The following is a 115,343-nucleotide window of genomic DNA, read 5'->3' on the forward strand; positions in this document are numbered from 1 at the left end:
CCCCGCAGGTGCGGTAAGGGCTACCGCACGGGCCGATACTCAAAGCCCATTGTGGCACCCCGAGCCCGCGGAAAGAAGCTGCGCCGCGGGGGAGGCGGCCCCAATGGCTTTCTCATATCGTCTTTATCCATTCCATTAGGAGTCCCCATTGGCCAAGGAGCTCAGCATCTTCGTCGACGAGAGCGGCGACCGCGGCGGCAAAGCTCGCTACTACCTGCTCACACTCGTCTTTCACGACCAGGCAGACAGCATCGCCGAGGCGGTCACGGGCTATGAGGCCAAGCTTGCCAGGGCCGATCTCCCTAACATTCCGTTTCACTCCGAGCCTCTCATGAACGGGCACAAGGACTATGAGTTTCTTGACATCGAGCAGCGCAAGGTGATGCTCGCCTACTTCTCCTCGTTCGTCCGCAAACTTCCCATTTCCTATATCACGTTCGTCTACCGTCGCAGCCAGTTCGAAGACCCGGCAAGGCTAATGGAGCGCATGGGACGCGACATCTCCTCCGCCATGATTGAACACCTGGGCTTCTTCCAGTCCTTCGACGATGTGAAGGTCTATTACGACAACGGTCAGGACATTGTCAAGCAGGCGCTCGACCGCTCGGTGGGCAAGGTCCTCTCAAAAGGGGTCGTCCGACGCCGTAAAACCTCGATGACCGACTACCGCCTCGAGCAAGTGGCGGATTACCTCTGCACTATCGAACTTGCCTTGGTCAAGTACGAGGCCAAGGAGAACGGTGAGACGTACAACAAGTTCTTCGGTGGTATCGGCTCTTTCAAGAGGAACTGGCTCAAGCAAGCCCGCAGCAAGCGGATATAGGTGGTTCCGTAATCTCATAGGGAACGGCCATCTCTCCTCCGGCCAGGAGTCCCAAGTGGCACGCTTCGAGCAGCGATGGCGAAACGCAAGCAATGGCGTCGAGGGCGCCTCGTGCGCTACATTGTGTCCATGTGGTCATCTCCTATCGTCTCAGCGTGGTAACTGAAGATTCTAGGCGGTGGCCACACCCCTTTTCCGGGGTGCTGACACCAACGTTTGGCACGCAACCGCAGTAGACGGCAACGTCCGTCTACTGAGCAAAAGCAACGAGCTTTTCCGGGTCCAAGACCGATAAGCGAAGATGAATCAAGTTTTACTCCCTTAGCAGGCCCAACTTGCCAAGCCACTCGACAAAAGTAGTGATGATCCGCTCGGTGCGCATTTCGATGTCGCTCTCGGCGAAGTCGCCGCATCGCGCAATTTCCACGAGTTCGCGAACAGCGGTCCCCGACACCTCAACGCCCTTATCGTTCACATAGCCCTCATAATACTTGCGTTTATCCGTCAGTTGGTAATCTGAGGCGCGAATATTTACGCGCTTCTCCAACATCGCCTTGTTTCCTAGTGCTTCAAGATTTGAGCGATTGGATAGCGGGTGCACCTCGTTACGCTTTCTTGCATAGATGTGTTCAATCTCGAGCGTTGTGTCCAAGTCCATGAGAGGTTGCTTAGGATCTGAATAGGCCCACCAAACAAGCATCGATCGTGTGAAGCGACGCTGGTTGGTGAACTGATAGCTTCTGAAGCGTCCCGTAATTGTTTCACGGTCGAACAGATGGGCTGAAAAGTCGACCTTGCGACCTTCTACGATATCTATGAGTGCGGGATAGACGGGACCGCGCAGGGCGTTTACGCCGGGACGCTCAAGTGAGTAGGCGTAGATGAATCCAGTGATGTAGCAAAGGAAATCGTAGAGCTCTTTGTCGTCTAGCTCGCCTTTGGTATTGCGCTTTGCCAGGAACCAGGTACTCAACAGATAAGCCCACATGCCGTTGGGTGCATAATTGAGAACGAATAGACGGCGTGCTACACGCTCGGAAAAGCCCTCCTGCGCATCAACCCGTTTCCAAAAATCGAGCAGAGACTCCAAATCGTCGAGCGTCGCGTCCTCGCGTAGGATTTCGTACGAGCTGTCGCTGTAGAAGTCGCGTAGACTTTTGGTTGTCGTGTCGCGGATGCCCTTCTTTGCACGGCGATAATACATATAGCGGGTGAAAAGCTCGTCGAGCGGCGTGCCCGAGGTTGGTTTGAAAATGAGGTTGGCTGTTTCCTCAAGCACTTTCCAACGCGCAACGAACTCGTCTTTGCGACCCTCGATGGAGAAGTGCTTGTAGAACTGGCTCTTAAAGATGTCAGCGTCTGCCAACGGGAGTCCACGGTCGTTCAAAGTCGAGAAGATTCTGAGCGCGGTGTCCTGGGATTCCGCTTCGATGGGAAGCAAGATTACGTTATTGAGAATGCGAGCGGCAAATAGGGCGATGTAGCTTGGCCACTCGCTTGCCATTTCGGCCATTCTTTTAGAGAAGAAGGCGTAATTGCGTGAATAGGCGCTGTGGGCCATGGGGCCCACGGAGCCGTGGCGCAATATATCTAGAAACTCATCTTTATCGGAATCGCTCGCCACCTCTGAATCGATTTTCAGTGCATTCATGTCGGGGTCGTCGAACTCATCGGTCTTCCAGACGCAGCCAGCAATCGAGTCACGCACTTTAATTGACTGCTTGTCCTTCATGTTTGCGAACTTGTCGTAAAACGCCCTAAGCAGCAACATGATGGTTGTAAGTCTCTGCTGGCCATCGATTATTTCAAGCTGGCCTGCGTCGTTCTTGAAAGTAACAATGGGGCCGAGGAAGTATTCATCACTAGTGCTTTCGAAGGCGTCGCAGTCGTCGTTGGGAAACGCGAAGGTGAAGAGATCGTCCCATAGCGTTGCACACTCGTCTTCGCCCCAGGCGTAAGGTCGCTGGTAATCTGGGATGAGGAAGTCCGAATGCTTATCTGTAAGGAGCAGCTTGATCGTTTTCTGGTCGATGTTGAGCTTGGACATGCTGGAAACCTCCGTGCGGATATCTTTTTGCATCCAGAATTATATTTCACAGAGTAAATAAGGTGCTTGATGACGGCACGATAGGACCAGAGAGCGCGGGGACGAATTGAAGGCCCGCATCCAGCACTCTCTTTATGTTCTAGCGGTTATTAGTCCCAAATAGCATGGAGAACCGCGTGCCCACTCACTTGGGATAAATCCTTACTCTCGTTCTTCCGAATACCACCCGTACTTTGTCATCTTGAAATACGGGGAGTAAATGGCGAAATCGCAGGTGAAAGGGAGTAAAACGGCAAAGAAAAAGCCTCCGTCCCAACGCGGGAACGGAGGCCAGATTATCGTTTTACTCACCGCCGTCGCTGGCGGCTTTGCCGTAACTCTCGTACGAAACGAAACTCAGGAGCACAGTGCAATACTCAAAAGAGCAGGTCAAAACCCTGTCAGCCTACTCCCACTCGATGGTCGCAGGCGGCTTGGACGTAATGTCGTAGCACACGCGGTTGGCACCGGGAACCTCGGCCACGATGCGGCCCGAGATGCGGGCCAGGACGTCGTAGGGCAGCTTGGCCCAGTCGGCAGTCATGGCGTCGCTGGACTCCACGGCGCGCAAGATGATCGGGCGCTGATAGGTGCGCTCGTCGCCCATAACGCCAACGGACTTGATGTCGGGCAGGACCGCAAAATACTGCCAGCAGCTGTGCTCGGAGTTGCGCTCGCCGGTCTGCTCAAACAGACGCTGGTTATAGGCGTCGAGCTCCTCGCGCACGATGGCGTCGGCATTCTTGAGAATCTCGAGCTTCTCCTTGTCGACCGCACCGATGATGCGGATGGCCAGGCCCGGGCCCGGGAAGGGCTGACGGAACACGATGTGACCCGGCAGGCCCAGCGCCAGGCCAAGCGCGCGGACCTCGTCCTTAAAGAAGTGATCGAGCGGCTCGATAAGGTCGAAGTGCACGCCCTCGGGAAACGGAATCAGGTTGTGGTGGCTCTTGATGGTGGCCGTCTTGCCGCCCGTCTTGCGAGCGCCGGACTCGATGATGTCGGGGTAGATGGTGCCCTGAGCCAGGTACTTGACCGGCTTGCCATCGGTCTCGAGCTGCTGCGCCACGGTGAAGAACTCTTTCCAGAACTGCGTACCGATGATGCGGCGCTTCTCCTCGGGCTCGGTCACGCCGGCCAGAAGCTCGGCATAACGGTCCTCGGCGTGGACGTGGATAAAGTCGACGTCGAACTGCTTGGTGAAGACCTCCTCCACCTGCTCGGGCTCGCCCTTACGCAGCAGGCCGTGGTTGATGAACACGCAGGTCATCTGCTTGCCCACGGCGCGGGCGCCCAGCGCAGCCACGACGGAGGAGTCGACGCCGCCGGACAGGGCCAGAATCACGCGGTCGTCGCCGACCTTCTCGCGGAACTCGGCCGTCATGGTCTCGACCAGGTTGTCCATGCTCCAGTTGGGCTCCAGGCCGCAGATCTCAAACAGGAAGTTGCTCAGCAGCTGCTGACCGTACTCGGAGTGCTTGACCTCGGGGTGGAACTGCGTGGTGAAAATCTTGCGCTCGACGCACTCCATGGCGGCAACCGGGCACACGTCGGTGCTGGCGGTAACGGTAAAGCCCTCGGGCACCTCGGACACGGCGTCGCGGTGGCTCATCCACACGGTCTGCTCCATGGGCGTGGAGTTAAAAAGCTTGGCGCCGGCCGTACGCGTGATGGTGGCGCGGCCGTACTCGCCCACCTCGGAGTGGCCGACCTTGCCGCCGAGCGTCACGGCCGTAATCTGATGACCGTAGCAAAAGCCCAGGACGGGAAGGCCCAGGTCAAAGATGGCAGGATCGATGGTGGGAGCGTCCTCGGCATACACAGAAGCCGGGCCGCCGGAAAGGATGAGCGCAGAGGCGTTCATCTCGCGAATCTCATCGGCCGAGATGTCGCAGGGAACGATCTCGGAATACACGTTGAGGTCGCGGACGCGACGGGCAATGAGCTGACCGTACTGCGCACCAAAGTCGAGTACGAGGACCTTTGCGGAAGCCTTTTGATCCATGGTTTCCCCCTCTTGTTGGCGGGGAGCCGATGCCCGCCCGCGCGAATGAACGAAAATAACTTTCATAGTGTACACGTAACCAGCGGTTCTGCGCCCGTCATAGCCATCAGCGCACGGCAAACGCACGACCTGGGCCCCTATTTGACGGCAATTGAAGTGTTACCAAACGTTGCAGATGATGTAATACGTTTGAACATTGGACGCCCTGTGCCACAATACTGCCGAACGACTCCGCCTCTGCGGCGGCAAATACGATAGGAATACCAGCATGAAGCGCATCCTTCTCATCGCCACGGGCGGCACCATCGCATCGACCGAGGACGGCAATGGCCTCTCCCCCGCCCTGACCGGTGAGGAGCTCGCCCAGAGCGTCCCCGAGATCTCGGGCCTCTGCGAGCTCGACGTGGTGCAGCCCATGAACATCGACAGCACCAATATGCGCCCCAGTGACTGGATGCGTATCCGCGACGTCATCGTCGAAGGCTATGCCGACCACGACGGCTTTGTGATCCTGCACGGCACGGACACAATGAGCTACACCGCGGCGGCGCTTTCCTATCTGATTCAGGACAGCCCCAAGCCCATCGTACTCACCGGCTCGCAAAAGCCCATGGGCAATCCCTTTACCGATGCCAAGCTCAACCTGTACCAGAGCCTGCTCTATGCGCTCGACGAGCATTCGCACGACGTCTCGATCGTGTTTGGCGGCGTCGCCATTGCCGGCACGCGCGCCCGCAAACAGCGCACTATGAGCTTTAACGCGTTCATTAGCGTCAACTATCCGCCCATCGCCTATATCCGCAACGACCGCATCGTGCGCAACGGGCTTCACGGCACGCATCAGGACGAAAACCCGGTGCGCTTCTACGACAGCATCGACCCGCGCGTATTTGTACTCAAGCTTACGCCCGGCGTAAACCCGGGCATCCTCGACGCCCTTGCCGATAGCTACGACGCCGTGATTCTGGAGACCTTTGGCATTGGCGGTATCCCCGAGTTTGGTGAATCGGGCGAATCGTTCCAAGAGGCAATTTTCCGCTGGGTCGATTCGGGCCGCACCGTCGTTATGACCACGCAGGTCCCCGAAGAGGGCCTCGATCTGGGCGTTTATGAGGTCGGCCGTGCTTACGCCGATCATCCGGGTATTCTGCGCGGCGACGATATGACAACCGAGACGCTCGTGGCCAAAACCATGTGGGCACTCGGCCAGTCACGCGATGCCACCGAGATCCAGCGCCTGTTCTACAGCCAAGTCAACCACGACCGCATCCCGATGGCGTAATTCAGTTGTCGACGGGTATCCCCTATTCGATACCCTCGAGAAGCTCTGACACCGTCATGCCAAGTGCGGGCGCGATCTTAAATAGAACCTTGAGCGTGAAATTTGCCGTCCCATCTTCGATTCGGTCGAGGTAGGGTCGGCTGATTCCTGTCGCCACACAAAAATCAACCTTGGAGATACCAAGGTCTCTGCGTGTCTCTTCGACCCGCCTGCCAAGAATCTGTTTCGCACGTTCGTCCATGCAGACGAGTTTGAAATGGAGCCGAATATAAACGTAAACTATAGTTTACGTTTTGCCGAATACACAGGAGTTTTCTATGTCGGGTTCTTCGGTCCGCATGTACCGAGCCACGCTTCGCACAAACAGCGCACCGCCCAAGCTCGTCGTCGTTGAAGCAGAATGTCTTTCGCCCGATGAGCGCACAGCATTCGCATTGCTATCAAGTCGAGTCGCCGCTGTTCTGGTCCCTTGCCCGGCGCAAGGTGAACTTGCCATCCAATGCCAAGCGCACAGTTGCTCGCTCAATCAGGCTGCCGTAATCGCAACCAGTCAACGCGGCCTGCCGCTCCTTTTAGAAGCCGGTATCGCGCTCTGCCTCCGCGGTGCCGGATACGAAAACGAGGCCGCCGCCGATGTAGTCTTTCAACCACGATCGAGCGGCGGCCTCGCAGCAGCCATCGAATATGCTTGCAGGCTCGTTGCCTAAAGGCGCAAGCTAAAAGCCCAGGCCAAAGCCCATACCGGTAATCGCCGAATACATAAAGTAGACGTTGATTACGTTGAGAAACACACCCGTGATGCAGCCGTTTCGCAGGTAGCGCTCGCACACGATGCGCGCCATGGCGGCGGATTCCTCATTGTTCTTTGCCTGGCGTCCCGCCGTAAAGTACGTCGCCACGCTCAGCAGCAAGTTGAGCACCGGCAGCGCCAGCAACTCGTAGCTCTTGCCCCAGCGCGTCGCCTCGCCGGCGGCATTAAACTTTGTTGCTACCTCGGGACCAATGTTGGGGATAACACACGCTGCGACCACCAGCGGAATCACCGCAAGTACGAGCAGCGCAATACCCATGTAGCCAGCTTTTTTGCCATATTTAAACATATGCGTCGTCCTTATACGTTAAAGCGGAAGTGCACGACGTCGCCATCGGCCATGACATAGTCCTTGCCCTCAATACGCAGCTTGCCGGCAGCCTTGGCGCCCTGCTCGCCACCGAGCTCGATGTAGTCGTCGTAGCCAATGACCTCGGCCTTAATAAAGCCGCGCTCAAAGTCGGTGTGGATGACACCGGCGGCCTGCGGGGCGGTCGCGCCCTGACGCACCGTCCAGGCCTTGACCTCCATCTCGCCAGCCGTAAAGAACGACTGCAGGCCAAGCAGCTTGTAGGCGGCCTGCGCGAGCACGTCCAGACCGGGCTGCTCCAGGCCCAGGCTCTCCAGGTAGTCGGCGGCGTCCTCGGGATCGAGCTCGGAAAGCTCGGCCTCGATTTTGGCGCAGATGGGCAACGGCTTGACACCGTCGATGGGCGCCAGGTCCTCGTTGAGCATATCCTCGTCTACGTTGGCCACATACAGGATGGGCTTCATGGTGAGCAGGAACAAGCCCTTGGCAGCGGCGCGCTCCTCGTCGGTCATCTCCATGGACGCGGCGCGCTTGCCCTCGTTGAGCCAGGCAAGCAGGCGCTTGGCGACCTCAAACTTGGGCATGAGCTCCTTGTCGCGCTTGGCCTCCTTCTCGAGCTTGGGCAGCTGCTTCTCGAGCGTGCCCATGTCGGCCAGGATGAGCTCGGTCATGATGGTGTCGGCATCGCCGGCGGGATCGACGAACTCGCCCGTGCGGCCCACCTCACGCATGACGTTGGGGTCCTTAAAGTAGCGCACGACCTCGCAGATAGCGTCGGTCTCGCGGATGTTTGCCAAGAACTGGTTGCCCAGGCCCTCGCCCTCGTTAGCGCCCTTCACCAGACCTGCGATGTCGACAAACTCGACCGTAGCCGGCACAATGCGGCCGGGGTTGACGATGTCGGCGAGCTTTTGCAAGCGGCTATCGGGCACGTCGACGATACCCACGTTGGGGTCGATTGTGGCAAACGGGTAGTTGGCGGCAAGACCGGTCTTTTTGGTAAGCGCGGTGAACAGCGTCGACTTGCCCACGTTGGGCAGGCCCACGATACCGATGGAAAGGGACACGACAGCTCCTTTTGGTACAGGTACTTCAAACTGCATAAGTATAGCGCCGCCGCAGCATCTGGGCGAACCCGGACGCCACGGCGGCGCAAATGAAGCAGAGATGAGTGAGAGTTCGAGACTGCAGTCCTTACTTAAGCTCGGGCCAGAAATCCTTGTTGGCCTCGATGAGCTCGTCCAGGATCTGCTTAGCAACGCTCGCCGAAGGAATGGTCTTGGAGAGCGTGAGTGCCTGCCAGAGCTTCTGGTAGCTGCCCTCGACCCAAGCCTGGACAACGAGCTTCTCGACGGAAACCTGCTGCTCCATCAGGCCCTTCTGGAACTGCGGAATCGGGCCCTGGCAGATCTTCTCAAAGCCGTTGGAACCGACGATGCAAGGCACCTCGACCATGGCCGTCGGGTCGAAGTTGGGCACAGCGCCATCGTTGGGGACGATCAGCAGGAAGCGCTCGAGCGTGTTCTCGGCCAGTGCGCAGGCAAGGTCGACGATGTAGTTGGCATGTACATCTGGCTCAAAGCCGCCGTCTTTAGCCGTACCCTTGGCGATGATGTCGCGGCAAGCGCCAAAGACCTTCTTCTCGCGGCCGTCCATAACCTCATTGGCGCGAGTGTAGTTGGGGTCAGACGTCTCGACGACATAGTCCGGGTACAGGTAATACTTGAGGTAGGTATTGGGAATCGTCTCGGGATCGACAGCATAGACATCCTTGGCCTTGCCGAAGGTGTGAATCCAGCTCTCCTCGACATGCTGCTCCTTGCCGGCCTCGTGCTCGATGCCGTCCAGGTAGCCGTTCTTAGCCATGTGCTCCTTAATCTGCGGCATGAGGTCGTTGCCGTCCTTGTCGTAGATCTTGCTCCACCAACCAAAGTGGTTGAGGCCGTAGTAGCTATACTGCAGCTCGCGACGATCCTTGATGCCGCACATACGGCTCATCTTATCCATGAGGTCGATCGGCATGTCGCAGATGTTGATGATGCGGCTGTTGGGGCGCAGCACGCGGCAAGCCTCGGCGACGATGGCCGCGGGGTTGGAGTAGTTGAGCATCCAGGCGTTGGGGCTGTACTTCTCCATGTAGTCGAGGATCTCGATAACGCCGCCGATGGAGCGCATGCCGTAGGCGATACCGCCGGCACCGCAGGTCTCTTGGCCAACGCAGCCGTACTTGAGAGGAATCTTCTCGTCGAGCTCACGCATGGCGTACAGGCCGACGCGGATGTGAGCAAGGACGAAGTCAGTCCCGGTGAATGCGGTCTCGGGGTCGGTGGTGTAGCTAAACTCAACCTCGGGGGCGTTCTCGTGGAAGTAGATCTCGCAGGCCTTGGCCACGGTCTCCTGGCGCTCGGCGTTGTTGTCGTAGAAGGTCACCTTGTTGACCGGGAAGCGGTCGCGCTCCTCAAGCAGCATCAGAGCGATGCCCGGGGTGAAGGTAGAGCCACCGCCGGCAATGGTCACGGCATAGTTTTTCTTGGACATGATGTCCTCCTCATTCTGGCCGCTTGCTCAATCCATCCCCGTACGCGGCCTGCACGGTTTGGAATTGTTACCTAGAAGTGGAGTTTTTTATCTCTAGAATCGGCCTTGCGGTGCATACCGGCTCTGCAAGGCCGATTGTTTCGATGGACGATGGTTTACAGAAGACTCTCGAACTTCTCGCGAACCTGCGGGACGGTAAGGCCGATGATGACCTGGATTGACTGGCCTTGGACCACCAAGCCATGCGTACCGATTGCCTTGAAGGAAGCCTCGGGTGCAACGGCGCCCTTGTCCTTGACGTTAACGCGCAGACGGGTAGCGCAGTTAGTTACATCGATGACGTTGTCCGTGCCACCGAGTAGATCGAGGATGTTCTCGGCAAGCACCAAGCGCTCGTCATCCTTACTCTGGGCGACCGATTTGCTAGCAGCAGCACCGCTCTGCTTTTGCTTGTAGTCGGCCTTGGACTTGAGCTCGACCTCAACATCGTCATCCTCGCGACCGGGGGTCTTAAAGTCGAACTTGATGATCAAGAAACGGAAGACCACGACCCAAAGAGCGGTAAAGCACAGACCGACAAGGATGGAGATGGCGTACTGCAGACCGTGTGCGGCCCAAAGGGGCAGCCAGTCCCACGAGAGCATCGAGATGATTCCGCCGTCGAAGATGCCCACGACGCCAAGGAGGTTTTGAGCCATGCAGCCGAGCGCTCCGAGCACGCAGTGGACGACGAACAGGCCGGGCGCAATGAACAGGAAGGTGAAGTCAAGCGGCTCGGTAATACCGCAAAGCATAGCGGTAAGGGTGACGGGAATGAGCAGAGCCTTGACGCGCTGCTTGCGCTCGGGTTTGGCGGTCATATAAAACGCAATGGCGACGCCGAGCGAGCCGAAGACCTTAGTCCAACCAGGGCAGGTATAGGCAGCCCAGGGTGCGGCATCCTTAAGAGCAATGCTCGGATCGGCAGCCAGTTGGGGCAGGATGTTGGCCCAAGCAGCAAAGATGCCACCGTTGACCGCCGCGTTGTCGTAATAGAACGGCGTATAGATAAAGTGGTGCAGGCCTGTAGGGATCAGCACGCGCTCGAAGAAAGCAAAGACGCCCACGCCGAACGTACCGGCGGAAAGGATGAATCCCTGGAAGGCGGAGATAGCAGCCTGGACATGCGGCCACACCAGGCAGGCGATAAGAGCGACCGGAACCATAACGAAGAAACCGATCATATAGATGAACACGGAGCCCGAGAACACGCCCAACCACTCAGGAAGTTCGGTGTCGAAGTACTTGTTGTGAAGCATCGTGGCGATACCTGAAATGATAAGCGCGCCCATGATGCCCATATCAAGCGTTTTGATGCTTGCGATAGTGGCAAGACCAGTACCGCTGCCCGCCTCGACAGAGTAGTCGACCCCAAAGACAGGGCCCCACTGCCCCAAGATTGTGCTTACAAAGTAGTTGAAGGTAAGGTAGATGGCCAAAGCCTCCATGCAGCAGCGAGCGTTCTGCTTGTTCGCGAGCGAGATTGGCAACGCTACGCAAAACAGCAAAGGCATCTGGTTAAAGAGCGTCCAACCACCCTGGAGCAGCACATTCCAGCAATCAAACCAAAGATGGCCCGCAGTGGCCATCTCGCCAAAGATCGCCTCGGTGGTAAACAACGTACCCAGGCCGACGACGATTCCGGAAAATGCGAAAAGAATTGCAGGCGTGTACATTGCACCGCCGAAACGTTGTATCTTTTGCATCATGACGGGGAATCCCCCTCTCTTCATTCGGAGCGGCTGCGGTTTTGGCTTCACTCGAGACCGCAGACGCGCCGTTTGCGTGTACCTCGTGCAATAGGACGGGTGGGCCCGTGTCCCCGACTTCTTGCGCTTCTATTTTTATCATATCACTTATCTAGACAAGTTAGCATCAATACTACGGTCGGTAAACGGTTGATTATTAGCCGTAAACGGTATATGTCCAGTATTTCACCTGCTAAAGCTGATATAGCTGATGGCCACAATTCATAATTCTTTTCTACTTGTCTAGATATGCTTGTCTATATCTGCATACACGCCTATACTTCATTACAACATTCACCGCCACGTTAAGGAGTCACCATGAAAAGCGCGGTCTTCTATGGAAAGCACGACCTCAGAGTCGAGGAATCGGCAAAGCCGGCCGTGGGCAGGCGCGACGTTCTGATCAACGTCAAGGCTTGCGGCGTCTGCGGTACCGACGTTCATATCTATGAAGGCGACAAGGGCGCAGCGGACGTTACCCCGCCCACGATCCTTGGTCATGAGTTTGCGGGCGTTGTCGAGGCCGTGGGCAGCGATGTCGCTGGCTTTAAACCGGGCGATCGCGTGTGCATCGACCCAAACCATCCCTGCGGCTGCTGCGAACCCTGCCGCGACGGAATCAACCACTACTGCGAGCATATGACCGGTTACGGGACCACCGTTAACGGCGGCTTTGCCGAGTACTGCTCCGTCGATATGCAGCAAGTCTACAAGTTGGGCGATCACACCAGCTTTGAGCAGGGTGCTATGACCGAGCCCGTCGCCTGCTGCCTGCACGGCATCGATATGTGCAACATCAAGCCCGGCAGCACAGTTGTCGTTATCGGCGGTGGCATGATCGGTCTGCTCATGATGCAGCTTGCCAAAAACGCCGGCGCCACCAAGGTCGTCTTGCTCGAGCCCGTCGAGGGCAAGCGCGAGGTTGCGCTCAAACTCGGCGCCGATCTGGCAATTGATTCCATCCACGAGGACGTCCCGGCCCGCCTGGAGCAGGAGGGCGTCGGCAACGTCGATGTCGTTATCGAGTGTGTTGGCAAGCCCGTCACCATCGAGCAGGCCATCCAGATCGCCGGCCACAAGGCTACGGTCATGATGTTCGGCCTCACCAAGCCCGATGAGACAATCACCGTCAAGCCCTTCGAGGTCTTCCAGAAGGAGCTTGTGCTCACCTCGTCCTACATCAACCCTTATACGCAGCGTCGCGCGCTCGAGCTCATCGACTCTGGCAGGCTCGACGTATCCTCGATGGTCGCCAAGGTGGCTTCCCTCGACGAACTCGGCGCCATCCTGTCAGACCCAGCTCTGCGTGCCATGGGTAAATATATAATCGACCCCAGCAAGTAAATCGATTGACACCTGCGCGGACGGCCCTCATCCGTCGTTCACGCACCCAGCTCTAGGAGACCGTCATGGCGCGAGCCATCTTCCAAACTATTTATGACAACGTGAAGCAGTCGATTGACGACGGCACATACGCCTATCAGAGCTATCTGCCTTCGGAGACTGAGCTCACGCAGCTGTTTGACTGTTCGCGCATGACGGTCCGTCGCGCCATCTCGATGCTTGCGGCAGATGGTTACGTGCTCCCCCAGCAAGGCAAAGGCATGCGCGTCATTCGCAACATCAGTGACGAGAAGAGTCGTGGTGGCGGCGGACTCGAGACCTTTAAGGAAATCGCGGTCAACCGAGGCTTTGAGCTCAAGACTGTCACCACCGTCTTTGAGCTCCTCATCTGCAGCAAGGCGCTCTCCAAGATTACCGGGTTTCCCGAAGGCTGTGAGCTCACACGCGCCAAACGCATCCGTTATGCAGACGGACAAGCCGTGTGCTCCGACGACTCCTATTACCTAAGCTCACAGGTACCGGGGCTGACGCCCGAGATTGTCAACGACTCGATCTATCGTTACCTCGAAGAAGGCCTTGGCATTAAGATTGCCACGGGCAAACGCGATGTAACGATTGAGCATCCCACGCCCGAGGATGCACGCGTGCTCGATCTCGACGACTTTAACGCACTCGCCGTTGTACGCGGACAGACCTACAACGCCGACGGCATCCTTATGGAATACACCGAGACAAAGCAGGTTCCCAGCTTCTTTTTACTCCACGAAACGGTCACCCGCCGCAATAACGGCAGCGAGACCCATCAGAGCAGTATGAGCTAACCATCTATTAGTTGCGGTGGGATAGTTCCTAGAATGGCCAGCTTAAGGGCAAAACAGGAACTATTCCACCGCAACTTCTTTGGCCGGTGGGGCAGTACCTGTCCCACCGGCCATCATTTACGCTCTTTTAGCTAGTCCGCGAGCTTTTCCACTTGGTCGAGCATCTTGTTGAGCTTTTCCTTTGCCTCAGCCTTGACCTTCTCAGCTTCTTCATGAGCCTTTGCCTTCTGAGCGGCCTTTTCCTCGGCCTCGGGGTCGACGACGACCAAGTTGGACGCATCGTGCTCAACAAGCTTGAGCGCATGTTCGGGACAAACCTTGACACAGGCGCCGCAGCCTAAACAATACGTGGACTCCAACGCAAAGCGGCCGCTTCCCACCAGGTCGCAGGCAGATGTGGGGCACGCATTGACGCACTCGCCGCACGACGTGCACTTGTCAAAATCGCACTCCGGCGTGCTCACCTGCATGTTCTGGGCAAGCTCGGGATGGTTCTGCAGTGTCGAGAGCACCAGCTGTCGCCCGTGCGTGAGCGAACGGCGACGCTTGGTCGTCGTGGTGCCGCACATGGTGCTGAGCGTGCGCTCCAGCTGGGTAATCTGATGGCGATGGGCTTTGAGCTTTTGCGTCACCGAGGCCAGCGCCGCCGTCGCCGGGTTGAGCTTGGTCACCGTCAGGCCCGTCGTGCGGGCGATCTTTTCCATGTACTCCTTGCGCTCGTACTCGCGAAGCTTATGGCACTTGAGGCTCTTGGGGTCGACCTCAAGGCCCATACCCGTGCCAGACCACTCCTCGGCCTTCGCAATCGCCTCGCCCAGAATGTCCTCACCGCCGGTGTTGCGGCATTTATCGCACACGCCCAACGGCAGGTAGACGCTCACGTTGGGATAGTCGGCCAGCACCGAGAACCAGGTCTCGGCCGTAATATCGCCCACGCAGGCGACGACGACCTCGTTTTCGCGCGGCATGCGCTTAAGGGCGCGCGTGCAGGTGACGTAGGCGGTCTCGTGGCTTGTGGCAGCAGAAACAATCTCGTCATAGAGGTTTTTGGGCGCCAGGCGCGGCGAGATGATCGCCTCGGTCGGACAGGCAGCGGCGCACAGGCCGCACTTGCGACAGGAGTCGAGAATCTCAATGGCATCTTCCTCGACCTCGATGGCATTGACCGGGCACACGTCCATGCACGCGGTACAACCGCTCTTCTCGTTTTTACAGGTCAAGCACGGAATGGTGTTGCCGCGCGGACGCTCCTTATAGTCGGCAGGATTCCACTGCGGCGCCGACGGATCGAGTGCATCGGTCACACCGCCAAGCGGGTTTTTAAGAAAGTCGAAACCCTTGCTGATCTCGATAATGTCATCAAACAGATCGTGTTCCTGCGCCATGCGCGGCCCCTCCCTGAGCAGTGCAAACAAGCAACGATAAATGATACGCCATCAGCACCCGCCTCGGGCAAATTACACGCGGAGCATCTTTGCGGCAAATAGCCCATGGCCTATCGCCGACTCGATTGCACAAGGTCAATCAAGAGCCAAACTATGCCTCGCACATGAGCTGCACGAGCTTTTGTTTGGTCACCTTGGCCTGCTCGTTGGCCATATTACGCCCGTTTCTAAAGACCGCATTTGCAACACTCTGCAGATCGGCATCGGAAATCTCGCCAAGGCCCAGCTCCTCGAGCGTCGTCGGCAGACCGACGCGTTGGCAAAACTCGAGCACCCGATCAAGCTCGGGTGCACGCTCCAGACGAAGCTGAACCATCAGACCAAACGCTACGGCCTCGCCGTGCATGGCCTTGCACTCGGGCAAAATCGTCAGGCCGTTGGCGATCGCATGCGCCAACGCCAAACCGCCACTCTCAAAGCCAACACCCGAGAGCAGAATATTGCACTCGATCAGGCGCTCAACTGCCGGCGATGTACGGCCCTTTTTGAGATCGCGCTTGGCAGCGACGCCGCACTCCATGAGTGTGTCATAGCAGGCACGAGCCGCAACCAAGGCCAAGTGCCCCGGCGCGCCACCGTGCTCGTTGGCACCGTGCGCCGCGGCGCACGAACGCGCCTCGAAGTACGTTGCCAGTGCGTCGCCCATGCCAGCGACCGTCATACGCAGTGGGGCTGCCGCGACCACGTTGGTATCGACCACGACCAGGTCTGGATTCTTCTCGAGCATCAGGTAGTGGTCGAACGACCCATCCTCGTGATACAGCACCGAAATCGCGCTGCACGGACCGTCCATCGAAGCCGCCGTGGGGCATACGCACAACGGCACCTCGGCATAAAACGCAACGGCCTTGGCAATATCGAGTATCTTGCCGCCGCCAATGCCCACCACCATGTCGCAATACTCGGCCCGGGCTTCCTTAGCCATTTCGACAACGGCGTCTTCCGTACACGGACCGTCATAAATCTTAAAGAACGGCTCACTTAGATCTTCGTCCAGAAATCCATCGACGATCTGCTTGCACAGCCGATCCTCGGTGCCCTGGTCAAACAAGACATAAGCAGCGCAGCCCAACCATGACAAATACCTGCCCTGACGCGAAAGTTCGCCCGGCCCCTGAACATACCGGCCGGGACCGCCATAAACCATGGGAAGCGCCATACGAGAATCCGCCCTTCATCAAACAACGATTGGTGCAAAGTAACCTGCCCCCTGCACCAACTTGTGCATTGGAGACAGGCCACTTTGCACCATAGTAAAAAGGGGCAAAGCCATCTGCTTGCTTTGCCCCTTCCTTAGCTTGATTTACTCATCCATGAGATAGTAGTGGCCCAGCGCGTCGGCACCCAGGATGGCGTTTGCGACCATCTCGGGCGTCACCTCAAACGGCATGTTGCACATGGTGTCATCGGGTGCGCAGGCGGCCTCGGCAACAATCATGGCCTGCTCGCGCGTAAGCTCGGCAACGCCAAGTTCCTTCATCGTGACCGGCAGGCCCAGCTCAATGCAGAAGCCCAAGACTTCCTCGAGCTTCTCGGTCGGGGCATCCTCGAGTACCAGCTGGACGATGGTGCCGAAGGCGACCTTCTCGCCGTGATACATGCCGTGGCACTCGGGCAGCATCGTCAGGCCATTGTGGATAGCATGAGCAGCAGCAAGGCCCGAGCTCTCAAAGCCAATGCCCGAAAGCAGCGTATTGGCCTCAATGATGTGCTCGACGGCAGGCGTGAGCGCACCCTTCTCCAGCGCGACCTTGGCCTTGACGCCATCGGCCATAAGCGTCTCGTAGCAGAGCTTGGCGAGCGCCAGGCCGGCCATGCCGCCCTTGCCGCCGGCGCAAGTGCCGCCGTCGGCATCATGCGTCGCCTGGGCCTCAAAGTAGGTTGCGAGCGCATCGCCCATGCCGGAAACCGTCAGGCGCACCGGGCTCGCCGCGATAACCGTCGTATCCATCAGGACAATATTGGGGTTTGCCTTAAGGAAGAGATACTTGTCGAACTGGCCGTCGTCGGTGTAGAGCACCGAAAGTGCCGAGCACGGAGCATCGGTCGAAGCAATGGTGGGGCAAATGATGACCGGGGACTCCAGGTAGTAGGCAACGGCCTTCGCGGTGTCGAGGATCTTGCCGCCACCGACGCCGACGATGATGTCGCAACCGTTGTCGCGAGCGAGCGCAACCAGACGATCGACCTCGCCCTTGGAGCACTCGCCGTTAAAGTCCTCAAACAGCAGCTCGGCCTTGGCCTCGGCAAAACCGCCCTCGATCTTGGCACCGACGCGCTTCTTGCCCGAAGGCGTCACGATGACGAGGGCTTTAGCACCGAGCGGCTCGACATAGGAGCCGAGCTTTACGAGCTCGTCCGGACCCTGGATGTACTTGCTGGGGCTATTGAAAATTGCAGCCATAACTATCCCATTCTCTAATAATAAAAAAGAAAGGGGCTCCGTACGGATACGTGCGGAGCCCCTCGTTACGATAACAAGAGTCGATTAGAAATCGATGTCGGTGTCGTAGTAGCAGGCCTTGAGAATCTTCTCGAAGTCGGCAGCCTTGGTCTCACGCGGGTTCTCGGGCGTGCAGGCGTCGGTCTCGGCGTTCGCGGCGATCTCGGGAAGCTTGGCGAGGAACTCCTCCTCGGAGACCATCTGCGGGTTCTCGGCGTCGACCTTCACGCCACCATTCGCGTAATCCTTGATGGACTGCGGAATGTTGAGCTGGTCGTTGAGGTCGCGAATCTTCTGGACGAGCGCGGCGATGAGCTCCTCGTTGGTCTCGCCGGGAAGGTGCAGGATCTCCTTGGCCACGTAAGCATAACGCTCGGCAGCACGGGGATCCTTGGAGTTCCACTGGATGACCTTGCCCAGGTACATGGCGTTAGCAGCACCGTGGATGATGTGGCCGTTCTCGAAGGCAGCACCGGTCTTGTGAGCCATGGAGTGAACGATGCCGAGCAGGCCCGAGGAGAAGGCGATACCGGCGATGCACTGAGCCTCGTGCATGTGCTGACGGGCCTCATGGTCGCCAGCATAGGACTTGGGCAGCCACTCAACGATCTCGCGGATGCCGTGCAGAGCGTTGGCGTCGGTGAACATAGAGGCGCAGGTGGAAACGTAGGCCTCCATGCAGTGGGTCAGAGCGTCCATGCCGGTGTGAGCGCACAGCTTGGCGGGCATGGTGTAGGTGAGCTCGGGGTCGACGATGGCGACATCAGGGGTGATGTTGAAGTCGGCCAGCGGGTACTTGATGCCCTTGGCGTAGTCGGTAATGACGGAGAAGGCAGTGACCTCGGTAGCGGTACCGGAGGTAGAGGAGATGGCGCAGAAGTGAGCCTTCTGACGCAGCTCGGGGAAGCTGAACGGCTGGATGATGTTATCGAAGGACTCCTCGGGATACTCGTAGAAGACCCACATGGCCTTAGCGGCATCGATGGGCGAGCCGCCGCCGATGGCGATAATCCAGTCGGGCTCGAACTCGCGCATGGCCTCGGCGCCCTTCATGACCGTCTCGATGGACGGATCGGACTCGACGCCCTCGAACAGCTTGACCTCCATGCCGGCCTCTTTGAGGTCGGCCTCAACGTCCTGCAGGAACCCGCCGCGGCGCATAGAGCTGCCGCCAGAAACGATGATGGCCTTCTTGCCCTTGAGGTTCTTCACCTCGTGGCGAGCGCCCTCACCAAAGTACAGATCGCGAGGATTGGTAAAACGTCCCATACTGTGCCTCCTAAACAAGCCCCTCTTAGACTTGCGTATATAACGGAGCACCCGATTGGCTCCGTTAGGACCGTTTTGCGCGTTGCCGGCGATGACAATGCGCGATGTCTAAACGTCTCAACGCTCAGACAAACATTATTCTACCGTTCTGGTTGGTCAGTTATTCACCTAAAGCCGACAATGATGAAACGTTTTTTCTATCCCTGAAGACCCTTGTGGGGCATTCATACTCCCAAGCTGGGCAAACGTTTTATCAAGGTTGACCACATATCCCGGGCAGGACTGTGGCCCTCCAAAATGTGCCCCGTTCGCCGCCAAAAATCGACCGTTTGCGGCATCGTGATACCACTCAGTCGTCCAAGGTGCCGACATTTGTGCGACATCCGTCTTCGTGGTGCAAAGGTGCATGTCCAAGTGCGGCACCCCCGGTGTGCCACATGCGGGTAAACTAGAACCTTATATAGAGACATTTGAACCCTAACCGCAGCAAAGGAGGCCCCATGGCATTCGATCCCATTCAAGAGGATTGCCATCGCCTCGTTCTTGAGGCCTTGCGCCGCGACAATATCCCGCTCACCGACGGTGCCGCCGTAGAGCGTCTGATGGAACAATTCACCCGCAACCCCGCGCCGCTCATCGTGCACGACCGCGACCGCGCCGGGCACCTCATTGCCAAGGTGGTCGAGGCTGTCGACTACCGCATTCCCTTTATCCCTGACGATACCCAGGCAGAGCAAGAAGAGGCCGCTGCCGAGAACATGCTTCGCGAGGCAGCCGCGCTCGACCCCACCAACTGGGATGCCCAGCGCATGCTGACCGCCCTCACCGCCAACTCCAACGAGGAGTACGTACAGTACCTGGTATCCAAGCGCGATGAAGTCGAGCACGACCTGGCACTCAAGATCGCCTCGGCGCAGGACCCCTACGAGCGTGAGGCCGCAGGCGACCTTATGCGCCGCCCCTACCTGCGCTGGCTTGCCGCCCTTGCGTCGCGCGCCCTCATTAGCGGCCGCTATCGCATGTCGCTCGAAGCCGCAAACTGCAGCCTCGACTTTGCCCCCAACGATCCGGCCGGCGTCCGTCACACCGCGATGCTCGCCATGGCGAAGCTCGAATACCCCGCTGAGGAGCTCAAGCGCTTTCGCTCTGCCCACTCCGTCCCCTATCTCACCAACACGCCGCTACGCCGTCGTCCCAAGGACGCGGAGCGCGACTTGGACCCATGGACGCTCATCGCGCTGATGAGCGCTGCCTGGCGCGAGCTGGACTACGAGGGTGCCGAGCACTACTTGCGCATCCTTGCACGCTCGTGCCCACACGCAGCCGAGGCGCTCTATTTCCAAACCGAGTTTCCCGATGGCGTCTATGCCCGCGTCAACGTGGGCGTGGGCTCCACCGACGAGCTTGTCCTTGCGCTGTCCGAGGCGACGCCGGTACTGCAAGAGGGCTTGGGCGCCCCCGACAACGCCAGCTTTGCCGCCTGGGTCGCCACCAACGATATCGTGCGTTCCCAGATTGACGAGCGCATCCTGCGGGCGGCCGAGCAGGGCCTGCCGTTTAAGGGAGGAGACCTCTAATGGATCCGAGCGTCTACATCCCCGCCTACCTGGAGCGCGCCTACCTTGCGTCGCACCCCGAACTCACCGATGCAGCACGCGAGCTTGTCCATAACGACGTGAGCGTCAACCCTCATAAGTATGCGCAGACCGAGCATGCCCAGGCACTGCTGTCCTATGCAGGCGTCCACCGCCACCTGCTCGACGAGCTCCATCGCATCGAGGACATGGGCAGCGACGAGGAGTTTGAACAGACGCGCAACCACCTGTTCGACGATACGCGCGATGAGCTGCTCAAGATCGTCCGCGTCGACGCGCTGGCCGTCGATGCCCAGCTGCTCGCCATCATTTTGGCGGACACGCCCGTCGACGCCTGTCTGGGCGACCTGATGAAACTCGAGGCGACCACGACCGATTACCTGCAGCAAAGCGTGCCCGGGTTCGACATGGAGGCCCCGCACTACTGGGCCAACAAGGTGCTGGCAGACGGCGTGACGGCGGCCGATCTCACCGTAAGCGAGCCGGCTCTTATCGGGTGGCTCCACACGCTCGAGGCCATCTCGCTGCTGTGCATGGCGAGCGCTCGCTACCGTGCTGCCGCCAACTACGCCCGCCGCGTCCTTAAGGCGGAAGGCTATCCCACCCGAGCTGCAGGCACCGTGCTACTCGCCCTCGCTCGCCTAGAAGACGAGGACGGCTTTTTTGCCCTGGCCCACCAGCTCGAGGAGCAGATGGGGGCCGATACCCTCGAGAACTCCCCCTGGTACCTGCTCGCCCGCACGATCTTGCTGTTCAAAACGAACAAGATGCGCCCGGCGACACGCGCGCTGCGTGAGTTTGCCAACCGCTGCGAGGGCGGCGCGTTCTTTTTGCTGAACCCCATGTATCAGACGCCGTATCTTCCCTGCCGGCCCGAACCGCACGACCCCTGGGACCTTTCGCATCAGGCAGTTTGGGAGGCCGACGGCATCATCTCGGATACTCCCGACTTTGCCCCCTGGGCCAGCGCTTGCGAAGACGTATCGCAGCTTGCCCAGGAATTTGCGCGCCGCTACGGCTTTTAACGGCACAAACGTCACGACCATGTCATTCACGTTAGGAACGGCTTCATGAACTTCCGCTCATCTCTCGCCTGCACCTCGAGCGATATCGCCCGCTGGGGACTGCGCTCCGTCCTTAAGCGCCAGGGCGGCGTACTCCCCGGCCGTATCGCCATGAAGATCGACCCCGAGCTGCTAAGCGACCTCGCGGGCCTTGTCGACCGCAGCGTGGTGATCACCGGCACCAACGGCAAGACCACCACCTCCAACCTCATCGCCGATGCCGTTGCCGCCAGCGGCGCCACCGTGGTATGCAACCGTGCCGGAAACAACATGGAGCCGGGCGTGGTGGGCGCGTTGCTCGAGGCGCGCGGCAACCTTAAGCGAACCGCCAGCAGCAAGCGCGTAGGCGTCTTTGAGTGCGACGAGCTCTACACGGTGCGCGTCCTGCCCAAGCTCAAGCCGACCTACTTTGTGCTGCTCAACCTGTTCCGCGACCAGCTGGACCGCTACGGTGAGATCGACCACACCCAGGACGTCATCGCCCACGCGCTGGAGCTTTCGCCGACAACGACGCTCATCTATAACGCCGACGACCCGCTGTGCGCCGCGATCGCCGCGCGCGTTCCCAATGCAAGCATCGCCTTTGGCATCGACGGCGCCACCGACACCGAGTCTGACCGCATTAGCGACTCGCGCTTTTGCTCGCAGTGCAACACCCCGTTGGAGTACGACTACGTGCAATACGGCCAGCTCGGCGCCTATCATTGTCCTTCGTGCGGCTGGAGTCGCCCAGCGCTGCTCCGTCGCGTGACAGGCGTTGAGCTCACCTGCGACGGCTACGGCTTTGACCTGAACTTTGGACCCAATACCGACGCACCCGCAACGCACATCGCCACGCGCTACAACGGCTTGTACATGGTCTACAACGTTGCCGCCGCCTTCTTTGCGGCGCGCGAGCTGGGCGTGGACGCGGCGCATCTGCAGCCCACGCTCGATGCCTACGTCCCCGCCGGCGGGCGCATGGGCCGCTGGGAAATCGCTGGCCGTACCGTCGAGGCAAATCTGGCCAAAAATCCCGTGGGCTTCGATCGCCAGATCCAGTCCATTAAAACGGCAGGCGGCAGGCTCTGCGCCTTCTTCCTGAACGACAACGACGCCGACGGCCACGATGTATCGTGGATCTACGACGTCGACTTCGAGCGCATCGCCGATACCCCAGGTCTTATCGCCTTTGTCGGGGGTACACGCGCGCACGATATGCAGGTACGCCTGAAGTACGCCGGCATCGACTCCGCCATCATCTCGAATATCGAGCAGGCGATCGGTGCCGTGGCGGACGAGGAGGCTGGTGATACTTTCTACGCCGTCGCCAACTACACGGCCTTCCCGCCGCTGATCAAGGAGCTCGACGAGCTTAAGAGCACCGATGCGAGCTCGGTCGCCTCCCACGCCGTAACGCGCGCCGATGGCAGCGCTGTCCCCACCGACATTGCGCCGGTCGAGCTTTCGCGCCCGCTACGCATCGTCTACCTGTATCCCGATGCCCTCAACCTCTATGGCGACGGCGGCAACGTCATTGCCCTCGAGCGCCGCTGCGCCTGGCGTGGCATCCCCGTGCGCGTGGACGAGGTCCGTATGGGCGAGTCGCTCGATCTCACCGACGCCGACATCGTCATGATGGGCGGTGGCTCCGACCGCGATCAGCTGGCCGTGGCACACGAGCTGTTCGCTCAAAAAGACAAGGTCGCGGCCTATGTTGAGGATGGCGGCTCGCTGCTCGCTATCTGTGGCAGCTATCAGCTGCTCGGCCGTTCGTACTATATGGGCGAGAATCGCATCGAGGGCCTGGGCGTCATTGCCGCCGAGACCGTGCGCGGCTCCGACCGTCTGATCGGCAACGTCGCCGTCAAGACCGACCTGTCACCCGAGCCCTTTGTGGGATTCGAGAACCACGGCGGCCGCACCCTGCTCGATGCAGAGGCCACGCCGCTCGGAACGTCCGTCGTCACGGGTACCGGTAACAACGGCGACGATGGCTTTGAGGGCATCATCTACAAGGGCGTCATCGGCACGTACCTACACGGACCGGCACTGCCCAAGAACCCCGAGCTCGCCGACTGGCTCATCGCCCACGCTCTCGAGCGCCGTGGCGATGCACGGGCCACCGCTCTGCTGCCGCTCAAGCCCCTCGACGACACTTACGAGCACGCCGCCCACGACGCCGCGATGAAGCTCCTCCTCTAACGCCCCGCCACCACAAAGGGGACAGGCACCTTTGTGGTGGTTTTGACCTGCCACGGCAGTTTGTCTCAATCTGTAACATCTAGACCGTTAAAAGTCGTCTTACTGTTACAGATTGAGATATTCGTCCCGACGCCCGCCGTTTGTCTCGATCTGTAACAGATAGAGCCGATTTGCCCGCCCAGATGTTACAGATTGAGATATTTGAAAATCAGGATAGGGAGCCAGCTCCTGTGTGGTGGTTTTCCAGTTTGCCAACGATATACGCGCCGGCAAAAAAGTCTGCTATACTCTTTCCCGCTGTCCCCATCGTCTAGCGGCCAAGGACGCCACCCTTTCAAGGTGGATATCGCGGGTTCGAATCCCGCTGGGGGCACCACAGAATCTGAGAAGCCCGTTGCCAATTCGGTAGCGGGCTTTTTGCTACCCATGTGCCGGGATTCGAACCCGACAGGGTGCGGAGCTGAGGAAACGCGCAAGCGTTTTCCAGCGCAGCGCGCAAGGAGTGAAGCGACGCAGCGGAAGCGGGCGGCGCCAGCCGCACGCGGACATCCCGCTGGGGGCACCAACTCAAAAATGTACGAACCCGTGCGAGTTACCATCGCACGGGTTCGTTCTTTCTTGACATTAGATGAAGAAGACTCAAAGCCCCTGCGCTAGATAAACAGCTCGCACTCCTTCCGCTCGGCACAAACTTTGCTCAACATCTTGGTAGTCGCAGAGAGCATGACGGGATTTACCGCGCGAGCGCCCCACGGACATACGGCAATGCAGCGCATGCAGGAAATGCAGGCCTTTTTGTCCACCCGCTTGGGATCGTCTTTATCGATAGCGCCAACGGGACACGCTGCGACGCAAGCCCCGCAGGCGGTGCACTCCTTTGTGGCCCTAGGCACCATGCCGGTACCCCCGGCCTTCTTATAGGGACGATTACCCGGAATAGCCGGCTCAGAAGCATCTCCTGCAGACATCTTTTGCTGAATCTGATCCGCAAACCCAGCGAGCTGCGCCGCGTCCTGTGCATCAGGCCGACCGGCTGCAAACTGGCGAACAATAGAATGCTCGGCGATGGCAGAAACCGCCGCGATCACCCGAAAGCCCGCGCCCTTTGCCGCATCCTCAAGCTCGACCAGCGTGTCCTCATACGCGCGGTTTCCGTAAACACAAACCAGAACCGCCTGCGCACCGTTTCCCCGCATCATACCCAAGCGCTCCGCAGCCACAGCCGGGACTCGCCCGCCATACGAGGGTACCGCGATCACGGCTACATCCTCTTTTGTCATCGCAACCGTGCGAAAACCAAGCCCGCTATCGGTCAGATCTACAGCAACGGTTTCCCCTTCCAACGCATTGGCAATGTAGCCAGACGCCTTTTCCGTTCCGCCGGTCGGGCTAAACACGATATCGAATACCTTCATCGGATAATCCTCCCCTTTATGAACAAACGGCCGAAACGTCCGCGTGCCAAAACAGGTTACAACTTTTAAGATGTCCCGCGTGAAACGCCCGCTCGGCTGCAAGTTCAAAGCAGGTCAAAGCGGCAAAAAAGAAGGGGCCTCACACAGGCGAGACCCCTTCACACGCAAAATCAAACGTGTCTGTTACACATAGAACAGAATGTCGTCGTAGGTCGGGACCGGCCAGTAGTCGGCGGCCACGATCTCCTCCATGGCATCCACGGCGGCGCGCAGCGTATCCATAGCGGGAACGACCTCGTGCGCGTACACGTTGGCCTGCTCCTGACCATCGAGGGCTTCGGCCTTCTGATGCACGGCATCGAGCGCCTTGATGGAGTCGTTGATGGTGGTGATGCCGTTGCAGAGCTTGTTGAGCGTGTTCTGCTCGCACTGCATGGCGGCCTCGGCACCGGCGGCACGAATAGTCTCAAGGCCCTTAGCGACCTTGGTGGCATAGGCGGTAATGACCGGGCGATAGGTACGACGCGCCTCGCGAACCATCGTGGTGGCCTCGATGTTCATGAGCTTGTTGTACTTCTCGAGCTTGCAATCGTAGCGGCACTGGGCCTCGGCCTTGGTCAGGACACCCGTCTCCTCAAAGAGCGCAATGGCCTTATCGGAAACAAAGGCGGGCAGGGCGTCGGCCGTGGTCTTGTTGTTGGCAAGGCCGCGCTTCTCGGCCTCGACGGGCCACTCGTCGGAGTAGCCATCGCCGGAGAAGAGGATACGCTGGTGGTCGGTCAGGACCTTCTTGCAGTACTCGAGCGCGGCGTCCTGGAACTCATCCTCGGGCGTACCCTCAAGCGCGTCGGCGAAGGACTTGAGCGACTTGGCCACGGCGGCATCGAGCACCAGGTTGGAGTCGGAGACGTTCTGCTCGGAGCCGCAGGCACGGAACTCAAACTTATTGCCGGTAAAGGCAAACGGGGAGGTGCGGTTGCGGTCGGTGTTGTCCTGCATCAGCTTGGGCAGGGTATCGGCGCCCAGGTCGAGCACGCCGCGCGTGGCATGGACGGAAGCCTTGCCATCGATGATCTTCTCGACGACCTCGGTAAGCTGGTCGCCCAGGAAGATGGACATAATCGCCGGAGGAGCCTCGTTGGCGCCCAGACGATGGTCGTTGCCGGCCGAGGCAACGGAGGCACGCAGGAGCTCCTGATAGTTATCGACGGCCTCGATCACCGCGGTGAGGAAGACGATGAACTGCAGGTTGTCGAGCGGGGTGTCGCCCGGATCGAGCAGATTCTCGGACTCGGTGCCAAGCGACCAGTTGTTGTGCTTGCCCGAACCGTTGATGCCCTCAAAGGGCTTCTCGTGCAGCAGGCAGACCAAGTCGTGGCGGGAGGCGATGAGCTTCATCTTCTCCATCATGACCAGATTCTGGTCGATGGCCTCGTTGACCTCGCCATAGACCGGTGCGAGCTCATGCTGGCAGGGAGCAACCTCGTTGTGCTTGGTCTTGGCGGGAATGCCAAGCGCCCACAGTTCATCGTCCAGGTCCTTCATATAGGCCGAGACGGTGGGGCGGATAGCGCCAAAGTAGTGCTCCTCGAGCTCCTGGCCCTTGCAGGGAGCGGCACCAAAGAGGGTGCGGCCGGTGATGACCAGGTCCTTGCGCTTGCGATAGGCGTCCTTCTTGATCAGGAAGTACTCCTGCTCGTCGCCCACGGAAGGAACGACCTTCTTGGGGGTCTTGCCAAACAGCGCCAAAACGCGCTTAGACTCACGCGAGAGCGCGGTCATGGAACGCAGCAGCGGGGTCTTCTTGTCCAGGGCCTCGCCCGTGTAGGAGCAGAAAGCCGTGGGGATGCACAGGACATCGTCCTTGATAAAGGCGGGGCTAGTGGGATCCCAAGCAGTGTAGCCACGGGCCTCGAAGGTAGCGCGCAGGCCGCCGTTGGGGAAGCTGGAGGCGTCCGGCTCGCCCTGGATGAGGTTCTTGCCCGTAAACTTGGTAATGGCGGTGCCGTCGTGGTTGGGCTCCAGGAAGCTGTCGTGCTTCTCGGAAGTAATGCCCGAAAGCGGCTGGAACCAGTGCGCGTAGTGCGTCGCACCCTTGGAGATGGCCCAGACCTTCATGGCATGGGCAACGGCGTTGGCCACGTCCAGGTCGAGCGGCTCACCGCCCTCGAGGGTTGCAGCAAGGCGCTTCCAAATGTCCTTGGGGAGGTAATCCTTCATGACTTCCTCAGAGAACACCATGGTCCCGAAGCGGTCAGTAAGTTCGGCCATACGGAACTCCCTTCGTATCGGCACCGCGTGAGAAGCGGTGTTGATTACTAACGAACGAGTCATAGCTTAGACTCGCCGTGTTTCCGCGACATTACCGTTATGTTGCCGTCGCGAAACCAATCAATGAGGTTACCCTATCGAGGCGGCGTTGCCACCCTCAACAGTCAATCAACTGCATAAATTGCAGACCTCTCCCCATGGTTTAAGGGTGGTCAATGTAGGATGGGGCTCTATTAACTGGTATTTCGCATCAGATACCATTCAATATAGCCCCATCCTACATTGACCGCTCTGTTATAGGAAATGCCGATAGCAAGGCATCTTTGATTGGTATCCCCAAATAGCGAGTGAAACTCCACCGTGGCACAGTGGTGCAGTAGAATCCTTACAAGACATCACACTATTACGTATCTAGAGGAGCACGATATGCGCGTCGACGAGGTTTTTAAGCAGGCAGCATCCCAGGGCACCGCGCCCGTTTCGTTTGAGATGTTCCCGCCCAAGGGCGAGCTGACCCTCGATACGGCTCGCGAAGTGGCAGGCAATCTGTGCAAGCTTTCGCCGAGCTTTGTCTCGGTCACCTGCTCGGCCGGCGGCTCGGGCAACGGTGCCACCACCGCCCCCATCGCGCATATGATTACGAGCGAATTCGATACGCCCTCGGTGGCGCACCTCACCTGCGTTGGCCGCACCCACGCCGACATCGCCGCCAAGATTGACGAGTATCGCTCGGCCGGTGTGGAAAACGTGCTAGCCCTGCGCGGCGACCTGCCCGCTGGCGCGACTGAAGATGACAAGCCCGCCTCGGACTACGCCTACGCCTGCGACCTCATCCCGGAGCTCGTCGATGCCGGCTTTTGCGTGGGCGCCGCAGCCTACCCCGAGGGCCACATTGCCTGCGAGGATCTCAACCTCTCGGTCGAATACCTCAAGCAAAAACAGGACGCCGGCGCGAGCTTCTTTGTGACGCAGCTCTTTTTTGACAACGAGTGCTTCTACCGTTTTCGCGAGCTTGCCGACAAGGCCGGCATCACCGTGCCCATTACCGCGGGCATCATGCCGTTTATGGGCAAGTCGCAGATCAGCCGCATGGTCTTTATGTGCGGCGCGTCGCTGCCCTCCCCCGTCATCAAGATTCTCGCCAAGTACGAGAACGACCCCGAGAGCCTGCAGGCGGCCGGTGTAGATTATGCTGCTCGTCAGCTTTGCGACCTTAAGGAGCACGGTGCCGACGGTCTGCACCTGTACACTATGAATCGTCCTGCGATCGCCGCAACCATTATGGAGCGCCTGGGGTAATGGAAAAACCGCACATCGATACAGCTTTTGGTGAAGTGCCGGCTGACCTTGCGTCGCCGGCGCTCTACCGTATCGATGCTGCCCATCGCCCCCGAGTCGACCGTGCCGAAATGCTGCGCTACCTGGGCTACGGCGGTCAGCAGATTGAGCCCGAGCTGTCGCAGCGTATTGAGCTTGTCGTTGAACGTTTGGAACTGGACATTGAGCCCCGTGGCGTGCGACGCGTGTTTGCCGTCGATGCCACGGGCGTCGACGAGCAGGGCGAGCCTTGCATCCGCCTGGTCGGCACCAACGTTGAGCTGCGCGGCCGCGATATCTATCGCCACCTCAAAGACGCCCGCTTTGCCGCACTCATGGCATGCACCCTCGGCATGGACGCCGAGCGTCGCCTGCGCACCACGGGAGCCCAGCAGCCCCTAGAGGGAGCCGTGCTCGACGCCGCATGCTCTGCCTATGTAGAAGCCGCCGTCGAGCAGATGGACCAACAGGTCAAGGCTGCGGCCGCCGCACACGGACTCGCCGGTAACTGGCGCTTCAGTCCCGGCTATGGCGACTGCCCGCTTACGGCCCAGCGCTCAATCGTAGCTGCACTCAACGCCACGCGGCTCATCGGGCTTACCGTCACACCTACCAGCCTGCTCATGCCCACCAAGAGTGTGACCGCAGTGATCGGTCTGTTTGACGGCGAGGTCCACGACGCCCAGAGCCGCCCCACCTGCAATATCTGCCGCATGCACGAGCACTGCCGCTTCCGCGCCGCCCACACCACCTGCTATTCCAGCCATTAGGAGCCCTCGATGTTTACTCCGCTTATCACCCATGATTCCGACGGTACCGCGCTGGCAGCGCCCGTCAATACTGCGCGTTGTAACGGCGCCACGTACAAGACGCGCACAATCGACGACCTTCGCATTAAGGACGATCGCCTGCGCGCCGCCATCGAGGGCACGGGGCACCTGCTGTTCGACGGCGGCATGGGCACCATGCTGCAGGCGGCCGGCATGAAAGCCGGCGCCCTGCCCGAGCTGCTCAACTTTGAGGAGCCTCAGGTCATTACCGACATTCAGCGCCAATACGTCGAGGCTGGCTGCGACGTGATCACCGCCAACACCTTTGGTGCCAACGCCCACAAGCTCGACGGCGCCGCCACCGTGGCAGATGTCTTTGCCGCCGCTGTCGCCTGCGCCCGCGCGGCCGGTGCCCACTACGTCGCCGGCGATATCGGCCCCATCGGCGCGCTACTTCGCCCCTTGGGCACCCTGAGCTTCGACGAGGCCTATGACCTCTTTGCCGAGGAAGTGCGCGCCGGCATCGATGCGGGCGTGGACCTCTTTATTATCGAGACCATGACCGACCTTGCCGAGATCAAGGCCGCCGTCCTCGCCTGCCGCGAGAACTCCGACCTGCCCGTCTTTGCCACCATGACCTTTGAGGAAGACGGCCGCACCTTCCTGGGAACGAGCCCCGAGGTCGCCGCCATCACCCTCGACGCCATCGGCGCCGACGTCCTGGGCATCAACTGCAGCCAGGGCCCGGCCGAGCTCCGAGGACTCGCCGCGCGTATGCTCACCGTCACCGACAAGCCCGTTATGGTGCAGGCCAATGCGGGACTGCCCCGCGTGGACGATGACGGCAATACCGTCTTTGACATCCAGGCACCCGAATACGCCGAGGCCGTCGCCGGCATGATTGAGGACGGCGTGAGCGTCGTGGGTGGCTGCTGTGGCACCACGCCCACGCACATGGCGGCACTTCGCACCCTCATCGACAATCACACGCCCAGCCCGCGTCACCGCAAGCCCAGTATGTCGGTCACGAGCGCCCAGACGGTCGTGGACCTCCCCTGCGACGGCCACAAGATCGCCGTCATCGGCGAGCGCATCAATCCCACCGGCAAAAAGCGCCTGCAACAGGCCCTGCGCGACGGCGACCTAGACTACGTCGTGAGCCAGGGCATCAGCCAGCAGGAACAGGGCGCCGACATCCTGGACGTCAACGTAGGCCTGCCCGAGATCGACGAGGTCAAGATCATCCAGCAGGCGACCGAGCAGCTCCAGGGCTCCACGCTGCTGCCGCTGCAGATCGACTCCACCGACCCCGCAGCCGTCGAGGCAGCCGTGCGCCGCTACGCCGGCAAGCCCATCATCAACTCGGTCAATGGCAAACGGCAAATCATGGACGAGATCTTTCCCCTAGTCGCCCACTACGGCACCAACGTTGTCGGCCTCACGCTCGACGAAGACGGCATCCCCGATACCGCCGAGGCTCGCTTCGCCATCGCCGAGCGCATCGTGGCAGAGGCTGCCCGTTACGGCATCGGACCGAACCGCATCCTCATCGACTGCCTGGTCATGACCGCCTCGACCAACCAGCGCCAGGCCGAGCAGATCCTGCGCGCCATGTCCCTGTGCAAGGAGCGTCTGGGCGTCAAATGCGCACTCGGCGTGTCGAACATCAGCTTTGGTCTGCCCGCCCGCCCGCTGCTGGGCTCGGTCTTTTTGGCTGCCGCCTTCGGCGCGGGCCTGGACGCCCCCATCATGAACCCAGGTTCCAAGCGCTTTATGGATACCGTCTACAGCTATCGCGTCTTGAGCGTTGAGGACGAGGGCTCGACCGGATACATCGAGCGCTACGCCGGCTGGACCGATCCGTACAAGATCGCCGCTAACCCGGCAGCAGCTCAAGCAGTATCGAGCGATGCCGCACCTGCCGCAAGCACCACCGCAAGCGCCGATGACGATCCCATCCGCCACATGGTCGTCTCGGGCCGCAAAGGCGAGATCGCAGCCGAGACCGAGCGTCTTCTGGCAGATCACGACGCCATGGACCTCATCAACAACCACTTTATCCCCGCCCTCGACGAGGTTGGCGTCCTCTTTGACCAGGGAAAGTTCTTCTTGCCGCAGCTCATGGCCTCGGCCGAGGCCGCGCGCGTGGGCTTTGACACCATTAAGCGGCTGATGCCCGCCGGCGAGATTGCCGATAAGGGCAAGATCTGCGTGGCCACCGTCAAGGGCGACATCCACGACATCGGTAAGAACATCGTCAAGATGCTGCTCGATAACTACGGCTACACCGTCTTTGATCTGGGTCGCGACGTCGACCCGCAGGAGGTGCTCAAGACCGTCAAGGAACGCGACATTAAGCTCGTCGGCCTCTCGGCGCTTATGACCACCACGGTCGTCGCCATGGAGGAGACCATCAAGCTGCTTCATGCCGAGGTGCCGGGCGTCAAGATCATCGTGGGCGGCGCCGTGCTCACCCCCGAATACGCCAAGCAGATCGGCGCGGACTACTACGCCAAGGACGCCGCCGAAAGTGCTCGTATCGCCGAAGAGGTCTTTGGGCAGTAACACAACGGAAACAACCGAGCACCAAAACGTGCCGCATGCGCCACTTGGCACGTGCGGCACGTTAGAATAGATAAGACTATGCTCGTTTTGGCAGATAGGAGCGCAAGGATGGCGATTACGCCCGCAGAAATCGCGGAAACCCGCGGCATGGTTGAGGAGCAGAACCTCGACATCAGGACCATCACCATGGGTGTTTCGCTCATGGGTTGCGGTGACGAGAACCTCGACCGCATGTGCACGAAGATCTACGACCACGTGACGCACACGGCTGAGCACCTGGTCGAGACCGCCGAGAACCTCGAGCGCGAGTACGGTATCCCCATCGTCAACAAGCGCGTTTCCGTCACCCCGGTGGCGCAGATTGCCGCTTGCTGCAAGGATGAGAACCTCACCCCTATCGCGCATGCCCTCGACCGCGCGGCCGAGACGCTCGGCATCGATTACCTGGGCGGCTTCTCCGCGCTCGTCCAGAAGGGCATCGGCGACGCCGACCGCCGTGTCATCCAGTCCATCCCCCAGGCGCTCGCCGCCACCAGCCGCGTCTGCTCCAGCGTCAACGTCGCTAGCCTGCGCGCCGGCATCAACATGGATGCCGTGCTCATGGCGGCTCAGACCATCATCGATGCCGCCAAGCTTACGGCAGACGAGGATTCCGTTGGCGCCTCCAAGTTTGTCTGCTTTGCCAACATGGTCGAGGACTCCCCGTTTATGGCGGGTGCCGTCCACGGCGGTGGCGAGGCCGACGCCGTCATCAACGTAGGCGTCTCGGGTCCCGGTGTTATGGCTGCAGCCCTGGAGACGCTGCCCGATTCCGCATCGATGATGGAGGTCGCCGAGAAGATCAAGCAGACCGCCTTTAAGATCACCCGTGCCGGCGAGCTCATGAGCCGCGAGGCCGCCCGTCGCCTGGGTGTCGAGAAGGGCATTGTCGACCTGTCGCTGGCTCCCACGCCCGCCATCGGCGACTCCGTCGCGCGTATCCTCGAGATCATCGGCGTGGGCACCTGCGGTGGCCCGGGCACGACCTGCGCACTCGCCATGCTCAACGATGCCGTCAAGAAGGGCGGCGTCATGGCCAGCTCCAGCGTGGGTGGCCTCTCGGGCGCCTTTATCCCCGTGTCCGAGGACGCCGGCATGATTGCCGCCGTCGAGGCCGGCGCGCTTTCGCTCGAGAAGCTCGAGGCCATGACCTGCGTGTGCTCCGTCGGCCTGGACATGATCGCCATCCCCGGCGACACCCCGGTCGAGACCATCGCCGGCATCATCGCCGACGAGATGGCCATCGGCGTCATCAACAATAAGACCACGGCCGTGCGCGTGATTCCCGCTATCGGCAAGGGCGTGGGCGACTGCGTTGAGTACGGCGGTCTGTTCGGCCGTGCGCCCATCATGCCGGTGAACCCCAACGCCGGCACCGTGCTTGCCCACCGCGGTGGACGTTTCCCGGCGCCGCTGAACTCGCTGAAGAACTAGCTGAGGGGGACTGGCGAGGAGCCCCGGGGAGGGCAAATATATAAGGTCGCCTGCTCGGACAGTCCTGACTCGCACGGAGAGCACATTAAGTGCTCTCCGGCTCGTGCGGAACTCGCGATCGACCTTATATATTTGCCCTCCCCGGGGCTCCCGCACAACGGGACCTCGGTTGGGTTCTATCCCGATTGCAGTTGCTTCGCTCCTGCACCACTTGGTTGGTGCGGCGGTTTGGCGTTGGAACGGTTCTTTTTCTGATATATGCTGGTTGCGGCTCTTCTTTTGGGAGGAGTCGCTTTTTTGTTGTGAGGGGGATGGCCCGTGGCTGATGGTGTAATTCAATCTGAGCTGCTTGCTGCGGATTGGAATGGCGAATGGATGCGCCTGCAAAGTGGTCGGCATCGGGCTGATGATTCTTTTGAGTGGGATAAGCGGGCTCGGCATTTTCGTCCGCTGGAGACTGCCCCGTATGCTCGGGATTTTATAAAGCTGTTGGCGCTTGAGCCTGGTGAGTCGGTGCTTGATATGGGATGTGGGGCTGGGTCGATTGCTATTCCGCTTGCTCAGGCTGGGCATCCCGTGATTGCTGCCGACTTCTCTCCTGCCATGTTGGGCACCCTTGATGCCGGCATTGAGTATTACGGGCTCGAGGATCTGATTACGCCGCTTGAGCTTGCTTGGGATGATGATTGGGATCTGGTTGGGCCGGTTGCCAAGACTGTAGATGTTGCCTTTGCGAGTCGCTCGGTTACTACGAACGACCTGAAGGGAGCACTTGCCAAGCTTGACCGTACGGCTCGTCGGCGTTGTGCTGTCACGATGGTCGCCAACTCCAGCCCGCGTTATGACCTGCACTTGATGAATGCCATCGGTGCCTCGGTTACCTGCAGCAATGGTTTTGTGTACGCCTTTAACATCCTCATTCAGATGGGTGCCCTGCCGCAGGTCACGTACTTTGAATCGCCTCGTCGCGATACCTTCGATAGCCTTGAGGCGGGAGTGGCGGACTTCTCCCGCATGCTCGAGCACGGTAACGAGGATAAGATTGACCGTCTACGCGACTACGTCGCTCAGCATATGATTGAGAATCCCCATGCCGGCGAGCCAGGGTCCAAGGGCGTACCGCAGGGGCGTTACATGCTCGACCACGTCCGCAAGGTCCGTTGGGCGTTTATTGCATGGGAGCCGGTCTCTTCGGGCCGTCCATAGACCGCTTTCGGCCGCCGTACACGTCCGCCTGTAACCCGCGCTGTTCTCCCGCTCGGCATCCGCATTCTTTGCGAACTGGGCAAACGCGCTCCACACCGCGCCGTTCCTGCGCTATCGTGGGACAGCTCACGTAGATTAAGGCCCCATTGCGGGGCGCCCCATACATAGAAAGCGAGAACCCATGGCACTGACAGGAGCCCAGGTCAAGCAGCTTCGCAGCATGGCCCATCACCTCAACCCCGCCATCATCATCGGCAAGTCCGATATCAACGAGGGCACCGTCGAGCAGACGGTCGCCTACCTGGAGAAGCACGAGCTCGTTAAGTGCTCCGTGCTCGATGGCTCCAGCCTTTCCGCCCGCGAGGCCGCCGAGGAGCTCGCCGAGCGTTGCCACGCCGAGATCGTCCAGGTCATCGGCCGCAAGTTCTCACTGTATCGCGAGTCCTCGCGCAAGGACATCGAGAAGATCAAGCTCGTCTAAGAGCCAATGATCCGGCGAGCCAACACATAGCAAGCTTACGGGCGCCCAAGTACTTCGGGCGCCCGTTTTTTATCGCTCGACCAGCACGCGATTGAGCCGCCCCTCCACCAAGCGCTCGTATAGACGCCGCGTCTCGGGCTCGGGCACGCCATTGACCTGCTCCCTCAGGTGGTGCATATGCCCGCTGTACAGCTCGACGATATCGCGCCGTCGCCCCGCCGCACTGTAGACGCGCATGGCGCAGCGCACCATATCCTCACGCGCCGTTTCCTGCCGAAGCCCCGACTCCGCCAGCCAAATCGCCGACTGCAGATCGTTTTCTTCTAGAGCGGCATTTGCTCCCTTAATCATGCAATCGATGTACTTTGACTGCATAATGCGTCGCATACGCAAAAAGTAGGTGGGATTACAGCCATTGGGAACATACAGCGGTCCGGCATAAAGCTGCTCAATCTTAAGGCACAGCTCAACTAAATGGGGCCCGCGCGCACCCGTGCGATTTCCCAAAACCTCGCGGCTTATCTGGTCAAACAGCCGTACATCGGTCTTGACGTAGTCGCCGTTGAGTCCGATGCATTCATTTTGGATGAGCACACACGACTTGCCATCCGGCGTCGGTCCCAGAGCCGACCGCAAGCGCGATATCGTCGAGTACAGGTTGTTGCGGGCGCTATTAAACTCGGCATGGGGCCACAGCTCCATGGCCAGCGTCTCGCGATCGACGAGCGCATCCATGCCCAGCGCAAGCCGCTCGGCAAGCGTCGCCGCCTTCTTGCGGCGCCACATTTTGTCCGTGATGGGAAACCCGTCGCGCTCGGCGCGAAACGCACCAAACATGCGAATCTCGATATGGTCGATGGTATCAACGGCTTCAACCTCGCCGGCCTGGAACAGGCGCTCACCCTCCCCTTCCAAATCGTCGCGCAGCGAGTACCGCGACAGCTCGCGCACGGGAAGCTTCTTGCGTATCCTGCCCGCCGGCTCGCCCAGACAATGCATGGCAAGGCGCGCAAAGAGCCGATACGATGGCTCTAGAATCCCCGCACGATTCATGGACATCCAGGCCGCAAGATCGCTGTCTCGGCCCGCACAGGCCAAATGCAGCGCCACCATCCAGGCTTCTGCGCCACCAACCTGCGTCTGGCTTATATCGAGTAGCTCCGCTTCCTCGCGCACCGAAACCATCGAGGTGTTACGCAGATATGCCGCGCGCTCCAGCAGCAATGCGTTATCGCGCATGTACGCAATCGACTCCTCGGCAAGTTTGAGCACTTGGACCGCACGGAACTTTGCATTAACCGGCCGTCCCTCCGCCAGCGATTGCCAGCCCTCCAGCAAAAGCCCAAACAGCTGAATTTGATTGTCGCGAACACGCACCGCAAAGCGATCGAGCTCGCCAAACGCCACATCGTCGGTCACGGGCAAGCCCGCGAGCAGGCGTCGCGCCGCCAGCACCATACGCAGCCAAATGGATGGCGCCTTAAGCCCGCGGATATCGAGCGCCTCGAGTATCTGCGCCATCTTGTCATCGCGCTCGTCGGGTTTAGTAAACGAGCCGTCGAACAGCTCCACCAGCATATGGTCGGCCTGTATGAGAATCCCCGCGATATCGAGCTCGCAATCATAGGCTTTGCATGCCTTGAGCTTCGCGAGAACATTGCCGTCTTCCGCTCGCTCGGTCAGGTGGCGCTTGACCTCGATATGCGCGGACAGCATGTCGAGCACCTCGCAGGATGTCTGTTCTTGCAAAACAGGGTTGGCGGGAAGCCCCAGGTCATTGTCGCCGTAAAAGGCGATAGTGAGTGCCTGGGCTATTTTCCAGGTAGCGGGGTCGAGCTCGCGTGCGGCCTGGTCACCCGCACATTCGATAACGGACGCCATATACCTTGCGAGCTTTGTATTGCACACGCTGACAGCCGCCAGATACACGCCGAGTGCCTCGGCGGGTGCCGGCTCTTGCTCCTGCTTTTCCGCATTGATCATCGCCGACGCCGCACGGCAAATGTCCCCTCCATGCCCGGTCAAGGCAAGATCGGCCCCATACTGCCCGGCAAGTTCCAACACCACATGGCGGTCCAAGAACGCATCGGCCAGGTCCATGGCCAAATCGCATCGGCCTGCCTTAATCAAAATGCGAGCAGCCCGCGATACAAGTTCGGGACGGATCTCGGCAACAAGCTTTCGCAACCTCAGGCGCGCATTGTCCTTAGCACCCAAACACCTAAAGGTGCGATCAGACGGATCCACGCCAAAAATCGGATAATCGCGCACAAAGATGGACTGGTCGATCATCGAAAGCCTTACACCGCACGCCTCTAGCTCCGCAATGCGGCCCTCGCCCATCAGCACCATCAAGCAGGCAACGGTAAACAACAGGTTGTTCTCGAGCGATGCGAGATCTGCCAGCGCCGCACCGTACACGTTGACGATTTCGTTCTCGAGCAACCCGGAAACATCGCCCTGTCCATACATTCCCGTCTGCAGGGCAGATACCAGCTCGGGCACACCCTGCGTGAGCCGATAAAAATCGAGCGATGTACTGATCGAAAACGCCGTAGCCCATGACGAATACTCATAGGCGTGCACCTTGAGCATCTGCGCATTGACTTTTACAGAATCGCCCAGCCTGTGGATAAGCAATCGGTTGGAGGGGCGGCAAGTAATAAAGACCCCCGTCCCCGTAGCACGTAAGCTGCGGATTCGATCGATGAGGTCCTCTGTTTCGCGCTGCTCGAGATTGGGCACGTTGTCGATTGCAACGAGCGAATGCGGTTTGTCCTTAAGCTCATCGGCGACAACCTCGAACTGCATAAAGAGCTCGCGTCCAATCGCGCGGTCGGCCTCGATTATCCGAACCGGCCCTCGCGTGGGATCCGATTTAACTTCCTGCACGTATTGCAGCAATACCGACGTCTTACCAAACCCGTCGGGCGCGTAAAGCAGAACGATTCCTGCCTTGCGCCCTTTAACGATGAGCTCGTTCATCAAGCGATCGCGCCGCACCATATAGCCGCCGCCCGTCGGCATCAACTCGAGGTCGTCCGTATTGCCCAGATCGTTTACCATGCCTGCTCCTCAACTCGACCATATGGACACCGTAGCTGCAGGACCATATGAGCCACCCCGTGAATAGCGCGACTTAGAGTTTTTGGTTGTCTGCCGGTACGTGTTTGGCAAGTTTTTGTACAGCGAGGCCCGATGGTAATTTATCCCCCGACCAATAGGTCTTTGCGCAGGTCAATGCGCTTGCCAGCATGTCCCATCCAATTTGCAGTGTAGCGCAGTCGTCTATTTTTATTTGAGTTGCGCAACTCGCCTATTCCTCGCTACCGCTTGCGACTCTATAGTGGCAAATGTGCATAGAATCTGGTATGGAATGAATCTCATGATTTAGAGCCCACTCGCCAAGCATGTGGCAAGGTTTCCGTCATGCACACATTACGGCCCGCATCCACTAAAAAGGCCCCCGCAAAGCGAGGGCCTTTTGGAAAGCTATGTAAGATCGCTTGGTCGCGCTACTCGCAGAGCGAAAGGGCGGCCTCGTCGGCAACGACAACGCAGTTAGTGTGCAGCTGCAGGATCGAAGCCGGGCACTCGGGCGTAACCGGGCCATAGCACATGTCATGCACGGCCTGAGCCTTGGCCTCGCCGTTGGCGACGACCAGGATCATGCGGGCATACATGATGGTCTGGGTACCCATGGTGTAGGCCTGACGGGGAACATCGTCGATGCTGTCGAACAGGCGGCTGTTGGCCTGAATGGTGCTCTCGGTGAGGTCGACGCAGTGCGTACCCTTGGAGAAGTGGTCATCGGGCTCGTTGAAGCCGATGTGGCCGTTGTTGCCAATGCCGAGCAGCTGCAGATCCGGGTAACCGGCGGCGGCGACGATCTTGTCGTACTCAGAGCACGCAGCGGCGGCGTCGGGGTTGGAGCCATCGGGCACATGCGTGTTGTTCAGGTCGATGTTGATGTGATCGAAGAAGTTCTCGCGCATGAAGTAGTGATAGCTCTGGGGATCGTCGTGCGAAAGGCCGCGATACTCGTCCAGGTTGTAGGTGCTGACCTCGGCAAAGTCGACGTCGCCCTTCTCGTACCAAGCAGCGAGCTGCTTGTAGGCACCGATCGGGGTGGAGCCGGTGGCAAGACCCAGCACACAGTCGGGCTTGAGGATAACCTGGGCCGAGATGATATTGGCGGCCTTGCGGCTCATATCCTCGTAGTCTTTAGCTTTAATGATCTTCATTACGCGTCCTTTCTCGTACAAGAGAGGCAAGGCCCCCTTACAAGCACTTGCCCGCGGCCCGCGTCGGCCGCAACCAACGTGTGCGGCCACCAGGGCGAGGTCGCGTAATGTATGTGTCTCGTGTCTAGCCGCGTCGAGGCCCCTGCCCGTCCACGGTGACCCAAAGCTGTTTAGCCTCGGACAAATCCCATCTTGCCACGGAGGGCGTCCTCTTTCAAGGGCGCCCTCCGTAAACGTGCTTGAATTGTAGGCTAATGGCCACGTGCACTTGCTAGCGCTCGCGAGCAACGATGAGTTGGTCCATCTCTTCGACATGCACACCAACGGAGCCCTTGATGCTCGAGAACTCAACGGAGTTGCACACCAAGATGGGAACCGTCACATCGTAGCCCTCGGCAGCAATTGCCTCGCGATCGAACTCAATGAGTACATCGCCCTTATGGACGATGTCACCCACTTGCGCATGTACGGTAAAGTGCTTGCCCTCGAGCTGAACAGTGTCCAAACCAACGTGGATGAGCACGTCCAAGCCATCGACCGTGTTAAGCGCAACGGCGTGTCCCGTGGGAAAAATAGCCTCGACCTTGGCATCAGCCGGCGCGATCACGCGCGTTCCGGTGGGCTGAATCGCCACGCCCTGGCCCAAAAGGCCGGTGGCAAACGTCTGGTCGTTTACCTCGGAAAGCGGAATGACGTCGCCCGAGATGGGAGCATCCAGCGTAAGGACTCGACCACGCATACCAAAAGACCTTAGGACTTTAGTGAACATGCTCCCCCTCGGACATACCGATCAATCAAAATAACCTTAACAGTTTACCACTTGGCAACGGTTTTTGACCATTAGGGAAGTTCGCGCTTGACAACCTCGACGATGTCGTCGACAACGCGCTGGGTCAACTCATGCGTCTCGGCCTCGGCCATCACGCGGACCAGCGGCTCGGTACCGCTCGGGCGCACCAGAATGCGGCCACGGCCGTCAAGCTCCTTCTCGGCAGCAGCGACGGCATCCCAGATGGGCTGGCAATCGTCCAGACCAGCCTTGTTGTCGGAATGCACGTTGACGAGTACCTGCGGATACTTCTTCATGATACCGGCAAGATCGGTGAGGGTGCGACCGGTGCGCTTGAGCACGGCCAGCAGCTGCAGAGCCGTCACCAGGCCGTCACCGGTGGTGTTGTGCTCCAGGAAGATGATATGGCCGGACTGTTCGCCGCCGATGACGGCGCCGTCCGCGAGCATGCGCTCCAGAACGTAGCGGTCGCCCACGGCGGTCTGGACCATCTCGAAGCCCTGCTCCTTCATAGCGATGGAGAAGCCCAGGTTGCACATGACGGTCGAAACGATCTCGGAGTTGGCGAGCTTGCCGCGAGCGGCAAGGTCAGAACCGCAGATAGCCAGGATGTAGTCACCATCGATCTCATTGCCCTCGCTGTCCACGAACAGTACGCGGTCGGCGTCGCCGTCGTGGGCCAGACCGATGTCAGCATGGGTGCGCAGCACGAGCTCGCGCAGGGGCTCGAGGTGCGTAGAGCCGCACTCAACGTTAATGTCAGTGCCGCAGTAATCGGTGTTGATAGCGTGCACCGTGGCACCTAGGCGCTGCAGTGCGGCGGGCGTGGTCTGGCAAGAAGCACCGTGGCCGCAGTCAACGGCAACGACCAGGCCGTCAAGCCTCAGGCCATCAAGCGTATCGATGGCGTGGTCGACGTATGCCTTGCGAGCGTCCTTCATCTTGATAATGTGGCCCACGCCGGCACCGGTCGGCAGCGTGTCGGCAGCCATAGCTTCCTCGGACATGACCCAGGCGCTGATCTCTTCCTCGACAGCATCAGGAAGCTTCATGCCTTTGCGGCTAAAGAACTTGATGCCGTTGAATTCCGGCGGATTGTGCGAAGCGGAGATGACAATGCCGCCATCGAGCTCGTTTTGAACAGTGAGCAGCGCCACGGCGGGCGTGGGGATAACGCCGCAGCAATGCGGGCGGCCGCCCTCGGCCATAATGCCGGCGGTCAGAGCGCTCTCGAGCATGGTGCCCGAAAGGCGCGTGTCGCGGCCGATGCAGATATCCGGACCAAGAAACTTGGTCGCCGCACGGCCCAGGCGAAACGCGAGGTCGCACGAGAGGTCGGCATTGGCGACGCCACGGACGCCGTCGGTACCGAAGATGTTCTGGGGCATAGGATCGCTCCTTCCCTAGCAGGCGATATGCAACCGCCCACCCTAGTCGAAAAAGAAAAGCGGGACCCGCCGAGGAATCGGCAGGCCCCGCTTGTACATTGTATCTCGAAAGGAGATAAAACCTTAGCGCTTGGAGAACTGGGGAGCGCGGCGGGCCTTCTTGAGGCCGTACTTCTTGCGCTCGACCACGCGAGCATCGCGCGTAAGGAAACCGGCCTTCTTGAGGTCAGCACGGTAGTCGCCAGCGTTCAGAAGAGCGCGAGCGATGCCCAGGCGCAGAGCGCCGGACTGACCGGAGATGCCGCCGCCATCGCACAGAGCGATAACGTCGAACTGACCGGCGGTGTCGGTCACCTTGAAGGGAGCAAGGGCGTTCTCAACGAGCTGATGACGGCCGAAATACTGCTCGGCGTCACGCTTGTTGATGGTCACCTTGCCGGTGCCGGGGACGAGACGGACGCGGGCGACGGCGTTCTTACGACGGCCGGTACCCTGGTAGACAACGGTGTTCTCAGCCATCTTTAAGCCTCCAGCTCAATCTTCGTGGGGTTCTGGGCAGTGTGCGGATGCTCGGCACCAGCGTAGACCTTAAGCTTGGTCATCTGGGCACGGCCGAGGGTGGTCTTGGGCAGCATACCGCGAACGGCGCGCTCGATGACCTTCTCCGGGTGCTTCTCCATAGCCTGGCGGAAGCTCTCAGCCTTGAGGCCGCCGTTGTAGCCGCTGTGGCGATAATAGGTCTTCGTGTCGGCCTTGTTACCGGTAAGCTGGACCTTATCGGCGTTGATGACGACAACGAAGTCGCCGCAGTCGCTGTTGGGCGTGAACTGGGGCTTGTTCTTACCGCGCAGGATCATTGCGATCTGGGTGGCAAGACGGCCCAGGACAGCACCATCGGCGTCAACGAGAACCCAGTTGCGCTGGACCTCGCCCTGCTTGGCGTAGTGAGTCGATTTCGAAATCACTTAGACTCCTCCATGTACAGTACGTGTTGTTACAGAGATTCACGGGGCTCTGCAAGTAACCCGTCCATATTACCCCGCTCGCCGTACGAGTCAACAGGTATTTTGGCTCCGACCAGAGTTTCTGCACATGTCATCCACGAGCCGTGATTTTCCAGCTCTTTAGCTGTTGCCATTTTTTGAGGGTTCGCCGTCGTTAGCGCTCAACGAACTCTTGGATTTCCGCGAGCAGACGCTTTGCCTCCTGACGGCCCTGGATATACAGGTCCAAAAGCTTTGCCGAATCGTGCTCGACATGGCCGACCTCGACCGGCTTTTGCGGAGCGACGACCAACGCACGGCCCTCGCGCTCATACTTCCACAGGTGCATGCGCTGGATGTTGTAACGGTCGTGGCGCGTCTCGATAGCCTCGAGCAGATAGGGGTAGTCGGCATAGCGGGCGCGCGCGGCAGGCATAAACTCGTAGGGCTTTTTCTCGTACGAGCGGTCCTGCGTGACAATGACAACCGCGCGATCGAAGCCCGCCTCCTCCAGCACGTGCTCGATAGGAACCGAATCGGCCACACCGCCGTCGACGTATTTGTGCCCGTCAATCTCGACCGGCGGCGTCACCAGCGGCAGCGACGTCGATGCGCGCACAGCGTCGAGATCGAGCACGGCGCTTTTGACCGGCAGGTACGCGGCGGTTCCAAAAAGCATGTCCGTCGCGACGGCGTACATCTCGATGGGGCTCGCGTCGAACGTCTCGTTGTCAAAGGGGTCCAGGCGGTCCTGGACATCGTTGAAGATAAAGTCGTAACCCACAATAGAGCCCGTGGACGCAAACGATGCGGCGCCCATGAAGCGACTGTCGTTGCAGAAAGCCAGGTTGATGCGGTTGGCACGGCCGATCTGGTGCGACTTATAGTTCACGCCGTTGAGGGCGCCGGCCGAGACGCCGTACACCGCCGGGATTTCGACACCAGCCTCCATGAGGACGTCGAGCACGCCTGCGGTAAATTGCCCGCGAAAGCTACCGCCCTCCAGGACGAGCGCGACCTTGCCGGCGTTCTTTGCCTTATCTTCTGCAGTCATGTTGACCTCCTGCGATTGCGTTTTGGCTTTCTTCTACCCAGTTTTGGGATGGTGAGAGCGCAGGTTTTTCGAGGCGGCAGGTGAAGCGGAAAGTGTGTCCCGTTCTCAGAGCAAATTCCGGGTCTCATTTTCCGCTGAGCCCACCATCAGGAAAATGAATCCCATTCCGAGCTTAGATTCCGGGATGCGCTTTCCGCTTGAGCTGCCATTGGGAAAGCATGTCCCACTCTACGGCGGGATTCCGGGTCGCAGTTTCCGCTTGAGGCGCCATCCGGAAACTACGTCCCAGTCTGAGCGCGGATTCCGGGACACGCTTTCCGCCTGGGCCGCCATTGGGAAAGCGCGTCCCGGTCTGCGTTGCCAAGGCGTTTTCTTTACGCTCGCGCCCTGCATAGAGTTCGATTCTCCGCGGGTAGAGATGACGTTGGCGCGGGGGCATTGTCGGCTGTCATCCGATCGACATCGCATCTGTTTTGGGCTGAGGCATTGCGCGGAGAATCCGCGTATTTACTTCGCAAATACGCACCGGCTTCGGCCGCCTACCGGCGTCCTCGCCCGCGGGCTAAAAACGCTTACGCGTTTTCTTTACGCCCGCGCCCTGCACAGAGTTCGATTCTCCGCGGTACGGACTAGAAATAAAAAGACAGGCAGATACGAATATCTACCTGTCTGTTGCTTATGGTGGAGGCGCGGAGAATCGAACTCCGGTCCACGAAAGCCCCCTGATTGGCATCTCCAAGCTCAGTCGCTGGTTTAGTCTCGGACGCTTTGCGCGCAGCGACACGCTCGCGGCGTCCTAACCGGTTCGGTCTTAGCCTGCGCCATACCGATTACGTGCGCAGGAGCATTCCCCTAACATGACGTCGCGCCGGTGTCGGGGAAATCACCGGGTTGACGCGCCGCTATAAACTAAGCAGCGAGAGCCATAGGCTCAAAAGAAGAGTTGTTGTCAATTCAATTTGACGGTACCCCTGTTTAACGAGGCGAGGAGACCTCGGCTTGCTTCCTCTCTCAGAGCTATCGTGTCGAAACCAGTCGCCCCCGAATGTCGGGAAAGTCTGGATGGCATTGGGCACGAGCACCCAACACCCGTCGACTTTTCAAGGAACATGCGGGGCGAGCCCCGCTTGTGGAGTGTTATCTTACCACGTTCTGAAAGCGGACAGCTGTTCTATGCACGAGCTGTGAAGACCCCAATGTGCTCCGCACTTCGCACTTTTGCTACCGATCGCGTCACGTATATTTTCGCCAAGCAAAATTGACCCGTCGAAAGGACCGTTATGGATACCAAGCAGCAACTCGTCAATGCCCTCGCAGGCCTGGGCTCAACCATTACCGAAGCTATGGATGTCATCGAAGGCTTTGTCCCCTGCGGACATCCCGCCCTCACGGTATCGAACGCACTCGTCGCGCTGGACGCCGACGATGATGCAGCTCTCGCCCAGCAGCTTGAGACCGTCGAGGGCTTTATCGACCACGTGAGTGAGAACCGCGGCGTGGCCGCCTACCACGGCATCGAGGTAGAGCTCGCAGGTCCCAAGGCCGATCTGCTCGCAGCAATCCGCGAGGTAGGTACCCTTATGCAGACTGCAGGCGTCAAGAACACCCAGGTCAACGAGTGGGTCTACCGCAGTCTGGCAGCACTCGACAGCTCAGACGAAAAGGCAGCCGAGCAGCTCGCAGAAAGTCCCACCATTAAGGCCGAGCTTTTGTAAATAGCAGACGCGAGTCCCTTGGCGCATCGTCGTCCAAGAGGCCCGCAAACAGTTCGCGTCAGCCGATAGCCGCGCCGCCGCGTTCGGCCAAAGCAAGAATCGACATCATTTGGCGCGGGGTCTTCGCTGCAAGATCGGCATGTTCGAGCAGCTTGTGATCGTTGGTCACTAAGTAATCGACCTGTGCGCGCTTGCACGCGGCGAGCACCAAGTTGTCCTCGTAATCGCGATGGAGCGTCAGATATTTGTCGGCTAGCCACAGATCGGATGCGTCTGCACCCACGGCCGTAGCGTTTTCGGTCATGTTCCGAACAAACGCCAACGCCGCATCGCCAATTGCACGGGCAGATGCCTCGTCGAGCGCTCCCCCGCTGGCAAGAACGCTACGCTTCAGCTCGTGTTGGACAACGTACAGCACGTCCTTGGCGATATGCACCGGAAAGAACAGCAATGCCCCCGTCTCCGCCGCCTGCCCAATAAACGCACGCGCGGCAAGCGACTCGGCATGGTCGACGCAAAACGAATCAACCCATACGTTGGCGTCCACCATTATTTTGAGGGGAGCCCCGCTCACAGGATCATCCCCTTTTGGCGATAGCGCTCGTCCATGGCTTCGGAATAGATTGTGTCCCAACCGCGATCGTCGGATACGGGCGACGTAGCGATGCCCAAATCTGCATAAAGCCGGTCTGCCGCTGCCCACGACGCGGCGAACGGAGTATCGGGCGCGACGGTCTGCTGCCGGTCGTCGACGGCCGCAAGCACTTCCTCGCACTGCCCGCCACCCTGCGCGACCTTGGCCACGACCTTTTTGATGAGCTCGGGCAGCGAGACGCCCGAAAGCCGCAGCGCTTCCTCGGCGCGCTCTTTAACCGAGCGATCTACGCGAACATTCACCTGTGCCATGCTGCCAACGGTAGCCATCTCAACCTCACCTTCAGCATTTACTAGCATTGCTAGCACGAGCATATATCCGAGCTAACATATCGTCAAACAAAAGAAGGCCTGCACCCTGACGGCTGCGGTGCCGCCCGAATGCAGGCCATATACTCAATCGAAAACGCTAACGCAGGTACGCCTTTGCGTTGCCCAGGCTGTAGGCGATCGTTGAGCCGTTGTGCAGCAGTGACGACGTCTGCGGAGTGATCATGCCGGTAATACCCAATGCCAACAGCGCCGAGTTGGTGAGCATCACCTTGGAATACGAACTCGACAGACGGTCGATAAGCCCCTGACTCATGCGGCGCAGGCGCACGATTGCGGCCAGATCGGTATCCGCCAGGATGATGTCGGCGACCTCCTTGGCGATGTCGCTTCCGCCACCCATGGCCATGCCCACATCGGCCAGGCCCAGCGCCGGCGAATCGTTGACGCCGTCGCCCACCATGGCAACGTGGCGCCCCTCGCCCTTAATGCGCTCCACATACGCGTACTTGTCCTCGGGCAGCAGTTCGGCCTTAAACTCGTCGACACCCGCCTCGCGCGCAATGCGCTCGGCCGTGCGCTCCGAATCGCCCGTGAGCATAACGACATGCTTGACGCCCAGCGCATGCAAGTCGGCGATGGCCTCACGGACGCCGGGCTTGAGCGGATCCTCGATGCCGAGCACGCCGACGACCTTGCCGTCGACCGCCAGATACAGCGGCGACAGGCCTTGCATCTGGAGCTCGATTTGCTCCTTGATGTCGGACTCGAGCTGCGCACCCTCGTCCTCAAATATAAAGTGCGCCGAACCGATAATGGCGCGACGCCCCTCGATGGACGAAGCGATGCCGTGCGCCACGATGTACTCGACCGCGGCATGGCGCTCGCGGTGCTCGAGCCCGCGCTCGAGGGCGGCGTTGACCACGGCACGCGCCACCGGATGCGGGAAATGCTCCTCCAAGCAAGCGGAAAGGCGCAGGACCTCGTCCTCGCTCCAGCCGTCGGTCGTCAGCACGCAAGCCAGGCGCGGCTGCGCCTCGGTGAGCGTGCCAGTCTTATCAAACACAATGGTGTCGGCCTTGGCAAACGACTCAAAGTACTTTGCGCCCTTGACCATGACGCCCATCTTGGCAGCATCGCTCATAGCGGTCATGACGGCGACGGAACCCGTGAGCTTGAGTGCGCACGAGTAGTCGACCATCAGCGCCGCCGAGGTCTTGATAAGGCTGCGCGTGGTGAGCGCAACCAGGCCCGCGAGCAGGAAGTTCCACGGGACGATCTTGTTGGCGAGGTCCTCCATATGCGACTGGCCCTCGGATTTGAGCGAGTCGGCCGTCTGCACGAGCGAGACGATCGAGCGCAGTTTGGTCTGCGCCGTGTTGGCGCGCACGCGCACCAAGATGCTGCCGTCTTCCACGACGGTACCGGCGAACACGTCGTCGCCCACGCTGCGCTCAACGGCCAGCGGCTCGCCGGTCAGGGTCGCCTGGTTGACCATAGCGCTCCCCTGCCCGACGACACCGTCGATGCAAATGGACATGCCAGTGCGCACGGCGACCAGATCGCCGGGCTCGAGCTCGGTCGCAGCAACGCTTACCTCGGTATCGCCGACGACCTTTTGCGCCTTGTCGGGTACATCGAGCAGCGAGTTGATGAGCTCGTTTTCGCTCATGGCGCGGGTGTAGTCCTCGAGCAGCTCGCCCACGTTGAGCAGGAACATTGTCTGGCCCGCGGTGTCGACATCACGCTTGACGAACGAAATGCCGATGGCCGAAGCATCGAGCACGGGAACGGTCAGGCGCGGCTGCGCGAGCTCACGGAGGGCGGCGCGCAAAAATGCCATGTAACCGGCCACGACAAACACAGCACGCAGAGGCGTCGGCAAGAACCAGCGGCGCGCGTAGTGGGCGCCGATAAGTGTGGCAAGATCCATGACGAGCTTGTGCTTGCGTGGCTCAAGCTGCATCACGTAACCCGTCTTTGCGTCGGCGATGGCCTGAGCGTCGAGCGCACCGACGGCGGCCAGCACGGCATCGCGGCGCGACTCGTCGTATTCGAGTGCCATCTGGCCAATGCGGCCGTAGACGCGCACCTTGTGCACGCCGTCGATGTCGCCGCCAAGCTTAAGAAGTGCATCGAGATCGCTCTCTGGCACAGGACCCGCCAATTGAAGACGGGTCCTGCCGGGGATCTCGCTAATAATCGAGAATCTCATAGTTTGTGCCTGGGAGCGTTACTCGGCTGCCTCGTCAGCAGCGGCCTCGCTCTGGGTGATGTAAGCAGCCTCGGCAACCATGTCGTCGACATTAGCCTTGGCCTGCTCGACCATGTCCTGGTAGCCGTTCTTGATGCGCATGCCGCACGCGATACCCTGCACGCAGGCGTTCTTTACCGGAGCGCTGGTAAGCAGCTTGATGCCGGCCGTGCCAAGCAGAAAACCGCCACCGACAAGCAGGGTATTGAACGTCGACTTCTTCATGTTGCTTCTCCTTTTTGCCGCATTGGACGCGGCATGGTGCTTCAGCACCCGAGTAAACAAGTTTGCTCGAGCACGCTTTTGAAATATCTCAATTTTATCTAACTATCTAGGTCAGCCATGGCTAACCTTTTGAAAATTAACGATGCGGAGTAACCGATTGTCAATGTGAGAAAGGGACTGTCCCTTTGCCCCTTCTTACAACTGCCAGGTAGCTGCTTCCTTTTGCAGCGCCACCATGCGGGCGAATTCTCCACCTGCCGCCTTGAGCTGCGCCGGAGTGCCCTGCTCGGCAACCACACCATCCTTGAGTACAACGATCTTATCGGCATTTTCCACCGTGCGCATACGGTGGGCAATAACGATAACCGTCTTACCTGCAAGCAGACGGGAGAGCGCCTGCTGAACCACGGTCTCGTTCTCCACATCCAAGCTCGCCGTCGCCTCGTCCAACAGCACGATAGGCGCGTCTTTGAGCAGCGCACGGGCGATAGAGATGCGCTGGCGCTCACCGCCGGACAGCTTGGAGCCGTTCTCGCCGATCATGGTGTCATAGCCCTGCGGCATGCGGCTCACAAACTCGTCGCAGTTGGCGGCACGCGCGGCAGCAAGCACTTCCTCATCGGTGGCATCGCGACGACCAAGACGGATGTTTCCCATCACCGTGTCGTCAAAGAGCAGCACGTCTTGGAACACAATGGCGTAGTCGCGCAGCAGCGCCTCGGGATCCACGCTCGCAACATCCACGCCGCCCACGGTGACCGTGCCTTCGGTGGCGTCCCAAAAGCGCGCGGCCAGGCGGCTCACCGTGGACTTACCGGAGCCCGAAGGACCGACCAGTGCCGTGACCTCGCCTTCCTTGGCGGTAAAGCTCACATCGGTAAGAACTTTCTCGCCGGCGCGGCCGTCCTCGCCCGCACCATAGCCAAATGCCACGTGATCGAACACCACATCGTGGCCTACGGGCTCAAACTGCTCGCTGCCCCGCGCCACGGGCTCTTCCATGATGGAACGCATGCGCTTGGCCGACGACTCGGCGGCAAACAGCTCGGACATCAGCATCAGCGCCTGATCAAAGGGCGCATAGATGCGGCTCACCATAAGCAGGAAGGCAAACATCATCAAAAAGTCGACCTGGCCGGAGGCGACCATCGCAGCGCCCGTGACCAACGTGGTGGCAATCCCCAGGCGCAGGATGGCAAAGGCGGAGTTGACCAAAAGCCCATTGGCGAGCTCGCCCTTGGTGGTCTCGCGCTCCTCGGCATCGATCACGGCGTTGAGCCCCTCAAGATAATGAGTCTCCTGGTTAGTGGCGCGGATCTCGCGCACGCAGTCGAGCGTCTCCTGGATCGCCTCGGTAACCTTGACCTTCTCGGCACGCACATGGTCGAACACCGGGGTCATGGGGCCGCGTGTCAGATACAGCACGGCAAAGGCCACGGGCACGCTCCAAAACGCCGCGATCGCCAGCTGCCAGCAAAAGAACAGCGACGCCACGAACACAATAGCGCTTGCGATGATGGCACCCCAAAGCTCTCCCAGCACGTGGCTGTAGGCGTGCTCCATGGCCTGGACGTCGCCCATGATGGTCTCGGTTAAATCGGCCAGATCACGACGGCCAAAAAACGACAGCGGCAGCTTGCGCAAGCGCTCGGCAATCTCCATACGCTGCTTGCCGCACTCCTCGTAAAAGATGCAGTAGGTGTAGTAATACTGCTGCCAGTTAGAGGCAAAGAGCAACACGAAAAAGACCAGGAGGCCGCCCACAATCGGCAGGGCATCCGGCAGGTCGGCACCGGTGGCGAGATGTTCGACAAAACCGGCCATGACCAGGAACAATAAGCCCATGCCGGCCATGGCAATGAGATTGGTGAGCGCGGTCCAGAAAATGCCGCGTTTTACGCCGGCGACGCCTTTATCGGATAGGAAATACTTCTTTTGGAATGAGGCGAACATTTAGGCCTCGCCTCCCTTCGTGACGGCGGCATCCGCGGCAGCAGTGATCTTCCAGCTCGCGGCCTGTTCGTATTCGGCCCACATCTTGGCGTATAGACCGTTTTGGGACAGCAGCTCGGCATGGGCGCCAGTCTCCTGCACGCTACCTTGGTTGAGCACCACGATCTTGTCGGCCCCCACCACGGTCGAAAGCCGGTGCGCGATCATAATGACCGTGCGACCCGCCGCCAGTTTGCTAAAGGCACGCTGGATGAGCGCCTCGTTCTCGGGGTCGGCAAACGCTGTGGCCTCATCGAGCACCACGATAGGTGCGTCTTTAAGGATCGCGCGGGCGAGTGCCACGCGCTGTACCTCGCCGCCCGAAAGATATGCCCCTCCAGCACCGAGCATGGTGTTAATACCCTGCGGGAGCTTGGCCACAATGTCGTCGCACTGAGCTGCGGAGAGGGCCGCACGCACTTCGTCGTCAGTGGCCGTAGGCTTGGAGGCGCGCACGTTATCGGCAAGTGTTTGCCGGAACAGTTGGTTGGTCTGAAACACAAAGGCGACCTGGTCCATGAGCTCGTGCGGATCCATGTCGCGAACGTCTACGCCGCCCACAAGCACGCGACCCGAGGAAACATCCCAAAAACGCGGGATCAGGCTTGCGCAGGTTGACTTACCGCCGCCCGAGGGACCAACCAACGCAAGGGTGCTACCTGCGGGAACGCTAAAGCTCACATGATCGACGGCAGGCGCTTCGGCACCCTCGTAGGTAAAGCTTACATCCTCAAAGCGCACATCGCTGCCGATAGGGTGCTTGGGCTGGGCAGGCACGGAGAGCTGCTTGGAATCCATAACGCTTCGGATGCGCGCCAGCGAATCGGCACTCATCTGAGACGCCTCGCCCACAAACATGAGCTTGGTCATGGCCGTCGGCACCACGGCCGAAAAGATCGCGTAAAACGTGAAGTTGACCATAAAGTGCGCGAAGTCCGTCTCGCCCGGCGCCAACAGCAACGCCACGGGCAAAAGAAATGCCACGAGGCCATTGAGCGCGGTAAGGTTGAGCACCTGCGGGCCTCGGCAGAACGTGCCCGCATAGCTTTGCGCCATGTCGGCGTATTCGGCGATCGCATCGTGAAACGCCTTAAAGGAGTAGACCGTCTGCTGGAAGACCTTGACCACGGGGATGCCGCGTACGTATTCGGTGCCGGTCTTGTTCATCTTGACCAGCGCGCCCATGTAAGCCTTCATAAACTCGGCGCCCTTGCCGCTCATCATGGTGGCCATGGCGCAAAACGAAACGGCCACCGAAATGAGGCATGCCGCACCCAAACGCCAATCGAGGGCGAAAAGCAGCACGAGCAGGCCCACGACCATGGCGGTGGCGCCGGCGATATCGGGCAGCATGTGCGCGAGCAGGGTCTCGGTGGAGGCGGCGCATCCGTCTACGATACGGCGCAGCTCACCGGTGGCGTGCGTGTCAAAGTAGCCGAGCGGCAGCTTAAGCAGATGCTCGCTCGTGGTCTTGCGGATATTGGATGCGCAGCGAAACGCGGACAGGTGCGTGCACATGAGTCCCACGAAATAGACCACGATGCTTGCCAGGGCAAAACCGACAGCCCACCAACCATACATCGCGATGTCGGCGGCCTCGCTCCAGTTAGGCGCCACAGCGATCAGGTCTCGCGCAACAAGCCAGATGCACACGTACGGGCCAAAGCTCAACAGCTGCGAGAACGCCGAGAGGGCCATGCCCAAATACGTTAGGAATTTACGGTCACCGGCATATGCAAGCAGCTCGCCGATGCCGCCGCCTTCCTTTTTTGATCCCTTTGTCATGAGATTCCTTTCTAACGGCTTGAGAGTTAACCGTAAGAAACTTATCATGGGCGTGTTAGCCAAGGCACACAATTGGGCCAGGCGTGGACGTTTTCGCAAATGAAGGGGACGCTTTTGAAAATGCGGCGGGCGGCAACCGATATAACCGAGCTCTACGCACCGCAGTTTGAGCAGTTTGGCTTGGAGTTCTCCGGCAAGGGCGCTGTCTTTACCGGCGAGGTGGCAAACGATCGGGCGCACGGACGCGCATGGATCATGCCCCTTTCCCCCACCTGCATCGTCATGGAGCATTTCATTACCCCGATGCGCAACATGCACCTAGCCGAATACACGCCCGAACCGTACGCGTGCGTGAGCGAGGTCAGCGCGCCCACGCTCATGTGCATGCCCGAAGCCGGCATAACGCCTGCGAACCTCAAGCCGCTGCATGGACCGTGGCCGAACAGCGCGATCTGCAGCTTTGTCCAAGATAGCTGCGGTGAGGAGCTAAGCCCGCTGTTTGCAGGGCAGCTCTACCACTCGCGCTCGGTCCTCTTTTTGCCCGGTTATTTTGACGAGCTGGAGCACCGCTATCCCACCGAGTTCGCGGGGGTCTTTGAGGCGTTTGCCGAGTCATGGCACGAGGAGGCAGCGTCTGCCATCTACCACACGCTGCGCCGGGTTAACGAGGAACGCGCCCGCACCGTAGGCGGACACGTCTATATGCAAGGCATCGTGGAGACCATGGTCGCGGAGCTCGCCTGTTCGCGCGCGGCCCACAAGCAGGCGCAGCAGGCGGCAGACACACGCGCCAGCGTGACCAGTGCCGAAGAAGCAACGGCAATGATTGAGCGCGCGCTCGACAAAGGCAGGCGTGTGGGTATCAACGAGGTGGCCGAGAGGCTCTACACAAGCCGCTCCAAACTATGCGCCACCTTTAAGGCCCAAACTGGCGAGTCCCTGGGCGCCTACATTCGCAGACGCCGTATGGAACGAGCACAGGACCTTTTGGCCGATAGCACGCTCACGATAGCGCAGGTGGCAGAGCGTCTAGGCTACCCTCAGCAGGCCGCCTTCGCCCAAGCCTTCAAGCAACACACCGGCACCACCCCCACCACCTGGCGCTCCCAACACCAGTAAGGAGCCAGCAAAGGGACAGACCAATGAGCTCCACATGCAGAGAAGGTCACCTGCAATGTGACAAAGGGACTGTCCCTTTGTCACATTCACAAAAATGGGCGCGCCAACGGCACGCCCATTCACCAAATTCCATTCAGCCCACCTGACCCGGAAGGCCGAGTCGTCAGGGCGGGGAAGGCCCCCGGAGCGGCGGGGCGCTTGCTCAAAATGAGTTCCGCACGCAAAGAAGGCCACTTAATGTGGCCTTCGTCTTGCGCAGGACTGTTCGAAATTTTGAGGAAGCACCCCACCGCTCCGGGGGCCTTCCCCGCCCGTGAGTCTACGCGAGCGCCTTTCTCAGCAACTCGTTGAAGAGCTTCGGGTTGCCCTTGCCGCGGCTCGCCTTCATGCACTGGCCCACCAAAAAGCCGATAACCTTCTGGTTGCCGTCACGATACTGCTGCGCCTGATCGGCACAGTTAGCCAGCACCTCGTCCACGATCGGCTGCAACGCACCGGCATCGCTCACCTGACGCATACCACGCTCGTCGACGATCTTGTTGGGGTCGTCACCGGTCTGGGCCATGGCCTCAAAGACCTCGTGCGCTTGGTTGGAGCTGATGGCATCGGTCGCCAGCAGCTTGGCAAGAGCGGCCACCTGAGTCGGCGCGATGCCGGACTCGGCGAGCGACACGCCCGCGCCCTTAAGGTAGGCGATCATCTCGTTGACCAGCAGGTTTGCGACCGTCTGGGCCTCTTTGCCAGCCATACCAGCAGCAGCGGCCTCAAAGAAGTCGGCAAACTCGGGGTCGCCGGCGATCTGCTCGGCGTCTGCTGTCTTAATGCCAAAATCGGCCTCAAAACGGACGCGCTTGGCATCGGGCAGCTCGGGGATCTCGCCACGGCAGCGGTCGATGAACTCGTCGTCCAGGTCGAACGGCGCCAGGTCGGGATCGGGGAACAGGCGATAGTCGTCGGCCGTCTCCTTCACACGCATGACCACGGTGCGCTTGCGGCTAGGCTCCCAGTGGCGGGTCTCCTGATAGATGATGCCGCCCTCCTCGAGTACCTCGGCCTGGCGGCAGATCTCGTAGGCAAGGCCGTCATGCAGGCTCTTAAACGAGTTGAGGTTCTTGAGCTCGGTCTTGGTGCCCAGCTTGGTCTCGCCGCGGCGACGCAGCGAAACGTTGCCGTCGCAGCGCATGGAACCCTTCTCCATGGAGCAGTCGGAAATGCCCAGCGTCACAAAAATGCGACGGAGCTTTTCCATAAACAGGCGAGCCTCCTCGGGCGTGCGCAGATCAGGCTCAGTCACGAGCTCGATCAAAGGCGTGCCGCAGCGGTTGTAGTCGACGAGTGACTCGGCCGCGGCGGTAATACGGCCCTCGGCACCGCCCACGTGCACCATCTTGGCGGCGTCCTCCTCCATGTGGATGCGCAGGATGCGGATGGGCACCGTGTAGGAACCGTCCTCGCGACGCTCGGGCATCTGCAAGTTGGACGCATCATAGCTGGCCAGGTGGCCGGCGCGCTGGTTGCCCTCGCGCATGGTCGACGTCATGGACGTGGACAGACCCTCGGCGTTGGCCGAGGCGCTCGCCAGGCTCTGGACCTCGGCCTCACCAAACGCGCAGTCGGGGCGCTCGGCGGCACCGCGACCGGTCACATCCAGATCCAGGTGACCGTACATGGCAAAGGCGACCGGACCCTGCGTAGTCTGGAAGTTCTTGGCCATATCGGGATAGAAGTAGTGCTTGCGGTAGAACATCGAGTGGCGCTGAATCTCGCAGTTGGTGGCCAGACCCGCCTTGACGATGCTCTCGATGGCACGTTTGTTGGGCACCGGCAGGGCGCCGGGCAGGCCCAGGCACACCGGGCACACGTTGGCGTTGGGCTCGTCATCGTGGCTGAGCTTGCAGTTGCAGAACATCTTGGTATCGAGTGCGGTGAGCTCGGTATGGATCTCCAGGCCAATCACGGCCTCCCAATCCTGCAGGACCTCGGAAAGCTCCTTCATTACAGCTCGCCTCCCTTCCCGGCAAAATCGGGCGCGACGGAAAGCGCGGGCGCACCCGTGGCGGCATCGGCAAAGCCGCGCTCCAGGGCGCGAGCAAACGTGAGCAGCTGACGGTCCTTAAACGCCGGACCCACCAGCTGGGCAGAAACGGGCAGCTGAGTATCCTCGCCCAGGCCCAGCGGCACCGAGATGCCACCGTTGCCGCAAATGTTGAGCGAGATGGTGTACAGGTCGGAGAGGTACATCTGCGTGGGGTCGCTGATCTCGCCAAACTTAAAGGCCGTGCGCGGCGAGGCGGGCATGAGGATGGTGTCCACCTTGGCATACGCGGCGTCGTAGTCCTGCGTGATGAGCGTGCGGGCCTTTTGCGCGGCGTAGTAGTACTTGTCGTACACGCCCGAGCTCAGCAGGTAGGCGCCGAGCATCTGACGGCGTTTGGCCTCGGCGCCAAAGCCGTGGGCGCGCGACAGCGAGCTCTGGTCGGATAGGTTGGCGCAGCCCTCCTCCTGATAGCCATAGCGAATGCCGTCGAAACGAGCCAGGTTGGAGAACGCCTCGGCCGGGCCGATGACGTAGTAGGCGGCGATGGCGGCGTCCAGGTGCGGCAGGTCGACCTCTACCAGCTCGGCGCCCTGGTTCTGCAGCTCCTGGGCGGCGCGCTCAACGGCGGAGCGGACCTCGGGCGTCAGGCCCTCGGCCTCCATAAACACGGGGATGATGCCCACGCGCCTACCCTCGATGCTGTCGTTGAGATGCTCGGTAAAGTCGACGGCGCAATCCTGGCTGGTACAGTCGTACGGATCGTGGCCCGCACCGGTAAGCGCGTTCATGGCCAGCGCGACATCCTCGACCGTGCGGCCGAAGGGGCCAACCTGGTCGAGCGACGAGCCAAAGGCCACAACGCCGTAACGGCTCACGGCGCCATACGTGGGCTTAAAGCCCACCACGCCGCAGAGCGCCGCCGGTTGGCGAATAGAGCCGCCGGTGTCCGAGCCCAGCGAGAGCGCGACCTCGCCCGCGGCGACGGCGGCAGCGGAGCCGCCCGAGGAGCCGCCGGGCACGCGCTCGGTATCCCAGGGGTTGTTGGTGCGGTGGAACGCCGAGCTCTCGGTGGAGCTGCCAAAGGCAAACTCGTCCATGTTGGCCTTGCCCATGGGCAGGCAGCCGGCGTCGAGCATGCGCTGGACGCAGGTGGCGGTGTAGACGCTCTGGTAGTTCTCGAGCATGCGGGAAGCGCAGGTGGTGCGCGTACCCACGAGGTTCATGTTGTCCTTAATGGCCAGCGGCACGCCCGCGAGCGGGGGCAGCGGCTTGCCTGCGGCACGGTCGGCATCCACGCGCGCGGCGGCCTCGAGCGCAAGCTCGGGCGCCACCTGCAGGAATGCCTGGACCCCGCCCTCGCGCGCCTCGATGGCGGCAAGGGAGGCCTGGGCCACCTCGGTAGCGGTAAAGTCGCCGGCGGCAACGCCTGCGGCGATCTGGGCGGCGGTAAAGGAATCGAAGCTTAGCGCCATTACTCGCTCTCCCCCTCTCCCAAAATGGACGGCACGCGGAAGTAGCGGTCGCGCGCGCTGCCGGCGTTTTCGAGCGCAATGTCGAGCGGCAGGTCGCGCTCGGGCTCGCGCAGGTCATCGCCCATCACGTTGGACAGGCTTCCGATGGGATGGAACGTGGGCTCCACGTCGGGCAAGTCATATTGCAAGACGGGCTCGAGCATCTGGACGGCGTCGTTCATGTAGGACGTCATCTGGGTGAGCTCGTCATCGGTCAGTGCGATCTTTGCGTACTCGGCGATGCCGCGCACGTCTTTCTCGCTGAGTGCCATAGGCGCTCCCTTCCGCATAACAGTTAAACCGCTCTAGTATACAAGGCAACGCCGGCTTGGAGCAGGCGCTTTACCCAAATGCAGTGAAAACGTAACGAGGGCGGCGGTTGGTAGGCGGCGGGCTGGCGGTTCTATAGCGAATCCGCACCGTCCATACCGAAAACCGTCTCGTCCACAGCGAAAAGCATCCCGACCACAACGAAAAGCATCACAACATTCGACGCTTTTCGTCAAAATCGCGATTTTCATCGAATGTTGTGATGGTCTGGATATCTCGAATGCCCAGTTGAAGCCAATCCGCCACAAAGGCGTACTGTCCCCTTGCAGAGTTCTCCCCCAGCGCTACAGCAGATGTTCCTCGATAAAGATCGCGATGCCGTCTTTGTCGTTGCTGGCGGTTACAAAATCGGCGGCGGAGCAGGTGGCGTCGCTGCCATTTGCCATGGCCACCCCCACGCCGGCGTCAGCCACCATGCAGGTGTCGTTATCGGCATCGCCAAACACGCAGATGTCCTGGAGCTCCATGTCGTTGAGCTCCGCCACGCGCACAAGGCCGCGCGTCTTGGACACGCGCGGATCCATGAACTCGTAGAGCCGCTGCGTGGTTTGCAGAGCCGCCGCCTTAACAGTGTTATCGGCAAACGTCGACGCCCGCTCAATCACCCGCGGCATTACCTCGGGCGCCATGGTAAACATCACCTTGGGCTGCGGCTCGCGCAAAAACTCGGCAAAATCGACCACCTGGTAGGGCACGCCGTCGACGCGCGACAGGTGCTCGACGCACGCGTTGCTCTCGGGCACGTAGAACACGCCGTCTCGGGGGCAGACGGGCGTTGCCGGAAGGTCCGCCATGTGCTTGCAGATGCGCGCGATAGTCTCGCCCAGCAGTGGATAGCTCAGCTCGTTGATGTCGTGCGCGCGGTCGATGACCTCGGCGCCACCGCAGCCCACGAGCACGTCCACCAGGCCTTCGATGCCCCAGAGCTCGTACATGGCCTCGGTCGCATGGGCGTCGCGCCCGGTGCACAGGCCAAAGAGCACGCCGCGCTCGCGCAGGGCGCGGATCGCCGCCACGGTGCGCGGGGACACCGTGTGCTGGCTCGTGAGCAGCGTGCCGTCGATATCGCAGAACACGGCTTTGATGTGGCTGAAGGTGGTGTCCATGGGGGCCTTTCTGGGTTGTGCGGCGGTGTGGGGTGCATTCGCAAACGGCGTACATGGTATACCAAGGCGCAGGTGCGGCCCGTCAAAGCAAAAACCACCACAAAGGTGCCTGGCCCCTTTGTGGTGGAAGTGACGTTTGCGGGCCAAGCCATCACAACATTCGATGTTTTTCGCCATAATTGAGATTTCCATCGAATGTTGTGATGGTTTTTACTGCCTTGCGGCACGATCAAAATGCCGGCGTCCAAACAGCAGCAACGCCGTAGGGACCGCCGTCACGACCATGCCTGCCCCCACGAGTGTCTGCTGTACGCCAAATGTCGCCGCCAGCCACGGGGCAATCGCCAGCGGCGCCACGCCGGCGAACATATTGCCAAAGCCCATGACCGAGTTCACTCGACCGAGCTGCTCGAGCGGGGCCGTCGTTTGCACAATGGTGTTGTGGAGCGGGTTGACGACGCCCCACGCCACGCCCAGGAAAATCTGGCCGACGAGGGCTACACCCACGTACGGTGTTCCCACATAGAGCAAACTTCCCAGGCCCACGGACATAAGCGCCACGAGCAGCGTTTTAAGGTTGACCAGGTGCGGCGGCAAGCGGAGCGCGAGGACGGCGCCCAGCACCGCGCCGACACCGCTGGCCGACGAGAGCCAGCCCATCCACTCAACGCCGACATGCAGGACATCGCGATAGAAGAACGACTCGAGCGGGTCGAAGGCTCCATAGCCAAAGTTCGAAAGAAAAATGATGCAGAAAAGTAGCGCGAGGACGCTGTTGGTGAAGACTGTCTTGATGCTGGCTGCGAAGGTGGCGCGGGCGGACGTGCTGGGGTTGGAGCTTTGTCCCGCACGCTCCCCTTCCTCCGCCGAATCGGCATCCGCATCCCCGGCGACATGGCTGGTCTGCGGCCTAAAGCCCCAACCGACGACGAACGCCAGCACGGTAAAGAGCATCATAAGCACAAACACCGCGCGCGACGACGCAGCCGCCGCGACAAAGCCGCCCAACGTGGGTCCGACGATAATACTCACGTTTGAGAACATGGCGATGGCGGAGTTGATGTCTTTGAGCTCGACAGAATCGTCGGTGAGATACGCCGGATAGGACGTAGCGATGGGCTGGGCGAATCCCATCACAAAGCCCAGGAGTACCGCACCGAGCAGGACGATGCCAGTCGCGCTGCCAAAAACGAGGATCGCCGCGCCGGTTGCCAACGTGCCGACGATACTTGCCCGGAAATGCCGGCACGGACCCCAAGCGTCAAGCGCCGCTCCACCCGCAAAGGACCCCAGGATCACGAAAACGTTCATAAACAGAACGGCCAGCGATGTCGCCACGACCGAGGCATCGTCTGCATAGGTGAGCGTTCCGATGACGCCGATAAAGTAGCTGGTCTGAAAACCGGTGTAGATGAGAAAGCGCATCGCCACCAGGCGCTTGGCCTGCACGGACAGCGATGATTGAGGCTTTGAGAAAAGAGAGGCGAGCATGGAGACTCCTTGTTTCATACGAATGCGGACGGTGGGCATTCGCCACCGTCTGTCAAATCAATCTATCCGCATGAAACATTAAGGACGCATCAAGCCCCTTCTCTCCGTTTTTCGCCCGTCATGAACTACTTGGTAGATTGTAAGACATGTCCCACACATCTACCAAAGCAAAAACCACCACAAAGGTGCCTGTCCCCTTTGTGGTGGAAATGACGTTTGCCCAGATAAAACCTGCCAAAATAAACCTGTCCCTATTTGGCAGGTTATGGCAGCGCAGCGAGCCAGCCCTTAAAGGTGATCTTGGATAAGATCGCAGATGGCTCGGGCGTCGTTGATGTTGATGGCTCGGGTCGCAAAGCCGGCGTCGAAGGCCTGACGCGCCAGGGCTTCGTTGCAGGCAAGGGCCAACGTGTGACCGTCGACCAGGTCGAGCGAGCTCTTGCCGCGCAGACGGTCGACACCGGAGCGTGCGACGACGATGTTGTCGAAGCCCTCGGTCTTGTAGCCCTCGATGATTACTACGTCGACATCGTTGTAGCGCGACAGCAGCTCGCGCGCGGGCATCTCGTCCTCCTCGCGCGTGTCGGCGTACTCCGCCCAGCGCGTGGCGCAGATGAGGCCCACGTGTTTTGAGCCGGCCTGGTGATGGCGCCACGTATCCTTAGCGGGCACGTCGATATCAAAGCCGTGGTGCCCGTGATGCTTGAGCGAACCCACGCGCAGACCGCGGCGGGTGAGCTCGGCAATGACCTTCTCGACGAGCGTGGTCTTGCCCGAGTTTTGGTAGCCGATAAACGCGATCGCGGGGACGGCCGGTGCCGGAGCTGCGGGCGCGACGGCGACGGGTGCGTTTGCGAGCGCGGCACCGTCAGTGGCCACGGTCTCAGCGGCAGCGGCCTGACGCTCTGCGCGATCCCATACGCCCGAGCGGCCGCCCTCCTTGTGCAGCAGGCGCACGCCGACGATCTCCATGCCGCGATCGACCGCCTTGCACATGTCATAGATCGTTAGGCACGCGGCACTCGCTCCAGTCAGTGCCTCCATCTCGATACCCGTCTTGCCCGTCACGCCCGCCGTGACCAGCACGTGAAAGCCAACCTGCCCGTCCGTGCGCGCCGGCGCCCAGCCCTCAGGCACGTCATCGACAGGCGTCCCTGCCGGAGCGATGGGCTCAATATCGCACTTACTCTTGGTAATGAGCAACGGATGGCACATGGGGATGATGTCGCTCGTGCGCTTGATGGCCATGATGCCCGCGACGCGCGCGCAGGCGAGCACGTCGCCCTTTTTGGCGCGGTCCTGCAGCACCATGGCCTGCGTCTCGGGATGCATGAGGATGGTGCCCTCGGCGATGGCAATGCGATGGGTCTCGGCCTTGTCGGACACGTCGACCATGCGAACCTCGCCCTTGGCATCCACGTGCGTCAGCTCGTCGCGACGGGCGTCGCGGGCGGGCTCGGTGGCAGCGCTGGTAGTCGGCTGCACGGACGTGTCGGCGTTGCCAGTATTAGCCGCGACTGAGGCTTTATGGGCAGACATCGCGGCCCTGCGAGCGGCCTTGGTGGCATCGGCGTACCTGCTCTTGGCCATATGATCATCCTCCGATTTGGGACATAAATCGTTGCGTGCCCTCAATTATCGCGTGTTCCTGCGGTTTGTGGGCCACGGCATCGCGCCAAATCGAAAGTACCTGCATATCATCACCACGGCGCAGCGCCTCACGCACCGAATACTCGGCATCGCTGAACAGGCACGGACGCACGTTGCCGTCTGCCGTCAGGCGCAGACGGTTGCAGTTCGCGCAAAAATGATTGGACATAGCACTGATAAAGCCCACCGTACCCGCCGCGCCCGGAAAGCGCCAGTAGCGCGCGGGGCCCGCGCCGGCAGGAGCGTCGTTGATGTCGAGCGGTTCAAGCTCGCCCAGTCCCGCCGCGGTGGCCCCGGCATTGATGCGCGCCCGCAGCTCGTCACTCGGCACGGTATCGCTCGCGTCCCACAGCTCGGGATTGAGCGCGGGCGCATGCGGGTCCACAGCGCAATGCGAGCTGGTGCGCTCGTCGCCGATGGGCATGTATTCGATAAAGCGCAGGTGGATAGGGCGGTCGAGCGTGAGCCGCGCGAGGGCCGCCACATCCTGGTTGAGCCGGCGCACCACAACGCAGTTGACCTTAACGGGCTCAAAGCCCCAAGCCAGCGCCGCGTCGATGCCAGCCATGGTCTGCTCGAGCCGACCCAAGCGCGTGATCTTTCCAAAGAGCGTAGGGTCGAGCGTATCGAGCGAGATGTTGACGCGGTTAAGCCCGGCGTCTTTGAGCTGCGGCGCCAGCTTGGGCAGCAGGGCGCCGTTGGTGGTGAGCGAAATGTCCTCGATCTGCGGAATCGCGCGGATATCACGAATGAGCGGAATAATACGGCGGCTGACCAGCGGCTCGCCGCCCGTCAGGCGTACGCGGCGAATGCCCTCCCCCGCCACCAGGCGCACAAAGCGGGCGATCTCCTCGGCGCTGAGCAGCTCGTCGTGCGCGCGGGGTGCCACGCCATCGGCCGGCATGCAATAGATGCAGCGGAAATTGCACTTGTCGGTAACGGCAATGCGCAGGTAGTTGATGTCGCGGCCAAAACCGTCATGTTGCACGTGCCCGTCCACGCAGCCCTCCCCTCACGCGGCGTTTTATTCTTCGGAAAACATAATACCCCACGAGAGAATCATGCCAACACCCGTACGACAGGACAGGCCACTTCGAGCAAGACCGGCCTCCCAAGCCCATCCTCAGCACGCAAACCATCACAACATTCGATGCTTTTCTCGTTTTTGGCAAAAAACGTTGAATGTTGTGATGGTTTGTCTGCCCACGGCACCCCGTAGAAGGGCCGGAACGCCCCTAGAGGCCGCCGTCCCAGTGCCGAATCACGAATTCTCGCAGGTCGTTCTGACGTTTCTGAAACGCTTCGCTTCGATCGCACTTAAGGCCCATAGCGAGCGCGATGGCGTTCATCGCCCGATGCAATTGCAGCTGATGGGCAAACTGAGTCCCGGTGAGGACGATCATCCTAAAGCCCAGCGCGCTCAGCACGGTCATACGCTCCGCATCCGACGCGCTGCGCTGTTTATCAAGATGGTCCGAGCCGTTGTATTCAATCCCCGTACCGCTCGCAGGCGCATATACGTCGATTTCGAAATACCCGGCCTTCGCGAGATATTTGAACTCGCTGGGAACATTGACCCGATGGTTGAGCTCGATCTTGGCGTATCCCAGCCCGCCCTGGGAACGTTTTGCTACGATCATGATTGCGGTGGCCGTCTCCATGGGCGACCGCGCGCCATCGTGCACGCGCTTGAGCACGGCGGCCGCGCGTATAGCCCCCTGACGAGATCGGTTCTCATTGCAATAAGCATTCAAATCGGCAACGGTATGCCTCTGCCCCATCTCGATATAATCGCCTGTCGACAGGTGATTCAAATGGTATCGGGCGCAGATTTCGTAGCCATATTCCAGCTGCTCGGGTTCGCTCATCCACGAACCCGCCTGGACAAAGCACATGACCTCATCAACCACCAGAAGGCCCTCTGCCACTTCGATAAGATGGCCTGGAGGTACCGGCGCCCCAAACACGTGACACCTAAATCCAGCCGGCGTCGAGCGCTCAAAATCGAAGTTGACGAGCGTGTCGATATGATCGAGCTCTTCTCGTGGAATACCAAGCGAAACCAGATAGTCGGCAACGATCCCAACTGCCGTTGAAGCCCTCAGCCCCTTGGCATCGAGTCCCAATTTGGGCAGGCTCGCAATCGGCTCCGCCTCGTTAGCAAGCGAGTCCTCATCGTATAGACTGCTTGCTCTCGAGAGCGGCTCGGACGGACGTGCCACGTTGTGGTACAGCCAGGCAGTCTTATGGGACAGGACGATCGGCAGGTCCATGAGCCCTCCAATGGAGTCGGATAACCAACCTTATTCCCCTGCCCACGGGTCCGCACACCCTCATGCGCAAGAAAGCGGTTCCACCCGGTCGAGTGGCAGAAAAACCATCACAACATTCGATGCTTTTCCCGATTTTGGCAAAAAACGTCGAATGTTGTGGTGGTTTGAGGCGAGGTGAGGGGCACGGAGGGATCAAAGCATCGTGCTCGAACGGGTTAATCCAACTCTTTTAAGCCATGCGCCAGCTGCCAGTACTCGCCGTGCTGGGCGAGCAGCTCTTCGTGCGTGCCGCGCTCGATGATGCGGCCGTGTTCGAGGACCATGATGGCGTCGGCGTCGCGGACAGTGGACAGGCGGTGCGCGATCATAAACGTGGTGCGACCGCGCATGATGCGGTCCATACCGCGCTCGATGAGCTTTTCGGTACGCGTGTCAATGGAGCTCGTGGCCTCGTCCAGGATGAGCACCGGCGGATCGGCGACGGCCACGCGCGCGATGGCGAGCAGCTGACGCTGACCCTGCGACAGGTTGGCGCCGTCGGCCGTGACCGGTGTGTCGTAGCCCCGCGGCAGGCGGCGGATAAACGAGTCGGCGCAGGCGGCCTCGGCAGCGGCGCGCACCTCCTCGTCGGTCGCGTCGAGCTTGCCAAAGCGGATGTTCTGCGCAATGGTGCCGCTAAACAGGTGCGTGTCCTGCAGCACAATGCCGAGCGACCCGCGCAGGCTGGCCTTGGCAATGTGCTTGACGTCGATGCCGTCGTACGTGATCTCGCCGTCATCGACCTCGTAGAAGCGGTTGATGAGGTTGGTGATGGTCGTCTTGCCGGCACCCGTGGAGCCCACAAACGCGATCTTTTGCCCCGGCTTGGCAAACAGGTTGAGGTCCGTGAGCACGCGGGTGCCCGGCACGTAGGAAAAATCCACGGCATGGAAGCGCACGTCGCCGGCAAGCGGGACCAAACCGCACGTGAGCTCGGTGCCGTCGGCAGCCACCGCGCGGCCCGACTCATCAACGGCTGCCACATCATGCAAATGCCCGTACGTGCCCACGCCCTGGCCCTCGGGAATCTTCCACGCCCACGCGGCGTCGCCCGTCTGCACCAGCTCCACGCAGCCCTCGTCCACCTCGGGCTCAAGGTCCATGGCGGCAAACAGGCGCTCGGCACCGGCCAGCGCGTTGAGCAAGAAGTTGCCCAGCTGCGTAAACTGGTTGATGGGCATGGCCGCCTGGCGCACAAAGACCAGGTAGCTCGCGAGCGCGCCCACGTCGGCAAGTCCCTTGATGCAGAGCATGCCGCCCGCCACGGCAACGATGGCGTAGTTGACGTAGCCGATCACCACGGTCATGGGCACCATTGAGTTGGCATAGCTCACGGCGGCGGTGCCGGTGCGGCGAAGCTCGTCGTTGCGGCAGGTGAAGCCGGCGACATTCGCCGCCTCGCGGTTAAAGACCTTGATGACCTTTTGGCCCGAGACCATCTCTTCGATATATCCATCCAGGTCGCCAAGCGATGCCTGCTGGGCGGCAAAGAAACGCTTAGAGCGCGCGCCCGAGTAGCGCGCATACAGCACAATGGCCGCATCGCACACGAGCGTGATAATCGTGAGCTGCCAGTTAAGGATGATGAGCATGGCCGTGGTGCCCACAACCTGAATGGCGGCCTGAATCACGTTGGCAAAGCTGTTGTTGAGCGCCTCGGAGACGGTGTCGACGTCGTTGGTGAAAAAACTCATGATGTCGCCCGAGCGCGTGCTGTCAAAATAACTGAGCGGCAGCGTCTGGATGTGCGCGAACAGGTCGCGGCGAATATCGGACACCACGCGTTGGGCCGCGCGCACCATGATCTGTGAGTAGCCCAGGGCCGAGAGCACGCCCGCGGCGTAGATGATCGCCGTCAGGATAACCTGCTTGGCAAGCAGTTCCTCCCCGCCCGTGGCCAAACCGTTAACGATGGGACGCACCATGTAGGTGCCGACGAGGCTCGCAATGGCGGCGACGGAGGCGAGCACGCCCACCGCAAGCAGCGAGAACTTGGCATGCCCCATGTAGGAGAGCAAGCGGCGCACAGTGCGCTTGAGGTCGGCCGGGCGTGCTTGGGCTGCGGTCTTAGGCACGGCGCTCACCCCCTTCCAAGGGTGATCCGCATGCGACGGAGGAAAACGGATCATTCGCGCAACCATCGTCGTTGCCATCGCCGGCGTCCGCGTTCCCCGCAAACTCCATCTGCGAGGCGTAAATCTCCTGGTATATGTTGTCGCCCGCCAGCAGTTCCTCGTGCGTGCCCACGCCGTGGACACGACCGTCGTCCAGCACCACAATGCGATCGGCATCCATGACACTCGCGATGCGCTGGGCGATGATGAGCACGGTCGTATCGGAAATCCGGGCGATGTGCTCGCGAATCTTAGCGTCGGTCGCCATATCGACCGCGCTGGTGGAGTCATCAAAAATGAGCACGCGCGGATGCTTGAGCAGCGTGCGCGCGATGCACAGGCGTTGCTTCTGGCCACCCGAGACACCGGCGCCGCCTTGGCCCAACTCGCCGTCCAGCCCGCCGATGCGATCAAGGAACTCGTCCACGCACGCCGCGCGGCAAGCCGCGAGGAGCTCATCGTCCGACGCCTGCGGATTGCCCCACTGCAGGTTCTCGCGCACGGTACCCGTAAACAGCACATTCTTTTGCAGCACAATGCCCACAGCGTCGCGCAAGGCGGCGAGGTCGTAGTCGCGCACGTCGTGTCCGCCCACAAGCACGGCGCCTTCGGTAGCGTCGTACAGGCGCGCAATCAGCTGCACAAGTGAGCTCTTGCCCGAGCCCGTGCCGCCGAGGATGCCCACCGTCGAGCCGCTCTCGATGCGAAGGTCGATATGCTCGAGCACATCCTCGGCTGCATCCGCGCGGTATTTAAAGGAAACGTCGCGAAACTCGATACTGCCGTCCGCTGGCGCCGCAATCGCGAGGTCTCCCGCGGGGTTGGCGATAAAGGGCTCCTCATCGAGCACCTCGGCGATACGGCCCACACTCGTAAGAGCGCGCGTGAGCAGCAAAAACACGTTGGAAATCATCATGAGCGAATTCATGATCAGCAGCACGTAGCTCATAAAGCCTGTGAGCGAGCCCACGCCCAGCTTGCCGGCGAGAATCATGCGGCCGCCAATCCACAGGATGGAGAGCGCAGCCACGTACATCGACAGCTGAAACACCGGCAGGTTGAGCACCGCGCTGCCAAAGGTCTTTGTCGCAGTGCCGGCGAGCTCGGTATTGACGGTGTCGAACTTGGCCTCCTCGTGCTCGGCACGCACATACGCCTTGACGGCACGCACGGCGGTGAGGTCTTCCTGTACCACGCCGTTGAGGTGGTCCATCGAGGTCTGGAGTTGGCGGTAGAGCGGACTGACGCGATAGGTGATGGCGCCCAGTACGATTGCCAGCACGGGCAAGATGATCGCAAAGACGGTGGCGAGCGGGCGCGACAGCATCAGCGCGTAGATAAGGCCGACGATAAGCGTCACCGGGCCGCGCACCATAGGGCGAAAGCCGTTGCCCACAGCATTTTGGATAACGGTGATGTCCGTGGTCATGCGGGTGACGAGCGAGCTGGCGTCGTAGTTGTCCAGGTTACCAAAAGCGAGCGTCTGAATCTTTTTGTACTCGGCCTCGCGCAGGTTAGCGCCTAGGCCCGAGGCAACGCGGGCGGACGTGCAGGCATAACCCAAGCCCAGTACCAGCGAAAGCGCAGCGCACACCAGCATGTACGCGCCCTGCAGCAGCATGTAGTTGATATCACCCGCAGGCACGCCCACATCGATGATGTTGGCCATGATGACCGGGATAAACAGCTCGAGCACCGTCTCGACCGACACAAAGAACACGCCGAGGATGGCATCGCGACGGTATGCCCCTAGATAGGAAAACAGTATTTTGAGATTGCGCACGCAGGTTCAACCCCCATCAAACGTTGTTCGCAAACGCACGTATTATTGCGCGCCGAATAATGGTGTCAAGTATTCCGAAATCGTTTTCTGCAAGGTTAGCGCCGGCGGCGAGTTCTCGTGATGTGTGTCCATATTCACTCGGAATAATGGTGCGCGAGACTTTTTCGCTCCGGCGTCAACACAAACCTTGACTCTACAATCGTTGTAGGGTTTTCACTACACTGGTACGTAAACAAACCCAGCCAGAAAGCCCCGCCCATGGAACACGACCTCACACGCGGCAATGTCCTTAAGACCATCGCGGTCTTTGCCCTGCCCTATATGCTCTCGTACTTTTTGCAGATGCTCTACGGCATGGCCGACCTGTACATGATGGGGCAGTTTAGCGGCGCCGCCGGTATCACCGCCGTGGGCAATGGCGCGCAGACGCTCTATATCATTACCGTGACGCTCGTGGGCCTGGCCATGGGAACGACGGTGATCGTCGGCCACGCCGTGGGCTCGCGCCGCTTCGACCGCGCCGAGACCGCCATCGGCAATACCATCACGCTCTTTATGGGCGTCTCGGTGGTGCTGGCCGCTGTCCTGCTTGCATTGTGTCCGCAGATTGTGGCACTCATTGGCACGCCGGCCGAGGCGGTCGAAGGAACCGCCGCCTACCTGCGCATCTGCTTTGTCGGCATTCCGTTTATCGCCGCATACAACATCCTCTCGGCCATCTTTCGCGGGCTGGGCGATTCGCGCTCGCCCATGTACGTGATCGGCGTGGCATGCATCATCAACATCGCGCTCGACTTTCTATTTATCGGCCACATGGGACTCGGCCCCGTGGGTGCGGCGCTCGGCACGGTAACCGCCCAGACGGCAAGCGTTGCCCTCGCGCTCGTGTGGCTCAAGAGCCGTCGCACGAACATCCACGTTAAGCGTAGCGACCTGCGCCCCCAGCCCGAGGTGCTCGGCAGCATTCTTAAGATCGGCGTGCCCGTGGCCGTGCAGGACGGCTGCATCCAGGTGGCGTTTATGTTCATCACCGTCATTGCCAACCACCGAGGGCTCGTCGACGCTGCCGCCGTGGGCCTGGCCGAAAAGATGATCAGCTTTTTGTTCATTGTGCCGAGTTCCATGGGCGCTACCGTCAGTGCACTCACGGCGCAAAACGCCGGCGCGGGCAAGGGCGACCGTGCACGTCAGGTGCTCAAAGACGCCATGACGATCTCGGTGGTGTACGGCTGTCTGATCACGGTGCTGATGTGGCTAGTGGCGCCGGCGTTTATCGGCTTTTTTGCCAAGGACGCCGCGGTAGTCGCGGCCGGCACCGGCTATATGCGCAGCTATATTTTCGACGCGATTTTTGCCGGCATCCACATTTGCTTTAGCGGCTTTTTCGCTGCGTATGGCAAGAGCTACATCGGCTTTGCGCACAACGTACTAGCCGTGGCGCTCATTCGCGTGCCGGGCGCGTGGCTGCTGTCGAACGCCTATTCCGACACGCTGTTTCCCATGGGCATCGCCTCGCCGTGCGGATCGATTTTGTCGGCGGTCATCTGTGTTGTCGCGTTTACCGTGCTCAACCGGCGCGGGGCTTTTGACAAGTTGGCAGCGTAGCGGGGCAACGTGAGATTGCCCTGATCGACGACATCATCAGCGACGATCCCACAACCTACGTGACGCAGATCACGGTGCCGGTTGCCCCGTCCAAATAAGAACTGCCCAGAAAACGTTCGGCTGAAAGCAGAATCTTGACGTTATAGGCCATATTTTGCCTCAAGGTCATCGAGAGCCTCAAAGGCATCACGCGCCATGCCAGCAGTACGCTCCCGCTCGGCCACAGCTATACGAGCCATCAGACGAGCCTTAGCCTGTTCCTGAACCATGAAGTCATAGTCTTCAGATCGAAGTACAACAAATTTGCTATAGCCGTTTTTTGTAACAGTCACTGGACCAGGAGCCTCCCAACAAGCTCGCCAAACGCCGGGGACAATCCCCGATATGGCGGTTTTACTCCTCCGGAATCGGAAACGCACGGATGAACTCTGCAGGCGAGAAGGTCTTGATGGTCGAGCGCACAAAAGCGGCGCGGTCACGCGTGATGATAAAGTCCACGCCGGCACGCTCGGCCATCGCACGGATACAGCCGTCCTCAAAGTCCGGCTCATCGGAATAGGCGGAGGTAAAACAAGCTTCTTGGTCGAGAGGCTCTACCGAGTAGCTCTTAAGACAGTCGCGCACTACCTCGCGGGCGCGCGCCTCGTCTGTCTGTTTAGTGAGAATGTAGTACGCGTCCTTGAGAGAGCAGGCCGAAACAACACCCTCGATAAGTCCCACGTCAACGAGCCCCTTGATCGTTTGCGCCGCTGCGTGCTCCAGCCGGCCCGGAAGCACGCAATCGAGCAGAAAGTTGGTATCAAGAAATGCCCTCATAGGTAGCGCTCCCTCGCGACGCGCTTTTCATCTTCAACCGTCATCGTATCGAGCGGCGTTCCCTTTGGCATGTTAGCCACGATATCGAGATACTCCTGGTAGTCCTCATTCTCCGCGAGCATCTCACGGATCTCCTTCCAGGTGATCTTGGGATGCCACATCGTACCCACGTCGCGCTTGGGCTTGTCCGTGCCGCACGCCGGCTTTGCGCCCCCACGCTCCTGAGCAGCGTCATATTCCACCGCAACGGGGCTTTCATAGTCGAGCGGCACGATCTTGAACAACGGCTTGCTCCGCTTGAAGACCACAACCTCCTCGCCATCATTGGCAACCCTTTCGGCCACCTGCGTAAGGTTTTGGCGCAGTTCCGAAAACGCGACGGTAACCATAACTGCTCCTCTCAACATATATCTTTACTGCTAAGTATACACGTTAATGTTAATGTTAAAGTGTATAAAACTCATCACGATGGGGCAGCCCTGTTGTGGGACCTCACTGCGGGGCCCCTTTGCTTTGTATGAATCTTCTATCGCTCCGGAACGACACCGCTCCGCAGGGTCACCCTCAGCAACCTACATGACGCGGATCATGCTGCCCGCCACCACGCCCAAATAAAAACCTCCCGGAAAGTATCAACCTTTCCGGGAGGTTTTCTAATTTGATTATCGATGTCCTAAGCCTGGGGCACCTGACCAGTCGCCAGGATCTGCTCGAGTGCGTCCTCGTCCAGCACGGGCACGCCCAGCTGCTCGGCCTTGGTGAGCTTGGAGCCCGCTTTGGGGCCGGCGACCAGATAGCTCGTCTTCTTTGAAACACTGCCCGAGACCTTGGCACCAAGCACCTTGAGCGCCGCGCCTGCCTCGTCGCGCGTGCGGTTGACGAGCGTGCCGGTGAGCACGAAGGTCAGACCCGCAAGCGGCTGTGCGTCGGCGAGCTCGCCCGCCACGCCAGCGTCGGCTGCGGCTTGCGCGTGCGCGGCGCCCAAATCGACCTCGAGCGACAGGCCCGCCTGGCGCAGGCGCTCCAGCACGGCAAGGTTCTCGGGCACGGCCAGGAACTGCTTAACGCTCGCCGCAATCTTGGGACCGATGCCCTCGCATTCGGCGATGTCCTCTTCGCTCGCCAAGATAAGCTTGTCAATCGACAGGAATCGCTCGGCGATGACCTCGCCCACGCTCTTGCCCACATGGCGGATACCTAGGGCAAACAGCACGCGACCGAGCGGCTGGCTCTTGGACTTGTTGAGCTCGGCGATGATTTTCTCGGCCGTCTTGAGGCCCACCGGAATGGGGTCGCCCTTCTTGACGCCCTTTTTGCTGTTGGAGCTGGCATAGGTGCGCCCCGTGTCCAGGCCTGCGATGTCGTCGACCGTGAGCTGGTAGAAGTCTGCGACATCGTGGATCAGGCCGGCGGCGATCATCTTGTCGACGATCTCGTCGCCCAGGCCGTCGACGTCCATGCAGCCGCGGCTCACCCAGTGGAGCAAGCGCTCCTTGAGCTGTGCGGGGCAATCGATGGAGACGCAACGGTAAGCGACCTCGCCATCCTCGTGGACAACGGGGCTGCCGCACACGGGGCAGACCTCGGGCATGTGCCAGTCGACCGAATCGACCGGGCGCTTGTCGAGCACCGGGCCCACAACCTCGGGGATTACGTCGCCCGCCTTGTGCACGATGATAGTGTCGCCCTCGCGCACGTTTTTGCGGCGGATCTCGTCGATGTTGTGCAGCGTGGCGCGCGCGATGGTGGAGCCGGCGACCGTCACCGGGTCGAACTCGGCGACCGGTGTGAGCACACCGGTGCGGCCCACCTGGATGCGAATTTCGCGCAGGACGGTCTGCTTTTCCTCGGGCGGAAACTTAAAGGCAATGGCCCAGCGCGGCGCGCGGGCGGTAAAGCCCAGGTCGAGCTGCTGCTGGAAGCTGTCGACCTTTACGACCACGCCGTCGATATCGTAGTCCAAGTCGCCGCGGTGCTCGAGGGCCTGGGCGCAGAACTCGTGGACCTCGGCCGGCGTGGCGCAGCGTGCCACGTTGGGGTTGACGCTAAAGCCGGCGCTACGCAGCCAATCGAGAAACTCACGCTGGCTGTGGACGTGCAACGGGTCGGTATCGGCGATGGCATAGATAAAGGTGGCCAGGTCGCGGCGCGCCGTGACCTTGGGGTCCTTTTGGCGCAGGCTGCCGGCGGCGGCGTTGCGCGGGTTGGCGAAGGGGTCGCGGCCCTCGGCATCGGCCTCTTCATTCAGACGCACAAAGCTGCCCTTGGGCATATAGACCTCGCCGCGTACCTCAATGGTGCGCTCGCGGTCGGCGCCCATGTGGGCGAGCGCCGGCTCGGACAGGTGCATGGGCACATCCTTGATAGTACGGACGTTGAGCGACACGTCCTCGCCCGTGGTGCCATCGCCACGTGTGGCTGCGCGTACGAAGGTGCCGTTTTGGTAAGTAAGGGCCACGCCCAGACCGTCGATCTTAAGCTCGCAGGTATAGGTGACGCTACCGGCACCGAGGGCATCCTCAGTGCGCTGGAGCCACGCGTCGAGTTCGTCCAGGTCCATGGCATCGTCCATGGAATACATGCGCGCCATATGCGTGACCGGCGTAAACTGCTCGCTCACGTAGCCGCCCACGCGCTGGGTATAGCTGTCGGGCGTCACCAGGTCAGGGTAGGTGGCCTCGATTTCCTGCAGTTCAACAAGCATTTTGTCGAAGGCGGCGTCCGTGATCTCGGGCGCATCGAGCATGTAGTAGCGATAGGCGTGGTAGTCGAGCTCGTGGCGCAGTTCGGCCGCGCGCGCTGCCGCCTGGGCACGGGCATCGGTCGGTGCGGTGGCTTCCGCGGTCGCGGGCGTTTCGGTATCGATGTCCACACCGTCACCAAACAGGCTCGATTGCTCCATAGCAGCACTCCTTCGCTCGATTTCAAACGGATACTAGAGTACCACCGGTCGCAATGGGGTCGAATAGCCCTTTCGAACCGCACCGAATCGGCAGCCGCCAGACCGGGGTGGGTCGCGCAATCAAACCATGCTCTTATCAGCTCTAAATGACCCGTTTTCCTCCGTCCCCAACGGATCAATAAGTAGAGAGGGGCTGTCCCGCGTTGATGGGACAGCCCCTCTGGCATCGGTATGTGCGATACGGCTCGCTAGTAGCCCTGACCGTAGCCTTGACCCTGGCCCTGCTGGCCCAACAGCTCCTCCAGATACTGGCGCAGCTGCTCGTCGGTAATACCGCCGTTGCCGGTGTCGGTCGCGCTGTCATCCTGCTGCTGGTTCTGCAGCTCCTCATCGGAGCCCAGCTCGACGGTGACCTTCTTCTCTTCCTTGCCGCGCATGAGCGTGATCTCGACCTTCTCGCCCACCTCGTGGCTGCGCAGGGCGATGATCAGGCCATCGGCACTCGTAATCTCGTCGTCGCCCAGCTTGGTAATGACATCGCCCTCCTGGATGCCGGCCTTGGCAGCAGGGCCATCCTCAACGACGCTCGCCACATACGCGCCGCTATCGGTGCTCAGCTTGTTGGTGCGGGCGTTGAGCGCGTTGACGCTCGAAAGCGTGGCGCCCAGGTACGGGTGCACCGGCGTCTTACCGTCGATGATCTGGTCGGCAATGTTCTTGGCGTAGTTAACCGGAATGGCAAAGCCCACGCCCGAGCTGGAGCCCGAATAGCTCTCGATAAGCGAATTAATGCCCACCAGCTCACCATTGTCGTTGACGAGCGCGCCGCCGGAGTTGCCCGGGTTGATGGCGGCATCGGTCTGGATCATGTTGGCATAGATGGTGTTACCGTTGGTAGAGCTCATGGCCGTGGAGCGATACAGCGCCGACACAATGCCCGTGGAGACAGACTGCTCGTTGCCGAACGGCGAGCCGATCGCCATGACCCACTCGCCCACGTTGAGCTTGGAGGAATCACCAATCTCAATCGGCGTGAGCTTGGAGGCGTCAGCATCCTTGAGCTTGATGACAGCCAGGTCGCTCGAAGCATCGTTGCCCACGAACTCAGCCTCGTAGGTGGTGCCGTCGTCCATGGTCACCACGTACTGGTCGTAACCATCGACCACGTGGTTGTTGGTGAGGATGTGGCCCTCGGTATCGAGCACGACGCCCGAACCGACGCTGCCCGAGCTATCCGACTCATCAGCAGACTGCGAAAGCGAGCCATTCTGGCTGCCGCTCGAAGTGGCGGTAATGGAAACGACGGAGGGCAGGGCCTTAGCAGAAACGGCCTCGGCCAGCGTGGTGTCCTCGGAGTCAATGGTGATCTTTTGCGTCGACGAACCCGAAGCACCCGCCGTCACGGCATTCTTGCCACCACCGATATCGAGCGTGCCGCTCATAATGAGCGCAATGACCAGCAGGGCTCCGCAGGCACAGCCGGCAAGCGCCGTAATAAAGATCGGCAGCTTTTTGGTCTTGGTCTTGACCACCGTGTGCTTGTTCACGACCTGCTGGCCACCCAGCGGCTTGCCGGTCTGCGTGTCGTAGGCCTGCACGTAGGGAATGTTACTGCCGGCAGGCGTCGACTCCACCTGCACACGCGGCTGCTGCTGGGTCTCGCCGGCGTTGCCCGCATCCTGGGGACGCTGGGAATCGTACTCGCTCATGGCTGCGATCCTTTCGTCAAATAACCAAAGGCCCGCCAAACATGTGGCGGGCCATCATTGTTCACGTTGAGTTGTACCCCAATATGCGGGCGCAAGTGTATGAGAACGCAATCTTTTAGGAAGGCTTAAGTTCTGCCGCAGACCCGAAAGGAATCCGTACCTGCGTCAAAACCACCACAAAAGTGCCTGTCCCCTTTGTGGTGGAAATCTAGTCTTTAAACAGATAGCCCACGCCGCGGACGGTGGTGATGTGCGCCGCGATCTGCGGACCCACCTTGGAGCGGATGCGTCGAATGTGCACGTCGACGGTGCGCGTGCCGCCGCAGTACTCAAAGCCCCATACGCGGTGCAGCAGCACCTCGCGGCTGTAGGCGCGGTTGGGGTGCGTCGCCAAAAAGCTCAGCAGCGAGTACTCCATCAGCGTCAGGTCGATGGGCTCGTTATCGAGCGTCACCTGGTAGGTGGCCAAGTTGATCTCGAGGTTATCGATGTTGAGCACATCGTCGGCGGCGACGGTCTCCTCCTCGCCCATCAGGCGCTGCGCACGAGACTTAAGCTCGTTGGGCGTCGCCGTGGGGCATACAAAGTCGGCATGCGCGTGATTGGGCAGGCGCAGGGTGCCGAGCGCCTCGTCGTCAACGATCACCAGCATGGGGACGCCGCCGCGGTCGTCGAGCCACTTGGCAATCTGATCGATGCGGTCACTGCGGATGCCATCGGAATCGAGGATCAGCAGGTCAAAGTCGTGCGCCGCAGTCGGCGAATCGGGGGTTGCCAAGCTCACCTCGACACCCAGAGTGGTCGTCAAGCTGCGGGCAAACTCGTGGAAGCGCGTCGTGCGCGCCATGAACAGGGCACTCTTTTCGGACATATCGGCCTCCAAAGAAATGAGCTCAATCGTACTGGAACAAGCCAGCACGATTAGGAGTTCGCCAGGTAGTGCTTGATCTCCCACTCGGTGATCGTAGACTCAAACTTATGCCACTCGTCGCGTTTCTTTTTGAGGAAGAAGCTGTGGATGTGCTCGCCGAGGGCATCCTTCATAAACTGCGAGTCCTCAAACACGTCGAGCGCCTCTTTGAGCGAGCGCGGTAGCGGCGTGTAGCCGGCCTCAACCATCTGACGGTCGGTGAGCTTGAGCGTCTCGGCCGTGGCCTCGGGCGGGAGCTCCAGCTTGCGCTCGATGCCGTCCAGACCAGCCGCCAGCGTGACGGCGTTGACCAGGTACGGGTTGGCCATGGGGTCGGGGCTGCGAAGCTCGATGCGCGTGGACAGCTGCTTGCCGGGCTTGTAGACCGGAATGCGGACCATGCTCGCGCGGTTGCGCAGGCCCCACGTGGCGTACTGCGGCACGGAGTCGCCGCCTGTGGTGATGCGCTTGTACGAGTTGACCGTGGGGTTGGTGATGGCGCTAATCTCGCGGGCATGCGCCAGGATGCCGGCCATGTAGTGCTTGGCGATATCGGAGAGGTGGTACTTCTCGTCGTCCTCGCCCCAAAAGACGTTGTTGCCGTCGTGGTCGAATAGCGACTGGCACAGGAACATAGCGCTGCCGTCCTCGCCCGCCAACGGCTTGGGCATAAAGGAGGCGTGGCAACCGCTCTCGTAGGCCTGCTGCTTAATGATGAGTTTGGCCGTGGTGATGGCGTCGGACATGCTCAGGGCCTCGGCGTGGCGCAGGCTCATGCCGTGCTGCGAGCGGCCGGCAGCGTGGAAGGTGTACTCCACGGGCACGGACATCTTCTCGAGCGTGAGAACCGTGTTGCGGCGCAGGTCGCGGGCGGCATCGCTCACCGAAAGATCGAAGTAGCCCACGTTGTCGAGCGGCTCGGGCGTGTGCTCGTCGGGGAAGTAGTAATACTCCAGCTCGGCACCCACGTTGAGCAGATAGCCAGCCTTCTCGGCCTTGCGGAACATGCGGCGCAGGGCATCGCGTGGATCGCCGGCAAAGGGCTTGCAATCGGGAGTGCACACGTCGCAGAACACGCGGGCGACGCCGTTGTGGCTCGGGCGCCACGGCAGGATCTGGAAGGTCGAAGCATCGGGAAACGCCAGCATGTCGGCTTCCTCGGGCGTGGCAAAGCCCTCGATGGCGGAGCCGTCAAAGCCAATACCCTCCTCAAAAGCGACCTCGAGGTCCTCGGGGCTAATGGCAAAGTTCTTGAGGCGGCCGAGAATGTCGACAAACCACAGACGCACAAAGCGGATGTCACGCTGCTCTACGGAGCGGAGTACGTAATCGATGTTCTGCTGGTTCATGTCGCTCCCCTTTCTTTCGGGCGGGTTTCGACTGGTCTATATCGCAGATACTATCGCAGAAAAATGTTTCCGCAGGGTTAAAGCGTATCAAGCGCTCAAAAAACGTGCGCGAACAGGCAGTTGCGAACGAGCGGCTAACGTGAGGTCGATGCGCGGTATTCGATGCGGCCGGGGATCTCGATGCGTTTGGGCGCCAGCTTTGCGGCCTCGCCCACGGTGGTGGTAACGACGTCGATGCGCTCGGACAGGCGCTCGACTACGCGCTCGGCAATGGTAAGGGTGTCTTGCGCGGCCGTGGTCACACCGCCAAAGAGCACATGGTTCCAGGGATAATCGTCAAACGTCGCGATTTTGAGCCCCGCCGGCAGCGAGGGACCAAGCTGCGCCAGCGCCTCGGTCAGACGCAGGAAAACCAGGCCGTTGACAGCAATGAGGCCGAGCTTTTTGCCTGCATAGCCGCGGATGGTCTCGTCCAAGCGGCCGACGCCCGAGGCGCCACCGTCGGCCAGAGTGACGACCTCACCCGCAAGGCCGCGTCGCGAAAGTTCGTCGGCAAAGGCCTCGGCACGCTCGCGACGCACGGGGCTGTCGTCGCTTGCCTCGGTGAGCAGGCACAGGCGCTCGCTGCCAACGGCGGCGAGCTCGTCTACCAAGCCAGCGACCAGCTCACGGTTGTTAGATGTCACCAGATCGACACCGCCGTCGGCAACGTCGCGGTCGAGCAGCACGACGGGCAGGCGTCCCGCGGCAGCGGCGATGGCTTCGTCGTTACCACCGCAGGTATTGACGACCAGGCCATCCACGCCAGCGTCGATAAGTCTGGTGAGCGACTCGGCCTCCTTGGCGGGGTCGTTGCCGCTAATGGCCGTCATGAGCGAGCAGCCGCGCGCGGCGGCGCTGACGGAAAGCCCTTCGAGCATGGCGCTGGAGAACGGGTTGGCGATGTCGGCCAGGATCACGCCGATGAGGTTGGTGCGCGAGCTGCGTAGATTGCGCGCGGCGGCACGCGGGCGATAGCCGGTGCGCTCGATAACCGCCGCGATGCGAGCACGGGTTTCCTCGGTCATTTGCCCGGGGCGGTTGTTGAGATAGCGCGAGACCGTGGCCGGGCTCACGCCCGCCTCGGCGGCAATGTCCTTGATTCTCATCTGCGCCATAACGCACCCCGTTTCCCAATTGTCGGCGGTCTGAGCCATTTTAGGCATTTTTTTAAAAATCTCGGTTGCAAAACGCTGTAGGTGAGTATACTACAACTCGAAACGAAACCGATTTCGTAAACCGATTTCGGTGAGCGTTGGCACGCAGGTGCAAAGACGCACCCTACCGTCTTGGCACCTGCGTGCCAACGCCATATCAAAGGTGTACGCACGAGCAAGAAGGAGCTACGCGACCATGGGTAAAACGGTTCTTACCTTCGGCGAGATCATGATGAGACTCTCACCCAAAGACCACCTGCGTATTGAGCAGGCAACCGAGTTTGACGTCCGCTACGGCGGCGCCGAGGCCAACACTGCGCTTTCCCTGGCCTACCAGGGCGACAAGGCCGCTTACGTCTCCGTTGTCCCGGCCAACCGTCTGGGCGAGTGCGCCCTGCGTTCGCTGAAGGCCTACGGCGTCGACACCACGCGCGTCGTGCGTCAGGGCGACCGTCTTGGCTCCTATGTGTTTGAGGTCGGCGCCTCGCAGCGCGGTAACGGTTGCGTCTACGACCGCAAGTTCTCTGCCATCAACATGGCCAAGCGCGATGTTTTTGACTGGGACGAGATCCTCAAGGGCATCGATGTCTTCTACTTCTCCGGCGTGACCCCCGCCGTCTCCGACGAGATGGCCGCCGCCTGCAAGGAGGCTCTCGCCGTCTGCCGCGCCAAGGGCATCACCACCGTGTGCGACGTGAACTATCGCGGCAAGATGTGGTCGCCCGAGAAATCGCAGGCAACCATGAAGGAACTCCTGCCGCTCGTCGACATCTGCATCGCCAACGACGAGGATGCGCCTGCCGGCCTTGGCATGACCTGCGTCTCCGGCTCCCTTGCCCACGGCATCGAGGAGCGTGACACCTACGTCGAGATGGCCCGTCAGATCTGCGCCGAGTACGGTTGCAAGAAGGTCGCCTCGGTCGTCCGCAACATTTCCTGCGTCGAGCGCTCCATCTGGATGGGCATGCTCTTTGACGCCGAGAGCGGCGAGCACTGGTTCTCCCCTGCTCACGACGTGCACGTGCTCGAGGGCGTTGCCGCCGGCGACGCTTTCAACGCCGGCCTCGTCCATGCCCTCATCAACGACTTTGACCCGCAGGACGCCGTCAACTACGCGATTGCAGCCTCGATCCTCAAGCTCACCATCAAGGGCGATTCCAACTTGGTTACCGCAAGCGAGATCGCAGCCGTGGCATCCGCCGCCGACGGTGGCACCCGCGTCGCGCGCTAGTCCGTCTCCATTCCGCGGGCCGCAGCTTTCCAATCCCATACCCCTGCGGCCCGCTCCCCGATTCCTCCGGCCGGGCAAAACCACCAGTCCCATTCCGGTTTTGCCTGGCATTCCCTACATGACTGGTCGAGCAGCCGGTTTTGGAATTGCTTGAACCCCAAGCAGTGCCTCCGATAACCAATCCAAAATCGGCTCCTGACCAGCACATTTGGCAATCACGCGCCCATGCGCGCCACACATCGAAAGGAACATCATGTTCGATCAGTTCTACACCACGCTTGAGTCCCTGGGCATCGTGCCGGTCGTTGTGCTCGACAAGGTCGAGGACGCCGCTCCGCTCGCCCACGCCCTTATGGCAGCTGGCATGAAGTCCGCCGAGGTCACCTTCCGCACCGCCTGCGCCGCCGAGTGCATCGCCGCTATGGCCGAGGCCGAGCCCGAGATGTGCGTTGGCGCCGGCACTGTCCTGACCGTCGAGCAGATTGAGCAGGCCCGCGCAGCCGGTGCCAAGTTCATCGTCTCCCCGGGTTACAACGAGGACGTCGTGAAGCACTGCATCGACATCGACCTGCCCGTCCTTCCCGGCACCGTGACCCCCTCCGAGGTCACCGCAGCCGAGAACCTGGGCCTCAAGGTCACCAAGTTCTTCCCCGCGTCCCAGTATGGCGGCCTGAACACCATCAAGGCCCTCGCCGCTCCGTTTGTCGGTCACCGCTTTATGCCTACCGGCGGCGTGAGCACCGCCAACGTCGAGGAGTACCTGAGCTCCTCCGCCATCATCGCCTGCGGTGGCACCTGGATGGTTAAGCCGGCCCTGTTTGCCGACGGCGACTTCTCCAAGGTCGAGCAGATTGCCCGCGAGGCCATGGACGTCGTCAAGAAGGTCCGCGGCTAGGTTTAGCTCTCTATCGTGAAAGGGGGCGTGCCCTAGACCTCGCCCCCTTTCTTTTAAAACGGCTCGGAAGCGCGCCGTTTCCGTCACGAGCAAGAACCGAAAACGTCTTGTATGCTGATAGAACGTGACGGAAGCGACACGCCCCCGAGCCGCTTTGCCTACTCGGCTGGCAGTCGCACTCAACTAAGACACTTCGACAAAAGCCGAACCATCAAAACAGCTGCGGCACCGTCTGGAGGAATGGACCCTTGCTTCCGGTCTTTTCCTCCAAGCGGCGCCGCAGCGTTTTCGTGCCCCGATGTGCCCCGGCACTTGCGGTGGAATACGGACTGCTTACACCATCAGAGCCGCAAAACAATCCCTATTTCACCGCAACTAATGAAGAGAACGAGTTAGATGGCCGAGTCTTTGGACAGCTCAAAATAGTCGGGATGTAAGGCGATAACCGGGCCCTGCTCCTCGGGCATCAGGTGCAGGTGTGTCTCGGCCAGATAGCTCGCCGTGTCGGTATCGCCCTTTTTAATGGCCTCGAGAATTCGGCGATGCTGCCGACGAATCGGCTCCCAATCCAGATCCTGAGAGACCATACGCAACCAGTTGTATCGCTCAAAATGCGTATTGACGCTCTTCATCCAATCCCACAACATGTGGCGGCCGGCAATCTCAAAACACGTCTCATGGAACAGGTTGTCCAGATCGAAAAAGCGACGCGTTTCGCTATGGTCGAGCGACTCGGACTCGGCAAGAATCTGCTCGAGCCGATGCTTTTGCTCGGGCGTGGCGGCCGAACAGCATTTAATAAGCACGCTTCTCTCGAGCTTCTCACGCAAGAAGCAGGCGTTTTCGGCGTGTTCCATGCTGATCTTAGAGACGTAGGTGCCGCTTTTGGGGCGCGTTTCCACCAGCTCCTGCTCACGCAGGCGTACAAAGGACTCGCGAATGGGCGTGCGCCCGATTCCCGTCTCCTTTTCCAGACCAATCGCCGAAAGGCGCGTGCCGGGCTTGAGCTCGGCATAGATGATCTTGGAGCGCAATGCGTTGTATGCCTGGTCTTGCAGGCTCTGATAATGCTGGTGTTGTTCCATAAAGCCCTCGGATGAAGCCTCGGTTAATCGAATACCACCATGCAATACTATCGCATCCCCCGCCCCCTCATAAGTTGCGGTGGAATAGTTCCTGTTCAAGGCCTTCAGCAGCAAAAACAGGAACTATTCCACCGCAACTTATGAGGGGGGACGGGTGCGACATGCCGTTGGTATAAAAAGCAAAGGCCCGCGGACAGTTTGATAGGCAACTGTCCGCGGGCTTGCGGTGAGACACGCTTGTCTTATGCGTTTCTCGCCTAGATAAACAGGCTCAGGATTAGAACCATGATGAGGCCGACAACGGAGTTGACGAGCTCCAACAGGCCCCATGTCTTATAGGTATCCTTCATCGACAGGCCAAACGACTGCTGGAACAGCAGGTAGCCGCCGTCATACATAGGCGTGATGGTATTGGATGCGCAGGCGCAGACCAGTACTGCAAGCACCGGGTTGATGCCAAACTGCGTAACCATAGGCGCCACGACGCCGGCGGCGGTGATGGCCGAGACGGTACCCTGGCCGGTGAGCAGGCGCAGGACCACCGTGATCACCCAAGCCAAAATCAGCGGCGACACTGGCATGAGGCTCACCATGTCGGCAAGCGTCGCGCCAACGCCAGAAGTAATGATGACCTGCTTCATGATGCCGCCGGCACCGATAACGAGCAGCACGTTCGCGACGCCCTTGATAGCATCGGACATAGAGCTAGAGATCTCTCCGCCATCCATGCCGCGCGTATAACCATACGCAACCATGGCAAGAATCATCGTGATGAGCATAGTGATATCTGCGCTACCGATGCAGCTGGCAAGATCGTATGCAAAGCAACCCTCGCCCACCGTGTTCTTGATAATCGAAGCCCCAATCATGATGATTGCCGGGAACAGCGGCACCAGAATGGAAAGCCAAAACGGCGGAAGCTCGTCCGCGGGCCTGCGCTCCGCCGGCTTCATAACATTGCCAAGCGGCATGTCATCGAGACCGGGGATGAAATGGCACAGCAAAAGACCAGAGCAGATAAGTGTCGGAATCGTGACGATCAGACCAAAGATGTAGACCGGCGGAACCTCGGCACCAAAGGCACTCACCAGCGCCATAGGACCAGGCTGCGGCGGAAAAAGAGAATGGCCCATCGTGGTACCAGAAACAGCCGGGATAATCAGGCGCATATAGGGGATGTCGGCCTCTTTGGCGATGCTGATAACGAGCGGCGTAACGATAAGGAACGCCACCTCGTAGAACATGCTCATACCAAAGATAACGCCGATGATCAGAAGCGCAACAGGCAGCAGCTTAATACCGAGCTTGTCAACGATAGTGTCGGCAATCTGCTGCGAGGCACCCGAATCGGTCATCAGTTTTCCGATGGCTGCGCCAAAGATAATGATCAGCGCAAGCGACTTAAGCGTTCCGCCCAGTCCATCTTCCATGGTGGTGACAAGGTCGCCCACAGAGATGCCGTCGGCAAGGGCGATAAAAATGGCGGAAAGAATAAGCGCAATGATGCTGTTGATTTTAAACTTAACGATCATGGCGACCAGCAGGACTACGCCCACCAGCACCCAAAGGAGTGAAACAACTCCCGCATTCATAGATAAGCTCCTTTTAACTGGCAATGAAGCCAAGTGCTTCTATTCGAAATAGCAGCTTTTACTCGCTTATAGGTTGGCGACAATTGCCTGGGCGATCTCGTCGTACTGAGCCGACTCGAGCGTGACGCGACCGGGGTTCATGGCAAACACGTCGCCAAACTCAAACGGGTCGTCCTTGTACTTGGGGACGATATGCACGTGCAGGTGATGCATGGTGTCGCCGTAGGCACCAAAGTTAATCTTGTCGGGATTGAACGCCTTGTGCAGCGCTGCCGCGACGTGGCGGACATCGGCCATAAAGGCGGCGGCGTCTTCCTCGGACATGCAGGAGATGTCATCGACGTGCTGCTTGGAGGCCACGATTACGCGGCCCTTATGACTCTGCTCCTTAAACAAGATGAGCTTGCTGGCAGGCAGGTCAAGCATGGGGATGCCAAAGGCATCGACGAGCGTGTTGTCGGTCCCGCACATGCAGTACGAGCAATCGGTATGCTGTTCCACGGTGATCCTTTCGATCTGGACAATGATGAATGCCGCTTTTGCGGCAGGCGTAACCCCTCGTTTACACCACCAGATAATGGACAGATACAACGCATGCGTAGTCGATACGAAATCGGTTTCGTATCGACTACCGCCATGATACAGCCAACGAGTTGTTACGATTAGGTGAACGTTCACTTTTTATTGTTTTTCTCTTTGCAAATAGAATCCCGTGCGTATACTAAGGCTCAAACGAAACCGATTTCATCGAGCGTGAGCAATAGGATGCTAAGACGCACCCTACCATCTTGGCATCCTATTGCCCACGCAATGTCATTTGCTTTCCTCCCGTCTCGCTGGCTCTTCAGTCCCATTCCGGCACAGCGAGACACTTCCTAGACAACTGACCGTGGGGCCGGCTTTTCTGCTTTAACAGCAGTGCCTCCGATAATCCTCTTTTGCCGGTCCGGGTCAGTTTTTTCACACAACCGAAAGAACGGGTAGCAACATGCGACCGCTCATCATCATGAATGGCGAGAAGATCGATTGGTTCCATACCGTCATCAGGATGCTGATGTATCTGGCGGGCGTTGCAGTACTGGCACTCGGCATGAGTCTCCAGACGGCATCCGGCCTGGGCGTCGCCACGCTCACGTGCTTTGCCACAACCCTATCCATGCTCACGGGCAAGACGCTCGGCTTTTGGATCACTGCTACCTATGTCGCCTACATCGTGGCACAATTCACTATCTTGCGACGCGAGTTCCAGCCGCGCATCCTGCTCGAGCTGTGCTTCTCAACGCTCATCGGCGGCTTCACCGACTTCTTCATGGCGGTCAACCCGCTGCATCCCGCAGCACTCCCCATACAGGTTGAGACCATGCTGCTCTCCCTCGCTGTCACTGCATTTGGCGTAAGTCTCGTCGTCAACATGGGCGTTGTCCCCAACGCGCCCGACGGCCTGGTGCAGGTCATTGCCGAAAAGATTAAACGCCGCTTTGGCGACGTAAAAGTCGTGTTCGACTGCTCGCATGTCGCCGTGTCTCTCGTTCTGTCGCTCGCGCTCATGCACAACCTAGGCGGCTTTGGCGTGACCACCGCCATCTCGGCGCTGTTCTTGGACCATGTCATCAACATCGCTAATAAGCTGTTCGCCCAGCGCTTTGTGCGCGCGGCATTCGGGAAATAGCACCACCGTAAGAACCCGCAAACAGCGCTATACGTTGCTATATCTCACTATACTTTGCTATACTTTGCTATATCTTGCTATATCTTGAGCAAAGGTGGCTCACATGCAAACAAACCCTTTTAAGCCCACAGCAGGTAAAACACCTCCCACGATTATCGGCCGCGAAGATGTACTTGAAGAATTCAGTGAAGGCCTCACCAACGGGCCTGGTGCCCCTGGGCGCCTAATGCGCATAGCCGGCGTCCGTGGAACGGGCAAGACGGTCCTCCTTGACGAGTGCTCACGTTTGGCGCAAAGCCGTGGCTGGACGGTCATAAAAGAGGTCGCAACCGAGGGACTTTGCCAGCGCATTCTCGAACAGCTGCAGCCCAAATTCCAGGCCAAACACGCCAGATTTGAGCCCACCGTAGCTGGCATATCCATCGGCAGCATAGATATTGAGCGAATCGGCCCATCGCTACGCGACGCCATGAGACAGACAATATCCAAGAATGGAAATGGCCTGCTCATCACTCTCGACGAGGTTCAAGACGCAGAGCTCGATGAGGTCCGAACGCTCTCCATTGCGATTCAGCAGGTTATCGGCGAAGACCTTGATATCGCCTTTGTTTTTGCTGGGCTGCCTTCGATGATTGAAAGCATCATCAACGGAAAGACACTTACGTTTTTGCGCCGTGCCCTCCCCTTTGATCTGAAGGCTGTGGCAGTAACCGAAGTGTCGTACTCCCTCGAGGAAACCATTGAAGCGTCTGGCATGGAGTTGCAGCCAGGTATTGCCGGCCAACTTGCCGAGGCAACGCAAGGCTATCCTTTCATGATCCAACTCGTTGGATACTACGCATGGCAGTTGGCAAGACGCGCGCACACAGCGATTATTGGAGAAGAAGAAGCCGAGCGTGGCATTGCAACGGCACGCGAACGCTTCTGCGCCATGGTGATTGAGCCCGCGCTGCAGCGCATTCCGCCCACGTGCATCGCTTATCTGCTGAGCATGGCGTCTTTGGGGCAGACGAGCTCGACCAGCATGGTTGCCGATGCCCTAAACAAAACGCCTCAACAGGTGAGCTCCGTCCGCAGCCGCCTGTTAAGAGAATCGATTATCGAGGCTCCTTCGTACGGCAAGGTCTCATTTGCCATCCCCTACATGCGCGACTACCTCTACGAACACAAAGCCGAACTGGAAGTTGAACTGTAGAAACGGCAACTGCCCTGCAAGGTGAAAACCGTTTTCGTACGGATTTAAAGCAGACGTAAACGGTTTTCGTCTTGATTTGCGTCCGAAATTAAGACGTAAATTGCGCTTTCGTACGCTTATTACCAGACGCAAATTGTTTTCGTCCGGCTATGCGTCCCCAATCTAGACGCAAAGAGCCCCGAGTTCATACTGAACTGCCTCCCATTTCTTGTGTCCAAGAAATGGGAGGCAGTTCAGTATGAACTCGGGGCTCTTTGCGTCACGCATCTATGAGAGGGAATCGATGCGCCCGGGCGCTACTCCATGTAGCCACCCTGAATGGCGGAAACTGCATGTTCGGTAAAGAACTTGAGCGTGCCGGAGGTATAGCGATTAGCCTTGGGCTTCCAAGCGGCTCGACGCTCGGCCAGGACGGCGTCGACCTCGGCCGGCTCCATCTTCTTGCCGGCGATGCCCACGATGGACAGCGAGCGCTCGGGAATGTTGATCTGGATCAGGTCGCCTTCCTCGATCAGGGCAATCGGGCCGCCCACGGCAGCCTCGGGCGAAACGTGACCGATAGCCGGGCCCTTGGAGGCGCCGGAGAAGCGGCCATCGGTGATCAGGGCAATGCTCGCACCCAGCTCGGGATCGCTGGCGATAGCCTCAGTGGTGTAGAACATCTCGGGCATTCCGGAACCCTTGGGGCCCTCATAGCGAATGATAACGGCATCGCCGGGCTTGACCTCATGCGTCAGGACGGCGTGAATGGCGTCCTCCTCGCAGTCGAACGGACGGGCCTTGAGCGTAGCCTGGAACATCTCACGCGGAACGACGGTGTGCTTGACGACGGCACCCTCGGGGGCAAGGTTGCCGTGAAGGATGGCGATGGAGCCATCGGTACCAAAAGCCTGGTCGAACGGACGGATGATGTCCTCGCGCTTGAGGTTCCACTTCTCCAGGTAGCGGCCGCACTTCTCGTAGTAGCCGTTGTTCTTGAGGTCCTCGAGGTTCTCGCCGAGAGTCTTGCCGGTGACGGTCATGACGTCGAGATGGAGCATCGACTTGATCTCCTCCATGATGCGCGGCACGCCGCCCGCATAATAGAAGAACTGCGCCGGCCACTCGCCTGCGGGACGAACGTTGAGCAGGTAGTGGGCGCCACGGTGCAGACGATCGAAGTCGTCGGCGGACATCTCGATGCCAAACTCACGGGCGATTGCGGGGATGTGCAGCAGGGAGTTGGTGGAACCAGAGATGGCGCCGTGGACCATGATGAGGTTCTCGAAGGATTCCTTGGTCACGATGTCACGCGGACACAGGTTGTGCTCGGAGAGCCACACGGACTGACGGCCGGCCTCGCGGGCGAACTCGCGCAGGTCGGAGCTGGTGGCGGGCAGCAGAGCCGTGCCGGGGAGCATAAGGCCCAGGGCCTCGGCGGTAACCTGCATGGTCGAGGCGGTGCCCATAAAGGAGCAGGCGCCGCAGCTGGGGCATGCGTTGTGCTTGGCAAACTCAAGCTCCTCGCGGGAGATCTCGCCGCGCTCGTAACGGGCAGAAATCGCGCCGAGCTGCTCCAGGGTCAACAGATCGGGACCGGCATCCATGACACCGCCGGTAACGACGATGGAGGGGATGTTGATGCGGCCCATGGCCATGAGGTTCGCAGGCAGGCCCTTATCGCAGCTGGCGACAAAGACGCCGGCATCGAACGGGGTGGCCTTGGCGTGGATCTCGATCATGTTGGCGATCATGTCGCGGCTGGGCAGCGAGTAGTTGATGCCGTCGTGGCCCTGGGCCTCGCCGTCGCAGATATCGGTGCAGAAGTAACGGGCACCGTGACCGCCAGCCTCGGCAACGCCAGCGCGCACCTCCTCGACCAGCTCGAACAGGCCGGCAGAACCCGGGTGCGAATCGCCAAAGGTCGACTCGATGATGACCTGCGGCTTGTCCAGGTCCTCGATCGTCCAGCCGGAGCCCAGACGCAGCGGGTCCATCTCGGGGCTGATGGTGCGAAACTTGCCGGAACGCGGCTGCAGCTTGGCAACCAGGTCGGCGGCCTCCTGCTGAATCTGTGCCTTGGTTTTCTCGTCCATGATGTTCTCCTCTTTTGGTTTGAACGGTTGTACCAATCGTTGGTGAATAAATCTGGTGTAGGTGGCTGCCGAGCGATGTGCTCGGCAAAAGATGCTTAGCTACGCGAACTAGGCGAAGAACGAAATCACCAAGGCGCAGGCAAGACCCGAAAGACCGATGAGCGTCTCCATAACGGTCCAGGACTTGAGGGTGGTCTTCTCGTCAATCTCCAGGAACGAGGAGCACATCCAAAAACCGGCATCGTTGACGTGCGAGAGGGCCGTGGCACCGCCGCAGATAGCAAGACAGATAGCGGCACGCATGAGCACCGAAGCACCAGCGACCGCGGGCATGGCAGCCATAATGCCCGATGCCATGGTCATAGAGACGATGGAGCTGCCGACAGAGGCGCGCACCATGACGGCAATCAAAAAGGCAACGACCACCAAAGGCAGCGGTGAGGCCTCGAGCACGGGGCCGATAACCTGGCCCAAGCCGCAGTCTTGCAGCATCCAGCGAATGACGCCGCCACAGGCGATAACCAGCAAGATCATGCCGACGGGCTTAAGAGAACGGTCGAGCAGGGCCTTGAGCTCGGCGCCGGAGTAGCCGCGGCGCGCGCCCAGCAGATACATCGCGACGAGCGTGGCGAGCGTCAAAGCGACGAACGGCTTGCCCAGGAAGGCGAGAATCGAGGCGAGCTCGGCGGGCATGGGGATATAAGAGGACAACGTGCCCAGCAAAATCAGACAAAGCGGCGTGAGCACGATGGCAAGCACCATGCCAAAGGGGGGAAGCTCCTTTTCGTCGCTCGCACCCTCGGCAGAGGTAAAGTGCTCCGGAACATCGGTAAAAATGCGACCGCCCACGTTGCGGCCCCAGATGACGCCGGCAATCGCCATGGCGATGAAGGCGGTGGGGATACCGACGAGAATCATGGTGCCCAGGTCGACACCGAGCGTGCCGGCGACCAAAACCGACCCGGCCGATGGCGGCACAAACGCATAGCCAGCGGCAAGTCCCGCGAGCAGCGCGATGCCGTAGTAGAGCGTCGACTTTTTGGTCTGCGATGCCACGCTAAAGGCAAGCGGGATCAAAACGACCACGCCGGCCTCAAAGAACACCGTGGTGCCGATGACCAAACCGGTGATGCCCAGCGCCCAGCTGGAGTGGCCCTGGCCAAAGGTGTCAATGAAGGTCTGGGCGATCTTCTTGGCGCCGCCGCTCTCCTCCAAAATCTGGCCAAACATCGATCCCAGGCCAATGAGCAAGGCGATGTTTTGCAGCGTGGTGCCCACGCCCTTGGTGACGGTGTCTGCCACCATGTCGAGCGGCATGCCGGCACCGATACCGATCACGAGCGCCGAGACCATCATCGACAGCACGGGGTGCAGCTTGAACTTGATGATGAGCGCAAGCAGCAGCGCGATGCCCACGATGGCGGCGATGACCAGCCTGGTGGGATCAGCCATAAACGTTGGGTCTGACATCTTTCCTCCAATTCATCAGACCTTTTGAATTCGTCTGATGACTATAGCGTGTTTTGGAATGGTCTGATGTTTCATTTTGAAATTTGTCCGAAATACATCTGATGTATTTGGTAAACGGTCGTATTTGCGCTGCGAACGGTATATCTAAGCCGCCCGACTCAAATCCATCGGCCAATATCGCATCCGTGGTGCGCTAAAATAGCTCAGATGAATTCTGTATTGAAAGGTATAGCTATGGCCCGCGGCGAATCGGGACTCCCCGAGCAAATATCGGAGAAAATCATTCAATTGATTCTGGATGAACACCTTGAGCAAGGCGATCGCCTGCCTAAGGAAACCGTGCTGGTCGAGCGCTTGGGCGCCGGCAGGAGCACCGTGCGCGAAGCCATGAAGTTGCTGCAGTCGCGCAATATCGTGCGCATTAAGCAGGGTTCGGGCACCTATGTGGCGTCAAACCCCGGCGTTGCCGACGACCCGCTGGGCTTTACCTTTATTGACGACAAGCAGCGTCTGGCGCGCGACCTACTCGAGGTGCGCTTTATGATCGAGCCGCAGATGGCACGCATGGCGGCCGAGCACGCAACCAACGATCAGGTCGTCTGTATCGAAGAGCTCTGCGACGAATCCGAGCGCCTGGCCGAGGCCGGTGAGGATTACTCCGCCGCCGACACCGCGTTCCACAATGCCATTGCCGAGAGCTCCGGAAACCTCGTCGTTCCCCGCCTGATGGGCGTGCTCAAGGCATCCGTCCCCCTCTTTATCGACGTGACTGGCAAAAAGCTCGTCGAGGAAACTATCCGCACGCACCGCGATGTGGCCGACGCCATCGCCTCGCGCAATCCCACCGCCGCGCACGACGCGATGTATCTGCACCTGGTGTATAACCGCAACATGATTGCGGAGGGCGCGCAGGAACAGAGCGAATAAACGTCCGCGCGGCAAGGGCGAGATCACCGTTTACCTTTTAAAAGTGAACGTTCACCTGATTTTAGGAGAATCTGACTTTTAATTCCCCCTCTTCTCCTATACTGACCTTGTATGAAAAGCAAGACTTATATAGATGAACGTTTCTTTTGAAAGGATCGCTATGTCTGATCTTATGGACAGCTTCCGCCTGGATGGCAAGGTCGCGCTCGTAACCGGCGCCACCTATGGCATCGGTATGGCCATTGCCGAGGCGCTCGGAGAGGCCGGCGCCAAGATCGCCTTTAACGCACGTCACGCCGACAAGGTCGCCGAGGCCGAGAAGCACTACCGCGAGCTGGGCTTTGAGGCCCATGGTTACGTGGCAGACGTCACCGACGAGGCCGTCGTCGCCGAGCTCATCGCCAAGATCGAGGCCGACTTTGGTACCACGCCCGATATCCTGGTCAACAACGCCGGCGTCATTCAGCGCACCCCGATGCTCGACATGAGCGCCGAGGACTTCCGTCGTGTCGTCGATATTGACCTCAACGCACCGTTTATCGTGTCCAAGGCCTGTCTGCCCGGCATGATCGCCAAGGGCCACGGCAAGATCATCAACATCTGCTCGATGATGAGTGAGCTGGGCCGTGAGACCATCGCCGGCTATGCCGCGGCCAAGGGCGGCCTGAAGATGCTCACCAAGAACATCTGCTCCGAGTTTGGCGAGGCCAACATCCAGTGCAACGGCATTGGGCCCGGCTACATCGCCACGCCGCAGACCGCGCCGCTGCGCGAGACGCAGCCTAACGGAAGCCGCCATCCGTTTGACCAGTTCATCATTGCCAAGACGCCGGCCGCCCGTTGGGGCACGCCCGAGGACCTGAAGGGCCCCGCCGTGTTCCTGGCTTCCGACGCGTCGAACTTCGTCAACGGCCACATCCTCTACGTCGACGGCGGCATCCTCGCATACATTGGAAAGCAGCCTCAATAAGCGTCACCGCAACTGCCCACATCAGGTTTCATCCACTCGTTTTTCATTTGAGTTGCGGTGAGATAAGGATTGGTTTTGGCTTCTATCAGGCAAAACAGTCCGTATTTCACCGCAAGTTAGAAATAGAAAGGTAATTCGCAATGAAGATCGCTCTGATCAACGAAAACTCTCAGAACTCCAAGAACCCTATGATCGAGGCTGCCCTTAAGAAGGTTGTCGAGCCCATGGGCCACACCGTCTTTAACTATGGCATGTATGCCGACGCCGACTCCAAGCCCCTCACCTATGTGCAGAACGGCATCCTGGCCGCCGTGCTGCTCAACTCCGGCGCTGCCGACTACGTCGTGACCGGCTGTGGCACCGGCGAGGGCGCCATGCTCGCCTGCAACTCCTTCCCCGGCGTGCTGTGCGGCCATGTTGCCGACCCGCTCGATGCCTACACCTTTGCCCAGGTCAACGACGGTAACGCTGTCGCCATGCCCTTCGCCCTCAAGAACGGCTGGGGCCAGGAGCTCAACCTCGAGTACACCTTTGAGAAGCTCTTTGGCTTTGGTTCGGGCAACGGCTATCCTGCCGAGCGTGTTGAGCCCGAGCAGCGCAACAAGAAAATCCTCGACGGCGTCCGCGCTGTGACTATGCGTCCGCTCGTCGACGTTCTGGGCGAGATCGATCAGGACCTGGTGAAGGGCGCACTTGCCGGCGAACACTTCCAGGAGTACTTCTTTGCCAACGCCACCGACGAGGCCATCATCGCCAAGGTCAAGGAGATCCTGGGCCTCTAATCGCACGACTCATTGCAGCTAACGCAAGCGGCGGTCGTCCCACGTACGGGACGACCGCCGCTTTTTGCTATCTACCGACTGACGCCGCGGGGACAGGCCCCATGCGCCAAGGGATTAACTAGAGCTCGCAGGCAATCTTGTAGCCGTCGCCGATGGCGTCGCGGATGTTGCCGCACTTGTTGGCATCGCCCAACACGTGGGTGGTAACGCCGGCTGCAGCAAGGTCGTCGGCCAACTTGGTATTGGGACGATAGCCCATGGCAAGTACCAGCGTATCGGCATCGGCGATGGTGTGGATCTCGCCGTCCTTTTCGTAGCTGATGGCATCCTCGGTAATCTCGGTCACCTTGGCCTCGGTCAGCACGTGAACGCCCTTGGAGAGCATGCGCGTGATGAGCACCGCGCGACCGGCGCCGCCCTCGTTGGCGGCGAGCGTCTTGGTCATCTCGATGACGGTAACGTCGCGATTGGCCGGCGACAGATCGTTGACCAACGGGGCCAGGTAGTCGGCCGTCTCGCAACCGACGGTGCCGCCGCCCACGATGACAATCTTCTTGCCCGGGAAAGCCTTGCCGCCCAATAGGTCGTCAGCCGTCATGACCTGCTTAAATCCCTGCATGAAGGCCGGGGCGATGGGCTCGGCGCCATAGGCCAGGACGACCTCGTAGCCGGCGTAGTCACGCTGAATGTCCTCGGCAGTAAGCTCGGTGCCAAATACGCACTTCACGCCGACCTCGGCCAGGCGACGGTACTGATACTTGATCACGCGGGTGAGTTCCTGCTTTGCCGGCGGAACGGCCGCGATGCGCATCTCGCCACCCGGCTCGTCCTGTTTGTCCACGAGCACCACGTTATGACCGCGCTTGGCGGCAATGTAGGCTGCCTCCATGCCCGCAGGACCAGCGCCCACAACCAGTACGTTCTTGGCCTCGGCGGCAGGCTCGTAACCGGCCTCGTCGCGCTCAACATCGGGGTTGACGGTGCAGGAGATGCGCTTGCCAAACATAATGCCGTTCAGGCAGCGCAGGCAGCCAATGCAGGGGCGGATATCGTCGGCGTTGCCGGCAGCGGCCTTATTGCAGAACTCGGCATCGCACAGATTGGCGCGGCCCATCATGCAGATGTCGGCAGCGCCGTCCTCGATCAGCTCCTCGGCGATCCAGGCCTCGTTAATGCGACCGACGGTGGCGACGGGAATGTTGACGTGCTTTTTGATCTCGCGCGAGCAGGCGGCATGCGAGGCCTGCTGGGTACCGGCGGCGGGAATTGCGGAGCCGCGCTTGATGGTGGTACCACCCGACACATGAATCATGTCGACGCCGGCCTTCTCCAGGCGACGCGAGACGTAGATCATGTCGTTGAGGGTCAGGCCGCCATCGGTGTACTCATCGCCCGAAATGCGGACGTCGATGATAAAGTCCTTGCCGCAGCGCTCACGAATCTCGGCGATGACCTCGAGCAAGAAGCGCATACGGGCGTCGAGCGAGCCACCATACTCGTCGGTACGCTTGTTGTAGAGCGGAGTCAAAAAGCCGCCGAGCATGCCGTGGGCGTGTGCCGCATGGACTTCAACGCCATCGACGCCAGCCTTCTGCATACGCACGGCAGCGTCGCCAAACTGATGCGTGAGCTCGTGAATCTCGTCGACCGTGATGGGGCGCGGTGCCTCGCGGGCATAGGACGGGCCCACAAAGGACGGAGCGATCAGGCGCGGCGTGCCCGGAATGTTAAAGGCCATGTAGGCGGGGTGGAAGAGCTGCGGCATGATTTTGCAACCGTACTCGTGGACGGCCGCGGCGAGCTTTTCCCAGCCAGGAATAAACGTGTCGTCGTAGCAGCACATGTCACCCGGCAGATAGGTATAGGTGGGCTCGACCGTCACGACTTCGGTGATGATCAGGCCCACGCCGCCCTTGGCGCGGGCACGGTAATGATCGACCAAATCGTCGGTCACATAGCCATGATCGGCCAGGTTGGTGGACACCGGCGGCATAAAGACGCGGTTCTTGACCTCGGTCGTACCGACCTTGATCGGGCTAAAGAGCATCGGATAGGCGGAGGACTCCATACAGGGTTCCTTTCGTTTGAGCCGCTGGGCGGCAGTTGCTAACGTACCTATCGTATCAGTATCCGCCGCAATCGCACTCGCTCGCACTCCCCACCTTCAATCCCGACCCTCACAAAAAAGTTGCGGTGGAATACGGAGTAGATGAGGCTTTTGACAGGCAAAACAGTCCGTATTTCACCGCAACTGATGGGCGGGGTGGAATTGAGGGCTCAGATAGTCAGTCACGCCCTCATCCGCCACTCCCTCACCTACAGCGCGCCGTCCAGCATAAGGTTCACCTTGAGCACGTTGACCGTGGGCTCGCCGAAGACGCCCAGGAATCGGCCTTTGGTGCACTGGGCGATGATCTCGCGCACCTCACCTTCGCTCTTGCCCGTGGCCTTGGCAAGGCGCGGGACCTGGTACTCGGCGGCATCCGGAGAGATCTCCGGGTCGAGGCCGGACCCCGAGCACGTCACCAGGTCGACGGGCACAGCGTCCATATCGGCATCGGGGTTGGCGGCGCGGATCTTCTTCACGCGCGCGTCCACAAGCTGCCGATACTCCTCACTCGCCGGGGACAGGTTGGACGGGGCACCATACGCCATGAGCTCGCCGTCTTCGCCTTCGACAATTGACACGTTCTGGATACGACCCCACATGTGGGCTTCGTCATCGAAGTTCTGGCCGATGAGTTCGGAACCCACAACCTTGTCGTCGACCGTAATAAGCGATCCGTTCGCCTGGTACGGAAACGCAAGCTGCGCGACGCCGGTCACCACAAGCGTGTATCCCAGGCCGCAGACGATGGTAAACAGCGCGAACACGCCGAGTGCGCGCGATGCGATACCTTTGAACATACATACCTCCGTCTACATCATGCCAATGCCGAACAAGGCCAGCAGCATGTCGATAATCTTGATGAATACGAACGGCGCCACGATACCGCCCAGACCCCACACCAGCAGGTTGTGGGTCAGCAGCTGGCCGGACGAAAGCTCGCGGTACTTCACGCCTTTCAGGGCGGCAGGAATCAGCGCGACGATGACCAGCGCGTTGTAGATAATGGCGGACAGCACGGCAGTCAACGGGCTGGTGAGCCCCAGGATGTTGAGGGCGTCCAACCCGGGGTAGATCGGCGAGAATAGCGCCGGGATGATGGCGAAATACTTGGCGACGTCGTTGGCAACCGAGAAGGTCGTGAGCGAGCCGCGGGTCATGAGCAGTTGCTTGCCGATACGCACGATATCGATGAGCTTGGTGGGGCTGGAGTCGAGGTCGACCATGTTGCCGGCCTCCTTGGCAGCCTGGGTTCCCGTGTTCATGGCCACGGCGACGTCGGCCTGAGCCAGAGCGGGCGCGTCGTTGGTGCCGTCGCCGGTCATCGCGACCAGATGGCCCTCACGCTGGAACGCGCGGATCTTATCGAGCTTGCCCTCGGGCGTCGCTTCGGCCAGGAAGTCGTCCACACCGGCCTCGGCGGCGATGGCGGCGGCCGTCAGCGGATTATCACCCGTCACCATTATGGTCTTGATACCCATGCGGCGCAGATCGGCGAACTTTTCCTTCACGCCGGACTTGATGATGTCCTTAAGGTAGACGACACCCAGCACACGTCGGTCCTTTGCCACGACCAACGGAGTGCCACCCACCTTCGCAATGCGTTCGACGGCCTCGTCGCACTCCTTCGAGAACACTCCTCCGGCAGCCTCCACATAAGCGCGAACGGAATCGGCCGCACCCTTGCGAATCTCGCTGTCGGCGTAGTTCACACCGGACATGCGGGTCGCCGCGGTGAAGGGGATGAACTCCATGCCCTTATCCTCGAGTGTGCGGCCGCGCAGCCCAAACTGCTCCTTGGCGAGCACGACGATGGAGCGGCCCTCGGGGGTCTCATCCGCCAGAGAGGACAGCTGCGCGGCATCGGCGAGTTCTGCCGGATCGACACCGTCGACCGGAATGAACTCAGCGGCTTGGCGGTTGCCCAAGGTGATGGTACCGGTCTTATCGAGCATGAGGATGTCGACGTCGCCGGCGGCCTCGATGGCGCGGCCGGACATGGCCAGTACGTTGGCCTCGTTCAGTCGGCTCATGCCGGCGATGCCAATGGCGGACAGCAGCGCACCAATGGTGGTGGGCGCCAGACAGACGAGCAAGGCAACGAGCGTGGTCACAGCGGTGGGGTTCGCCATACCGTTGAGCCCTGCAGAGAAACTCGAGTAGCAGTACAGTGCGAGCGTCACGAGGATGAAGATGACGGACAGAGCAACCAGAAAGATCTCGAGCGCGACCTCGTTGGGGGTCTTCTTGCGGGCGGCGCCCTCGACCATGGCGATCATCTTATCCAGGAAGCTCTGGCCAGGCTCGCTGGTGATTTTCACCACAATCCAATCGGAAAGCACGGTGGTGCCGCCAGTGACGGCAGAACGGTCGCCGCCAGCCTCGCGAACCACGGGTGCAGACTCGCCGGTGATGGCCGACTCATCAACCGAGGCGGCACCCTCGATGACATCGCCGTCTCCCGGAATCTGCTCGCCGGCGCGCACGACCACCAGATCCCCGCGCGAGAGCTCGGTACCGGGAACGACCGCGAAGCGGTCCTTATCCTCGACGGACTCGATGCGATGGGCCTCGACGTCCTTTTTCGCCGCGCGCAGGGAGTCTGCCTGCGCCTTACCGCGGCCCTCGGCAAGTGCCTCGGCAAAATTTGAAAAGAGGTCGGTCAGCCAGAGAATGACGGCAATGGCGATCACATAGTACGTGGGGACGTCGGCGTCCTGTACCCCAAAAATAGAGGCGATGGCCAGAATGGAGGTCATGGCGGCCGACAGCCACACCAGGAACATGACCGGGTTTTGGACCTGGACACGGGGGTCAAGCTTGGCAAATGAATCGCGCACCGCGCGGCTCATCATGTCTTTTTGCATAGCCATAAATCTGCGACTCCTTTACGCAACCATCTGGAAGAATTCGGCAACGGGACCAAGCGCCAACGCCGGGAAGAAACTCAGGGCGCCAATCAGCAGAACGACGAATACCAGCAGGAACACGAACATGGCATTGGTGGTGGAAAGCGTGCCGGCGCTCTCGGCGACCTTGCCCTTCCCGGCCAGCGAGCCCGCGATGGCGAGCGTGCCCACAATCGGCAGGAACCGCGCGAACAGCATCTCGATACCCAGCAGCACGTTGATCCACGGGATGTTGCAGTTCATGCCGGCGAATGAGGAGCCGTTGTTGCCGCCAGCCGAAGTAAGGGTGTACAGGACCTCGGAGAAGCCATGCGCCCCGCCGTTGTTGAGTTGGTCGACAAGACCGGGCACCATGCAGGCGATAGCGGAGCTCACCAGAATGGCGAACGGGGTGGCGAGACACAGAACCACCGCCCAGCGCATCTCGGTCGGCTCGATCTTCTTGCCCAGGAACTCGGGCGTGCGGCCGACCATAAGGCCGGCGATAAACACCGTGAGGATGGCGAAGCCGATCATGCCGTACAGGCCGCAGCCCACGCCGCCGAACACCACCTCGCCCAGCGCTATCTGGAGCATCTGGACAAACCCGCCGAGCGGGGTGTAGGAGTCGTGCATGGAGTTGACCGAGCCGTTGGAAGCAGCCGTCGTGAAAGCGGACCAGGTGGAAGAGGAGGCGATGCCAAAGCGGCTCTCCTTGCCCTCCATGTTGCCGCCCGCCTGGCCATCGGTCATCTCGATGTTGACCGCGCCGCCATCTGCCAGCTGCGGCGTACCCATATGCTCGTTAACGGCGATGATGCCGGTAAAGACCACGAGCAGGATAAGCATCGCCGCGAAGATGGCCTTGCCCTGCCTGGCATTCTTGACACCGATGCCGAAGGTGAAGCAGCAGGCGACCGGAATCAGCAGCAGGCTGGTCATCTCGATGATGTTGGTGAAGGCACTGGGGTTCTCATACGGATGGGCGGAGTTCACGCCGAAGAAGCCGCCGCCGTTGGTGCCGGACTGCTTGATGGCGACCTGAGGAGCCGCGGGACCCTGGGGCAGGAACTGCTCGGTGACCACGCGCGCGCCCTCGACAACCTTGCCGTCGACCTTGACCGTGTCGCCCTCGATCTGGGCGCCGTCGATGACGCTCCAGCCGCCGTCTGCATTAGGCTGAACAGCGACGGGTTCTACGAGCTCAGCCTTCTGAGCCGGCTGGAAGTTGGAGATGACGCCACCGGCAGCCAGGCAGATGCCAAACACGAGGTTCAGCGGAATGAGCACATACAGGACGGTGCGGGTGAGGTCGACCCAGAAGGAACCCAGACCCTGCTCCTTGACCTGACGGAAGCCGCGGATCAGCGCGAACATGACCGCGATACCGGTGCCAGCGGAAACGAAGTTCTGCACAGTGAGACCCATGAACTGCACAAGGTAGGACAGGGTGGTCTCACCGGAGTAGGACTGCCAGTTGGTGTTGGTTATGAAGGAAGCAGCCGTATTGAACGACAGGTCCCATGACACACCCGGCAGGTGCTGGGGATTGCCTGGCAAGAAGGACTGAAGCGCCTGGAGTGCCACAAGAGTCACGAGGCCGATCCCCGAAAAGACCAGCACGCTCGCCAGATAGCGCCTACACCCCATCTGTTCTGCCGCGTCGATGCGAAGCAGACGATAGACGCCACGCTCCACAGGAGCAATCACAGGCGACAGGAACGTATGCTCACCATCCATGATATGGGCCATGAACCGACCGAGCGGAACGGCCAGGACGACGAGTACGGCAAAGTACAAGATGTACTGAATCGCAGCGTCCATAGTTTACGAATCACTCCTCATCAGAATGTAGATGTAATAGATAAGAAGTCCAATGCAGACGACTCCGATGATGGGAATGAGGATGTCCATTTACCGCCCCTTTCACACGCGGTCCGATGTCTCGGACGCCTGCCCTCGCAAGCGTCTGGGGACAGTAAACGCTTCTAGGGATTAAAGAGGCGTGAGGGCCGGGGCTCACGTCCTTAAGATGCCGTAAAGATGCAGGTAGAAAGCACTATTGCAGCTGCAGTGCGCCTATACTCGACCTCGCGAGCATACAGTGGTGTCTTCACCGCGTATGCACGCATGGACAACGCTTCAGAAAGGCTACGCTATGCAGCGCGACGCATCGGACACTCGCGTCAATCCAGACCTCATCCTCAAGGCAATTGAGAAAGACGAGGTCGCCGATGACACTCGAACCAGCCGGGGACACCTCAAAATTTTCTTTGGCTACGCTGCTGGTACAGGCAAAACCTATGCAATGCTTCAAGCCGCCCACGCCGCCAAGCGGCGAGGTGTCGACGTCGTCGCGGGATACATCGAGCCGCACGAACGTCCGGCAACTGCCCATCTTGCACAAGGGCTTGAGAACGTGCCCTGTAAACTCATCGAGCACAACGGCATTGCGCTCAGCGAGTTCGATCTAGATGCGGCTATCGAGCGCGCCCCTCAGCTCATCCTTGTCGACGAGCTCGCCCATACGAATGCGCCGGGGTCTCGCCACGACAAACGCTATCAAGACGTCGAGGAACTTCTACATGCGGGCATCGACGTCTATACGACCGTGAACGTTCAGCATATCGAGAGCCTAAACGACATGGTTGCATCCATCACCGGCGTTGTCGTGAGCGAACGAATCCCCGACCGTATCTTCGATGATGCCGACCAGGTCGAGCTCGTCGACATAGAGCCCGAAGACCTACTTGAGCGCCTTCGCGCCGGCCTCGTCTACCGTCCCGCACAAGCCGACCGAGCGCAACAGCATTTTTTTACCGTCGAGAACCTCACCGCACTCCGAGAAATCGCGCTGCGCCGCTGCGCCGATCGCACCGGTCACCTCACAGACGCCGCACGCGTGCTGGGAAACCGTGACTACTACACCAGGGAGCGTATCTTAGTCTGTGTCTCCCCGGCGCCGACCAATCCCCGCATCATCCGTGCCGCCGCACGCATGGCGAAAGCGTTTCGCAGCGAACTCGTCGCCCTGTTCGTAGAGAGCCCGCGCACGCAAGCCATGAGCGATGATGAGCGCGCCAAGCTTGCAGCCAATATCGCCCTAGCCGAGCAGCTCGGAGCACATATGGAAACCGTCTATGGCGACGACATCGCGTTTCAGATCTCCGAGTTCGCGCGCCTGTCGGGTATTTCGAAGATCGTCATGGGGCGCACGGGCGAGCGCAGCAGCGTCCGTCAGGCCCTCTTCGGCCGCAAATCTCTCGTAGAACAGCTCATAACATTCGCCCCGAACCTCGACATTTACATCATTCCAGAACAGTCGACTCCGCCCTCCCGACCCAAAGGACGCCGCCATGCGCTCGCCCTGCAGCCGCCCAGCAGCCGAAACGTGCTTCGCACGCTGGCCCTCTCTCTTGCCGCCACGGCGATCGGCACGGCTTTCCGCCATCTGGGATTTGCCGACTCCAGCATCATATCCCTCTATATCTTCACGGCCCTGCTGACCGCCGTCACCACGACGGGGCGTATCTGCACGATCGTATCGAGCGTGCTCTCTGTAGTGCTTTACAACTTCTGCTTTGTCACGCCTCTGTTTTCGCTCGCCAGCTACGACCGAAGCTATCTGGTCACGTTCGGCATCATGTTCGCCACCGCTATGGTCGCCGGCGAGTTAACTGCGCGCATCGCCGACAACGCCCGTACATCCGCCGAGAACGCATTCAAAACGCGCGTACTCCTCGAAACGAACCAGCTCTTGCAGCAAGCCCATAGCGCGGAGGAGTGCGCCCGCGTCGCCATGAACCAACTCGTCAAACTGCTAAAACTCGACGTGGTCTTCTACCCCGCCGAACACGGCACGCTCGGCAAGGCGCTCTATGAGTCCGCTGGCACCGAAAACCGATCCGCGTCGCTGCTCACCGACTACGAGCGCGCCGTTGCAACCTGGACCTACACCAACAACAAGCGCGCGGGCGCAAGCACGCGGACCCTGCCTGAGGCGCGCTGTCTCTACCTCGCGGTTCGCACCGGCGACAAGGTATTCGGTGTCATCGGCATCGCCCTGGAGGGGCGCGAGATCGAAGCCTTCGAGCATTCGATCGTCCTATCTATCGTAGGTGAATGCGCCTTGGCGCTCGAAAGCGACCGGGCGGCGCAAGAGCGCGAAGAGGCTGCGGTCTTGGCGAAAAACGAGCAGCTGCGCGCCAACCTTTTACGCTCCATCGGCCACGATTTGAGGACACCCCTCACGGCTATATCCGGATCTGCGGCAATCCTTCGGAAGAGCGACGAGAAGCTCAGCCTCGAACAACGCTGCGATCTTGCCGATGCCATCTACGACGACTCCCTCTGGCTTATCGATACCGTGGAGAACCTCCTCGCCATCACACGCGTCGAGGACGGCACCATTCGCCTCAACTTAACATCCGAGCTCATCGACGAGGTCATCGAGGCCGCCCTCAGCCATGTCGCCCAAGCATCGCATGGACGTGCCGTCACCATCGAGCACACTGACGACATCCTGCTGGTACGCATCGACGTCCATCTCATCATGCAGGTGCTTACGAATCTCATCATGAACGCCTTCAAATACACGCCCGAGGACTCGTCTGTCACCATCAGCGCACGTCGCGAGGGCGCGTTCGTCGTGGTGGACGTCGCAGACGATGGGCCGGGTGTGGCAGACTGCGACAAGCCTCATATCTTTGAGCGCTTCTTCACCTCAGGCAATACGCGGCCCGTGGATTCGCGTCGAAGCATCGGCCTTGGCCTGTCGCTCTGCCGCTCCATCGTGGAGGCGCATGGCGGCGTCATCGAAGTTCGCGACAACCACCCCCATGGGGCCGTCTTCCGTTTTACCCTGCCCGCCGAGGAGATTGAGATTCATGAATAATGCCGCTAAGCCACGCATCCTCCTGGTCGAAGATGACCCGACCGTTCAAAACCTCGTTTCGACCGCGCTTGACCTCCACGGCTATGTCGTGAGCAAGGTTTGCAACGGCCAAGCCGCCATCATGGATGCGGTGTCGCACGGCCCCAGCCTCATCATGCTCGACCTCGGCCTTCCCGACATTGACGGTATCGAGGTCATCACGAAGATCCGAAGCTGGTCGGCAGTCCCCATTATCGTCATTTCGGCGCGCACCGAAGATTCCGACAAGATTGCAGCACTTGACGCAGGGGCAGACGACTACCTCACCAAGCCCTTTTCTGTGGATGAGTTGCTCGCGCGCGTCCGTGCGAATTTGAGGCGCTCCTCGATGGCGTCGAGCGAGTCGACAGAAGCGAGCACGTTTGACAACGGTCCGCTGCATATCGACTACGCCGCGGGATACGCGACGAAAGACGGACGCGAGCTCTCGCTCACCCCAACCGAGTACAAATTGCTCGTCCTTCTGGCGAAAAACGTCGACAAGGTGCTCACCCACACCTTCATCACCCACGAGATATGGGGCACGAGCTGGGACAGCGATCTGGCGAGCCTGCGCGTGTTCATGCGCACCCTGCGCAAGAAGATCGAGGCAGACCCCTCTCACCCCAAGATGATTCAGACGCACATGGGTGTCGGGTACCGCATGCAGCGTCTCTAGCCCACCCAACAAAAAGTTGCGGTGGAATACGGAGTAGATAAGGCCTTTGACAGCCAAAACAGTCCGTATTTCACCGCAACTGATAAGGGTGGGATGGATTAGAGGCCCAGGTAGGATGTCATGCCTTCGACGGCGAGCTTGGCACCGGCCACGGCATGGACCACGGTGAGCGGGCCGTTGACCACGTCGCCGGCGGCAAAGACGCCCGGCACGGTGGTCATGCCGTGCTCATCGACCGAAAGCAGACCGCGATGGTCGGTCTCCAGACCGCCCGTTGTAAGCACGAGCTTGTCCTTGGGCACTTGAGACGCCGCAATCACAACCGTGTCGGCGGACACGTGGTCGAGCTCTTCCTCATAGCCCACCACGTTGTTGTCCTCGTCAAAGATAGCCGTCTCAAACACCGGACCGTTATCGTCGATGGCACAAATCGCCTTGCCGCACACGATTTCGGCACCGTCAAGCTCGGTCAGCTCGACCTCGTCGTCGATGGCCGAGATATGGCGCGAGCGGGCATACACAGTGACCTTGCGAGCGCCCGAGCGCAGGGCCGTACGGGCAACATCCATGGCCACATTGCCGGCGCCGATAACCGCCACGTTCTGCCCGATTGCCACGCTCGCGGGATCGACCAGATAATCGATGCCAAACAGCACGTTGCCGCGCGACTCGCCGGGAATACCCAACTTTCGAGCTCGCCAGGTACCGGTACCAACAAAGACCGCATCGTAGCCGTCGCGCAGCAGGTCATCGATGTGCAACGCGCCGCCGATGGTGGTCGAAGGGCGCACACGCACGCCGAGCGAGCACATCACGTGGCGATACTTTTGCACGAGCGCACGGGGCAGGCGGAACTCGGGGATACCGTATTCCAGCACCCCGCCGATCTCGGGGCGCTGTTCAAATACCGTGACGGCACAGCCCAGCTGGGCCATTTTAATGGCCACGGTAATACCGGCGGGACCGGAACCGACCACAGCAACCTGTTTGCCGCACGACGACGCGGGCGTCCACTCCTTACGATCCAAATACGCTGTCGAGATATAGTTCTCGATGCTCGAGAAATGCACAGGTGTGCCCTTGCGGCCCTGGATGCAAGCACCCTCGCACTGGCCCGAATGGTTGCACACCATGGAGCAGACCGCGCTCATGGGATTGTTCTGGAACAGCAGCTCGCCCGCTTCTTCTAAACGACGCTGTTTGAACAGGTCGATGACCTGCGGAATAGGCGTCTGAACCGGGCAGCCCTTAACCTGACAGAACGCCCTTTTACAACCTAGGCAACGATTCGCCTCTTCGACAATGTGGATAGCCACGCAACTCCCCTTTTTAATGCAATCCAATGGGGCGACGATAAAGACCCTTCACCGCCGCCCCCATACAGGTAATCTCAATCTGCCGACACGGCAAAAGCCAATGCTATAACTCGCGATGCGGAGCCCCGCAGCGAGCGGACATGTGCTCGAGTGTCGCCAGGCAGTCAGCCGCCGTCGCCGGCACGCTGTTCTCGACCACGCAGGGAATCCCAGGGCAGGCGGCGGCAGCCCAGGCCACCACGGGCTCAAAGTCATAGCGACCCGTCTCGCCCACGCCGTGGCACACCAGGCGTGAACCCGTACCGTCGCACCAACCGGCTTCGTCCTCGTTATCAACGACCTCAAAATCCTTGGCGTGCAGCACGCGGATCTTACTGCCGCATAAGTAGAGCATGCGCGCTGTGATTTCCTGCGCTTCGTCAACGACGCTGGGGTGCAGCAGCGACACTGGGTCGTAGATCACGCCGAGCGACGGGCTCGAGACGCGCTCCAGCACCTCACGGCAGCGATCCGGCGTATTAACCGTCTCGTTCCAACCGGGCTCGATCAGTATTTGCCCGCCCACAGCCTCGGCCCGATCGCAGACGTGTGCAAGTCCGTCTGCAAACGCATCGAGTGCCTCGTCGGTCATGCGGTCGTCCGCGACGCGGTTCTGCGCATTGGGACGACCGGTCTCGGTGCCAACCGGGCATCCGCCGAGCATCTGGGCAAAATTCAAGCACGCCTCGTACTCGGCAATGTTATCCATGAGCTGTTGTCGATCGGGCGTCGCCAGATTCTTATAACAGCCGAGTACGGCGACCGAAACGCCCGCCTCGTCGAGCACCGCACGCAAATGGTCGGCAAGCTCGCGGGTCAGGCCGCCTCGATCGATCCCCATCGATGCGTAGAGCACCTTGCTCGGCAGTTGAATGCACGAAAAGCCCAGCTCTCCCGCCATACGAATGCGTTCCTCGACGGTCCCCTGCGGAAGGTCGTGCAAACGTACGCCCGGAGTAATAGCCCCCACGTTATTCACATCCCTTATGAGCGTTGATGCCCGGGGTGTATCCGCCAAACGGGTCCTCGATGGAGCACACGCCCGAGGGGGCGAGCGGATCGCGCTTACCGGCCAGCTTGTCGTGATGCATGGTCTCGATATAGGCAAGCACCAGCGGCGCCACACCCTTTGCATCATTTTTGACCACGGGCTCGCTCATGTAGTAATCAAACGTGCCCTCGCGGTGCGCGGTGTTTCCCAAGCCCGCAACCAGGCAGATGTTGTCGAGCGCCAGCTGCCCGTCACACTCGGACAGGCAGGTTTCGCAGATGCCATCGAAGGCGCGACGGCCGTACTGATAGTAACGCTCGCCCAGCACGCCCAGACGCACGCCCTTCATGATGGCGTTGGCAAAGATGGCGCTGCCCGACTCCTCTAGGTAGTTAGGGGCGATATTGGGCAGGTTGATGACCTGGTGCCACATGCCGGTCTTCTCGTCCTGATACGGCAGCATGGCGTCGATCAGATCGTGGAACATCTTGCGGATCTCGTCCTTCTCGGCTGACATCGAAGGCGGCATGAGCTCCCACGTGTCGATGAGCGCCATGGCGAACCAGCCCTCGGCGCGCAGCCAGAAGTTAGCCGAAAGGCCGGTGACCGGGTCGCACCAGAACTGTTTGCGACTCGCGTCGTAAGCGTGATAGTACAGACCGTTGAGGGGGTTGCGCATCAGGTCATGCACAACCTGGAACATATGGAAGCTGTCCGAGCAGGCACGACGGTTGTGGAAGCTCAGCTCATACTGCATGTAGAACGGCTGCGCCATATACATGCCGTCGAGCCAGATCTGGTTGGGGTAGACGGCCTTGTGCCAAAACACGCCCTCTTTGGTACGCGGCTGGGTTTCGAGCTGACGATAGATGGTATCCATGGCGGCGCGATACTTGGGCTTGCCCACCAGGTCATAGAGCTTGTAGAGGGTCTTGCCCGCATTGACGTTATCGAGGTTGTACTCCTGCGGGTTGTAATGCTTGATGGTGCCGTCGTCCTGGACAAAGAAATCGATATAGTCGTCGGCAAAGGTCAGGTAGCGCTGCTCGCCCGTGATCTCGTACAGTTCGATGAGCGCCTTGATCATGCAGCCGTCGATATAGTTCCAGGTGTTCTCCTTACCGGCACGAATCTTTTCGATATTCCAAGCCGGCGCCTGCGGCGTAGAGGTTTCGATCAACTGCTCGATATAACGGTCCAGGATTTGATTGCAACCCATTGCTGTCCCCTCTGACGTTAATGATAGGTGAACGTTACCCCTAGTGTAACGCGAACGGGGAATATAGGGTGAACGTTAACCCTATATTCCCCGCAAACGGCAGACTTTTAGCGGCAAACGGCGGCTAAGCCCGCGGCGATGCGATGCGCCAGGCGCTCATAGCCGGCAGGACTGTAATGCAGACCGTCCGGCATATAGAGCTCGCGGTGCTCCGGCAAAAACGGGCTGATGCCGCTTTGCGCATACAGGTCAATCACCGGCACGGAGTAGCGGTCGCAGACTTCAAGCATCGCTCGCACGTAGGCGGCCTGCGTCAACCCCAGGTGGTTGAGCTCGTCGCTTGCCGGGATATCCTTCTCGTGCTTACCACTCGTCTTGCATGGCGTCATAAACACGAGCTTTGCCTGAGGTGAGCGCGCCGTGATGGTTCGGATCAGATAGTCGACCGCACCATAGAACTCATGCACATCGGTGCTGCCCAACTCGCCAAGCGGCACGTTGCGGCTAAAGTCGTTAACGCCGCCAAAGACAACATAGACATCGGCCGCATCGTCGATGCCGTCCAAGCGCTCGACAAATGAATCGCTGCGGTCGGCCTTGATGGCGATACGCGAACCCTTGATGCCAAAGTTCTCGACGACTGCACCTCCCAGCAACGCGCCCAGATGCGAAGTCCAAGAGATGTCGTTGCCGCCTGCGCCGCATCCGTTATCCCCCCATGTGGTCGAATCGCCAAAGCAGCAAATGGTCGATTCACTCAAGTTCTTCGTTTCCATAATCTTCTCCTCATCCGCCCATTGGCGGCCATACAGGTACGTACCGTTTATTTGCAGCATGCCGAGGGGCTATGCACGGTCGCATTTCGCAACGTGCGAATCGAGCCATTCGATATCCTCGACAAGATGTGTCACTCCCAGATGGTGTTCACCCGGACACACCTCGTGCCGCAGGCCATCTCTGCGACTCAGCAACTTGTAGGCATCGAGCACGATCTCGAGCTGTTCATCGACATTTTTCAGCCCGCGCGAACCGTTCAGATGATCTTCTTCGCAGCTCTGCACTAACAACGGGCGCGGCGCAATAAGCGAGGCAATATCGCCCATGTCGAGCAAGCGCCAAAGTCCGGGTGTGTAGTTGCAGCTGCAATTGCCGTTGAGGTGCAGCAGCGAATCATCGACACCGTACAGGTAGCCCGAGACAAACGTCTTACATACGCGTGGGTCGAGCGCCGCCAGATACAGCGTCATGTATCCGCCGCCCGAAAAGCCAAAACAGCCCAGGTCGTCCATGGCAATGTCGCCGCGCGCCTCTAGGTAATCGATCAGACGCATGTTATCCCAGGCGTTGAGACCCGCAACGGTAAGTCCCAGCGGCTCGGCCATGCGCGCCTGGTTTAGGCACGTGCCGCGCAGAAAGCTGTTCTCGTCATCGCCCTGGCCCTTCCAGTCACGACGGTATCCCCAACCGCGTGCGTCGGGGCAGACGGTCACGTAACCCATACGCGCCAAACGCAGACCGTAGTCGTAATTGAACTTACGCACAGCATCATCGACCGCCGGCACGCCCGTCACGCCCGCAACACTTGCGGCGCCTGCTCCCTGATGGCCATGCGGGCAGATATAGCAACACTTGCGGCCGTGTGCATCGAGCTTAGGCGACTGCGGCTCGAGCAGGTAGAACGGCATCCAAACATCGCGCTCGACCTGCAACATCGCATGGGTGCGCACGATGCCGCCGGCAACCCGCACGCGGCTGAGCTCACGAATCTCAATCGGGACGCGGTCCATAAGCGAAAGGCCCAAAACATCGTACAGACGAGTCCTGGTCGCAATCTTCCATGCCTCAAAATCTGCAGGAGTCTTGCCCGTAAAAGCAGCCGAACGCCCCTCGCGCTTCAGCCGGGCACGCAGCGCAGGTTCGTCTTCGCAGTACGTCTCGATGTGCACGGTGCGGCCGTTGGCAGACAGTTCAGCCGTCTCAACCGCATCACCGTCGCCGCCCTCGGGATCCCAGCCATCCCCACCGGCAAGCACCTGCTCGCGAGCGTACCCGGCGGCAGCCATCACATCGAGTTCATTCGCCCACGGCACCCAGCCGGTAGTATCACCCGCCGGCCCATGCAGAATCGCGCCAGCATACTGCACGCAGTTGTGTGCCGCCGGCTTATTCCAATCCCACCAGCCTTCGCGCTTGATATGTCGCCCCAGCCAGCAATCGATCAGCACAGTTTGCGCCCATTCGCGCCAAGGACGACCCAGGTAGACCGAATCCGGCGCCACGCCATCCGGAGCTGTAAACGAACAGCCGTGGAACACAAAGCCGTGCGGCTCGCCTTCGGGCGTCGACGCCGCCGTCACGTAGCCGTTCACGTCCATATCGCGGTTGAGCGAGCGAATCTCGCACCCCTCAAAGTAGGCACGCGCGCCGCCAAAGATAAAGTCGACATCGCCCTCGATCCGGCAACGTCGAAAATACTGGCGCCCCACCCGGCGCGGCGCATACTGTTTGGGTCCTATAAACCCGCCCGGTTTGGCCTCATGCGGCGGCAGCGGACCCAAAAACAGCGTGTCTTGGTGTCCCTTAATGCAGCAGGCATCGACAACCAGACGGTCGCCATCAGCATACAGGGCAATCGCTTGACCGACCTCGCGCCCATCGCCCGCATCGTTTTCGATCGTGAGGTTCTCGAGCCGTACGTCGTCGGCATCGACCAAAACGGTATAGGTCCTAAACGTGCCGAGCGTGCCGTCGACGCCCGAGCCGTCCTCCGAAGGCATCTTGGCACCCAGGCTGCCCACGATACGCACGCTGTCGGCCGTCTCTCCCTCAATCGTCACATGCGGGCGATGAATCTCGACCCGTTCGCGGTACTCACCCGGCTCGATATGGATTGTCACCGGCCGTCCGTCATTCGGACAGGATTCGTCAATTGCCTCCAAGGCCTTAGAGATACTGTGATATGCCCCCGCACGCTCGGGCGAAACCTCAAAAAATCGTCTCTCACTCATCATCAGTCACCGCGTCCTTTCGTCGTAGACCGTCTACGTTGCAGTTTCGGCATATAAAAAGTTCGCGCAATGGGTCGGGAAGGCCCTGCCCATCGCGCGCCACGACATACCGAATGTAATTGTTTAGGAGCAAACGCCTACGCACGGATAACCTTGTCGACGTTCTGGAGCTGCAGTTCCTCGCCGTCCTGGCCCTCGATCACCACATTTTGCAGGTCGAGTACCTTGACGTTTTGCGCGATGATGCCCTGGCGCACCATGGGCTCAACGCCGCAGGCCATGGCCGGGACAAAGGGCTCGGCATCCGGCGCGAAGGTCACGTGGACATCCTGGAACGTCAGGCGCGTCACTTTGCTCTCGGGCAGGCCCGTGATGTAAGCAGCAGCCGCGTGGCAGTTAGTAGCCTCGATATCACAAAACGTCGTGGCACCAAAGCCAGGTGTGCGGTCGTCGACGGGCAGTGCCTCGCGAGACTGCACGTAGTCGGTCTTGCCGTCCTTGTCGCAGAAGTAGAACGAGTTGACCACGAAGGGCGTAAGCACCTCGTCCATACGAATGTGCTCGAAGGTGATGCCCTCGTTAACGGCGTCCTTGCCGCGCCCGCGGCGGGTCTTGACGCGCAGGCCGCGGTCGGTGCGCTCAAAGAGGCACTTGCTCACGGTAAGGTCCTTGATGCCGCCGGCAGCCTCTGAACCCAGGACCACGGCGCCGTGACCATCGTGCATGTAGCAGTGAGAGATCAGCACGTCGTGTGTGGCGGGACGAAGCTCGGGCTCAATGCCCAGCTTGCCGCTCTTGATGGCGATGCAGTCGTCACCCACCGAGAACTGACAGCCAAGGATGCGGACAAAGCCGCAGCTCTCGGGATCGAAACCGTCGGTGTTGTGGGAGTTCTTGGGGCCCTCGATGGACAGGCAGAGCGCATCGACGTGCTCGCACAGGATGGGGTGGATGTTCCACGCCGGGCTGTTGCGGACGGTGAAGCCGGCAAGGCTCACGTTTTGGCACTCGGACAGGAAGATCATGCGCGGACGGGCGACCTCGCGGCCCTCCTCCGGGCGAAAGATGTTCTTAAAGTCCTTGTTCCACCAGTTGTCCTCGGCAAAATCGGTCTGACCGTCAATCGCGCCGCGACCATAGATGCACACGTCGTGCACGCCCAGACCCGTAAAGGTAGAACAGTAGGTCGAGAAGCTCTCCCCCTCCCAGCGGCCCAGGGGCAGCATATCGGTACCGGCATAACCGGCGCCCTCGTTGCCCGTGACCGTTCCCGGAATGTAGGCAAGCGCGGCACGATCGTGGCGGGCCAGCAGCACCGCTCCCTCGGCGAGCTCGATGTTGATATTGCTCTTAAGGAAGAGAGACTTGATGCGATAACTACCGGCGGGGATCAGCACGCGGCCACCCTTGGGGCAGGCCATGATGGCAGCCTGGATGTTGGTGGTGTCATCATGCTCGGCATCGCCCTTGGCGCCACAGTCGCGAACGTTGATGGTAAAGGGCTCAGCCGGCGTGGTGACACCTACGCTCAGCTCACGCTCGCCACAGACAAAACGGACCAGGTTGCGCTTGCCGGGGGTCAGGCCGTCGACATAGGTCTCGACCGTATTCGTGGTACCGGCGGGCTCGTCGTTGACAAAGATCTCCCACGTATCGGCGCAGGTAAAGTAACCTCCGTCGTCAAGCTCGATAACCGCCGCGCGCGCGTTGCGCCAGATAACGTTCGTCTCCATGGGTTTCTCCCTCAAAAAGATGCTCTAAAGGCAAATTGTACGCTGTTGAAAAAGGGCCGTGCCTGCCGGCGGAATTCCGGTGGCACGGCCCTGTGATTTGGACGATATGTCGGCCTTACTCGGCGGGAGTTACGCTACCGTCCTGGAAGCCAACGTTGTTGTGGGCAAAGCAGTCCTCGTACTTAAAGCCGGAGAGCTCCTCGCAAAGCGCCTTGACCTCGGGCTTGACGTCGGCCATCTTGCCACCCTCCTTGACTCGGTGAATCTCGTCGCAAAGGACGTCGCACTGCTCCTTGTCGATCTTGATGCCGCGGGCAAGGACGGCCGCAAGCAGGAAGAAGCCGGCGCAGCCGATGATCATGTAGCCGCAGATATACAGAGGCACGGTAGCGGGCTGGGTCACGGCGTCGCTATTGCCGGCGGTCTGAATGAAGCCGGAGGCAGCAAGGACGATAGCCCACACGTTGACGGCGATAGCCTGGGCGATCTGCTGGCAGAGCTGCTGCGCGGAGCTGTAGATGCCCTCGCGACGACGCAGGGTGATGAGCTCATCGACATCGGGGATGTAGTTGAGCAGAACATCGGGCAGGTACTGGAAGCCGACGTAGAAGAACTTCCAGATGGCGAAGATGATGGGGTAGGCGATCATGGCGATGGCGACCGTGGAGGTGCCATTGATCTGACCAAAGGCGAAGTAGTTGTAGGCGATGATGCACGCAGCGCAACCGACGTTGGCCAGGTACCAAGACTTGTGGAAGCCCTTCTTGGCCATGAGAGCGACCCAGATGGCGGTGCAGACGATAGCGACGACCTTGCCAGGCATCTCCATCACGGACTCGTAGGACTTAGGAATCTGCAGGCAGTAGACGATGAAGAAGGACAGGCAGGCAGACCAGCAGGCAGCAGCGAGCTTCGTGGAGACCTGTGCGTACAGGACCTTGCGGAAGGACTTGTTGCGGAAGGTGGAGATTACGTCGATGAAGAACTTCTTGATACCCTCGCCGACGCTCTCGATCTTCTCCTGAGCGACCTCCTCGGGGGTGTGCTCCCACGTGGACAGGTACACGCAGAGCAGCGAGATTGCCATGACCGAAGCGTTGATCGTAGCGATGATGAAGTAGCTGAACGGGTTGGTCTCGCCGAAGGTGCCAAAGCCGAAGCCCACAAGTGCAGCCATCAGGAAGCCGGCGGCGTTACCAAAGAGATGCTTGTAGCCGGTGAGGTACGTACGCTCCTTGAAGTCATCGGTCATCTCGATGGTAAGCGGCGACAGGTTGGCGGTGCAGAACGTATACGCGACGTTGTAGATCAGGTACAGCACAAAGTAGTACGGGAAGCCAAACGGCGTAGCCACGAAGATGAGCGGCTCGGCGATCATCATCGGGATGGCCAGCAAGATCCAGAAACGACGACGACCAAAGATGCGGCCAATCTTGGTGGCATAGAAGTTATCGGCCACAAAGCCCATCAGCGGGCAAAGAATAGCGTTGACATAGATGGCAAACGAGCTGATCAGTGCAGCCTCGCCTGCGGACAGGCCACACTCCGTGGACAGGAACAGCACCATGTAGCTGTGCGTAAAGGTCAGGGCACCGGAATTGAGCATACCGCCCATACCAAAGCCCAAGCGCGTCCAGAATGTGATCTTACGCTTTTTTCCGATCTTATTAGTCATCGAGCTCCCTCTCTTTTCTCGATTGTCTTGCAGCAAGACATTGGAGTCCACACTGACATCTGTCTGCCCAGCGTTCAGGGTGAACGTTTAGTTAGATTATGCGCGATTGCTTATGACAGGTGAACGTTCACTTGAATAATATCCTTGAACGGTCGATTTTTACCGCTGAACGGACACAATTGAGATCCTCACACCTATTTTCTGCTGGTAAGGGTGCCATGCTGGACAGCCATGAGATAGGTGAACGTTTATCAGATTTTCCAACATATTCACTTAACCACGAAACGAAAAAGCCCCGCCGGGAACACTCCCGATGGGGCCGGTGACATCTTGCTATGCTTGGGCGCACTTGCCGCTACAAGCAGACGCCGTCCTTCCAGATACTGATCTCGTGACAGCCACGGCGCTCAGCACTCGTGAGCTTACCGCTCGCCGTCTCCAGCACCAGCTGGTACAGATCGTGGGCAGCCTCGTCGAGCGTACGCTCACCCGTGGCAATCACGCCAGCGTTAAAGTCCATCCAGTTGGCCTTGTGGTCGCACAAACGCTGATTGGTGAACACCTTGAGGGTAGGCGCCGGCGCGCCAAACGGTGTGCCGCGGCCGGTCGAGAACAGAATCACGTGGCAGCCGGCAGCCGTCAACGCCGTGGTGGATACCATGTCGTTGCCCGGACCGCACAGCATGTTCAGGCCGTGTTTATTTGCCTGGCCGGCATACGGCAGCACGTCGACGATGGGGGCAGATCCGCCCTTTTGCACGCAGCCGCAGCTCTTGTCCTCGAGCGTGGTAATACCGCCGTCCTTGTTGCCGGGACTCGGGTTCTCATAAACGACCTCGCCGTGGCTAATAAAGTAGTCCTTAAATCCATTGAGCATGTCGGAGGCAGCGTTAAAGACCTGCTCATTCTCGCAACGGTCGAGCAGGATGCTCTCCGCGCCAAACATCTCGGGCACCTCGGTAAGCACCGACGTGCCGCCACGGGCGACGACCATATCGCTCACGCGACCGATCGTGGGGTTGGCGGTAATGCCCGAAAGACCGTCGGAGCCGCCACACTTAAGACCAATGACCAGCTCGGAGGCCGGAATGGGCTCGCGCTTGGACTGCTTTGCCAGGTCTGCCAGCTCGGCCAGAATCTTGTGACCCTCGATTTGCTCGTCGGCTACATCCTGGCAGGTGAGAAAGCGAACGCGCTCGTGATCGAAGTCACCGAGCTCGTCGAGCACCTGCTGGTGTGTGCAGTTCTCGCAACCGAGCGACAGGAACAGCACGCCGGCCGCATTAGGATGACGCGAGAGCGCCACCAGCAGACGACGCGTCTGGGCATGGTCGGCGCCGGTCTGCGAGCAGCCAAAGGGATGCGGGAAGTAGTAAACACCCTCCAGCGAGCCATCGACCAGATCCTGGGCCTGCTCACACATGGCACGGGCGACTTCGTTGACACAGCCGACCGTGGGGATGATCCACAGCTCATTACGCGTCGCGGCACGACCGTCGGCGCGGCGGAAGCCCATAAAGGTCTCAGGCTCAACGGGATCCACGACCGGATGCGTGGGGTTGTAGGCGTACTCGACCTCGCCCGAAAGGTTGGTCTTCACATTGTGCGTGTGGAGCCACTGACCGGGCTGGACATCGCCCGTCACATGGCCGATAGGAAGGCCGTACTTGATGACGTCCTCCCCTGCGGCAATCGCGCGCACCGCCATCTTATGGCCCTGCGGAATATCCTCCACGGCCACGACCTCGCCCACCCCGGGAACCGCGACGGCAGTGCCCTTGGCAAGCGGCGACAGCGCAACGATCACGTTATCGGCCGGATTGATCTGGATAGTATTCATTACAAATGGTCCTAACCCTACAGGTTGAGCAGAAGTCGAGACGCGGGCACGCCGTCCCGCGCCCGCGTCTGCGCCGGAAATTTACGCCTGAGCGTTGGCGAAGGCCTGCTTGGCGCCCTCGGCACGCACGACAGCGAGCGCGCTGACGACAAACTCCTCAAGACCTGCGATTTGCGTAAGGTCCTCGCCCCACATCTGCTCGTTGGTGAGCACGTCGTGCACCAGCTGGGCATCGTCGGCGCCGGCATGGGCGGCGTAGAAGTCGAGCACGAAGGCGTCGTCCTGAGCGGTGTACTCGGTGCCGTCGGAGCGACGCAGGTGCAGGCCGTCGCCCTCGCGGGACACGAGCTCCTGCGTGTAGAAGGAGATGAGCGTAGCGAGGCTCGTCGCCAGGCACTTGGGCAGGTTGCCGGTCTCGGCAACGTAGTCCTTGAGTGTGGGCAGG

At 60.2% G+C, this 115,343-nt stretch carries 87 protein-coding genes, 1 tRNA gene and 1 other RNA gene (1 of these 89 running past the window's edge); 27 read left to right on the forward strand and 62 right to left on the reverse strand.

What is annotated here, in order from left to right; all coding sequences use genetic code 11:
* Positions 1-148 precede the first annotated feature (148 nt).
* A complete protein-coding gene (locus NBH09_RS01205) occupies positions 149-823 on the forward strand; it encodes a DUF3800 domain-containing protein (protein ID WP_124785969.1) in 675 nt (224 codons plus the stop codon).
* A gap of 313 nt (positions 824-1,136) precedes the next feature.
* Here the strand turns inward: NBH09_RS01205 and NBH09_RS01210 are convergent, their stop codons facing one another.
* A complete protein-coding gene (locus NBH09_RS01210) occupies positions 1,137-2,870 on the reverse strand; it encodes a DUF262 domain-containing protein (protein WP_124785968.1) in 1,734 nt (577 codons plus the stop codon).
* A 445-nt stretch (positions 2,871-3,315) separates the two neighbouring features.
* Positions 3,316-4,914: a glutamine-hydrolyzing GMP synthase gene (gene guaA / locus NBH09_RS01215; RefSeq protein ID WP_250786830.1), complete on the reverse strand. Its 1,599-nt coding sequence runs from the start codon at positions 4,912-4,914 to the stop codon at positions 3,316-3,318.
* Positions 4,915-5,182: 268 nt separating this feature from the next.
* Here guaA and NBH09_RS01220 point away from each other — a divergent pair, with 268 nt between their 5' ends.
* Positions 5,183-6,196: an asparaginase gene (locus NBH09_RS01220; RefSeq protein ID WP_250786831.1), complete on the forward strand. Its 1,014-nt coding sequence runs from the start codon at positions 5,183-5,185 to the stop codon at positions 6,194-6,196.
* A 22-nt stretch (positions 6,197-6,218) separates the two neighbouring features.
* Here NBH09_RS01220 and NBH09_RS10070 read toward each other — a convergent pair whose 3' ends face one another.
* Complete coding sequence (locus tag NBH09_RS10070; protein WP_035136926.1) at positions 6,219-6,437, reverse strand: helix-turn-helix domain-containing protein; 219 nt, start codon at positions 6,435-6,437, stop codon at positions 6,219-6,221.
* A 76-nt stretch (positions 6,438-6,513) separates the two neighbouring features.
* Here NBH09_RS10070 and NBH09_RS01225 point away from each other — a divergent pair, with 76 nt between their 5' ends.
* Positions 6,514-6,903 (forward strand): hypothetical protein, encoded by a 390-nt coding sequence (locus NBH09_RS01225; protein ID WP_250786832.1) that lies wholly within the window; start codon positions 6,514-6,516, stop codon positions 6,901-6,903.
* Positions 6,904-6,912: 9 nt separating this feature from the next.
* On the opposite strand, the gene NBH09_RS01230 is transcribed toward NBH09_RS01225, so the two are convergent.
* From NBH09_RS01230 to NBH09_RS01245, 4 genes are all read right to left on the reverse strand, one after another.
* Complete coding sequence (locus NBH09_RS01230; protein WP_117800541.1) at positions 6,913-7,296, reverse strand: DUF1648 domain-containing protein; 384 nt, start codon at positions 7,294-7,296, stop codon at positions 6,913-6,915.
* 11 nt (positions 7,297-7,307) lie between these two features.
* Positions 7,308-8,384 (reverse strand): redox-regulated ATPase YchF, encoded by a 1,077-nt coding sequence (gene ychF, locus NBH09_RS01235; protein WP_055309950.1) that lies wholly within the window; start codon positions 8,382-8,384, stop codon positions 7,308-7,310.
* A 127-nt stretch (positions 8,385-8,511) separates the two neighbouring features.
* Positions 8,512-9,855 (reverse strand): 6-phospho-alpha-glucosidase, encoded by a 1,344-nt coding sequence (locus NBH09_RS01240; RefSeq protein ID WP_117848085.1) that lies wholly within the window; start codon positions 9,853-9,855, stop codon positions 8,512-8,514.
* Positions 9,856-10,010: 155 nt separating this feature from the next.
* Positions 10,011-11,627 (reverse strand): alpha-glucoside-specific PTS transporter subunit IIBC, encoded by a 1,617-nt coding sequence (locus tag NBH09_RS01245; RefSeq protein ID WP_346982335.1) that lies wholly within the window; start codon positions 11,625-11,627, stop codon positions 10,011-10,013.
* A gap of 333 nt (positions 11,628-11,960) precedes the next feature.
* Here NBH09_RS01245 and NBH09_RS01250 point away from each other — a divergent pair, with 333 nt between their 5' ends.
* Together NBH09_RS01250 and NBH09_RS01255 are read left to right on the forward strand one after the other, a co-directional pair.
* Positions 11,961-12,986: a zinc-dependent alcohol dehydrogenase family protein gene (locus NBH09_RS01250; protein ID WP_118080958.1), complete on the forward strand. Its 1,026-nt coding sequence runs from the start codon at positions 11,961-11,963 to the stop codon at positions 12,984-12,986.
* A 65-nt stretch (positions 12,987-13,051) separates the two neighbouring features.
* Positions 13,052-13,807 (forward strand): GntR family transcriptional regulator, encoded by a 756-nt coding sequence (locus NBH09_RS01255; RefSeq protein ID WP_250786834.1) that lies wholly within the window; start codon positions 13,052-13,054, stop codon positions 13,805-13,807.
* A 131-nt stretch (positions 13,808-13,938) separates the two neighbouring features.
* Here NBH09_RS01255 and NBH09_RS01260 read toward each other — a convergent pair whose 3' ends face one another.
* From NBH09_RS01260 to NBH09_RS01275, 4 genes are all read right to left on the reverse strand, one after another.
* The gene (locus tag NBH09_RS01260; RefSeq protein WP_250786835.1) at positions 13,939-15,192 is read right to left on the reverse strand and encodes a 4Fe-4S binding protein; all 1,254 of its coding nucleotides are present in this window, start codon (positions 15,190-15,192) and stop codon (positions 13,939-13,941) included.
* Positions 15,193-15,343: 151 nt separating this feature from the next.
* Positions 15,344-16,411: a glycerol dehydrogenase gene (locus NBH09_RS01265; RefSeq protein ID WP_250786836.1), complete on the reverse strand. Its 1,068-nt coding sequence runs from the start codon at positions 16,409-16,411 to the stop codon at positions 15,344-15,346.
* A gap of 144 nt (positions 16,412-16,555) precedes the next feature.
* Positions 16,556-17,656, reverse strand: a complete 1,101-nt coding sequence (locus tag NBH09_RS01270; RefSeq protein WP_250786837.1) for a glycerol dehydrogenase — start codon at positions 17,654-17,656, stop codon at positions 16,556-16,558.
* Positions 17,657-17,740: 84 nt separating this feature from the next.
* Positions 17,741-18,964, reverse strand: coding sequence for an iron-containing alcohol dehydrogenase (locus NBH09_RS01275; RefSeq protein ID WP_117655226.1), 1,224 nt, complete (start codon positions 18,962-18,964; stop codon positions 17,741-17,743).
* Between the two features lie 500 nt (positions 18,965-19,464).
* Here NBH09_RS01275 and NBH09_RS01280 point away from each other — a divergent pair, with 500 nt between their 5' ends.
* From NBH09_RS01280 to NBH09_RS01295, 4 genes are all read left to right on the forward strand, one after another.
* Complete coding sequence (locus tag NBH09_RS01280; RefSeq protein ID WP_250786838.1) at positions 19,465-20,541, forward strand: hypothetical protein; 1,077 nt, start codon at positions 19,465-19,467, stop codon at positions 20,539-20,541.
* On the forward strand, positions 20,541-21,584 hold the full coding sequence (locus NBH09_RS01285) for a hypothetical protein (protein ID WP_250786839.1): 1,044 nt from the start codon (positions 20,541-20,543) through the stop codon (positions 21,582-21,584). Before NBH09_RS01280 ends, NBH09_RS01285 begins: the two co-directional genes overlap by 1 nt.
* Before the next feature lie 45 nt (positions 21,585-21,629).
* Positions 21,630-23,807: a MurT ligase domain-containing protein gene (locus tag NBH09_RS01290; protein WP_250786840.1), complete on the forward strand. Its 2,178-nt coding sequence runs from the start codon at positions 21,630-21,632 to the stop codon at positions 23,805-23,807.
* A gap of 299 nt (positions 23,808-24,106) precedes the next feature.
* A tRNA-Glu gene (locus NBH09_RS01295) sits at positions 24,107-24,183 on the forward strand.
* A gap of 277 nt (positions 24,184-24,460) precedes the next feature.
* Here NBH09_RS01295 and NBH09_RS01300 read toward each other — a convergent pair.
* Both NBH09_RS01300 and NBH09_RS01305 read right to left on the reverse strand, forming a co-directional pair.
* Positions 24,461-25,222, reverse strand: a complete 762-nt coding sequence (locus NBH09_RS01300) for a 4Fe-4S binding protein (protein ID WP_250786841.1) — start codon at positions 25,220-25,222, stop codon at positions 24,461-24,463.
* Positions 25,223-25,405: 183 nt separating this feature from the next.
* Positions 25,406-27,493 (reverse strand): glutamine synthetase III family protein, encoded by a 2,088-nt coding sequence (locus NBH09_RS01305; RefSeq protein WP_118205277.1) that lies wholly within the window; start codon positions 27,491-27,493, stop codon positions 25,406-25,408.
* Positions 27,494-27,919: 426 nt separating this feature from the next.
* On the opposite strand from NBH09_RS01305, the gene NBH09_RS01310 reads away from it, so the two are divergent.
* From NBH09_RS01310 to NBH09_RS01335, 6 genes are all read left to right on the forward strand, one after another.
* Positions 27,920-28,792, forward strand: a complete 873-nt coding sequence (locus tag NBH09_RS01310) for a methylenetetrahydrofolate reductase (protein WP_250786842.1) — start codon at positions 27,920-27,922, stop codon at positions 28,790-28,792.
* Positions 28,792-29,580: a hypothetical protein gene (locus NBH09_RS01315; RefSeq protein WP_250786843.1), complete on the forward strand. Its 789-nt coding sequence runs from the start codon at positions 28,792-28,794 to the stop codon at positions 29,578-29,580. The genes NBH09_RS01310 and NBH09_RS01315 overlap by 1 nt, the downstream gene beginning before the upstream one ends.
* A gap of 9 nt (positions 29,581-29,589) precedes the next feature.
* Positions 29,590-32,145, forward strand: a complete 2,556-nt coding sequence (locus tag NBH09_RS01320; protein WP_250786844.1) for a homocysteine S-methyltransferase family protein — start codon at positions 29,590-29,592, stop codon at positions 32,143-32,145.
* Positions 32,146-32,253: 108 nt separating this feature from the next.
* Positions 32,254-33,618 (forward strand): PFL family protein, encoded by a 1,365-nt coding sequence (locus tag NBH09_RS01325; protein WP_250786845.1) that lies wholly within the window; start codon positions 32,254-32,256, stop codon positions 33,616-33,618.
* A 375-nt stretch (positions 33,619-33,993) separates the two neighbouring features.
* On the forward strand, positions 33,994-34,824 hold the full coding sequence (locus NBH09_RS01330) for a methyltransferase domain-containing protein (protein ID WP_284703070.1): 831 nt from the start codon (positions 33,994-33,996) through the stop codon (positions 34,822-34,824).
* Between the two features lie 181 nt (positions 34,825-35,005).
* Positions 35,006-35,305: a YhbY family RNA-binding protein gene (locus NBH09_RS01335; RefSeq protein ID WP_250786847.1), complete on the forward strand. Its 300-nt coding sequence runs from the start codon at positions 35,006-35,008 to the stop codon at positions 35,303-35,305.
* Positions 35,306-35,374: 69 nt separating this feature from the next.
* Here NBH09_RS01335 and NBH09_RS01340 read toward each other — a convergent pair whose 3' ends face one another.
* The 8 genes from NBH09_RS01340 to ssrA all read right to left on the reverse strand — a co-directional run bounded on the left by NBH09_RS01340 (position 35,375) and on the right by ssrA (position 44,807).
* Positions 35,375-38,371 carry an AfsR/SARP family transcriptional regulator gene (locus NBH09_RS01340; protein ID WP_250786848.1) on the reverse strand — a complete coding sequence of 999 codons (2,997 nt, stop codon included), beginning with the start codon at positions 38,369-38,371 and terminating at the stop codon, positions 35,375-35,377.
* A 449-nt stretch (positions 38,372-38,820) separates the two neighbouring features.
* Positions 38,821-39,549, reverse strand: a complete 729-nt coding sequence (gene nagB, locus NBH09_RS01345) for a glucosamine-6-phosphate deaminase (protein ID WP_117583336.1) — start codon at positions 39,547-39,549, stop codon at positions 38,821-38,823.
* Positions 39,550-39,820: 271 nt separating this feature from the next.
* Positions 39,821-40,288: a PTS sugar transporter subunit IIA gene (locus NBH09_RS01350; protein WP_306421699.1), complete on the reverse strand. Its 468-nt coding sequence runs from the start codon at positions 40,286-40,288 to the stop codon at positions 39,821-39,823.
* 101 nt (positions 40,289-40,389) lie between these two features.
* Positions 40,390-41,727 (reverse strand): phosphoglucosamine mutase, encoded by a 1,338-nt coding sequence (gene glmM / locus NBH09_RS01355; protein WP_006234694.1) that lies wholly within the window; start codon positions 41,725-41,727, stop codon positions 40,390-40,392.
* Between the two features lie 123 nt (positions 41,728-41,850).
* Positions 41,851-42,246 (reverse strand): 30S ribosomal protein S9, encoded by a 396-nt coding sequence (gene rpsI / locus NBH09_RS01360; RefSeq protein WP_022094634.1) that lies wholly within the window; start codon positions 42,244-42,246, stop codon positions 41,851-41,853.
* A gap of 2 nt (positions 42,247-42,248) precedes the next feature.
* Entirely contained in the window at positions 42,249-42,692 is a 444-nt protein-coding gene (gene rplM, locus NBH09_RS01365) for a 50S ribosomal protein L13 (protein ID WP_250786849.1), read from the reverse strand.
* A gap of 193 nt (positions 42,693-42,885) precedes the next feature.
* A complete protein-coding gene (locus NBH09_RS01370) occupies positions 42,886-43,764 on the reverse strand; it encodes a patatin-like phospholipase family protein (protein WP_138114202.1) in 879 nt (292 codons plus the stop codon).
* Positions 43,765-44,443: 679 nt separating this feature from the next.
* Positions 44,444-44,807, reverse strand: a transfer-messenger RNA (tmRNA) gene (gene ssrA / locus NBH09_RS01375).
* A 237-nt stretch (positions 44,808-45,044) separates the two neighbouring features.
* Between ssrA and NBH09_RS01380 the strand changes: the two genes are divergently transcribed.
* Complete coding sequence (locus NBH09_RS01380) at positions 45,045-45,479, forward strand: hypothetical protein (RefSeq protein WP_138114199.1); 435 nt, start codon at positions 45,045-45,047, stop codon at positions 45,477-45,479.
* 58 nt (positions 45,480-45,537) lie between these two features.
* Here NBH09_RS01380 and NBH09_RS01385 read toward each other — a convergent pair whose 3' ends face one another.
* The 6 genes from NBH09_RS01385 to NBH09_RS01410 form a co-directional block, all read right to left on the reverse strand.
* On the reverse strand, positions 45,538-46,053 hold the full coding sequence (locus NBH09_RS01385) for a type II toxin-antitoxin system VapC family toxin (RefSeq protein WP_138114196.1): 516 nt from the start codon (positions 46,051-46,053) through the stop codon (positions 45,538-45,540).
* Positions 46,050-46,403 (reverse strand): hypothetical protein, encoded by a 354-nt coding sequence (locus NBH09_RS01390; protein ID WP_138114193.1) that lies wholly within the window; start codon positions 46,401-46,403, stop codon positions 46,050-46,052. Before NBH09_RS01390 ends, NBH09_RS01385 begins: the two co-directional genes overlap by 4 nt.
* A gap of 139 nt (positions 46,404-46,542) precedes the next feature.
* Positions 46,543-48,558 carry a heavy metal translocating P-type ATPase gene (locus NBH09_RS01395; protein WP_250786850.1) on the reverse strand — a complete coding sequence of 672 codons (2,016 nt, stop codon included), beginning with the start codon at positions 48,556-48,558 and terminating at the stop codon, positions 46,543-46,545.
* 78 nt (positions 48,559-48,636) lie between these two features.
* The gene (locus tag NBH09_RS01400; RefSeq protein WP_055250999.1) at positions 48,637-48,882 is read right to left on the reverse strand and encodes a DUF6110 family protein; all 246 of its coding nucleotides are present in this window, start codon (positions 48,880-48,882) and stop codon (positions 48,637-48,639) included.
* Positions 48,883-49,077: 195 nt separating this feature from the next.
* Positions 49,078-50,835 carry an ABC transporter ATP-binding protein gene (locus NBH09_RS01405; RefSeq protein ID WP_250786851.1) on the reverse strand — a complete coding sequence of 586 codons (1,758 nt, stop codon included), beginning with the start codon at positions 50,833-50,835 and terminating at the stop codon, positions 49,078-49,080.
* The gene (locus NBH09_RS01410; RefSeq protein ID WP_250786852.1) at positions 50,836-52,659 is read right to left on the reverse strand and encodes an ABC transporter ATP-binding protein; all 1,824 of its coding nucleotides are present in this window, start codon (positions 52,657-52,659) and stop codon (positions 50,836-50,838) included.
* A 120-nt stretch (positions 52,660-52,779) separates the two neighbouring features.
* Here NBH09_RS01410 and NBH09_RS01415 point away from each other — a divergent pair, with 120 nt between their 5' ends.
* Positions 52,780-53,778 (forward strand): helix-turn-helix domain-containing protein, encoded by a 999-nt coding sequence (locus NBH09_RS01415; protein ID WP_250786917.1) that lies wholly within the window; start codon positions 52,780-52,782, stop codon positions 53,776-53,778.
* 319 nt (positions 53,779-54,097) lie between these two features.
* Here the strand turns inward: NBH09_RS01415 and gatB are convergent, their stop codons facing one another.
* From gatB to NBH09_RS01470, 10 genes are all read right to left on the reverse strand, one after another.
* Positions 54,098-55,774 carry an Asp-tRNA(Asn)/Glu-tRNA(Gln) amidotransferase subunit GatB gene (gene gatB / locus NBH09_RS01420; protein ID WP_250786853.1) on the reverse strand — a complete coding sequence of 559 codons (1,677 nt, stop codon included), beginning with the start codon at positions 55,772-55,774 and terminating at the stop codon, positions 54,098-54,100.
* Complete coding sequence (gatA, locus tag NBH09_RS01425; protein ID WP_250786854.1) at positions 55,774-57,288, reverse strand: Asp-tRNA(Asn)/Glu-tRNA(Gln) amidotransferase subunit GatA; 1,515 nt, start codon at positions 57,286-57,288, stop codon at positions 55,774-55,776. Before gatA ends, gatB begins: the two co-directional genes overlap by 1 nt.
* Positions 57,288-57,599: an Asp-tRNA(Asn)/Glu-tRNA(Gln) amidotransferase subunit GatC gene (gene gatC / locus NBH09_RS01430; protein WP_118094387.1), complete on the reverse strand. Its 312-nt coding sequence runs from the start codon at positions 57,597-57,599 to the stop codon at positions 57,288-57,290. The genes gatA and gatC overlap by 1 nt, the downstream gene beginning before the upstream one ends.
* A 342-nt stretch (positions 57,600-57,941) precedes the next feature.
* Positions 57,942-58,763: a Cof-type HAD-IIB family hydrolase gene (locus NBH09_RS01435; RefSeq protein ID WP_250786855.1), complete on the reverse strand. Its 822-nt coding sequence runs from the start codon at positions 58,761-58,763 to the stop codon at positions 57,942-57,944.
* A 210-nt stretch (positions 58,764-58,973) separates the two neighbouring features.
* On the reverse strand, positions 58,974-60,254 hold the full coding sequence (locus NBH09_RS01440; RefSeq protein ID WP_250786856.1) for an MFS transporter: 1,281 nt from the start codon (positions 60,252-60,254) through the stop codon (positions 58,974-58,976).
* 288 nt (positions 60,255-60,542) lie between these two features.
* Complete coding sequence (mobB, locus tag NBH09_RS09990) at positions 60,543-61,844, reverse strand: molybdopterin-guanine dinucleotide biosynthesis protein B (RefSeq protein WP_284703066.1); 1,302 nt, start codon at positions 61,842-61,844, stop codon at positions 60,543-60,545.
* Positions 61,845-61,848: 4 nt separating this feature from the next.
* A complete protein-coding gene (gene moaA / locus NBH09_RS01455) occupies positions 61,849-62,904 on the reverse strand; it encodes a GTP 3',8-cyclase MoaA (RefSeq protein ID WP_250786857.1) in 1,056 nt (351 codons plus the stop codon).
* Between the two features lie 235 nt (positions 62,905-63,139).
* Complete coding sequence (locus NBH09_RS01460; protein WP_250786858.1) at positions 63,140-64,177, reverse strand: putative endonuclease domain-containing protein; 1,038 nt, start codon at positions 64,175-64,177, stop codon at positions 63,140-63,142.
* A 215-nt stretch (positions 64,178-64,392) separates the two neighbouring features.
* Entirely contained in the window at positions 64,393-66,291 is a 1,899-nt protein-coding gene (locus NBH09_RS01465; RefSeq protein WP_250786859.1) for an ABC transporter ATP-binding protein, read from the reverse strand.
* Positions 66,284-68,113, reverse strand: coding sequence for an ABC transporter ATP-binding protein (locus NBH09_RS01470; protein ID WP_250786860.1), 1,830 nt, complete (start codon positions 68,111-68,113; stop codon positions 66,284-66,286). Before NBH09_RS01470 ends, NBH09_RS01465 begins: the two co-directional genes overlap by 8 nt.
* 258 nt (positions 68,114-68,371) lie before the next feature.
* Between NBH09_RS01470 and NBH09_RS01475 the strand changes: the two genes are divergently transcribed.
* Entirely contained in the window at positions 68,372-69,718 is a 1,347-nt protein-coding gene (locus NBH09_RS01475; protein WP_250786861.1) for an MATE family efflux transporter, read from the forward strand.
* Positions 69,719-70,111: 393 nt separating this feature from the next.
* Here NBH09_RS01475 and NBH09_RS01480 read toward each other — a convergent pair whose 3' ends face one another.
* The 7 genes from NBH09_RS01480 to NBH09_RS01510 form a co-directional block, all read right to left on the reverse strand.
* Entirely contained in the window at positions 70,112-70,534 is a 423-nt protein-coding gene (locus tag NBH09_RS01480) for a PIN domain-containing protein (RefSeq protein ID WP_117770055.1), read from the reverse strand.
* A complete protein-coding gene (locus NBH09_RS01485) occupies positions 70,531-70,923 on the reverse strand; it encodes a type II toxin-antitoxin system Phd/YefM family antitoxin (protein ID WP_158556910.1) in 393 nt (130 codons plus the stop codon). The genes NBH09_RS01480 and NBH09_RS01485 overlap by 4 nt, the downstream gene beginning before the upstream one ends.
* Positions 70,924-71,207: 284 nt before the next feature.
* The gene (gene ligA / locus NBH09_RS01490) at positions 71,208-73,436 is read right to left on the reverse strand and encodes an NAD-dependent DNA ligase LigA (RefSeq protein WP_117770057.1); all 2,229 of its coding nucleotides are present in this window, start codon (positions 73,434-73,436) and stop codon (positions 71,208-71,210) included.
* A 248-nt stretch (positions 73,437-73,684) separates the two neighbouring features.
* Positions 73,685-75,145, reverse strand: coding sequence for a S1C family serine protease (locus NBH09_RS01495; RefSeq protein WP_250786862.1), 1,461 nt, complete (start codon positions 75,143-75,145; stop codon positions 73,685-73,687).
* Between the two features lie 208 nt (positions 75,146-75,353).
* The gene (locus tag NBH09_RS01500; RefSeq protein WP_117770059.1) at positions 75,354-76,016 is read right to left on the reverse strand and encodes a response regulator transcription factor; all 663 of its coding nucleotides are present in this window, start codon (positions 76,014-76,016) and stop codon (positions 75,354-75,356) included.
* Between the two features lie 50 nt (positions 76,017-76,066).
* Complete coding sequence (locus tag NBH09_RS01505) at positions 76,067-77,404, reverse strand: glutamine synthetase family protein (protein ID WP_117770060.1); 1,338 nt, start codon at positions 77,402-77,404, stop codon at positions 76,067-76,069.
* A 134-nt stretch (positions 77,405-77,538) separates the two neighbouring features.
* On the reverse strand, positions 77,539-78,561 hold the full coding sequence (locus NBH09_RS01510; RefSeq protein ID WP_250786863.1) for a LacI family DNA-binding transcriptional regulator: 1,023 nt from the start codon (positions 78,559-78,561) through the stop codon (positions 77,539-77,541).
* Between the two features lie 235 nt (positions 78,562-78,796).
* On the opposite strand from NBH09_RS01510, the gene NBH09_RS01515 reads away from it, so the two are divergent.
* Both NBH09_RS01515 and eda read left to right on the forward strand, forming a co-directional pair.
* Positions 78,797-79,831 carry a sugar kinase gene (locus NBH09_RS01515; RefSeq protein WP_250786864.1) on the forward strand — a complete coding sequence of 345 codons (1,035 nt, stop codon included), beginning with the start codon at positions 78,797-78,799 and terminating at the stop codon, positions 79,829-79,831.
* A 253-nt stretch (positions 79,832-80,084) separates the two neighbouring features.
* Entirely contained in the window at positions 80,085-80,726 is a 642-nt protein-coding gene (eda, locus tag NBH09_RS01520; RefSeq protein WP_250786865.1) for a bifunctional 4-hydroxy-2-oxoglutarate aldolase/2-dehydro-3-deoxy-phosphogluconate aldolase, read from the forward strand.
* A 392-nt stretch (positions 80,727-81,118) separates the two neighbouring features.
* Here the strand turns inward: eda and NBH09_RS01525 are convergent, their stop codons facing one another.
* The 3 genes from NBH09_RS01525 to NBH09_RS01535 form a co-directional block, all read right to left on the reverse strand.
* Complete coding sequence (locus NBH09_RS01525) at positions 81,119-81,811, reverse strand: GntR family transcriptional regulator (protein ID WP_195246050.1); 693 nt, start codon at positions 81,809-81,811, stop codon at positions 81,119-81,121.
* A gap of 257 nt (positions 81,812-82,068) precedes the next feature.
* Positions 82,069-83,403, reverse strand: a complete 1,335-nt coding sequence (locus NBH09_RS01530; RefSeq protein ID WP_161115492.1) for a gluconate:H+ symporter — start codon at positions 83,401-83,403, stop codon at positions 82,069-82,071.
* 66 nt (positions 83,404-83,469) lie between these two features.
* Positions 83,470-83,904: an HIT family protein gene (locus tag NBH09_RS01535; protein ID WP_196031456.1), complete on the reverse strand. Its 435-nt coding sequence runs from the start codon at positions 83,902-83,904 to the stop codon at positions 83,470-83,472.
* A 487-nt stretch (positions 83,905-84,391) separates the two neighbouring features.
* On the opposite strand from NBH09_RS01535, the gene NBH09_RS01540 reads away from it, so the two are divergent.
* Together NBH09_RS01540 and NBH09_RS01545 are read left to right on the forward strand one after the other, a co-directional pair.
* Positions 84,392-85,072 (forward strand): YczE/YyaS/YitT family protein, encoded by a 681-nt coding sequence (locus NBH09_RS01540; RefSeq protein ID WP_195246052.1) that lies wholly within the window; start codon positions 84,392-84,394, stop codon positions 85,070-85,072.
* A gap of 103 nt (positions 85,073-85,175) precedes the next feature.
* Complete coding sequence (locus NBH09_RS01545) at positions 85,176-86,267, forward strand: ATP-binding protein (RefSeq protein WP_195246053.1); 1,092 nt, start codon at positions 85,176-85,178, stop codon at positions 86,265-86,267.
* 296 nt (positions 86,268-86,563) lie between these two features.
* Here NBH09_RS01545 and ilvD read toward each other — a convergent pair whose 3' ends face one another.
* Complete coding sequence (gene ilvD / locus NBH09_RS01550) at positions 86,564-88,342, reverse strand: dihydroxy-acid dehydratase (RefSeq protein ID WP_229030369.1); 1,779 nt, start codon at positions 88,340-88,342, stop codon at positions 86,564-86,566.
* Positions 88,343-88,450: 108 nt separating this feature from the next.
* Positions 88,451-89,812: a GntP family permease gene (locus tag NBH09_RS01555; RefSeq protein ID WP_195246054.1), complete on the reverse strand. Its 1,362-nt coding sequence runs from the start codon at positions 89,810-89,812 to the stop codon at positions 88,451-88,453.
* Positions 89,813-90,046: 234 nt separating this feature from the next.
* On the opposite strand from NBH09_RS01555, the gene NBH09_RS01560 reads away from it, so the two are divergent.
* From NBH09_RS01560 to NBH09_RS01570, 3 genes are all read left to right on the forward strand, one after another.
* A complete protein-coding gene (locus NBH09_RS01560) occupies positions 90,047-90,739 on the forward strand; it encodes a FadR/GntR family transcriptional regulator (RefSeq protein ID WP_250786866.1) in 693 nt (230 codons plus the stop codon).
* A gap of 160 nt (positions 90,740-90,899) precedes the next feature.
* A complete protein-coding gene (locus NBH09_RS01565) occupies positions 90,900-91,709 on the forward strand; it encodes a gluconate 5-dehydrogenase (protein WP_250786867.1) in 810 nt (269 codons plus the stop codon).
* Between the two features lie 140 nt (positions 91,710-91,849).
* On the forward strand, positions 91,850-92,491 hold the full coding sequence (locus NBH09_RS01570) for an RpiB/LacA/LacB family sugar-phosphate isomerase (RefSeq protein WP_055309683.1): 642 nt from the start codon (positions 91,850-91,852) through the stop codon (positions 92,489-92,491).
* 118 nt (positions 92,492-92,609) lie between these two features.
* Here NBH09_RS01570 and NBH09_RS01575 read toward each other — a convergent pair whose 3' ends face one another.
* From NBH09_RS01575 to kdpA, 4 genes are all read right to left on the reverse strand, one after another.
* Positions 92,610-94,559, reverse strand: a complete 1,950-nt coding sequence (locus NBH09_RS01575) for an NAD(P)/FAD-dependent oxidoreductase (RefSeq protein ID WP_195568436.1) — start codon at positions 94,557-94,559, stop codon at positions 92,610-92,612.
* A 248-nt stretch (positions 94,560-94,807) separates the two neighbouring features.
* Positions 94,808-95,398 carry a potassium-transporting ATPase subunit KdpC gene (kdpC, locus tag NBH09_RS01580; protein WP_195568437.1) on the reverse strand — a complete coding sequence of 197 codons (591 nt, stop codon included), beginning with the start codon at positions 95,396-95,398 and terminating at the stop codon, positions 94,808-94,810.
* Positions 95,399-95,410: 12 nt separating this feature from the next.
* The gene (gene kdpB, locus NBH09_RS01585; RefSeq protein WP_250786869.1) at positions 95,411-97,471 is read right to left on the reverse strand and encodes a potassium-transporting ATPase subunit KdpB; all 2,061 of its coding nucleotides are present in this window, start codon (positions 97,469-97,471) and stop codon (positions 95,411-95,413) included.
* 15 nt (positions 97,472-97,486) lie between these two features.
* A complete protein-coding gene (gene kdpA / locus NBH09_RS01590; protein WP_250786870.1) occupies positions 97,487-99,310 on the reverse strand; it encodes a potassium-transporting ATPase subunit KdpA in 1,824 nt (607 codons plus the stop codon).
* Between the two features lie 334 nt (positions 99,311-99,644).
* Between kdpA and NBH09_RS01595 the strand changes: the two genes are divergently transcribed.
* Entirely contained in the window at positions 99,645-102,380 is a 2,736-nt protein-coding gene (locus NBH09_RS01595; protein ID WP_250786871.1) for an ATP-binding protein, read from the forward strand.
* On the forward strand, positions 102,373-103,077 hold the full coding sequence (locus tag NBH09_RS01600; protein ID WP_250786872.1) for a response regulator transcription factor: 705 nt from the start codon (positions 102,373-102,375) through the stop codon (positions 103,075-103,077). The genes NBH09_RS01595 and NBH09_RS01600 overlap by 8 nt, the downstream gene beginning before the upstream one ends.
* A gap of 98 nt (positions 103,078-103,175) precedes the next feature.
* Here NBH09_RS01600 and NBH09_RS01605 read toward each other — a convergent pair whose 3' ends face one another.
* The 9 genes from NBH09_RS01605 to NBH09_RS01645 all read right to left on the reverse strand — a co-directional run.
* A complete protein-coding gene (locus NBH09_RS01605; protein WP_250786873.1) occupies positions 103,176-104,393 on the reverse strand; it encodes an FAD-dependent oxidoreductase in 1,218 nt (405 codons plus the stop codon).
* 103 nt (positions 104,394-104,496) lie between these two features.
* On the reverse strand, positions 104,497-105,402 hold the full coding sequence (locus NBH09_RS01610) for a sugar phosphate isomerase/epimerase family protein (protein WP_138114071.1): 906 nt from the start codon (positions 105,400-105,402) through the stop codon (positions 104,497-104,499).
* 1 nt (position 105,403) lies between these two features.
* On the reverse strand, positions 105,404-106,642 hold the full coding sequence (locus tag NBH09_RS01615) for a glycoside hydrolase family 88/105 protein (protein WP_138114068.1): 1,239 nt from the start codon (positions 106,640-106,642) through the stop codon (positions 105,404-105,406).
* A gap of 107 nt (positions 106,643-106,749) precedes the next feature.
* Positions 106,750-107,418 (reverse strand): SGNH/GDSL hydrolase family protein, encoded by a 669-nt coding sequence (locus NBH09_RS01620; RefSeq protein ID WP_229066787.1) that lies wholly within the window; start codon positions 107,416-107,418, stop codon positions 106,750-106,752.
* A gap of 69 nt (positions 107,419-107,487) precedes the next feature.
* Entirely contained in the window at positions 107,488-109,653 is a 2,166-nt protein-coding gene (locus NBH09_RS01625; RefSeq protein WP_324249303.1) for a pectinesterase family protein, read from the reverse strand.
* A 134-nt stretch (positions 109,654-109,787) separates the two neighbouring features.
* A complete protein-coding gene (locus NBH09_RS01630; RefSeq protein WP_138114061.1) occupies positions 109,788-111,383 on the reverse strand; it encodes a glycoside hydrolase family 28 protein in 1,596 nt (531 codons plus the stop codon).
* A gap of 115 nt (positions 111,384-111,498) precedes the next feature.
* Positions 111,499-113,058, reverse strand: coding sequence for an MFS transporter (locus NBH09_RS01635; RefSeq protein ID WP_055285984.1), 1,560 nt, complete (start codon positions 113,056-113,058; stop codon positions 111,499-111,501).
* A 355-nt stretch (positions 113,059-113,413) separates the two neighbouring features.
* Positions 113,414-114,898 (reverse strand): UxaA family hydrolase, encoded by a 1,485-nt coding sequence (locus NBH09_RS01640; protein WP_250786874.1) that lies wholly within the window; start codon positions 114,896-114,898, stop codon positions 113,414-113,416.
* An 81-nt stretch (positions 114,899-114,979) separates the two neighbouring features.
* Positions 114,980-115,343: the end of a tagaturonate reductase gene (locus NBH09_RS01645; protein ID WP_195543842.1), read on the reverse strand. The gene runs 1,151 nt beyond the window's last position; the window shows 364 of its 1,515 coding nt (coding positions 1,152-1,515); its start codon lies beyond the right edge, outside the window; it ends in the stop codon at positions 114,980-114,982.

Origin of the sequence: Collinsella sp. BG-O-102 (assembly GCF_023656745.1) — a bacterium.
Lineage (GTDB): Bacteria > Actinomycetota > Coriobacteriia > Coriobacteriales > Coriobacteriaceae > Collinsella.

What these genes read in the sequence shown, in the direction of transcription:
- kdpA (WP_250786870.1), bottom strand. Translation starts at nt 99,310, where the DNA reads ATGGACGCTGCGATTCAGTACATCTTGTACTTTGCCGTACTCGTCGTC.
- NBH09_RS01460 (WP_250786858.1), bottom strand. Translation starts at nt 64,177, where the DNA reads ATGGACCTGCCGATCGTCCTGTCCCATAAGACTGCCTGGCTGTACCAC.
- NBH09_RS01230 (WP_117800541.1), bottom strand. Translation starts at nt 7,296, where the DNA reads ATGTTTAAATATGGCAAAAAAGCTGGCTACATGGGTATTGCGCTGCTC.
- NBH09_RS01245 (WP_346982335.1), bottom strand. Translation starts at nt 11,627, where the DNA reads ATGAAGAGAGGGGGATTCCCCGTCATGATGCAAAAGATACAACGTTTC.
- gatC (WP_118094387.1), bottom strand. Translation starts at nt 57,599, where the DNA reads ATGGCACTCAGCGAGAAAGACGTGCGCGGCATCGCCGAGTACGCAAAG.
- NBH09_RS01285 (WP_250786839.1), top strand. Translation starts at nt 20,541, where the DNA reads ATGGATCCGAGCGTCTACATCCCCGCCTACCTGGAGCGCGCCTACCTT.
- mobB (WP_284703066.1), bottom strand. Translation starts at nt 61,844, where the DNA reads ATGGCCAAGAGCAGGTACGCCGATGCCACCAAGGCCGCTCGCAGGGCC.
- NBH09_RS01310 (WP_250786842.1), top strand. Translation starts at nt 27,920, where the DNA reads ATGCGCGTCGACGAGGTTTTTAAGCAGGCAGCATCCCAGGGCACCGCG.
- NBH09_RS01410 (WP_250786852.1), bottom strand. Translation starts at nt 52,659, where the DNA reads ATGACAAAGGGATCAAAAAAGGAAGGCGGCGGCATCGGCGAGCTGCTT.
- ilvD (WP_229030369.1), bottom strand. Translation starts at nt 88,342, where the DNA reads ATGGACGAGAAAACCAAGGCACAGATTCAGCAGGAGGCCGCCGACCTG.
- NBH09_RS01530 (WP_161115492.1), bottom strand. Translation starts at nt 83,403, where the DNA reads ATGAATGCGGGAGTTGTTTCACTCCTTTGGGTGCTGGTGGGCGTAGTC.
- NBH09_RS01480 (WP_117770055.1), bottom strand. Translation starts at nt 70,534, where the DNA reads ATGAGGGCATTTCTTGATACCAACTTTCTGCTCGATTGCGTGCTTCCG.
- ligA (WP_117770057.1), bottom strand. Translation starts at nt 73,436, where the DNA reads ATGGAGCAATCGAGCCTGTTTGGTGACGGTGTGGACATCGATACCGAA.
- NBH09_RS01305 (WP_118205277.1), bottom strand. Translation starts at nt 27,493, where the DNA reads ATGGCCGAACTTACTGACCGCTTCGGGACCATGGTGTTCTCTGAGGAA.
- NBH09_RS01510 (WP_250786863.1), bottom strand. Translation starts at nt 78,561, where the DNA reads ATGGCGCAGATGAGAATCAAGGACATTGCCGCCGAGGCGGGCGTGAGC.
- eda (WP_250786865.1), top strand. Translation starts at nt 80,085, where the DNA reads ATGTTCGATCAGTTCTACACCACGCTTGAGTCCCTGGGCATCGTGCCG.
- NBH09_RS01380 (WP_138114199.1), top strand. Translation starts at nt 45,045, where the DNA reads ATGGATACCAAGCAGCAACTCGTCAATGCCCTCGCAGGCCTGGGCTCA.
- NBH09_RS01525 (WP_195246050.1), bottom strand. Translation starts at nt 81,811, where the DNA reads ATGGAACAACACCAGCATTATCAGAGCCTGCAAGACCAGGCATACAAC.
- NBH09_RS01250 (WP_118080958.1), top strand. Translation starts at nt 11,961, where the DNA reads ATGAAAAGCGCGGTCTTCTATGGAAAGCACGACCTCAGAGTCGAGGAA.
- NBH09_RS01575 (WP_195568436.1), bottom strand. Translation starts at nt 94,559, where the DNA reads ATGGAGTCCTCCGCCTATCCGATGCTCTTTAGCCCGATCAAGGTCGGT.
- kdpB (WP_250786869.1), bottom strand. Translation starts at nt 97,471, where the DNA reads ATGGCTATGCAAAAAGACATGATGAGCCGCGCGGTGCGCGATTCATTT.
- NBH09_RS01225 (WP_250786832.1), top strand. Translation starts at nt 6,514, where the DNA reads ATGTCGGGTTCTTCGGTCCGCATGTACCGAGCCACGCTTCGCACAAAC.
- NBH09_RS01315 (WP_250786843.1), top strand. Translation starts at nt 28,792, where the DNA reads ATGGAAAAACCGCACATCGATACAGCTTTTGGTGAAGTGCCGGCTGAC.
- NBH09_RS01515 (WP_250786864.1), top strand. Translation starts at nt 78,797, where the DNA reads ATGGGTAAAACGGTTCTTACCTTCGGCGAGATCATGATGAGACTCTCA.
- NBH09_RS01555 (WP_195246054.1), bottom strand. Translation starts at nt 89,812, where the DNA reads ATGTCAGACCCAACGTTTATGGCTGATCCCACCAGGCTGGTCATCGCC.
- NBH09_RS01415 (WP_250786917.1), top strand. Translation starts at nt 52,780, where the DNA reads ATGCGGCGGGCGGCAACCGATATAACCGAGCTCTACGCACCGCAGTTT.
- NBH09_RS01540 (WP_195246052.1), top strand. Translation starts at nt 84,392, where the DNA reads ATGCGACCGCTCATCATCATGAATGGCGAGAAGATCGATTGGTTCCAT.
- NBH09_RS01600 (WP_250786872.1), top strand. Translation starts at nt 102,373, where the DNA reads ATGAATAATGCCGCTAAGCCACGCATCCTCCTGGTCGAAGATGACCCG.
- NBH09_RS01440 (WP_250786856.1), bottom strand. Translation starts at nt 60,254, where the DNA reads ATGCTCGCCTCTCTTTTCTCAAAGCCTCAATCATCGCTGTCCGTGCAG.
- gatB (WP_250786853.1), bottom strand. Translation starts at nt 55,774, where the DNA reads ATGAAGGAGCTTTCCGAGGTCCTGCAGGATTGGGAGGCCGTGATTGGC.
- NBH09_RS01435 (WP_250786855.1), bottom strand. Translation starts at nt 58,763, where the DNA reads ATGGACACCACCTTCAGCCACATCAAAGCCGTGTTCTGCGATATCGAC.
- NBH09_RS01620 (WP_229066787.1), bottom strand. Translation starts at nt 107,418, where the DNA reads ATGGAAACGAAGAACTTGAGTGAATCGACCATTTGCTGCTTTGGCGAT.
- NBH09_RS01290 (WP_250786840.1), top strand. Translation starts at nt 21,630, where the DNA reads ATGAACTTCCGCTCATCTCTCGCCTGCACCTCGAGCGATATCGCCCGC.
- NBH09_RS01220 (WP_250786831.1), top strand. Translation starts at nt 5,183, where the DNA reads ATGAAGCGCATCCTTCTCATCGCCACGGGCGGCACCATCGCATCGACC.
- NBH09_RS01635 (WP_055285984.1), bottom strand. Translation starts at nt 113,058, where the DNA reads ATGACTAATAAGATCGGAAAAAAGCGTAAGATCACATTCTGGACGCGC.
- NBH09_RS01505 (WP_117770060.1), bottom strand. Translation starts at nt 77,404, where the DNA reads ATGAACCAGCAGAACATCGATTACGTACTCCGCTCCGTAGAGCAGCGT.
- NBH09_RS01625 (WP_324249303.1), bottom strand. Translation starts at nt 109,653, where the DNA reads ATGATGAGTGAGAGACGATTTTTTGAGGTTTCGCCCGAGCGTGCGGGG.
- glmM (WP_006234694.1), bottom strand. Translation starts at nt 41,727, where the DNA reads ATGCCCCAGAACATCTTCGGTACCGACGGCGTCCGTGGCGTCGCCAAT.
- NBH09_RS01565 (WP_250786867.1), top strand. Translation starts at nt 90,900, where the DNA reads ATGTCTGATCTTATGGACAGCTTCCGCCTGGATGGCAAGGTCGCGCTC.
- NBH09_RS01370 (WP_138114202.1), bottom strand. Translation starts at nt 43,764, where the DNA reads ATGACTGCAGAAGATAAGGCAAAGAACGCCGGCAAGGTCGCGCTCGTC.
- kdpC (WP_195568437.1), bottom strand. Translation starts at nt 95,398, where the DNA reads ATGTTCAAAGGTATCGCATCGCGCGCACTCGGCGTGTTCGCGCTGTTT.
- NBH09_RS01570 (WP_055309683.1), top strand. Translation starts at nt 91,850, where the DNA reads ATGAAGATCGCTCTGATCAACGAAAACTCTCAGAACTCCAAGAACCCT.
- NBH09_RS01275 (WP_117655226.1), bottom strand. Translation starts at nt 18,964, where the DNA reads ATGGGACGTTTTACCAATCCTCGCGATCTGTACTTTGGTGAGGGCGCT.
- NBH09_RS01330 (WP_284703070.1), top strand. Translation starts at nt 33,994, where the DNA reads ATGCGCCTGCAAAGTGGTCGGCATCGGGCTGATGATTCTTTTGAGTGG.
- NBH09_RS01265 (WP_250786836.1), bottom strand. Translation starts at nt 16,411, where the DNA reads ATGGCGCTTCCCATGGTTTATGGCGGTCCCGGCCGGTATGTTCAGGGG.
- guaA (WP_250786830.1), bottom strand. Translation starts at nt 4,914, where the DNA reads ATGGATCAAAAGGCTTCCGCAAAGGTCCTCGTACTCGACTTTGGTGCG.
- NBH09_RS01280 (WP_250786838.1), top strand. Translation starts at nt 19,465, where the DNA reads ATGGCATTCGATCCCATTCAAGAGGATTGCCATCGCCTCGTTCTTGAG.
- NBH09_RS01475 (WP_250786861.1), top strand. Translation starts at nt 68,372, where the DNA reads ATGGAACACGACCTCACACGCGGCAATGTCCTTAAGACCATCGCGGTC.
- NBH09_RS01485 (WP_158556910.1), bottom strand. Translation starts at nt 70,923, where the DNA reads ATGGTTACCGTCGCGTTTTCGGAACTGCGCCAAAACCTTACGCAGGTG.
- NBH09_RS01320 (WP_250786844.1), top strand. Translation starts at nt 29,590, where the DNA reads ATGTTTACTCCGCTTATCACCCATGATTCCGACGGTACCGCGCTGGCA.
- NBH09_RS01615 (WP_138114068.1), bottom strand. Translation starts at nt 106,642, where the DNA reads ATGGGTTGCAATCAAATCCTGGACCGTTATATCGAGCAGTTGATCGAA.
- NBH09_RS01255 (WP_250786834.1), top strand. Translation starts at nt 13,052, where the DNA reads ATGGCGCGAGCCATCTTCCAAACTATTTATGACAACGTGAAGCAGTCG.
- NBH09_RS01545 (WP_195246053.1), top strand. Translation starts at nt 85,176, where the DNA reads ATGCAAACAAACCCTTTTAAGCCCACAGCAGGTAAAACACCTCCCACG.
- NBH09_RS01500 (WP_117770059.1), bottom strand. Translation starts at nt 76,016, where the DNA reads ATGTCCGAAAAGAGTGCCCTGTTCATGGCGCGCACGACGCGCTTCCAC.
- NBH09_RS01400 (WP_055250999.1), bottom strand. Translation starts at nt 48,882, where the DNA reads ATGAAGAAGTCGACGTTCAATACCCTGCTTGTCGGTGGCGGTTTTCTG.
- rpsI (WP_022094634.1), bottom strand. Translation starts at nt 42,246, where the DNA reads ATGGCTGAGAACACCGTTGTCTACCAGGGTACCGGCCGTCGTAAGAAC.
- NBH09_RS01270 (WP_250786837.1), bottom strand. Translation starts at nt 17,656, where the DNA reads ATGGCTGCAATTTTCAATAGCCCCAGCAAGTACATCCAGGGTCCGGAC.
- NBH09_RS01260 (WP_250786835.1), bottom strand. Translation starts at nt 15,192, where the DNA reads ATGGCGCAGGAACACGATCTGTTTGATGACATTATCGAGATCAGCAAG.
- NBH09_RS01595 (WP_250786871.1), top strand. Translation starts at nt 99,645, where the DNA reads ATGCAGCGCGACGCATCGGACACTCGCGTCAATCCAGACCTCATCCTC.
- gatA (WP_250786854.1), bottom strand. Translation starts at nt 57,288, where the DNA reads ATGGCGCTAAGCTTCGATTCCTTTACCGCCGCCCAGATCGCCGCAGGC.
- NBH09_RS01325 (WP_250786845.1), top strand. Translation starts at nt 32,254, where the DNA reads ATGGCGATTACGCCCGCAGAAATCGCGGAAACCCGCGGCATGGTTGAG.
- NBH09_RS01350 (WP_306421699.1), bottom strand. Translation starts at nt 40,288, where the DNA reads ATGCGTGGTCGAGTCCTTACGCTGGATGCTCCCATCTCGGGCGACGTC.
- NBH09_RS10070 (WP_035136926.1), bottom strand. Translation starts at nt 6,437, where the DNA reads ATGGACGAACGTGCGAAACAGATTCTTGGCAGGCGGGTCGAAGAGACA.
- NBH09_RS01405 (WP_250786851.1), bottom strand. Translation starts at nt 50,835, where the DNA reads ATGTTCGCCTCATTCCAAAAGAAGTATTTCCTATCCGATAAAGGCGTC.
- NBH09_RS01560 (WP_250786866.1), top strand. Translation starts at nt 90,047, where the DNA reads ATGGCCCGCGGCGAATCGGGACTCCCCGAGCAAATATCGGAGAAAATC.
- nagB (WP_117583336.1), bottom strand. Translation starts at nt 39,549, where the DNA reads ATGAAGATCATTAAAGCTAAAGACTACGAGGATATGAGCCGCAAGGCC.
- NBH09_RS01240 (WP_117848085.1), bottom strand. Translation starts at nt 9,855, where the DNA reads ATGTCCAAGAAAAACTATGCCGTGACCATTGCCGGCGGTGGCTCTACC.
- NBH09_RS01495 (WP_250786862.1), bottom strand. Translation starts at nt 75,145, where the DNA reads ATGAGCGAGTACGATTCCCAGCGTCCCCAGGATGCGGGCAACGCCGGC.
- NBH09_RS01640 (WP_250786874.1), bottom strand. Translation starts at nt 114,898, where the DNA reads ATGAATACTATCCAGATCAATCCGGCCGATAACGTGATCGTTGCGCTG.
- NBH09_RS01210 (WP_124785968.1), bottom strand. Translation starts at nt 2,870, where the DNA reads ATGTCCAAGCTCAACATCGACCAGAAAACGATCAAGCTGCTCCTTACA.
- NBH09_RS01300 (WP_250786841.1), bottom strand. Translation starts at nt 25,222, where the DNA reads ATGAAGGTATTCGATATCGTGTTTAGCCCGACCGGCGGAACGGAAAAG.
- NBH09_RS01340 (WP_250786848.1), bottom strand. Translation starts at nt 38,371, where the DNA reads ATGGTAAACGATCTGGGCAATACGGACGACCTCGAGTTGATGCCGACG.
- NBH09_RS01390 (WP_138114193.1), bottom strand. Translation starts at nt 46,403, where the DNA reads ATGGCTACCGTTGGCAGCATGGCACAGGTGAATGTTCGCGTAGATCGC.
- NBH09_RS01335 (WP_250786847.1), top strand. Translation starts at nt 35,006, where the DNA reads ATGGCACTGACAGGAGCCCAGGTCAAGCAGCTTCGCAGCATGGCCCAT.
- NBH09_RS01630 (WP_138114061.1), bottom strand. Translation starts at nt 111,383, where the DNA reads ATGGAGACGAACGTTATCTGGCGCAACGCGCGCGCGGCGGTTATCGAG.